At 65.3% G+C, this 113486-nt stretch carries 110 protein-coding genes, 1 tRNA gene and 1 pseudogene (2 of these 112 only partly in view); 47 read left to right on the forward strand and 65 right to left on the reverse strand.

The window, feature by feature from the left end:
• Positions 1-1212, forward strand: the 3' portion of a protein-coding gene (kefC, locus tag N4G42_RS19350; RefSeq protein WP_260668336.1) for a glutathione-regulated potassium-efflux system protein KefC. The gene continues 699 nt to the left of window position 1, outside the view; 1212 of the gene's 1911 nt are visible here — the last part of the coding sequence; its start codon lies off the left edge, out of view; the stop codon is at positions 1210-1212.
• Positions 1213-1341: 129 nt separating this feature from the next.
• Here the strand turns inward: kefC and N4G42_RS19355 are convergent, their stop codons facing one another.
• On the reverse strand, positions 1342-1647 hold the full coding sequence (locus N4G42_RS19355) for a hypothetical protein (protein WP_260668337.1): 306 nt from the start codon (positions 1645-1647) through the stop codon (positions 1342-1344).
• Positions 1648-1997: 350 nt separating this feature from the next.
• On the opposite strand from N4G42_RS19355, the gene N4G42_RS19360 reads away from it, so the two are divergent.
• The 7 genes from N4G42_RS19360 to N4G42_RS19390 all read left to right on the forward strand — a co-directional run bounded on the left by N4G42_RS19360 (position 1998) and on the right by N4G42_RS19390 (position 8696).
• Entirely contained in the window at positions 1998-4196 is a 2199-nt protein-coding gene (locus N4G42_RS19360) for a TonB-dependent siderophore receptor (protein ID WP_260668338.1), read from the forward strand.
• A 31-nt stretch (positions 4197-4227) separates the two neighbouring features.
• Positions 4228-5373, forward strand: coding sequence for a PepSY-associated TM helix domain-containing protein (locus N4G42_RS19365; RefSeq protein ID WP_260668339.1), 1146 nt, complete (start codon positions 4228-4230; stop codon positions 5371-5373).
• Positions 5374-5412: 39 nt separating this feature from the next.
• A complete protein-coding gene (locus N4G42_RS19370; protein ID WP_260668340.1) occupies positions 5413-6249 on the forward strand; it encodes a hypothetical protein in 837 nt (278 codons plus the stop codon).
• The gene (locus N4G42_RS19375) at positions 6246-6614 is read left to right on the forward strand and encodes a hypothetical protein (RefSeq protein WP_260668341.1); all 369 of its coding nucleotides are present in this window, start codon (positions 6246-6248) and stop codon (positions 6612-6614) included. Before N4G42_RS19370 ends, N4G42_RS19375 begins: the two co-directional genes overlap by 4 nt.
• 181 nt (positions 6615-6795) lie before the next feature.
• Positions 6796-7443 carry a trimeric intracellular cation channel family protein gene (locus N4G42_RS19380; RefSeq protein ID WP_056746822.1) on the forward strand — a complete coding sequence of 216 codons (648 nt, stop codon included), beginning with the start codon at positions 6796-6798 and terminating at the stop codon, positions 7441-7443.
• Positions 7444-7548: 105 nt separating this feature from the next.
• Positions 7549-8235 carry a transglutaminase-like domain-containing protein gene (locus tag N4G42_RS19385; RefSeq protein WP_260668342.1) on the forward strand — a complete coding sequence of 229 codons (687 nt, stop codon included), beginning with the start codon at positions 7549-7551 and terminating at the stop codon, positions 8233-8235.
• Positions 8235-8696, forward strand: coding sequence for a PaaI family thioesterase (locus N4G42_RS19390; RefSeq protein WP_060987556.1), 462 nt, complete (start codon positions 8235-8237; stop codon positions 8694-8696). The genes N4G42_RS19385 and N4G42_RS19390 overlap by 1 nt, the downstream gene beginning before the upstream one ends.
• 48 nt (positions 8697-8744) lie before the next feature.
• Here N4G42_RS19390 and N4G42_RS19395 read toward each other — a convergent pair whose 3' ends face one another.
• Positions 8745-9632: a LysR family transcriptional regulator gene (locus N4G42_RS19395; RefSeq protein WP_260668343.1), complete on the reverse strand. Its 888-nt coding sequence runs from the start codon at positions 9630-9632 to the stop codon at positions 8745-8747.
• A gap of 132 nt (positions 9633-9764) precedes the next feature.
• Here N4G42_RS19395 and N4G42_RS19400 point away from each other — a divergent pair, with 132 nt between their 5' ends.
• Positions 9765-10367, forward strand: a complete 603-nt coding sequence (locus tag N4G42_RS19400; RefSeq protein WP_260668344.1) for a short chain dehydrogenase — start codon at positions 9765-9767, stop codon at positions 10365-10367.
• A gap of 99 nt (positions 10368-10466) precedes the next feature.
• Here N4G42_RS19400 and N4G42_RS19405 read toward each other — a convergent pair whose 3' ends face one another.
• The 5 genes from N4G42_RS19405 to N4G42_RS19425 form a co-directional block, all read right to left on the reverse strand.
• Positions 10467-11471, reverse strand: coding sequence for a tripartite tricarboxylate transporter substrate binding protein (locus N4G42_RS19405; protein ID WP_260668345.1), 1005 nt, complete (start codon positions 11469-11471; stop codon positions 10467-10469).
• A 162-nt stretch (positions 11472-11633) separates the two neighbouring features.
• Positions 11634-12377, reverse strand: coding sequence for an SDR family NAD(P)-dependent oxidoreductase (locus tag N4G42_RS19410; RefSeq protein ID WP_260668346.1), 744 nt, complete (start codon positions 12375-12377; stop codon positions 11634-11636).
• Positions 12374-13585 (reverse strand): 3-oxoadipyl-CoA thiolase, encoded by a 1212-nt coding sequence (gene pcaF / locus N4G42_RS19415; protein ID WP_260668347.1) that lies wholly within the window; start codon positions 13583-13585, stop codon positions 12374-12376. Before pcaF ends, N4G42_RS19410 begins: the two co-directional genes overlap by 4 nt.
• 35 nt (positions 13586-13620) lie before the next feature.
• Entirely contained in the window at positions 13621-14271 is a 651-nt protein-coding gene (locus tag N4G42_RS19420; protein ID WP_056066067.1) for a 3-oxoacid CoA-transferase subunit B, read from the reverse strand.
• A gap of 29 nt (positions 14272-14300) precedes the next feature.
• A complete protein-coding gene (locus N4G42_RS19425; RefSeq protein ID WP_260668348.1) occupies positions 14301-15002 on the reverse strand; it encodes a 3-oxoacid CoA-transferase subunit A in 702 nt (233 codons plus the stop codon).
• A gap of 91 nt (positions 15003-15093) precedes the next feature.
• Here N4G42_RS19425 and N4G42_RS19430 point away from each other — a divergent pair, with 91 nt between their 5' ends.
• Complete coding sequence (locus N4G42_RS19430) at positions 15094-15894, forward strand: IclR family transcriptional regulator C-terminal domain-containing protein (protein WP_260668349.1); 801 nt, start codon at positions 15094-15096, stop codon at positions 15892-15894.
• Between the two features lie 139 nt (positions 15895-16033).
• Here N4G42_RS19430 and N4G42_RS19435 read toward each other — a convergent pair whose 3' ends face one another.
• On the reverse strand, positions 16034-16255 hold the full coding sequence (locus tag N4G42_RS19435) for a hypothetical protein (protein WP_260668350.1): 222 nt from the start codon (positions 16253-16255) through the stop codon (positions 16034-16036).
• A gap of 207 nt (positions 16256-16462) precedes the next feature.
• Here N4G42_RS19435 and N4G42_RS19440 point away from each other — a divergent pair, with 207 nt between their 5' ends.
• The gene (locus N4G42_RS19440; RefSeq protein ID WP_056066079.1) at positions 16463-16897 is read left to right on the forward strand and encodes a DUF1841 family protein; all 435 of its coding nucleotides are present in this window, start codon (positions 16463-16465) and stop codon (positions 16895-16897) included.
• 86 nt (positions 16898-16983) lie between these two features.
• On the opposite strand, the gene N4G42_RS19445 is transcribed toward N4G42_RS19440, so the two are convergent.
• The 8 genes from N4G42_RS19445 to N4G42_RS19480 form a co-directional block, all read right to left on the reverse strand.
• A complete protein-coding gene (locus N4G42_RS19445; protein ID WP_056066082.1) occupies positions 16984-17859 on the reverse strand; it encodes an oxaloacetate decarboxylase in 876 nt (291 codons plus the stop codon).
• 11 nt (positions 17860-17870) lie between these two features.
• Complete coding sequence (locus tag N4G42_RS19450) at positions 17871-19079, reverse strand: ABC transporter substrate-binding protein (RefSeq protein ID WP_110960160.1); 1209 nt, start codon at positions 19077-19079, stop codon at positions 17871-17873.
• A gap of 69 nt (positions 19080-19148) precedes the next feature.
• The gene (locus tag N4G42_RS19455; RefSeq protein ID WP_260668352.1) at positions 19149-19889 is read right to left on the reverse strand and encodes an ABC transporter ATP-binding protein; all 741 of its coding nucleotides are present in this window, start codon (positions 19887-19889) and stop codon (positions 19149-19151) included.
• Positions 19873-20658: an ABC transporter ATP-binding protein gene (locus tag N4G42_RS19460; RefSeq protein WP_260668353.1), complete on the reverse strand. Its 786-nt coding sequence runs from the start codon at positions 20656-20658 to the stop codon at positions 19873-19875. Before N4G42_RS19460 ends, N4G42_RS19455 begins: the two co-directional genes overlap by 17 nt.
• Before the next feature lie 68 nt (positions 20659-20726).
• Positions 20727-21698 (reverse strand): branched-chain amino acid ABC transporter permease, encoded by a 972-nt coding sequence (locus N4G42_RS19465; protein ID WP_056066094.1) that lies wholly within the window; start codon positions 21696-21698, stop codon positions 20727-20729.
• Positions 21699-21707: 9 nt separating this feature from the next.
• The gene (locus N4G42_RS19470; RefSeq protein WP_056066095.1) at positions 21708-22571 is read right to left on the reverse strand and encodes a branched-chain amino acid ABC transporter permease; all 864 of its coding nucleotides are present in this window, start codon (positions 22569-22571) and stop codon (positions 21708-21710) included.
• Between the two features lie 16 nt (positions 22572-22587).
• Positions 22588-23121 (reverse strand): 3-isopropylmalate dehydratase, encoded by a 534-nt coding sequence (locus N4G42_RS19475; protein ID WP_056066097.1) that lies wholly within the window; start codon positions 23119-23121, stop codon positions 22588-22590.
• Positions 23118-24386 (reverse strand): 3-isopropylmalate dehydratase large subunit, encoded by a 1269-nt coding sequence (locus tag N4G42_RS19480; RefSeq protein ID WP_260668354.1) that lies wholly within the window; start codon positions 24384-24386, stop codon positions 23118-23120. Before N4G42_RS19480 ends, N4G42_RS19475 begins: the two co-directional genes overlap by 4 nt.
• A gap of 146 nt (positions 24387-24532) precedes the next feature.
• Between N4G42_RS19480 and N4G42_RS19485 the strand changes: the two genes are divergently transcribed.
• A complete protein-coding gene (locus N4G42_RS19485) occupies positions 24533-25366 on the forward strand; it encodes an IclR family transcriptional regulator (protein WP_260668355.1) in 834 nt (277 codons plus the stop codon).
• An 11-nt stretch (positions 25367-25377) separates the two neighbouring features.
• Here the strand turns inward: N4G42_RS19485 and N4G42_RS19490 are convergent, their stop codons facing one another.
• A complete protein-coding gene (locus N4G42_RS19490; RefSeq protein WP_260668356.1) occupies positions 25378-26640 on the reverse strand; it encodes a putative Na+/H+ antiporter in 1263 nt (420 codons plus the stop codon).
• A 221-nt stretch (positions 26641-26861) separates the two neighbouring features.
• On the opposite strand from N4G42_RS19490, the gene N4G42_RS19495 reads away from it, so the two are divergent.
• Positions 26862-27350 carry a DUF3429 domain-containing protein gene (locus N4G42_RS19495; protein ID WP_260668357.1) on the forward strand — a complete coding sequence of 163 codons (489 nt, stop codon included), beginning with the start codon at positions 26862-26864 and terminating at the stop codon, positions 27348-27350.
• A 66-nt stretch (positions 27351-27416) separates the two neighbouring features.
• On the opposite strand, the gene N4G42_RS19500 is transcribed toward N4G42_RS19495, so the two are convergent.
• The gene (locus N4G42_RS19500) at positions 27417-28079 is read right to left on the reverse strand and encodes a c-type cytochrome (protein ID WP_056746840.1); all 663 of its coding nucleotides are present in this window, start codon (positions 28077-28079) and stop codon (positions 27417-27419) included.
• A 106-nt stretch (positions 28080-28185) separates the two neighbouring features.
• Here N4G42_RS19500 and N4G42_RS19505 point away from each other — a divergent pair, with 106 nt between their 5' ends.
• From N4G42_RS19505 to N4G42_RS19545, 9 genes are all read left to right on the forward strand, one after another.
• Positions 28186-29040, forward strand: a complete 855-nt coding sequence (locus tag N4G42_RS19505; protein WP_055401588.1) for an AAA family ATPase — start codon at positions 28186-28188, stop codon at positions 29038-29040.
• The gene (locus N4G42_RS19510; protein ID WP_260668358.1) at positions 29041-29292 is read left to right on the forward strand and encodes a hypothetical protein; all 252 of its coding nucleotides are present in this window, start codon (positions 29041-29043) and stop codon (positions 29290-29292) included.
• Positions 29293-29312: 20 nt separating this feature from the next.
• A complete protein-coding gene (locus N4G42_RS19515) occupies positions 29313-29909 on the forward strand; it encodes a GNAT family N-acetyltransferase (protein WP_056066118.1) in 597 nt (198 codons plus the stop codon).
• A gap of 24 nt (positions 29910-29933) precedes the next feature.
• Positions 29934-31121, forward strand: coding sequence for a vWA domain-containing protein (locus tag N4G42_RS19520; protein WP_108499868.1), 1188 nt, complete (start codon positions 29934-29936; stop codon positions 31119-31121).
• Positions 31122-31264: 143 nt separating this feature from the next.
• Entirely contained in the window at positions 31265-33202 is a 1938-nt protein-coding gene (locus N4G42_RS19525; protein WP_260668359.1) for an autotransporter assembly complex protein TamA, read from the forward strand.
• Entirely contained in the window at positions 33202-37596 is a 4395-nt protein-coding gene (locus N4G42_RS19530) for a translocation/assembly module TamB domain-containing protein (protein WP_260668360.1), read from the forward strand. The genes N4G42_RS19525 and N4G42_RS19530 overlap by 1 nt, the downstream gene beginning before the upstream one ends.
• Positions 37597-37651: 55 nt before the next feature.
• Positions 37652-37726 (forward strand) — tRNA-Arg (locus N4G42_RS19535).
• 81 nt (positions 37727-37807) lie between these two features.
• Positions 37808-38077, forward strand: coding sequence for a hypothetical protein (locus N4G42_RS19540; protein WP_260668361.1), 270 nt, complete (start codon positions 37808-37810; stop codon positions 38075-38077).
• Positions 38078-38158: 81 nt separating this feature from the next.
• Complete coding sequence (locus tag N4G42_RS19545; RefSeq protein ID WP_260668362.1) at positions 38159-38371, forward strand: hypothetical protein; 213 nt, start codon at positions 38159-38161, stop codon at positions 38369-38371.
• A gap of 58 nt (positions 38372-38429) precedes the next feature.
• On the opposite strand, the gene N4G42_RS19550 is transcribed toward N4G42_RS19545, so the two are convergent.
• From N4G42_RS19550 to N4G42_RS19560, 3 genes are read right to left on the reverse strand one after another with little or no spacing between them, the layout of a single operon-like run.
• The gene (locus N4G42_RS19550) at positions 38430-38699 is read right to left on the reverse strand and encodes a hypothetical protein (protein ID WP_260668363.1); all 270 of its coding nucleotides are present in this window, start codon (positions 38697-38699) and stop codon (positions 38430-38432) included.
• A complete protein-coding gene (locus tag N4G42_RS19555; protein ID WP_260668364.1) occupies positions 38668-38952 on the reverse strand; it encodes a hypothetical protein in 285 nt (94 codons plus the stop codon). The genes N4G42_RS19550 and N4G42_RS19555 overlap by 32 nt, the downstream gene beginning before the upstream one ends.
• Positions 38949-39239, reverse strand: coding sequence for a hypothetical protein (locus tag N4G42_RS19560; RefSeq protein ID WP_260668365.1), 291 nt, complete (start codon positions 39237-39239; stop codon positions 38949-38951). The genes N4G42_RS19555 and N4G42_RS19560 overlap by 4 nt, the downstream gene beginning before the upstream one ends.
• A 124-nt stretch (positions 39240-39363) precedes the next feature.
• Between N4G42_RS19560 and N4G42_RS19565 the strand changes: the two genes are divergently transcribed.
• Positions 39364-39618: a hypothetical protein gene (locus N4G42_RS19565; protein WP_260668366.1), complete on the forward strand. Its 255-nt coding sequence runs from the start codon at positions 39364-39366 to the stop codon at positions 39616-39618.
• Between the two features lie 69 nt (positions 39619-39687).
• On the opposite strand, the gene N4G42_RS19570 is transcribed toward N4G42_RS19565, so the two are convergent.
• Complete coding sequence (locus N4G42_RS19570; RefSeq protein ID WP_260668367.1) at positions 39688-48732, reverse strand: PLxRFG domain-containing protein; 9045 nt, start codon at positions 48730-48732, stop codon at positions 39688-39690.
• 128 nt (positions 48733-48860) lie between these two features.
• Between N4G42_RS19570 and N4G42_RS19575 the strand changes: the two genes are divergently transcribed.
• Positions 48861-49259, forward strand: a complete 399-nt coding sequence (locus tag N4G42_RS19575; protein ID WP_260668368.1) for a hypothetical protein — start codon at positions 48861-48863, stop codon at positions 49257-49259.
• A 1-nt stretch (position 49260) separates the two neighbouring features.
• Here the strand turns inward: N4G42_RS19575 and N4G42_RS19580 are convergent, their stop codons facing one another.
• The 18 genes and pseudogenes from N4G42_RS19580 to N4G42_RS19660 all read right to left on the reverse strand — a co-directional run bounded on the left by N4G42_RS19580 (position 49261) and on the right by N4G42_RS19660 (position 66144).
• A complete protein-coding gene (locus tag N4G42_RS19580) occupies positions 49261-51240 on the reverse strand; it encodes a hypothetical protein (protein ID WP_260668369.1) in 1980 nt (659 codons plus the stop codon).
• Between the two features lie 74 nt (positions 51241-51314).
• Entirely contained in the window at positions 51315-51989 is a 675-nt protein-coding gene (locus tag N4G42_RS19585) for a DUF6682 family protein (protein WP_260668370.1), read from the reverse strand.
• Between the two features lie 3 nt (positions 51990-51992).
• Positions 51993-52346: a hypothetical protein gene (locus tag N4G42_RS19590; RefSeq protein WP_260668371.1), complete on the reverse strand. Its 354-nt coding sequence runs from the start codon at positions 52344-52346 to the stop codon at positions 51993-51995.
• An 82-nt stretch (positions 52347-52428) separates the two neighbouring features.
• Positions 52429-52830: a hypothetical protein gene (locus N4G42_RS19595; RefSeq protein WP_260668372.1), complete on the reverse strand. Its 402-nt coding sequence runs from the start codon at positions 52828-52830 to the stop codon at positions 52429-52431.
• Between the two features lie 72 nt (positions 52831-52902).
• A complete protein-coding gene (locus tag N4G42_RS19600) occupies positions 52903-54006 on the reverse strand; it encodes a N4-gp56 family major capsid protein (RefSeq protein ID WP_260668373.1) in 1104 nt (367 codons plus the stop codon).
• 165 nt (positions 54007-54171) lie between these two features.
• Positions 54172-55119, reverse strand: coding sequence for a hypothetical protein (locus tag N4G42_RS19605; RefSeq protein WP_260668375.1), 948 nt, complete (start codon positions 55117-55119; stop codon positions 54172-54174).
• A 14-nt stretch (positions 55120-55133) separates the two neighbouring features.
• A complete protein-coding gene (locus N4G42_RS19610) occupies positions 55134-57227 on the reverse strand; it encodes a genomic island protein (RefSeq protein WP_260668377.1) in 2094 nt (697 codons plus the stop codon).
• A 2-nt stretch (positions 57228-57229) separates the two neighbouring features.
• Positions 57230-58801, reverse strand: a complete 1572-nt coding sequence (locus N4G42_RS19615) for a terminase (protein ID WP_260668378.1) — start codon at positions 58799-58801, stop codon at positions 57230-57232.
• The gene (locus N4G42_RS19620; RefSeq protein WP_260668379.1) at positions 58798-59847 is read right to left on the reverse strand and encodes a terminase small subunit; all 1050 of its coding nucleotides are present in this window, start codon (positions 59845-59847) and stop codon (positions 58798-58800) included. Before N4G42_RS19620 ends, N4G42_RS19615 begins: the two co-directional genes overlap by 4 nt.
• Positions 59848-59888: 41 nt before the next feature.
• Positions 59889-60917, reverse strand: coding sequence for a hypothetical protein (locus tag N4G42_RS19625; protein ID WP_260668380.1), 1029 nt, complete (start codon positions 60915-60917; stop codon positions 59889-59891).
• A gap of 1 nt (position 60918) precedes the next feature.
• Complete coding sequence (locus N4G42_RS19630; protein WP_260668381.1) at positions 60919-61383, reverse strand: hypothetical protein; 465 nt, start codon at positions 61381-61383, stop codon at positions 60919-60921.
• Between the two features lie 162 nt (positions 61384-61545).
• Complete coding sequence (locus tag N4G42_RS19635) at positions 61546-63360, reverse strand: bifunctional DNA primase/helicase (RefSeq protein ID WP_260668382.1); 1815 nt, start codon at positions 63358-63360, stop codon at positions 61546-61548.
• Positions 63357-63683, reverse strand: coding sequence for a hypothetical protein (locus N4G42_RS19640; RefSeq protein ID WP_260668383.1), 327 nt, complete (start codon positions 63681-63683; stop codon positions 63357-63359). Before N4G42_RS19640 ends, N4G42_RS19635 begins: the two co-directional genes overlap by 4 nt.
• A gap of 411 nt (positions 63684-64094) precedes the next feature.
• Positions 64095-64268, reverse strand: a pseudogene (locus N4G42_RS25690) (helix-turn-helix domain-containing protein); the annotation flags it as partial.
• On the reverse strand, positions 64265-64930 hold the full coding sequence (locus N4G42_RS19645) for a hypothetical protein (protein ID WP_260668384.1): 666 nt from the start codon (positions 64928-64930) through the stop codon (positions 64265-64267). The gene N4G42_RS19645 and the pseudogene N4G42_RS25690, both read right to left, overlap by 4 nt.
• Positions 64927-65217: a hypothetical protein gene (locus tag N4G42_RS19650; protein ID WP_260668385.1), complete on the reverse strand. Its 291-nt coding sequence runs from the start codon at positions 65215-65217 to the stop codon at positions 64927-64929. The genes N4G42_RS19645 and N4G42_RS19650 overlap by 4 nt, the downstream gene beginning before the upstream one ends.
• A gap of 121 nt (positions 65218-65338) precedes the next feature.
• Positions 65339-65746, reverse strand: a complete 408-nt coding sequence (locus N4G42_RS19655; protein WP_260668386.1) for a hypothetical protein — start codon at positions 65744-65746, stop codon at positions 65339-65341.
• Positions 65743-66144 (reverse strand): hypothetical protein, encoded by a 402-nt coding sequence (locus N4G42_RS19660; protein WP_260668387.1) that lies wholly within the window; start codon positions 66142-66144, stop codon positions 65743-65745. Before N4G42_RS19660 ends, N4G42_RS19655 begins: the two co-directional genes overlap by 4 nt.
• 150 nt (positions 66145-66294) lie before the next feature.
• Here N4G42_RS19660 and N4G42_RS19665 point away from each other — a divergent pair, with 150 nt between their 5' ends.
• A complete protein-coding gene (locus tag N4G42_RS19665) occupies positions 66295-66513 on the forward strand; it encodes a hypothetical protein (protein ID WP_260668388.1) in 219 nt (72 codons plus the stop codon).
• Between the two features lie 7 nt (positions 66514-66520).
• On the opposite strand, the gene N4G42_RS19670 is transcribed toward N4G42_RS19665, so the two are convergent.
• The gene (locus N4G42_RS19670) at positions 66521-66766 is read right to left on the reverse strand and encodes a helix-turn-helix domain-containing protein (RefSeq protein WP_260668389.1); all 246 of its coding nucleotides are present in this window, start codon (positions 66764-66766) and stop codon (positions 66521-66523) included.
• Between the two features lie 82 nt (positions 66767-66848).
• Here N4G42_RS19670 and N4G42_RS19675 point away from each other — a divergent pair, with 82 nt between their 5' ends.
• From N4G42_RS19675 to N4G42_RS19700, 6 genes are all read left to right on the forward strand, one after another.
• On the forward strand, positions 66849-67607 hold the full coding sequence (locus N4G42_RS19675; RefSeq protein WP_260668390.1) for a helix-turn-helix transcriptional regulator: 759 nt from the start codon (positions 66849-66851) through the stop codon (positions 67605-67607).
• Between the two features lie 105 nt (positions 67608-67712).
• Positions 67713-68207 carry a hypothetical protein gene (locus tag N4G42_RS19680; protein ID WP_260668391.1) on the forward strand — a complete coding sequence of 165 codons (495 nt, stop codon included), beginning with the start codon at positions 67713-67715 and terminating at the stop codon, positions 68205-68207.
• Positions 68208-68209: 2 nt separating this feature from the next.
• Positions 68210-68377: a hypothetical protein gene (locus N4G42_RS19685; protein ID WP_260668392.1), complete on the forward strand. Its 168-nt coding sequence runs from the start codon at positions 68210-68212 to the stop codon at positions 68375-68377.
• 22 nt (positions 68378-68399) lie between these two features.
• Positions 68400-69158, forward strand: coding sequence for a hypothetical protein (locus N4G42_RS19690; RefSeq protein ID WP_260668393.1), 759 nt, complete (start codon positions 68400-68402; stop codon positions 69156-69158).
• Between the two features lie 7 nt (positions 69159-69165).
• Entirely contained in the window at positions 69166-69963 is a 798-nt protein-coding gene (locus N4G42_RS19695; protein WP_260668394.1) for a hypothetical protein, read from the forward strand.
• Entirely contained in the window at positions 69960-70184 is a 225-nt protein-coding gene (locus N4G42_RS19700; RefSeq protein WP_260668395.1) for a hypothetical protein, read from the forward strand. Before N4G42_RS19695 ends, N4G42_RS19700 begins: the two co-directional genes overlap by 4 nt.
• Positions 70185-70237: 53 nt before the next feature.
• Here the strand turns inward: N4G42_RS19700 and N4G42_RS19705 are convergent, their stop codons facing one another.
• Positions 70238-70744 carry an Arc family DNA-binding protein gene (locus tag N4G42_RS19705; RefSeq protein WP_260668396.1) on the reverse strand — a complete coding sequence of 169 codons (507 nt, stop codon included), beginning with the start codon at positions 70742-70744 and terminating at the stop codon, positions 70238-70240.
• A gap of 381 nt (positions 70745-71125) precedes the next feature.
• Between N4G42_RS19705 and N4G42_RS19710 the strand changes: the two genes are divergently transcribed.
• From N4G42_RS19710 to N4G42_RS19735, 6 genes are read left to right on the forward strand one after another with little or no spacing between them, the layout of a single operon-like run.
• Positions 71126-71908, forward strand: a complete 783-nt coding sequence (locus tag N4G42_RS19710) for a hypothetical protein (protein ID WP_260668397.1) — start codon at positions 71126-71128, stop codon at positions 71906-71908.
• Complete coding sequence (locus tag N4G42_RS19715; RefSeq protein ID WP_260668398.1) at positions 71905-72663, forward strand: hypothetical protein; 759 nt, start codon at positions 71905-71907, stop codon at positions 72661-72663. Before N4G42_RS19710 ends, N4G42_RS19715 begins: the two co-directional genes overlap by 4 nt.
• Positions 72660-73106, forward strand: coding sequence for a hypothetical protein (locus tag N4G42_RS19720; RefSeq protein ID WP_260668399.1), 447 nt, complete (start codon positions 72660-72662; stop codon positions 73104-73106). Before N4G42_RS19715 ends, N4G42_RS19720 begins: the two co-directional genes overlap by 4 nt.
• Positions 73103-73513: a hypothetical protein gene (locus tag N4G42_RS19725; RefSeq protein ID WP_260668400.1), complete on the forward strand. Its 411-nt coding sequence runs from the start codon at positions 73103-73105 to the stop codon at positions 73511-73513. The genes N4G42_RS19720 and N4G42_RS19725 overlap by 4 nt, the downstream gene beginning before the upstream one ends.
• Entirely contained in the window at positions 73510-73740 is a 231-nt protein-coding gene (locus N4G42_RS19730) for a hypothetical protein (protein WP_260668401.1), read from the forward strand. The genes N4G42_RS19725 and N4G42_RS19730 overlap by 4 nt, the downstream gene beginning before the upstream one ends.
• Positions 73728-74870 (forward strand): site-specific integrase, encoded by a 1143-nt coding sequence (locus N4G42_RS19735; RefSeq protein ID WP_260668402.1) that lies wholly within the window; start codon positions 73728-73730, stop codon positions 74868-74870. The genes N4G42_RS19730 and N4G42_RS19735 overlap by 13 nt, the downstream gene beginning before the upstream one ends.
• A gap of 216 nt (positions 74871-75086) precedes the next feature.
• Here N4G42_RS19735 and N4G42_RS19740 read toward each other — a convergent pair whose 3' ends face one another.
• Both N4G42_RS19740 and N4G42_RS19745 read right to left on the reverse strand, forming a co-directional pair.
• Complete coding sequence (locus N4G42_RS19740) at positions 75087-75488, reverse strand: hypothetical protein (protein WP_260668403.1); 402 nt, start codon at positions 75486-75488, stop codon at positions 75087-75089.
• Between the two features lie 137 nt (positions 75489-75625).
• A complete protein-coding gene (locus N4G42_RS19745; RefSeq protein ID WP_260668404.1) occupies positions 75626-76528 on the reverse strand; it encodes an EamA family transporter in 903 nt (300 codons plus the stop codon).
• A gap of 100 nt (positions 76529-76628) precedes the next feature.
• On the opposite strand from N4G42_RS19745, the gene N4G42_RS19750 reads away from it, so the two are divergent.
• The gene (locus N4G42_RS19750; RefSeq protein WP_056066136.1) at positions 76629-77120 is read left to right on the forward strand and encodes an Lrp/AsnC family transcriptional regulator; all 492 of its coding nucleotides are present in this window, start codon (positions 76629-76631) and stop codon (positions 77118-77120) included.
• A 33-nt stretch (positions 77121-77153) separates the two neighbouring features.
• Here N4G42_RS19750 and N4G42_RS19755 read toward each other — a convergent pair whose 3' ends face one another.
• The 3 genes from N4G42_RS19755 to N4G42_RS19765 form a co-directional block, all read right to left on the reverse strand.
• Entirely contained in the window at positions 77154-78146 is a 993-nt protein-coding gene (locus tag N4G42_RS19755) for a 2-dehydropantoate 2-reductase (protein ID WP_260668405.1), read from the reverse strand.
• A gap of 219 nt (positions 78147-78365) precedes the next feature.
• Positions 78366-79739: an ATP-binding protein gene (locus N4G42_RS19760; protein ID WP_260668406.1), complete on the reverse strand. Its 1374-nt coding sequence runs from the start codon at positions 79737-79739 to the stop codon at positions 78366-78368.
• 124 nt (positions 79740-79863) lie between these two features.
• A complete protein-coding gene (locus N4G42_RS19765) occupies positions 79864-80523 on the reverse strand; it encodes a response regulator transcription factor (RefSeq protein ID WP_056066148.1) in 660 nt (219 codons plus the stop codon).
• 215 nt (positions 80524-80738) lie between these two features.
• Between N4G42_RS19765 and N4G42_RS19770 the strand changes: the two genes are divergently transcribed.
• Positions 80739-81770 carry an ABC transporter substrate-binding protein gene (locus tag N4G42_RS19770; protein WP_260668407.1) on the forward strand — a complete coding sequence of 344 codons (1032 nt, stop codon included), beginning with the start codon at positions 80739-80741 and terminating at the stop codon, positions 81768-81770.
• A gap of 51 nt (positions 81771-81821) precedes the next feature.
• Here N4G42_RS19770 and N4G42_RS19775 read toward each other — a convergent pair whose 3' ends face one another.
• The 10 genes from N4G42_RS19775 to N4G42_RS19820 form a co-directional block, all read right to left on the reverse strand.
• The gene (locus N4G42_RS19775) at positions 81822-83345 is read right to left on the reverse strand and encodes a DegQ family serine endoprotease (protein WP_060986929.1); all 1524 of its coding nucleotides are present in this window, start codon (positions 83343-83345) and stop codon (positions 81822-81824) included.
• 266 nt (positions 83346-83611) lie between these two features.
• The gene (locus N4G42_RS19780; RefSeq protein WP_260668408.1) at positions 83612-84601 is read right to left on the reverse strand and encodes a catalase; all 990 of its coding nucleotides are present in this window, start codon (positions 84599-84601) and stop codon (positions 83612-83614) included.
• 70 nt (positions 84602-84671) lie between these two features.
• Positions 84672-85784 carry an aldose epimerase family protein gene (locus tag N4G42_RS19785; protein ID WP_099729351.1) on the reverse strand — a complete coding sequence of 371 codons (1113 nt, stop codon included), beginning with the start codon at positions 85782-85784 and terminating at the stop codon, positions 84672-84674.
• Positions 85785-85793: 9 nt separating this feature from the next.
• Complete coding sequence (locus tag N4G42_RS19790) at positions 85794-86723, reverse strand: DMT family transporter (RefSeq protein ID WP_260668409.1); 930 nt, start codon at positions 86721-86723, stop codon at positions 85794-85796.
• A gap of 83 nt (positions 86724-86806) precedes the next feature.
• Positions 86807-88381, reverse strand: a complete 1575-nt coding sequence (gene garD, locus N4G42_RS19795) for a galactarate dehydratase (protein ID WP_260668410.1) — start codon at positions 88379-88381, stop codon at positions 86807-86809.
• A gap of 69 nt (positions 88382-88450) precedes the next feature.
• A complete protein-coding gene (locus tag N4G42_RS19800) occupies positions 88451-89743 on the reverse strand; it encodes a TRAP transporter large permease (protein ID WP_056066169.1) in 1293 nt (430 codons plus the stop codon).
• A gap of 204 nt (positions 89744-89947) precedes the next feature.
• Positions 89948-90436: a TRAP transporter small permease gene (locus N4G42_RS19805; protein ID WP_108497275.1), complete on the reverse strand. Its 489-nt coding sequence runs from the start codon at positions 90434-90436 to the stop codon at positions 89948-89950.
• A gap of 86 nt (positions 90437-90522) precedes the next feature.
• Entirely contained in the window at positions 90523-91500 is a 978-nt protein-coding gene (locus tag N4G42_RS19810; RefSeq protein ID WP_260668411.1) for a TRAP transporter substrate-binding protein, read from the reverse strand.
• A gap of 41 nt (positions 91501-91541) precedes the next feature.
• Positions 91542-92423 (reverse strand): SMP-30/gluconolactonase/LRE family protein, encoded by an 882-nt coding sequence (locus N4G42_RS19815; RefSeq protein WP_260668412.1) that lies wholly within the window; start codon positions 92421-92423, stop codon positions 91542-91544.
• A gap of 8 nt (positions 92424-92431) precedes the next feature.
• Positions 92432-93250 carry an NAD-dependent epimerase/dehydratase family protein gene (locus N4G42_RS19820; RefSeq protein WP_260668413.1) on the reverse strand — a complete coding sequence of 273 codons (819 nt, stop codon included), beginning with the start codon at positions 93248-93250 and terminating at the stop codon, positions 92432-92434.
• Positions 93251-93372: 122 nt separating this feature from the next.
• Between N4G42_RS19820 and N4G42_RS19825 the strand changes: the two genes are divergently transcribed.
• The 7 genes from N4G42_RS19825 to N4G42_RS19855 all read left to right on the forward strand — a co-directional run bounded on the left by N4G42_RS19825 (position 93373) and on the right by N4G42_RS19855 (position 103096).
• A complete protein-coding gene (locus N4G42_RS19825) occupies positions 93373-94101 on the forward strand; it encodes a FadR/GntR family transcriptional regulator (RefSeq protein WP_056746871.1) in 729 nt (242 codons plus the stop codon).
• Between the two features lie 300 nt (positions 94102-94401).
• A complete protein-coding gene (locus N4G42_RS19830) occupies positions 94402-95841 on the forward strand; it encodes an aldehyde dehydrogenase family protein (RefSeq protein WP_260668414.1) in 1440 nt (479 codons plus the stop codon).
• A gap of 233 nt (positions 95842-96074) precedes the next feature.
• On the forward strand, positions 96075-96431 hold the full coding sequence (locus N4G42_RS19835) for a DUF2946 family protein (protein ID WP_260668415.1): 357 nt from the start codon (positions 96075-96077) through the stop codon (positions 96429-96431).
• Between the two features lie 135 nt (positions 96432-96566).
• Complete coding sequence (locus tag N4G42_RS19840; protein ID WP_409557849.1) at positions 96567-98780, forward strand: TonB-dependent receptor; 2214 nt, start codon at positions 96567-96569, stop codon at positions 98778-98780.
• Between the two features lie 19 nt (positions 98781-98799).
• Positions 98800-100356 (forward strand): PepSY-associated TM helix domain-containing protein, encoded by a 1557-nt coding sequence (locus tag N4G42_RS19845; protein ID WP_108499634.1) that lies wholly within the window; start codon positions 98800-98802, stop codon positions 100354-100356.
• Between the two features lie 59 nt (positions 100357-100415).
• Positions 100416-102206 (forward strand): ATP-binding protein, encoded by a 1791-nt coding sequence (locus N4G42_RS19850; RefSeq protein WP_260668416.1) that lies wholly within the window; start codon positions 100416-100418, stop codon positions 102204-102206.
• Between the two features lie 125 nt (positions 102207-102331).
• On the forward strand, positions 102332-103096 hold the full coding sequence (locus N4G42_RS19855; RefSeq protein WP_260668417.1) for a hypothetical protein: 765 nt from the start codon (positions 102332-102334) through the stop codon (positions 103094-103096).
• 116 nt (positions 103097-103212) lie between these two features.
• On the opposite strand, the gene N4G42_RS19860 is transcribed toward N4G42_RS19855, so the two are convergent.
• Entirely contained in the window at positions 103213-104850 is a 1638-nt protein-coding gene (locus N4G42_RS19860) for an iron ABC transporter permease (protein ID WP_260668515.1), read from the reverse strand.
• A gap of 121 nt (positions 104851-104971) precedes the next feature.
• On the opposite strand from N4G42_RS19860, the gene N4G42_RS19865 reads away from it, so the two are divergent.
• Positions 104972-106054, forward strand: coding sequence for an ABC transporter ATP-binding protein (locus N4G42_RS19865; protein WP_260668418.1), 1083 nt, complete (start codon positions 104972-104974; stop codon positions 106052-106054).
• Between the two features lie 55 nt (positions 106055-106109).
• On the opposite strand, the gene N4G42_RS19870 is transcribed toward N4G42_RS19865, so the two are convergent.
• The 7 genes from N4G42_RS19870 to N4G42_RS19900 form a co-directional block, all read right to left on the reverse strand.
• Positions 106110-106514: a thiol-disulfide oxidoreductase DCC family protein gene (locus tag N4G42_RS19870; RefSeq protein ID WP_260668419.1), complete on the reverse strand. Its 405-nt coding sequence runs from the start codon at positions 106512-106514 to the stop codon at positions 106110-106112.
• Positions 106511-107077: a DUF4166 domain-containing protein gene (locus N4G42_RS19875; protein WP_260668420.1), complete on the reverse strand. Its 567-nt coding sequence runs from the start codon at positions 107075-107077 to the stop codon at positions 106511-106513. The genes N4G42_RS19870 and N4G42_RS19875 overlap by 4 nt, the downstream gene beginning before the upstream one ends.
• A gap of 291 nt (positions 107078-107368) precedes the next feature.
• Positions 107369-108601, reverse strand: coding sequence for a Yip1 family protein (locus N4G42_RS19880; protein WP_260668421.1), 1233 nt, complete (start codon positions 108599-108601; stop codon positions 107369-107371).
• 277 nt (positions 108602-108878) lie between these two features.
• The gene (locus N4G42_RS19885) at positions 108879-110570 is read right to left on the reverse strand and encodes an OmpA family protein (RefSeq protein WP_260668422.1); all 1692 of its coding nucleotides are present in this window, start codon (positions 110568-110570) and stop codon (positions 108879-108881) included.
• 157 nt (positions 110571-110727) lie between these two features.
• Positions 110728-111465, reverse strand: a complete 738-nt coding sequence (locus N4G42_RS19890) for a 1-acyl-sn-glycerol-3-phosphate acyltransferase (protein ID WP_260668423.1) — start codon at positions 111463-111465, stop codon at positions 110728-110730.
• Between the two features lie 33 nt (positions 111466-111498).
• Positions 111499-112794: a dihydroorotase gene (locus N4G42_RS19895; RefSeq protein ID WP_260668424.1), complete on the reverse strand. Its 1296-nt coding sequence runs from the start codon at positions 112792-112794 to the stop codon at positions 111499-111501.
• A gap of 79 nt (positions 112795-112873) precedes the next feature.
• Positions 112874-113486, reverse strand: the 3' portion of a protein-coding gene (locus N4G42_RS19900) for an aspartate carbamoyltransferase catalytic subunit (RefSeq protein WP_056066217.1). The gene runs 350 nt beyond the window's last position; only the last 613 of its 963 coding nucleotides appear in the window; its start codon lies off the right edge, out of view — the gene reads right to left on this strand; the stop codon is at positions 112874-112876.

Consider the following 113486-nt stretch of genomic DNA (forward strand, 5'->3'; position numbering starts at 1 on the left):
GGCATTGCCTACCTGATGGTGCTGGTGGGCCTGTCGATGGCGCTGGGCGCCTTCCTCGCCGGCGTGCTGCTGGCCGACAGCGAATACCGCCGCGAGCTGGAGGCCGACATCGAGCCCTTCAAGGGCCTGCTGCTCGGGCTGTTCTTCATCGCCGTGGGCATGAGCATCGACTTCGGCGTGATCCTGCGCTCGCCCGGGCTCATGGCCGCCATCCTGGTCGGCTTTCTGGCGGCCAAGGCCGTGGTCATCTATGCCCTGGCCAAGGTGGTCGAGATTCCCTACCAGGAGCGCCCTGTCTTCACCCTGCTGCTGGCCCAGGGCGGCGAGTTTGCGTTTGTGGTGTTCCAGGCCGCCGCCGGCGCCAACGTGTTCCCGGCCGAGACTGCTTCGCTGCTGATAGGCGCCGTGGCGCTGTCGATGCTGATCAGCCCGCTGTTGCTGGTGCTGCTGGACCGGGTGCTGCTGCGCCGCTATGCCCAGCTCAAGACCGCCACGCCCCAGGCCGAGGAAATCTCCGAGCCCCAAGAGGCGCCCATCATCATCGCGGGCTTCGGCCGCTACGGGCAGATCGTCTCGCGCGTGCTGCTGGCCCAGGGCATCCCCACCACCGTGCTGGACCACAGCGTGGACATGCTGGAGGTGGCGCGCACCTTCGGCTACCGCGTGTTCTATGGCGACGCCACGCGGCTCGACCTGCTGCGCATCGCCGGAGCCGAACACGCGCGCATCCTGGTGGTGGCCGTGGACGATGCCGAGCAGTCCCTGCAGATCGCCAAGCTGGCGCGCGAACACTTCCCGCACCTGCAGGTCGTGGCCCGCGCGCGCGATGTGACGCATTGGAACAAGCTGCGCGACCTGGGCGTGACCCTGGTGCAGCGCGAGCTGTTCGAGTCCAGCCTGCAAAGCGCCCACACCGTGCTGGAGCTGATGGGCCTGCCACCCGCGCAAGCCACCGCCATCACCCAGCGTTTTCGCACCCACAACATCGCCCTGGCCGACCGCATGTACCCGCACCACAAGGACCGCGCCAAGTTCATCGCCGTGGCGCGAGAAGGCCGCAACCAGTTTGCGGAGCAGATGGCGCGGGAGCGTCAGGAGAGTGCGGCGCTGGGTGCGGCCGCTGGTGCATACCCGGGCTACGGCGCAACGGAGGGTGGCCCTGGCGGGGACGCCCCCTTGAACACCAGTACCTCCGACAAAAACAAACCTTAGCGCTTATCTTTATTGCCCACATTGCTATTCATTCAATAGCATCCAACAGCACCCCAGGAAAGCAGCCAACGCTATCGACGCATGGCTGCAGCCCCTTGTGGCCTCAGTGCTTGCCCTCAACGCAGCCCGCTACCGCCGGCACAGGGGGGCGGCCTCATGGACCCGGCTGTATCCGAACACAGGGCTCAATGAAATACAGCCCGCCCCGGCATCACCGCTCGGCACCCAGGCAACGATGTCGGAGCTGCCCGGCGCTTGCTTCACAAACTCGCGCATGCGGCCATGCTCGTAGGACGCGTTGGCAGGCGATTCACAAAAGAGCTTCGTGCTCGTGTACCGCCGTCCTTCCAAGACATAAGAAAACTGCACGTCTGGTACGCCCACCCGGTTGCCTCCTCGGGGGTGCCGCCGGGGCACCACGGAGGTGAAGGTCACGGGAACGGTGTAGAAGTTGCACGCAGGTGGAGGGCCGTCGTGGAACAGCATCATGGCCGTGACCCACAGCAAGGGGCCCAGGATAAGGGTCAGTCCCAGGACTGCAGCAAAGCGTCTCACCAGACGTCCTCTCAAGGATCAGCAGCCCGGGAGTTTGCCCCAATTCGCCATCCCCAAGAAAAGCTGGCGGCCGGTCGCACGCGACCAAAGCCGGAGCAAAGGAATGCAGCGCCATCGCCGCAAAAGATAATCATTCGCATTACAATCCATCACCTTCAGCCAGCCAGCGTCCCGGGACATCACGCGAGCCAGTGCACTCCGCGTTTTGCCCACTCTCCAACGGGACACCCATGCCTTTCCAGCCCTCTCGCGCAGCCCTGGCGTCCAGCGCTGCCCGCACTTTGGCGCATGCCATTCCTTCGGTCTGCCAAGCCCGTCTGTTCGCCCTGACACCCCTTGCCCTCTGCCTGGCCCAGGCCGCAATGGCCCAGCAGGCTGACGCACCGGCAGCAGAGGCCGCGGCCTCTGCCCACAGCGCCACCGCCCCCCAGCTCCAAGAAGTCCGCATCAACGCCAGCACCGAAAAAGACATGGGCTTTGCACCCGTGGAGGCCCAAACCGCCAGCAAGGCGCCCATGCGGCGGCTGGAGACGCCGCAGTCCGTCAGCGTGGTCACGCGCGAGCAGATGGAGTCGCGGCAGATCACCAACGTGCAGCAAGCGCTGCAGACGGTGGCGGGGGTCAGCCCGGTCAACTTTGGGCGCCGGGGGTTTGACGATCTGAATATCCGGGGCTTTCGCTCCACCGAGTCCATCCTGGTCGATGGCCTGGTGCAAAGCCCGGGCATGTGGGCCAAGCTGCAGCCTTATGGCTACGAGCGCTTCGAGGTGCTCAAGGGCTCGGCCTCGGTGCTCTACGGGCAGGTGCAGCCGGGCGGCATCGTCAATGCGGTGAGCAAGCGGCCCAAGAAGGAGGCGATCAACGAGGTGGGTGTGGAAGTAGGTAGCTTTGGTCAGCGCACGCTGCAGGCCGACATCAACCGGCCGCTGTCCGAATCCGGCAAGACGGCGCTGCGCATCAATGCGCAGGTGTCCGACGCCGACGACCCCACGCAGTTCGTCTACCGCAAGGACCGGTGGTTTGCGCCCTCCCTGTCCATCGACCTGGGTGCGCAGACCGACCTGGTGCTGTTTGCCACCTACAGCCAGAGCGAGTGGATGCGCCAGCAGGGCATCACGCCGTACGGCACGGTGCTGCCCAACCGCAATGGCACGTTGTCACGCACGATGTTCACGGGCGACCCGAGCTTCGGTGTGTATGACGTGGAAAGCACCACGGTGGGCTATGCGCTGGAGCATCGCCTGTCGGATGCCATGACCTTCCGCCAGAACGTGCGCTACGAGACCGAGAAGGGCACGGGCAACTTCGTCTCCAACCAGGCATTGCAGGCCAACCAGCGGCTGCAGAACCGCCAGGCCTCGCGCCAGTACATGGACTACGACCTGCTGGCCACCGACACCTCGCTGCTGTCACGTTTCGAGGCGCTGGGCGTAAAGCACCAGCTGGTGACGGGCCTGGATGTGCGCAGCGGCACCAGCCTGCTGGCCAGCCGCACCTGCCGCATCGGAGCGCTGGACCTGTTCGCGCCCGTCTACGGCATGCAGGCCACCTGCCCCGAGGCGCTGACCAGCGATGCGCCTTCCAAGCTCACCGTGGCAGGCCTGTACGCGCAGGACCAGATCAAGTTCGGCCAGGGCTGGACGGCCCTGGTGGGCCTGCGCCGCGACTGGTCCACCAACGACACCAACAACCGCGTGGCCAACACGCAGACGCGCCAGAAGGACAACGCCACCACGTTGTCGGCCGGCCTGGTGTACGAGTTCAAGCCGGGCTGGGCCGCGTATGGCAGCTATGGCGAGTCCTTCCTGCCCCAGTCGGGCCTGACGTTTGGCGGATCGAACTTCGTGCCCGAAACCGGCAAGCAGTGGGAGGCGGGCGTGAAGTACGAGGCCCCCGGTGGCCAGATCACCGGCGCGATCGCCGTGTTCGACCTGGTGCGCCAGAACGTGACCACCGCCGACCCGGTGAACACGGGCTTCAGCGTACAGACCGGCGAGCAGCGCGCGCGCGGGCTGGAGCTGGAGCTGGGCGCCGACCTGAAGAACGGCTGGAAGATCACCAGCGCCTACACCTACACACAAAGCAAGGTCACGCGCGATAACAACGCGGCGATTGTGGGCCTGCCGCTCAACCTCACGCCGCGCCACACGCTCACGGCCTGGGCCACCTACAAACTGCCGCAGTACCAGCGGGTGACGCTGGGCCTGGGCGGACGTTATGTGAGCGAGCAGATCGGCTCGTACCCCTTCACGCTGCCGTCGTACTTTGTGGCCGATGCGTCCGTCAGCTACATGGGCGAGAACTACCGCGTGACGGCGGGCGTGAAGAACGTGTTCAACAAGGCGTACTACGACGGCGCGATCAACGCCAACGTGGTCTCGCCTGCATTACCCCGCAGCTTCAGCCTGGGTGTGACGTACTTCTTCTGACGCAGCGCCCCCACCCTGCCGCCCACACGCCATGACCAGCCAGCGCACGCTCAACCGCCTCTTCACCCTGCATTCCTGGGCCGGCATCGTCACGGGGCTGCTGCTGTTCATCGTGTGTTTCTCGGGCTCGGTGGTGGTGTTCAAGAACGAGATCGACCTCTGGGCCAACCCTTCACTGGCCAAGCTGCCACGCTCTGAAAAACCGGCCTCGCTCGACGCGGTGCTCACGCAGCTGCAGACCCGCTACCCGGGCGCGACGGTGGAAACCATTGCGCTGCCCGATGCCGTCAACCCCAGCTACTTCGCGTTCGTGCGCGAGCGCGGCGCGCCTGCCAACATCCGCACCAAGGTGGCCTTGCGCTCCGACACCGGCACGGTGGTGGGCCCGGTGGACAGCCAGCTCGGCCAGTACCTGCGCATGCTGCATGTGTTTTTGTTCTTCGGGCCGCGCTGGATCGTGGGGTTCCTCGGCGCGGCGATGCTGGTGCTGATTGCCACCGGCATCGTCATCCACCGCAAGATCCTGGCCGAGCTGTTCACCCAGCGCTGGGGCCGCAGCTTTCGCGTGGTGATGTCGGACCTGCACAAGTCCGCAGGCATCTGGGGGCTGGGCTTTCACATCCTGATCGCCACCACCGGCGCGTGGATGGGCCTGGCGCCGCTGTTCGAGCAGGGCTACAAGTTCATCACCACCCCCGCCACGTTGACTGCCGACAAGCCCGCGCGCAAGGCCGAGGGCAGCGAGCCCGCGCACATGCAGTCGCTGGATGCGATGTATGCCACCGCACAGCAGGCCGTGCCGGGGCTGGAGGCGCGCTATGTGTCGCTGCGCCGCTGGGGCACAGGCACCGCCGAGGCGGGTTTCACCGGCAACTTGAGCGGCCACCTGGCCAGCACCGCGCGGGTGGACATCCATGCCGTCACGGGCGTTCCCAAGAAGGTGCACGACCCACGCACGGCGGGCTTCTGGTCGCTGGTCAACAGCCTGATGGAGCCGCTGCACTTTGGCGACTTTGGCGGGCTGACGCTCAAGTGGCTGTATTTTTTTCTGGGCATGACCCCGGCGTTTTTGTCGATCTCGGGCACGCTGATCTGGCTGGATGCGCGCCAGCAGCGCAGGCGCGAGGCCGACGCGGCACATCCGGCGTCCGCAGGCAACGCCATCGCGGCGGGCTGACGGGCACCAGCCCCCCCTTCCACACCACACCCACCCACCATGCAACGTTTCTTTCTGGCCCTGCATGCCACCGTGCCCGCCGCGCTCCTCGTGGCGGTGTTCGTACACCTGTGGGGACCTGCGGGCTTGGCCCCGCTGGCGCAGCGGCCCGTGTGGACGGTGTGGGTGCTCATTGCCGTGTGGCTGCTGATGTCGACCCTGGCCGCGTGGGCGCTGCGCACGCTGGCGCTGTGGCGGGTAGCGCTGGGCAGCACCGGGGCACTGTTGGCCGTGGCGGCGCTCACCGGCCTGGCACTCGGTAGCGCCCGGGCACCTGCCATGGCCCTGGGCCTTGTGGCCACGGGTCTGGTATGCGCGGGCGTGGCTGCGTTCATGGGCCCGCAGCGGGTGCAGCAGGCTCATCGGCGCCGGGGGAGTCGCCCGTCCATTGCTGTCACCCCGGCGGCACCACGGCATGTGGTGTCCCACACGGGCCGCCCCTGGCCATTGGCACAGCTGGCGCACCTGCCCTTCTGGCTTTGCGCGGCGCTGGCGGCGGAGTCATTCCGTCTGGCGCACATCGTGGCGGTTGAGCCCGCTCGATCGGCCGGCATGCTGGGCCTGCTGCTGTCCTTTTTTGTCGGGTTGCCTGCGGCCACGGTGCGCACCTGGGCGCCCCGCACCAGCGCCCTGCTGTGGCTGCTGGCAGGGCTGGCCTGTGCCGGCCTGGCAGCCAAGGCCGGGCTGCAGCAAGGCTGGGTGGCCGCCATGCTGTGCACGGCAGCAGCCTGCAGCAGCGTGCGACCGCTGCACAACCGGCTGGGGGCCCGGGGCCTGGGCCATCGCAGCCGCACCCGTCACACCCCGCGCCACCCACAGCCCTCGGAGACCGCATGAACGAACTGCTGGGCATTGCCGCCGCGTTGGCCTCGCTGGTGGCACTGGCCTGCTGGGCCCGCACAGTGCCCACCCGTGCGTGGGGCGATGACACACCCACGGGGGCGGCGCGATGGCGCGCCAAGGCGGTGGCGCTGGGCACCTTGCTGTTGCAGACCACCACCGCCAGCCTGGCTGCTGGCTGGGTCGCCGGTGTGGCCCTGGTGCTGGCCGCATGGATGGTGCTGGGCTGGTTGCTGGTGCTGGCCATGAACCTGTGGCCCCAGGCCAGCCAGCGCTGGGCACTGCGGCTGGGGGGACTGGGCCTGGGCGGATGTGTGCTGGCGCTGGTGGCCTGCGCATTGGGCGAGGGCCTGCTGCGCTGAGTGGACGCAGGCGAGTGCTGCACCGGGACCTGACGGAGCCCACCGGGCATACACAACGCCCATCTGCACATTTTTTGCTCAAAATTCGCTCAAGCGCTACTGATTCAAGCCTCAGTAGCTATCAAATATATAGCAATTACCCCCCCATGGAATCGCCAGCGGCCACGGCACAATCGTCGCCATGGATTCACTGATCATCAACGCCCCCTGGGTGCACACCCTGCGCTTTGTGCTGGAAGTGGCCGCCACCGTGGCTTTCGCACTGTCGGGCGTGATGGCCGCCGCGCGCAAGCGGCTGGATGCCGTGGGCGTGTGTGTGGTGGCCTTCGTGGCCGCGTTTGGCGGGGGCACGCTGCGCGATTTGCTGCTGGACCAGCGGCCCTTTTTCTGGATTCGCCACACCGAGTTTGTGTGGGGCATTCTGGCGCTGTGCATCGGCGCCATGCTGTTCATGCGCCAGCGGCACTTTGAGCCCACCGAGCGCGCCATGCTGCTGCCCGACGCCATCGGCCTGGGCCTGTTTGCCGCTGTGGGCGTGGACATTGCCACCGCCATTGGCATGCCGCCCATCATCAGCGTGATGATGGGCGTGACCACCGGCGTGTTTGGCGGTGTGCTGCGCGACGTGCTGTGCAACGAGGTGCCCCAGGCCTTCAGCGACCACCGGCCCTATGCGCTGTGCGCGTTTGCTGGCGGCTGGGCCGACGTGGCCCTGCGCCAGATGCAGGCTCCCGACTGGGCGCCGCTGGTGGTCTGCGTGCTGCTCACCGCCGGGCTGCGCGGGCTGGCGGTGTGGCGCAACTGGGAGCTGCCCGCATGGCGGGTGTGACCAAGGCATCCAGCCCTGGCGCAGCAAGGCTGGCGCACCTGTGACAGCATCGGGTGCCCGAGGCCCGCACACTGGCCTCCGTCCGACTGCAGGAGACACACAACAATGACCACCGCACCCACGCCCGCCCACCTGCGCGCCACGGCCCTCATCGACAGCGACGCCCCTGCTGTGACGGCCTTTGCCGCCGAACATGCGCGTGGCGCCACCGACCGCGAGCGTGCCGTGGCCCTGTACCTGGCCGTGCGCGATGGTTTCCGCTACGACCCCTACCGCATCGACCTGTCGCCCCAGGGCATGACGGCCAGCACCGTGCTGGCCAACGGCTACGGCTGGTGCGTGCCCAAGGCCGCGCTGCTCACCGCTGTGTGCCGCGCAGCGGGCATCCCCGCGCGCATGGGCTTTGCCGACGTGCGCAACCACCTCAGCACCGAGCGCATGCGCGAGACCATGAAGACCGACCTCTTCATCTGGCACGGCTACACCGACATCTGGCTCGATGGCGCCTGGCGCAAGGCCACACCGGCCTTCAACATCGAGCTGTGCGAGCGCTTTGGCCTGCTGCCGCTGGAGTTTGACGGCGAGAACGATTCCATCTACCACCCGTTCGACAAGTCGGGCGCACGCCATATGGAATACGTGCACCAGCGCGGCGCGTTTGACGACCTGCCGCTCGCACAGATCGTGGCGGACTTTCGCACGGTGTACAGCGGCTGGCTGCAGGGCGACGCCACCCGCAGCAGTCTGCAGGACGCCAGTTTTGCCAACGACATTGAAAAGGAAGCCCGCTGATGACCCACGCCCCCGAGAACGCCACCACTGCCCCCCTTCCCGAGGGCTTTGCCCCGCTGGTGGCGGGCGGCCCTTACATCCAGCACAACGGACCGCTGTATGTGCTGCACCAGGGCAAAGTGGTGAAGTTCGGCTTTCGCGTGGAGCCGCGCCACACCAACCCCATGGGCAACCTGCACGGCGGCATGATGGCCACCTTTTGCGACATGCTGGTGCCCCTGTCGGTGCACCGCAAAAGCGACCAGGTGTCAAACCGCTTCCTGCCCACCATCAGCCTGCAGATTGACTACCTGGCCCCAGCCCCGCTGGGCGCCTGGGTGGAGGGCGAGGCCGAGCCGCTGCGCATCACACGCTCGCTGGTGTTTGCGCAGGGCCTGGTCACCGCCGACGGCGTACCCTGTGCGCGGGTGAGCGGGGTGTTCAAGATCGGGCCTGAAGTGCCCAGCAACGCGGTGGAGTGAGCGGCCCTGGGCCGCAGGCCACAGTAGTCCAAACCTGAACCGCACCGCTCAGGCGGTGCCCAGCGCAGTCACCACAAACTCCACAAACCGCGCCAGCTTGGGCAGTTGCCGCCGGTCGGGCGCATAGACCAAGTACACCGGGCGCGGCACGGGCAGGCAGTGCTGCATCACCGGCACCAGCGCACCGCTGGCCAGGTCGTCGGCCAATAGCACTTCGGGCTGCATGATGAGGCCCAGGCCGCGCAGCGCAGCCTGGCGCAGGCCGTCGCCCTGGTTGCACACAAAGCGCGCGTTCTCAGGCCAGAAGAACTCCTCCTTGCCGTCGCGCAGCGTCCATTCCACCCGGCGCTGCCACACCGAGTGGCTCAGGCATTGGTGCCGCGCCAGGTCGGCCGCGCGTTCGGGCGTGCCGTGGCGCTGCAGGTACGCGGGTGCGGCAGCAATCACCATGCGGTAGGGGCGCAGCGGGCGCGCCACCAGGCCCTCGTTCACCACCTGGCCAATGCGCACGGCCACGTCAAAGCCCTCGCCTGCCAGGTCCACCACGCTGTCGGTGAGCTGCAGGTCCACACGCACCTGGTCGTGGCGCTGCAGAAAGTCGGCCACCAGCGGCGCGATCACGTGGTTGCCCAGCGTGAAGGGCGCGCTCACCCGCAGCAGACCCTGCGGCACGGCGCGGCTGCGCTCCACGGCGGACTCGGCCCAGCGCACCTGCTCCAGCACGCGTTTGCTGTCGTCGTAGAACGCGGCGCCCACCTCGGTCAGGCTGTTCTGGCGAGTGCTGCGCTGGAACAGGCGCGCGCCCAGGTGGGTCTCCAGCTGCTGGATGTGCTTGCCCACCATCACGGCGGAGATCTGCAGCTGGCGCGCGGCAGCGGCAAAGCTGCCAGCCTCCACCACGGCCACCATGACTTCCATATTGCGCAGCTTGTCCACGGCAATTCCCTCAATTCCTAATCAAAGGTTAGCACAAGCATAACTTGCAGGTACTTTATGTTCCGATTGATTAGCAAAAGAATCGGGCTGTCAGTTCCTCATCAACCCTTTTTGACACCCAAGGAAAACACCATGTCCAAGATTCTTCTCATCGGCGCCAGCGGCACCATCGGCCAGGCCGTGCTGACCAACCTGGGCGCGCGCCACGACGTGATCACCGTGGGCCGCAGCAGCGGCACGCACCGTGCTGACTTCTCGCAGCCAGGCGCGGTTGCACAACTGTTCGAGGCGGTGGGCAAAGTCGATGCCATCGTGAGCACCGCAGGCAACCTGCACTTTGGCCCGCTGGCGGAAATGACGGCCGAGCAGTTCAATCTGGGCCTGCAGGACAAATTGCTGGGCCAGGTGCAGCTGGCGCTGGTAGGCCAGAAGTATCTGAACGATGGCGGCTCCATCACGCTGACGGCGGGCATCCTGTCGATTGAGCCCATCCGCAACGGCGCCAGCGCCACGGCCGTGAACGCGGCCATCGAAGGCTTTGTGGCTGCAGCCGCCATCGAGCTGCCACGCGGCCTGCGCATCAACGCCATCAGCCCCACGGTGCTGACCGAGTCGATGGGCAGCTACGGGCCATTCTTCCCGGGGTTCGAGCCGGTGCCCGCCGCACGCGTGGCGCTGGCCTACCAGCGCAGCGTGGAAGGCGCGCAGACGGGGCGTGTGTACCGGGTGCAGTGATCCCGCCGACCCGAATGTGAAACAAAAATAGCTGCTACCGCCCGATGCATGAGCGGTAGCAGCTATCAATCTGGTAGCTACAAAAAATCTTGGTAGCGCTTAGTCCAGGCTCGCCCCAGACTCCTTCACGACCTTGCCCCACTTGACGGACTCGGCCTGGATGAAGGCAGCAAACTGCTCGGGCGTTTCGCTGTACGTCTCGGCACCCTGCTCGTTGATCTTCTTCTTCACCTCAGCCTGGTTCAGCACCTTCACCAGTGCGGTATTGAGCTTGGCCAGAACCGGCGCAGGCGTGCCGGCGGGCGCAAACATGCCAAACCACGAGGTGGCTTCATAGCCGGGCACGCCGGCTTCGGCGATGGTCGGCACATTGGGCAGCTCGGGCGACCGCTTGGCCGTGGTCACGGCAATCGGCACCAGCTTGCCACTGCGCACGTGTTGAATGGCCGAGGGCATGTTGTCGAACATGATGCCGATCTGGTTGCCCAGCAGGTCGGTCACGGCCGGTGCGCTGCCCTTGTAGGGCACGTGCACCATGTCCACCTTGGCGAGGCTCTTGAACAGCTCGCCCGACAGGTGGATGGAGCTGCCGTTGCCCGAAGAGCCGAAGTTGACCTTGCCGGGGTTGGCCTTCGCGTAGGCGATCAGCTCCTTCACCGTCTTGTAGGGCTGTGCCGGGTTGGCCACCAGCAGGTTGGGCACATTGGCCACGCGCGTGAGCGGTGCAAAGTCCTTGATGGGGTCGAACGGCATCTTCTTGTACAGGCTGGCGTTGATGGCGTGCGTGCCCACCGTGCCCATGAAGAGTGTGTAGCCATCTGCCGGGGCCTTGGCCGCCATGGCACCGCCGATGTTGCCGCCCGCGCCCGCACGGTTGTCCACGATGACGGACTGGCCGAGCTCCGTGGTCAGCGCCTGGCCGATGATGCGGGCCAGGATGTCGGTGGTGCCACCTGCTGCAAAGGGCACGACGATGGTGACGGGCTTGTTCGGATAAGCCTGGGCGAGCGCAGTACTGCTGCCCAGCAGGCCGATACCAGCGAGGGCGGTGACTGCAGCGGCCGACAGCGCGAAGCGGCGGGTGGCGTGGATGGAACGGGTCATGGTTTGTCTCCTTCAAGAAGGTGGATGAATGAATGGGTCGGTGCCACCAGCGCCGCGTGGGCCCGCGTCTGGCCGCGCCGTGGCCTCAACCGGGCGCCGAGGCCTCCGGACGAGAACGGGGGGTGCCCCTTGCGGGGCGGCAAGGAAGATCAGTTCAGGTTGCTAGACAGGCGCCACTCCCAGCGTGGTGCCTCCGCACACGTACAACACCTGCCCGGTCACGAAACCGTTGTCGGGCGAGAGGAAAAACAGCGCTGCGCGCGCCACGTCATCGGGCGTGCCCATGCGGCCCACGGCGATGCTGTTCAGGATGCGCTGCGTTTGCGGCGCACCGTCGGGGTTGCTCTGGCGGAAGAGTTCGGTGGCGATGGGCCCAGGGCCGATGGCGTTGACGGTGATGCCGTCACGCCCCAGCTCCATGGCCAGCGTGCGTGTCATGCCGATCATTCCAGCCTTGGTGGCGGAGTAGACGATGCGCTCGCCCTTGCCCAAAGCGGCGCGCGACGACATGTTGACGATGCGGCCCTGCCCGCTGCCGCGCAGCGTGGGCAAAAAGGCCTGCACCAGCAGCATGGGTGCACGCAGGTGCAGCCCTACCACGTCATCCAGTTGGGCTGTGGTCGCCGTGTCGATGGTGCCAGGGCGCGTGGCGCCCGCGTTGTTCACCAGTGCGGTGACGTTGTGCTTGGCCGCGATCTCGGCCGCGCGTTCGCGGGTCGAGGCTTCATGGGTCAGGTCGCCCTGGTACGAGGTGAGTTGCGGGTGGCTCCAGGTGGGCAGCACGTAGTCCAGGTTGACCACGGCGTGGCCCTGGGACAGAACGGCTTCGGCAATCGCGCGGCCGATGCCGTTGCTGGCACCCGTGATGACAGTGACCGGTGTCGGGTTGCGCTCAATCACGGTCACACGCGCTCCAGGATCACGGCAATGCCCTGGCCCACGCCGATGCACATGGTGCACAGCGCGTACTTCCCGGCGTGTTCGTGCAAGCGGTTGACGGCGGTGGTGACCAGGCGCGCGCCGCTGGCGCCCAGCGGGTGGCCCAGCGCGATGGCGCCGCCCCAGGCGTTCACGCGGGCATCGTCGTCCTTGAGGCCCAGCGCGCGCAGCACGGCCAGGCCTTGCGCGGCAAAGGCTTCGTTCAGTTCGATCACGTCCAGGTGGTCGATGGTCAGGCCCGTCTGCGCCAGCACCTTCAGGGTGGCAGGCGTGGGGCCAAAGCCCATGATGCGCGGCGCCACACCGGCCACGGCCATACCCACCACACGGGCACGGGGCTTGAGGCCATATTTGGCAGCGCGGGCTTCATCGGCCAGCAGCAGCGCGCAGGCGCCGTCGTTCACACCCGACGCATTGCCCGCCGTGACCGTGCCATCGGGCCGCACCACACCCTTGAGCTTGGCCAGCGCTTCGATGCTGGTCTCACGCGGGTGCTCGTCCTGGCTCACGATGATCGCATCGCCCTTCTTTTGCGGGATGTGCACCGGCACGATCTCGCGCGCCAGATGGCCGGCCTTGATGGCGGCCACGGCGTTGAGCTGGCTGCGCAGGGCCATCTGGTCCTGGGCTTCGCGCTCAATCTTGAAGTCGGTGGCCACGTTCTCTGCGGTTTCTGGCATGGAGTCCACACCGTACTTTTCCTTCATCAGCTTGTTGACAAAGCGCCAACCGATGGTGGTGTCATACACCGCGTTGTTGCGGCTGAAGGCGCTCTCGGCCTTGGGCATGACAAAGGGCGCGCGGCTCATGCTCTCCACACCGCCCGCAATCATCAGACCTGCCTCGCCCGCTTTGATGGCGCGCGCTGCGGTGCCCACGGCATCGAGCCCCGAACCGCACAGGCGGTTGATGGTGGCGCCGGCCACTTCGATGGGCAGGCCCGCCAGCAGGCTGCTCATGTGGGCCACGTTGCGGTTGTCTTCACCGGCCTGGTTGGCGCAGCCGTAAAGCACGTCGGTCACGGCCGCCCAGTCCACGCCGGGGTTGCGCTCCATCAGCGCCTTGATGGGGATGGCACCCAGGTCGTCGGTGCGCACGCTGGAGAGCGCGCCGCCGTAGCGGCCAAAGGGGGTGCGGATGGCGTCGCAGATGAAGGCTTGGCGTTGTGTGCTCATGGTTTTGTCTCCTCGTTGCTTGGGGGTGGATTCGTTCAGGCGGCAGGGCGGATGGGTAGGCCCACCAGCTGCTCCAGCTCAGCGTGCGACAGGCCAGGCACGGTGTCGATGAGCTGCAGCCCTGTGGGCGTGCAGGCCAGTGTGCACAGATCGGTGTAGATGCGCTTCACGCACGCGACACCGGTGAGCGGGTAGGTGCATTGCGTCACGATCTTGCTGGCGCCCTGCTTGGTCAGCAGGTCCATCATCACCCAGGTCTGCTTGGCACCAATGGCCAGGTCCATCGCGCCGCCCACGGCGGGGATGGCGCCGGGCTCGCCCGTGCTCCAGTTGGCAAGGTCGCCCGTGGCCGACACCTGGAACGCGCCCAACACGCAGATGTCGAGGTGGCCGCCGCGCATCATCGCGAAGCTGTCGGCGTGGTGGAAGTACGCGCCGCCGGGCAGCAGCGTGACGGGCTGCTTGCCCGCGTTGATCAGGTCGTAGTCCTCCAGCCCTGCAGCGGGCGCAGGGCCCATGCCCAGGATGCCGTTTTCGCTTTGCAGGATGACCTCGCGGCCTGCCGGGATGTGGTTGGCCACCAGGGTCGGCTGGCCGATGCCCAGGTTGACGTAGGCACCATCGTGGATGTCTTGCGCCACGCGTTTCGCCAGCTCGTCTTTACTACGCTTTTGATAGCTGCTCATGCTTGTTCTTTCTGCGCTTGGGGGCGATATCACGCGGATTTCTTGAATCCGCCCGCCTGCGTGGCCGTGCGGTCGATCTTCACCACGTGCGTCACATAGATGCCCGGGGTGACGATGGCTTCCGGGTCCAGCGCGCCCAGCTCCACCACCTCGTGCACGGTGGCAATCGTGGTCTTGGCAGCCATGGCCATCACGGGGCCAAAGTTGCGCGCCGACATGCGGTAGGTGAGGTTGCCCCAGCGGTCGCCCTTCTCGGCCTTGACCAGGGCCACATCGCCATGGATGGGGTATTCGAGCACGTAGTGTTTGCCATTGATCTCGCGCGTTTCCTTGCCCGCAGCCAGCTCGGTGCCATAGGCCGTGGGGCAGAAAAAGGCGCCGATGCCCGCGCCCGCAGCGCGCAGGCGCTCGGCCAGATTGCCCTGGGGCACCAGTTCCAGCTCCAGCTTGCCACTGCGATACAGGTCATCGAACACATAGCTGTCCACCTGGCGCGGAAAGCTGCAGATGATCTTGCGCACCTTCCCGGCCTTGAGCAGCGCGGCCAGGCCCTGGTCCGCATTGCCTGCGTTGTTGTTGACCACCGTGAGGTCACGCGCCCCCTGGGCTATGAGGCCATCGATCAGCTCGCCCGGAATGCCGGCCGTGCCGAACCCGCCTATCAACACCGTGGCACCATCCTTTACCCCCGCAAGGGCCTGGGCCACCGAGTCCGCCAGTTTGTTGATCATTGCAACGCTTTCTTGGTTTCTCTGTTGTCTCTTTGAAATTTGTTCGTATATAGAACAAATGTTCGCTTAAAGAATTATAGTTGGCATACGTATGAATTCCCAAACCCCTGAAGCCAAAGACCCCAAACCGAGCGACAGCTATGTGCAGTCGTTCGCGCGCGGGCTGGAGGTGATCCGCTCGTTCAGCGCGGCCACACCGCAGCAAACCTTGAGTGAAGTCGCCGCGCAGACGGGCCTCACGCGCGCCGGTGCGCGCCGCATCCTGCTCACGCTGCAGACGCTGGGTTATGTGGAGACGGACGGCAAGCTGTTTCGCCTGAGCCCGCGCATTCTGGATTTGGGGTTTGCGTACCTGTCCTCGCTGCCCATCTGGAACCTGGCCGAGCCGGTGATGGAAGACTTGGTGGAAGAGGTGCGCGAGTCGTCATCGGCCGCCGTGCTCGACGGCCTGGACATCGTCTATGTGCTGCGCGTACCCACCCACAAGATCATGCGCACCACGCTGGGCGTGGGCTCGCGCCTGCCCGCTTGCTGGACGTCCATGGGCCGCATGCTGCTGGCCGGGTTGCCGGACGACGAACTGCAGGCCCGGCTGCAAGGCCACCCCATGCAGCGTTTTACCGAACACACCACCACGGATGTGGATGCACTGCTGGCCCACATCCGCCAGGCGCGGCAGCAGGGCTGGTGCCTGGTGAACCAGGAACTGGAAGAGGGATTGATATCGATTGCTGCGCCGCTGACCAACCGCACGGGGCAGACGGTGGCGGCTCTCAACATCAGCGGTCAGGCCAATCGCACAAGTGCGGCGGTGATGCAGGAGACGCTGCTGCCCGCGCTGCTGAGCGCGGCCCGGACCATCTCGCGCATGATGGGAGCGCCGAGGGGGTGACAGATAACGGCTGTCGGCAACCGGCACCAGGGATCACCCACCGCAACGAGCGGCCGGTGCTAAAGCTCCGATTTCCGTCTTACGTGGATAGGGCGAGAACCGGAGCCGCAACACCCGTCACTCGCCACGGTGGATGAAATCAGTTCTTGCGAAAGCCGAGCACCAGCACCACGCCGCCGAGAACCATCGCGCCCAGGCTCAACCATTGGGGGATATTCACGGATTCCCTTTCTTTCACGGTCAACTCCAGCGGACCGATCTTGGCCTGGGTGGTGTCCTTGGTAAAGCTGAACCCCCCGGTCAGAAACCCGGCAAGGCCCACCACCAACAACAGCACACCAACGATTCGCATTGCATTCATGACACTTCTCCCGATGCCGGGTTTGGAGGACTGCAGCAAAGTGGACCCGGCTCCCGACCCTTGCGCCAGCCCAATGTAGGTGCGCCGGCGCACAGCCTGCGTAGGACGCCGCCCCGGCGCGATGTAGCGGCCGGGCGCAATCCGCATCACCTCCCCCGCCTCCCCTCTGACGCCAGGCCCTTGCCCTGCGTGCTACCCTCACGCCCCATGTTCAGCCCCTCCCAAGCCGATGTGCGCCGCTTTCTGTGTGGTGTGCACGCCAAGACCCAGAGCGGCGCCCCCATGGAAGCCATCGAGACGCTGGCCAGCCTGTGGATCGCCGAGCACCCCGAGTACCACGCCGACCTGTCCGACGCCGATGCTGCCGTGGCCCGCAACTACGACGAAACACCGGGCCAGACCAATCCGTTTCTGCACCTGTCGATGCACCTGTCGATCAGCGAGCAATGCAGCATCGACCAGCCCCGTGGCATCCGCCAGGCGGTGGAGCTGCTGACGGCGCGGCTCGACTCGCTGCACGATGCCCACCACGCCGCCATGGACTGCCTGGGCGAGATGCTGTGGGAAAGCCAGCGCTCCGGCCGACCGCCTGATGGCAACGCCTACATCGCCGCCGTACAACGCCGCGCCACGCGCGATTGATCCAGTAAGCCCCTGAAAAAGCGACAAAGGCCAGTGCCCCATGGGCACTGGCCTTTGTTTTCTGTGGTGAAAGCCTTCAGGGACGATCAAGCCGTTTCGTAGTGCGCCTGGCGCTCTTCCATCGCCTTCCAGCCGATCACTTCCTTGAAGTCGGCCATGCTGGTCTGTCCGCAGGGCAAGCCGTCCACATCGCCCGTGCGGCGGGCCGACAGCGTGGCCAGGTTCTTCTGCAAGGCGTGCACCGTGCTCATCAGCGTGACCACCGGATAAGTCGCAAAAGCCGCCACCTCTTCAATCTGCGACCGCGTCAGGCGCGACATCCACAGCCCCTGCATGAGCTGCAGCGACAGGCGGCGGCCCGAGGCATTGCGCAAGCGCACCAGGTCTTCATAGCCCTTGAAAGTGCGCGAGATAGGCTGGATCAGGTCCGCCCCCGCCTCCGCAAAGCGCACGGCGCGCTCGATGGCCTCCTCGGGGTCGGCCACATCGGTGCGTGCGACGATGAGAAAGTCCGGGTCCTGGCGGGCATCCACCGCCGCCTTGATGCGCGCCACGGCATCGGGGATGGACACCACAGGAGTTACCGCCGCCGCCGCCGGGCAGCGCTTGGGGCTGATCTGGTCTTCGATCGAGATCGCGGCCACGCCCGCCTTCTCGAACTCGCGCACGGTGCGGGCCACGTTGATGACATTGCCGTAGCCGGTGTCGGCATCGGCAAACACAGGCTTTTTCACCACGTTGACGATGTGGTGCACCACACCCACGTTTTCGCTGAGTGTGTAGACCTCCATGTCTGGCTGGCCCAGCAGCGATGCCGAGATGCCAAACCCCGTGGTGAAGATGCCGTCAAAGTCCGACTGGTCCACCAGCAGGGCCGAGAGGGCGTCCTGCGCACCGGCCATCCAGAAGGTGGGGCCCGACTGGATGCGCGCACGCAGCTGTTGTCGCAAGCTTGTTGTCATGGCGGGTGTCCTCAACGTTTCACGGGGTCGATGTAGCTGCCCATGGACACGAACTTCTGGTCCTTGAGCTCCATCAGCGCCACACCCGTCTGGCCGCGCCGCGCATAGCCACCGGCACTGACGGGCTGGAAGGTGATCTTGGGGCCGATCTTCTGGTCAAAGTCCTTCATGCCATCCAGCTCCGCCACCACCTTGGTGCGGCTCGGTTCGGCGCCAGTGCGCTTCAACGCCTCGACCGTCACAGCGGCCGACGAATAGCCCATGAGCGCCATCGAGGTGGGCGCCGACTTGGGATACAGCTTGGTGTAGCGCTGGAAGAACGACTGGATGGCTGGGTTGTTGCCGTCCACCGCGTCGTAGTACGAGGCCACATACAGCTTGGACTGCGTCTTGCCCAGCAGCTCGATGAACTTGGGGTCGTTGAGTCCACCCGCACCAAACACCGTGGGCTTCCAGCCCAGCTTTTCGGCACCGCGGAAGAACTGCACCGCCTCCTGGCCCAGCGCGTAGACGATGACCACGTCCGGCTCAGCCTGCTTGAGCTTGAAGACCTGCGAGGTCAGGTCGGTCGCGAAGCGCTCGAAGGTCTGCGCCTCCACCAGCTTCATGCCGTGCTTTTCCATGCGCTGCACCGCAATGTCGTAGGCCGGTTTGCCCCAGCCGTCGTTCTGGTAGAGCATTGCGATCTTCTTGGCCTTGAGCACCTCCACCGCATGGTCGATGTAGGCCGCCGTCTCGGTGGACTGGGGCGACGGCAGCACGTACAGCAGATCACGTGGCGGGTTGGAGGTCAGGTCGGAGATGCTCAGCGCGCCAATGGTGGGCACCTTCTTGGTGGAGCTGTATTCGTAGGCGCTGATGTTGGTGGCATGGCCGATGTTGCCCACCATGGCAAACACCTTGTCGCGCTCGACCAGGAGCTTGGCGTTGGCCACCGACTTGGCGGGCTTGAGTTCGTCGTCATAGGTGATGAGCTTGATCTTGCGGCCATTGACGCCGCCCTGTTCGTTGACCATGTCGAAGTAGGTGCGCATGCCTTCGTCCACAGCCTTGCCCATGTAGGCCAGCGTGCCGGACAACGGCTGTGATGAGCCCAGCACGATCTCCTGGGTCAGCACGCCCTCTTCCTTGTTTTCGAAGGCATGCGCGCCCAGGGTGGCGGTCATCAGACTGGCAGCTGCTGCGGCCAGCAGGGTGCGGCGGGGAGTGAGGTGGGTCATGGTTTGTCTCCTGTGTTTATCGGTGGGAAGGGAACATGGGGGAAGGAACTTGCAAAGCCGAGCCTGCGGTCAGCCGCCCAGGTAGGCACGGCGGATGTCTTCGTTGCCTGCCAGCTCGGCGGCCGGGCCTTGCATCACGACACGGCCGGTCTCGATGACATAACCTTCATCGGAGATGTCGAGCGCGATGTCTGCGTCCTGCTCCACGATCAGCAGCGTGAGGTTTTCGCGGTCGCGGATGTCGCGCAGCGTCTCGAAGATCGCGTCTTTCAGGATGGGTGCCACGCCCATGGAGGGCTCATCCAGCATCAGCAGGCGCGGCTTGGCCAGCAGGCCCCTGGCAATAGCCAGCATCTGTTGCTCGCCGCCAGACAAGGTGCCGGCACGCGATGTGATGCGCTCCTTGAGCCTGGGGAAATAGCCCAACACACGGTCAATATCGTCACGCACCTCGGCGGCAGGACACGTGTAGCCTCCCAGCACCAGGTTGTCGCGCACAGTGAGTTGCGCAAACACCATGCGGCCTTGCGGTACATGGGCAATGCCTCGCCGCACCAGCGCTTCGGCAGGCACGTTGGCGATGGACTGGCCGTCAAAAACGGCTTGCCCGTCACTCACGGGCAGCAGCCCCGAGAGTGCACGCATCAGCGTGGTCTTGCCCGCGCCGTTGGCGCCCAGCACACACACGATGCGGGCCTGCGGTACGCGCAGGCTCACCCCGTGCAGCGCGCGGATCTTGCCGTAGCCCGCGCTCAGGTTGTCCACGCTCAGCAGTGCGGGCGCACTGGATGGTTCAACGCCGTTTGCCACTCTTGCCTCCTCCGAGATACGCCTCAACCACGGCGGGATGGTTTTCGATCTCCCTGGGGGAGCCCTGCGCCAGGAAGGCACCGTTGTGCATCACGGTGATCGTGTCCGAGATGGACATCACCAACGGCATGCTGTGCTCGATGAGCAGCAGGGTCGCTTGCGTGCTGGCCTGCAGCCGCTTGAGTGTTTCGCCCAGGGCATCGATCTCACGGTTGTTCATGCCCGCTGCAGGCTCGTCCAGCAGCATCAGGCGCGGCTCCAGCGCCATGGCACGGGCCAGCTCCACCAGCTTCTGCGTGCCGTAGGGCAAGTCACGCACGACCGCATGGGCATGGGCTTGCAGGTTGAGCTTCTCCAGCACGGCCTCCACACGCTCACGTTCCTCGCGCTCCTCACGGCGCTGGCGTGGCAGGCCCAGCAGGGCTTCCGCCAGCGTGGCGCGCATGGCCATCGACCGTGCAATCAGCACGTTGTCAAACACGGTCAGTTCGGCAAACAGCTCCAGGTTCTGGAAGGTGCGGGCAATGCCCAGGCGCGCCACCTGGTGCGCCTTGCAGCCCAGCAATTCCACGTCACCTGCGGCCGTGCGATACCGCATGGAGCCTTGCTGGGGCGTGTAGAAGCGGCTGATGCAATTGAGCATCGTCGTCTTGCCAGCGCCGTTGGGCCCGATCAATGCGTGCACCGTACCGGGCATCACGTCGAAGCTCACGTCCTGCACGGCCACAATGCCGCCGAACGCCATGCGCACGCCCTGGATGCTGAGCAATGGGGTTGCCCGACCGGGTACTGCCGACACAGTTGCCTGCAACGGCAATGTCTTGTCGTCCAAAACTCTCATCGCGCCACCCCGCTTTGCGCTGCATCGGCGCCGGGCAGGCGCTTGCGCTTGAAGAGGCTGGCCAGCCCGTCGGGCAGGAACATCAGCGCCAGGATCATGGCCACGCCGTACAGCGCGCGCTGGAACTGATCAAACCCCAGGTAGGTGAGCAACTGCGGCGCACCGATGACGAACACCGCCCCCAGCACCGAGCCCAGGATGGAGCCCAGACCGCCCACGATGACCATCGAGACGAAGCTGATCGACACCATGATGCTGAACAGCGATGGGTCGATGAAGCGCACCAGCGGTGCATACAACGCACCCGACAGGCCGGTGTAGAAGGCACAGACGCCAAACGCCACCAGCTTGAGCGCCGTGGTGTTCAGGCCCAGAGCGCGAGCAGCTGTCTCGCTGCCCTTGATGGCCAGAAAGCCACGCCCAAACCGGCTGCGCGCCAGGTTGCGCGCCACCCACAGCGCACCCGCCAGCACCACGGCGGTGAACACGTGGTACGCGCGCTCGTCCAGCGCCCAGCCGAACAGCGTGGGGCCGGGCGCGCCCATGCCGTTCTCGCCGCCCGACATGTCGCCGCTGGACTTGGCGATCTCCACCGAGATCATCACGAAACCCAGCGTGGCAATCGCCAGGAACACCTCTTCCAGCCGCAGGACGGGGAGCGCCAGCAGCAAGCCCACCACGGTGGCGATGCTGGCTGCAATGAACATCGAAAGCACCAGCGGCACACCAAAGTGCGTGGTCAGGATGGCCGAGCCATAGGCACCGATGCCGAAGAACACGGCACCCGCCATGGAGATCAGGTTGGTGTAGCCCGTGAGGATGTTGGTGCCAAACGAGGCCAGCGTGTAGATGATGACAAGCGTGAAGATGTACAGCACGTAGCCACCGGGCACAAGCGGCGCCAGCACGAAGGCCAGCACGAACAGCAGCGGGCCGAGCCAGGGGTATGCGTCAAAGACTTTGGTCATGGCGGCTCCTTAGACCTTCTTGATCTGGGCACGGGCCAGCAGACCGTGGGGGCGCAGTATCAGGATGACCAGCATCACGATGAAGGGCACCGCGTCCTTCCAGGCCGAAGACACATAGGCGCCCGTGAGGTTCGACGACACGCCAATGATCACGCCGCCCAGCAGCGCGCCCGGCATGCTGCCAATGCCGCCCAATACCGCGGCGGCGAACGCGAAGTGCAGGGCGTGCTGCATCATCGAAAAGTGCACGAAAGTCAGCGGCGCAATCAGCAAGCCCGCCGTGGCGGCGATCACGTGCGACAGCGCCCAGGCCAGCGCATAGATGCGCTTGATCGGAATGCCCATGAGGCGCGCAGCCGTGGGGTTTTCCATCGTGGCCTGCATGGCGATGCCCAGCCGCGTGAAGCGAAAGAACGCAAACAGCAAACCTGCCAGCGTGGCGCATACGGCCACGATGCCCAGGTCGATGCCCGAGACGATCACACCGCCGATGTCGATGGGGGCAGCCGGGAAGATGCTGGGCAGCTCCTGCGTGTCCTTGCCCCATACCCAGATGGCCAGGTCGCCAAACACCAGGAACAGGCCCAGTGTGCAGATCGCAGACGACAGCAGTGCCTTGCCGATGAAGCGGCGGATGATGAACCGTTCGATCGCCATGCCCAGCGCCGCGCCAAAGAGCAGCGTGAGCGGCACCACCGCCCACAGCGGCAGGCCCAGCTTGAACAGTGTGTAGGCCACAAAGGCCGAGAGCATGGCCGCTTCGCCATGCGCGAAGTTGAGGATGCCCGTCGCCTTGAACACCATCACGATGCCCAGGGCGATGAGCCCGTAGATGGCGCCCAGGGCGACGCCGCTCACAATCATCTGCAACATGGTGCGCTCCTGCCCGTCATGTCGCCGCAGCGGCTGCACGCTCGCGCGCCAGCCGGGCTTTGAGATACGGCGTGAACCCGCCCGCCTCGATGGTGGCGCGCTCGGTGGACGACCAGGGCTCGAACGGCAGCGCCTGGCCCGTGCGCTCGTTGACAACCACACCACGCTCCCAGTCCACGCGCAGCGTGTCCCAGCGCTGCGTGGCGGCACGGATGCCCGGGCAGGTGATCAGCGGGAAGCCCATGCTGATCTCCCCCCGAAAGAAGCCGGGCGAGAAAGACTCGGCGATCACGCCAGCCACCCCGAGGTGGCGCATGGCGCGCATGGCCGGGTAATGCGGGTGGCCATAGCCAAAGTTCTGGCCGCCCACCAGCACATCACCTTTGGCGACGGATTGGGCAAAGCCAGGGTCGTAACTGGTCATGGTGACCGCCGCCAGTTCATTGATGTCGGTGATCTTGATGTTCTTGATGCCAACAATCAGGTCGATGTCATAGTCGTCTTCGGTGAAGACCCAGGCCGCGCGGCCATGCAAGGTGGGCAATGTCATGCTGCGCTCCCTTCGGTGTTGGCGAGATAGGGCCGGGGGTCGGTGATGCAGCCTTTCAGGGCCGATGCCGCCACCACGGCAGCGTTGCAGATGAAGATTTCGGAGTCGGCACTGCCCATGCGGCCGGGCGTGTTGAGCGTGCCGGTGGACACAGCGCGCTGGCCATCGGTCATGGTGGCAATGCGGCCGTAGCAATAGTCACAGCTCGATGAGCTGATGAACGCGCCTGCATCCACCAGGGTGGAGATCAGGCCTTCACTGGCGGCCTGCGACATGATGGCCTGGGAGGTGGGCACCACATGCAGCTGGAAGCCCGGCTTGATCTTGCGGCCCTTGAGCACCTGGGCGGCAATGCGCAAGTCCTCCAGGCGGCCGCTCGCGCAGCTGCCCAGGTAGCCCATGTGCACTTCCAGGCCTGCGTATTCGGTCAGGTCCTGGGTATTGGCGGGGCTGGGTGGCGCCACTACGATGGGCGCCAGGTCGCTCACATCCACGGTCACCACACGGTCGTAGTGCGCATCGGCATCGGGGTAGACCGGGTTCAGGGCGATCTTGGAGCGGCCCTTGGCGTGTTCCAGCGTTTTGGCATCGGGGGCAATCAGCATCGTGGTCGCGCCCAGGAACATGGCCTGGCCGCAGATCGTCTGGCGGCCCTCGATGCTCATGGCGTCAATCACAGGGCCGCACAGCTCGACCACCTTGAAGCGGCAGGAAGAAGCCCCCATCACCCGCACCAGGTGGTGGAAGATGTCACGCGCCATCACACCGGGCTGCACCGTACCGGTGACTTCGATCTTGACCGTGCCCGGCACCACAAGCGCCATGCGCTCGGAGACAAAGGTCTCCAGCACACTCTTGCGCGCTCCAATGGCCAACGTGCCGAACGCACCCAGCTGGCTCACATGCCCGTCGAAATGCACCGCAAACGCACCCGGCGTGGCGTAGCCCAGCTCGGCCGACACCTGGTGGCCAATGCCCTCGCGCTCGTGCACGGGCACGCCCTGCTCCTTGCCCCAGGCGCGGGTGACCTTGTGCAGCTCTTCCTCCTTGGGGGCGGCGGCCGGGACCATGTGGTCAATGAACAGCACAAAGCGCTCGGGGCTGGGCACCTTGTCCACACCGAACTCCTCCTTGGCCTCCTTGAAGAACACATCCGTGTAGCCCGGAAAGTCATAGGCAATCACGAAATCCGGCCTGGCCAGGATCTCGTCGCCCGCCCGGACTGCAGGCACCCCTGCAACCCGGGCGAGGATCTTTTCAGTCATCGTGTAAGACATGTGGCTTCACCCAGTTATCCACTATGTGGAAGTTGAAAAATCGTTTGATTACTTATTAAAAAATCAAACGACAGCTCAATCGCCTGGGTAAACCCTAGATTGCCCACTATGTGGATACAAACTACAAAGACAATATGAATAAAAACACCATAACAGTCCCATCAGAGACAAATAAACCGCCACATAGTGGAAACTCGAAAACAGGGACTCAAAGCATCGAACGTGTCGTGCAGATGCTCCGCATCGTGGCGTCTCGTGGCAAAGGTGGCATGCGCATCGGCGAGATCGCCGCCACCAGCGGCCTGCCGCAGTCCACTTGCTTTCGCATGCTTCACCGGCTGGAGGCCGAAGGCCTGGTGGACCGGGACGCCCACACACGCAAGTACTACCTGGGCCCGCTGCTGTACGAGCTGGGATTGCTCGCACGCCCCCGCTACCGGCTGTCGGAGCTATGCGACAGCGCGCTGCAAAAGCTGGCCGAAGTCACCCAGGACACCATCTACCTGAGCGAACGCAGCGGCCTGGAGGCCGTATGCACCCACCGCGCACTGGGCGACTACCCCATCAAATCGCTGGCGCTGGACGTGGGCATTCGCCGCCCGCTGGGCGTGGGTGCGGGCGGGCTGGCGATCCTGTGCGCACTACCCCCCGACGAGGCCGAATCCATCATCGATGCCAACGCGCCCAAGTACGAGAAGTACGGATTCGTCACAGCCCCCTACCTGCGCGAGGCGATCAAGGTGGGACGCGAGAAGGGCTATGCGTTTCTGGACAGCGTGGTCACACCAGGTACAGCAGCCATCGGTATCGCTTTTCCGCCACACAACCCGATCGCCGCCATCAGCGTGGCAGCGATCTCGGGGCGGCTGGAGTCGCACCGGCGCGACGAGGTGGCCCGGCTCATGCGCCCGCAGATCCGCGCCATCTGCGAGGCCATGACCAACCAGGCGGTGCTGGCAGATCGCTGACCGCCCATCAACTACAACACCCGAAACGCCATCACCGCCACCAGCGTGGGCGGCAAGGCCCCCAGCAGCAGGCCCAGTGGGTTGATGACACCGTCCGAGAACTTCTCCTTCAGGATGGACGCCCCGGCCGGGTTGGGCGCATTGGCAATCACCGTCAGGCCGCCCCCCGTGACGGCGCCCGCCACCAGGGCCACCTTGAACTCGTCACTCAGACCTTCGACCAGCGAGCCCAGGTATGTCAGCGCAGCGTTGTCGGTGAACGCGGTGAGCGCAGCGGCGCCAAAAAACACAGCGTTGGCATCCATCTTCATTAGCACGGGCTGCAGCCACCATTGCTGCAAGCCGCCCAGCACCACCAGCCCAGCCAGGAAGAACGCCACCAGCAGCGCCTCGCGCAGGATCAGCGGACTTTGGTAGCGCTGGTACGCCGTGGTGAACCCCATGAAGAACAGGAACAGGCCCATGAACACAGCGGGATGGTGGGCAAACACTACCACCAGCACCAGGAAGGCAAGGTGCACGCCCGTCACGGTCCACGGCATGGGGGACTCGGAGGCGGGCATCTTACGGCCCATGTGGCCCAGCTGGTTGCGGAAGATCAGCATCGCGATGGCCGCATTGACGAGCACGGCCACCGCCGCCTTCCAACCGAAGTTGGATAGCATGAACCAGATGTCCCAGTTCCACTTGGCAGCCACCATCAGCACGGGCGGCGCCGCAAAGGAAGTGAGCGTTCCACCAATCGAGATGTTCACGAACAGCACACCGATGGTCGAATACTTGAGCCGGCTGGAGATGGGATGGGAGAGCAGCGTGTCCCGCAGCATCAGCGCGGCCAGCGTCATCGCCGCAGGTTCGGTGATGAACGACCCGAGCAAAGGCACGAACGCCAGCACCACAAAGTACATGGCCATGCCGCGCTGCACCGGCAACAAGGCTGCAAGCGCCCGGACAAGAGCCCCAGACAACTCCAGGATGGGCCGAGTCGCGGCGATCACCATGATCGCGAACACGAACAGTGGCTCGGTGAAATTGCGCGAATCTAAGTAGGCGGTGGCCTCCTGCTTGCCGCTGATGGAGAACATGAACAGCATGAGCACCATCGCCCAGAAGCCGAACACGACCTCTACCTCGCCCAGCAGATGCCAGATGCCCGCGTGCCGGGGCTGCGTGTGCGCAAGGTGCTCGAAATACTTGGTGGAGAAGGTGTGAAGAATGGCCAGGCCGAACAGGACAGCACCAACCACCTGGATCAGGGTGGGGGAGGAGTTCATGGGTCGCAGAAAAGCCGCGCGGCGGCCCGACCAGCGCATGAACCTGCCGAGCCACCATGGCGCCGACACCCAAACAACATTTTAACTGGCGATACCGGAGAGCTCTGTAGGCGCAGGGCTTGAGGCACTCGCGAAAGGACGGCTGGCTGGCACACACAACCATGCATGGCACTCGGGAGTCTCACTTTCCAGACAATGCGGACACCTATCTGGAGGCTTTCATGTCGACGCACATCCATACGCCCACACAACCTTTGCCTTCGCCCTCCTCTGCCCCCATCCCGCCGGCAGTGGCCTGGCTGGGATACGGCGGCCTGCTGCCGTTCCTGGCGCTGGCAGCCGTGGGCCTGTGGGCGCCCAGTACACCGTGGTGGAGCGAGGCGCTGCTGGCCTACGGCGCAGTGATTCTGAGTTTTGTGGGTGCGCTGCACTGGGGCTTTGCCATGGCACAAAGCGGGCTGAGCGCCCCAGAGCGCACGCGCTGCTTTGTATGGAGCGTGGTGCCATCGTTGATGGCCTGGCCTGCCACGCTATTGCCTGCCGCCGCGGGGGCCGTGCTGCTGGTCGCGGGCTTTGCAGCCCACCTGGTGCAAGACCATCGGCTGGCTGCGCGCACCTTGCTTCCCACGTGGTACTTGCCGCTGCGATGGCGCCTGACGGTCACGGCTTGCATATGTCTGGCGTTGGGGGCATGGGCCGCCAGCCGTTGACGATTCAACCGGCCAGCAAAAAGCCCACCGAAGCGGGCTTTTTTTTGTAGTCAGCCAGACTGCTGATCAACGGAAGCGCGACTGGGGCACCGTGTGCAGGTCGCCGTCCAGGCCGCTCACGTAATTGGCCAAGGCCTTCAATTCAGCGTTGGTGAACTGCTTGGCCACACCGCCCATGATGGCGTTGCCACGACCCACGTTGGCATTCTTCTCAACCTTGTAGGCCTTGAGCGCCACAAACAGGTAGTCGGCATGCTGGCCGGCGATCTTGGGGTAAGAGGGGTCGATGGGCTTGGCGAAGTTGTCGCCGTGGCAGGAAACGCAAGCGCCCTTCTTCAGCAGCTCGGCCACTTGCACGCTGGGTTCACGCGAGGGCTTGGCGGGCAGTTCGGCACCGGTCTTGCCGTGTTGTTCGTAGTAGGCCGACACGTCAGCGATGTCCTTTTCGGACAACGACTCGGCGATGCCGCGCATGGTGGGGTGCTTGCGCTCGCCCTTTTGGTAGGCGACCAGCGCTGCCGCAATGTACTTGGCGCTCTGGCCCGAGATCATGGGCACCTTGTGGATCTCAGGAAAGCTGGCCTGGTAGCCAACGATGCCGTGGCAACCAATGCACATGGCAATCTTTTGCTTGCCGGCTTCCACGTCGCCCTTGGCTTCCTGGGCGTGGGACAAGGCGGTCACGGAAGCGACAGCCAGGGCAAATAGCGTGGTCAACGTTTTGTTCATTTTGCGCGCACAATCTCGTGGAAGTTCAGCTCTGGGCTCTGATCAGCCGTCGATTATAGCCAGCGCCCTGTCAAGCCCATTCATCAACGATCCGGTGTTTTCCCCCATGAAATTCCAAGGCTCCCAGAACTACGTCGCCACCCAAGACCTGATGCTCGCCGTGAATGCGGCCATCACGCTGCAACGGCCGCTGCTGATCAAGGGCGAGCCCGGCACGGGCAAGACGATGCTGGCCGAGGAAGTGGCGCAGGCGCTGGACATGCCCCTGCTGCAGTGGCACATCAAGTCCACCACCAAGGCCCAACAGGGCCTGTATGAATATGACGCGGTGAGTCGCTTACGCGACAGTCAGCTCAACGACGGCGACAGCGCCGAGCGCGTGAAGAACATCCGCAACTACATCATCCAGGGCGTGCTGTGGCAGGCCTTCACGGCCGACCGCCCCGTGGCGCTGCTGATCGACGAGATCGACAAGGCCGACATCGAATTCCCGAACGACCTGCTGCGCGAAATCGACCGCATGGAGTTCTACTGCTACGAAACGCGCGAACTCATCAAGGCCAAGCACCGCCCGCTGGTGTTCATCACGTCGAACAACGAAAAGGAGCTGCCCGATGCGTTCCTGCGCCGCTGCTTCTTCCACTTCATCAAGTTCCCCGAGGCCGACACGATGCGGCAGATCATCAACGTGCACTTCCCCACGCTCAAGAGCGAGCTGCTCAGCGTGGCGATGAAGACGTTTTATGACGTGCGCAACCTGCCGGGCCTGAAAAAGAAGCCTTCGACCAGCGAACTGATCGACTGGCTCAAGCTGCTGGTGGCCGAAGACATTCCACTCACCGCCCTGCAAAGCGCCGACAACAAGGTGGCCGTGCCCCCGTTGGTGGGGGCGCTGCTCAAGAACGAACAGGACGTGAGCCTGTTTGAAAAGCTGGTGTTCATGAACCAGAGGAACCGCTGAGTGAACAACGGCAACAGCAACGACGACACCCGCCAGCTGCTGGCCCACGGCGTCGCCGATGCCGTGGGCTTTGTGGGGGGCGCCCTGGTGGGCTTCTGGCTGGGCCAGCTGCTGGGGCTCGATATCTTCGCGCCCGGCTACGGCACCGGCAGCCTGGTGGGCATCGCCCTGGTGGGCATCGGTGGCGGCCTGGGCCTGCATGCGGCGCGGCGCTGGCAGAACAGCCGCCGCAGCCAACCGTCCAAGGACTGATGATTAAGGGGTAGAGACCCATGGCTTTTGTAGAACCTGTCACGCTGCGCGATCGCGGAGTCCGCCTGGAACCGCTGGCGCTGGCCCATGAAGAAGGCCTGCGGGCCGCAGCCGCCGATGGCGAGCTTTGGAAGCTGCGCATCACCTCGGTGCCCGAGCCGCAGGACACCCGCGCGTACATCGAAGCCGCGCTCAAGATGCGCGAGGACGGCAACCGCTTTGCCTTTGCCGTGGTGGAAGACGCCACCGGCAAAGTGCTGGGCTCCACCAGCTACCACGACATCGTGCCGGCTGTGAAACGCGTGGAAATTGGCTACACCTGGTACTGCCAAAGCGTGCAACGCACCCACGTCAACACCACCGCCAAGCTGCTGATGATGGGCCACGCCTTCGACACGCTGGGCTGCCATGTGGTGGGCTGGCGCACCGACAACTACAACTTTGCGTCACAACGCGCCATCGAGCGCCTGGGCGCCAAGAAAGACGGCGTGCTGCGCGGCCACGCGCTGCGCCGCGACGGCACCATCCGCGACACGGTGATGTACAGCATGCGTGCCGGCGAATGGCCTGAGGCCAAGGCGCAGCTGCTATATCTTTTAGAGCGTCATGCGCAATAAACACTAGCGCTAGAGGCCAAAATCATGCTCATCGACTTCTTCTACACCCTGCGCTCGGCCAAGTTGCCCGTGTCGGTCAAGGAATACCTCACCCTGCTCGAAGCGCTGCAGGCCGGTGTGGTGGGCCCCAAGTCGGATGACGCATGGAGCCTGGACGACTTCTACAACCTCTCCCGCCTCACGCTGGTCAAGGACGAGAAGCACTACGACAAGTTCGACCGGGCCTTCGGCGCCTACTTCAAGGGCGTGGAGATGGTGGCCGACTTCACCAAGCAGATCCCGGCCGACTGGCTGCGCAAGATCCTGGAGAACGAACTCACGCCCGAGCAGAAGGCCGCCATCGAGAAGATGGGCTGGGACGAGCTGATGGAGACGCTGAAGAAGCGCCTCGAAGAGCAGAAGGAACGCCACGAAGGCGGCAGCAAGTGGATCGGCACCGGCGGCACCAGCCCGTTTGGCCACGGCGGCTACAACCCGCAGGGCGTGCGCATTGGCGGCGCGGGCAAGAACAAGAGCGCGGTGAAGGTGTGGGAGCAGCGCGCCTACAAGGACTACGACGACCAGCAGGAGCTGGGCACACGCAACATCAAGGTGGCATTGCGCCGCCTGCGCAAGTTTGCGCGCGAAGGGCATGAGCTGGAGCTGGACCTGCCCGACACCATCCGCAGCACGGCGGCCAACGCGGGCTACCTGGACATCAAGATGGTGCCCGAGCGGCACAACAACGTGAAGGTGCTGCTGCTGATGGACGTGGGTGGCACGATGGACGAGCACATCCAGCGCGTGGAAGAGCTGTTCAGTGCAGTCAAAAGCGAGTTCAAGCACCTGGAGTTCTACTACTTCCACAACTGCGTGTACGACTTCATGTGGAAGAACAACCGCCGCCGCTTTGCCGAGAAGTTCCCGACCTGGGACATCATCCGCAAGTACAACAAGGACTACAAGCTGATCTTTGTGGGCGACGCGACGATGAGCCCGTACGAGATCCTGCAGCCCGGCGGCAGTGTGGAATACAACAACGAGGAGCCGGGTGCCGAGTGGATCCAGCGCCTCACCCACGCCTTCCCCAAGTTTGCATGGATCAACCCCGAGCCCCAGGGCGTGTGGCAGTACCGCCAGAGCATCAGCATCATCCAGCAGCTGGTGGGCAACCGCATGTACCCGCTGTCGCTCAAGGGGCTGGAAGAAACCATGCGGCTGCTGTCCAAATAGGCGCGGTACCGGGGTCAGATGCCTTGTTAGCATCTGTCCGACAGGGGGCGCTGCAGTTTCAGGGCATAGTCGGGGATGAATGGGACAGGCTGGCAGGCTTGTCCGCCCCCCCATACGACCTCCCTGACATATCCTTCCGCGCCGTGCCTCTCCGCGTTTTGCGCTCCGCCACCGCTACCACCCCAACGCCGGCCCTGTGGTCGGCGTTGCTGCTTTCCGGCGCACTGTGCCTGAGCGGCTGCAGCCTGCTGCCACGGGCCGACGAGCCCACGACCGGTGACTGGCGCAGCGACATGGCCAGCACCGCCGCCAGCGATGGCACGGCGTCGTTTGACGTGGTGGTGCGTGCCCCCGACGCGGTGCGCGAGACGCTGGAGCGCCACCTGGAGCTGCAGCGCTTTCGCCAGCTGCCCGACCTGCAGGCCAACGAGCTGCAGCGCCTGCTGGGCGCCACCGACGCCAATGCGCGGGAACTGCTGGGCACCCTGGGCTACTTCGCGCCCACCATCACCGTGGAGCTGACGGAGGCGCAGGAAACCGCCGGTACCCGCAAGGGCGCGCCCCGCACCGTCACCATCACCGTGGAGCCCGGCCCCCAAACCCGCATTGCCCGTGCCGACATCACTGTGGCGGGCACCGACGATGCCGACAAAGACAACCTGGCGCGGCGGCAGCAGCGCTTGCAGCGCAACTGGTCTCTCGCCCCCGGGCAGCCCTTCACCCAGTCGGCCTGGGACAACGCCAAGAGCGACGGGCTGCGCCAGCTGCAGGCCCGGCGCTACCCCACGGCACGCATCGCCAACAGCCGGGCCGAGATCGATGCCGACCGGCACGAAGCCCAGCTGGGAGTGAGCTACGACCCCGGCCCCGCCTATCGCTTCGGCCCCTTGCGCGTGCAGGGCAGCCAGCGCTACGACAGCGACGGTGCGCGGCGCCTGGCGCGCCTGCCCACCGGTGCGGTGTATGACGAAGCCGACATGCTGGACGCCCAGCTGCGCCTGGCCAGCAGCGGCTACTACGACGCCGTGTTCCTCACGCTCGATACCGAAGGCACCGACCCGCAGGCCGCCCCCGTGGTGGCCCAGGTGCGCGAGGCCCCGATGCAAAAGCTGGTGTTCGGCCCCGGCTTCTCGACCGACAGCGGCACACGCCTGTCACTGGAGCACATCCACAACCAGATGCCTGTGCTCGGCTGGCGCGCGGTGACCAAACTCGCACTCGACCGCGAAACCAAGCTCGCCAACACCGAATGGACGGACCTGCCCAACGACAACGGCTGGCGCTGGTTTGCAGGCGGCCAGGTGCTGCGCGAGGCCACGGGCGACTACGACGTCAACAGCGGCCGTCTGCGCGCAGGCCGCAGCAAGAGCACCAAATCCATCGACCGCAATTATTTTTTGCAGTACGACTACGCCAACAGCCAGGGCCTGACCGACAACGCGCGATCGCCCTCCGACACCAGCACGGCCCTGAGCATCAACTACGGGTGGACGGGCCGCTACTTCAACAGCCTCACCGCCCCCACCCGGGGCCATGGCCTGGCGGTGGAGCTGGGCCTGGGCACCACCCTGCGGCCAGAGCGCGACCCGTTTGCGCGCACCCTGGTGCGGTGGCAGTCCTTCCTCCCCGCAGGCCGCGTGCAGGACGATGCAGGCATCGGCCGCAATGCCCGCGTAGCACTGCGGGCCGAGGCAGGCGCCGTGCTGGCGCGCGAGGGGGCGCAGATCCCCGTCACGCAGCTGTTTGTGACGGGCGGCGACACCACCGTGCGCGGCTATGGCTACCGCAGCATCGGCGCGCGCACCGACAACGGGCAACTCTATGGGGGCCGCTACCTGGCCGTGGGCAGCGTGGAGTGGCAGCGCCCCATCGTCTACAAGGGTGCCATGACCGACTGGGAAAGCACGCTGTTTGTGGATGCAGGCGCCGTGGCCGACAAGGTGGGTGACCTGAGCCCGCGCGTGGGCGTGGGTGCCGGTGTGCGCTGGCGCAGCCCCGTGGGCCCGCTGCAGGCCGACCTGGCCTACGGCGTCAAGACCAAGGAAGTGCGGCTGCACTTGCGCCTGGGGTTCAGCTTCTGATGGCAATGAACGCCCCGCACCTTCCCACACCCCGCGCCCGCGCATCGGACTTCAGCGCCGGGTCCTCGTCGGCCCCACGCCCTCCTGCGCCCCGTGCGCCGCGCGTGCTGCGGACTCTGGGCTGGCTGCTGGTCGCCCTGGTGGCCCTGCTGCTGGCGGCCAGCGCGCTGCTGTGGTGGTGGGCGGGCAGCGGCACATCACTGGCCACCACGCTGGCCCGCGCGGCGCAATACCTGCCCGCCAACCAGCAACTGGAAAGCCGCGAGGTCAGTGGCTCGCTGCGCAGCGGCGGGCGCATTGGCTGGCTGCGCTGGAGCAGCCCCACCCTGGTGGTGGAAGTGACTGACATCCGCCTGGGCTGGCAGCTGGCCCCCTTGCTGCAGCGCCGCCTGGAGCTGGGCGAGGTGCATGCCGCCCGCGTATTGATCACGCCCCAGCCACGCCCCGCCGACACGCCCGAGCCACCGCCCACGCCCCTCACCGACCTGGTGCTGCCGCTGCAGCTGGGCGCGCCGTTCCGGGTAGACCAGCTGCTGTGGGCCGGCCCCCCCGCCGTGGAGGCCCAGGGCCTGGTGGGCGACTACCGGTTTGACGGCCGCCAGCACCGCCTGAACATCGGCGCGGTAGAACTGGCCCAGGGCCAGTACAGCGTACGCGCCACGCTGGACGCACAAGCCCCCATGGCGCTGGATGCCACCGTGGACGGCACCGTGCAAACCGCCGTGCCCGGGGGCGGTGCCGCGCTGCAGGTGGGCGCCCACGCCACGCTACAGGGTACGCTGGCCACCGCCGCCGCCCAGTTGCAACTGCAGGCACGCCTGAAGCCCACACCGACCAGCGAAGCCGCCACACCGCCCGTGGCCGCGCCTGCCAGCAAGCCGGGCGCATCGAAATCCCTGCCCCCACGCGCGACCCCTGCGCCTGCGGCCGACCCCATGCAGGCTGACCTGACCGCCACACTGGCACCGTGGGCACAGCAGCCCCTGCAGTCTGCCAACGCCACGCTGCGTGCCGTCAATCTGGCAGCCCTGTGGCCGCAGGCACCGGTCACGCAACTGCACGGCACGCTGCAAGCCGGGCCGACATCCGGTGGCACAGGCACGGCAGGCTGGAGTCTGCAAGCCGCGCTGCGCAACGACCTGCCCGGCCCCTGGGACACCACCCGCCTGCCACTGACCGCGCTGGACGCCAGCGCAAGCTACGACGGCACCCGCTGGACCGTGCCCAGCGCCACCCTGCAGGCGGGTGCGGGCAGCATCACCGCACAGGGCCACTACACCCCCGCCACCCATGCCCTGGAGGGCCAGGCCACCCTGCGCGCGCTGCGTCCCGACGCGCTGCACACGCTGCTGGCCGCCGCCCCGCTCTCTGGCCGCGTCACCGCACAAACCCAGGGCGACGCCGTGCGCTTCAGTGCTGACGTGCGGGCAGACACCGGCACGGCGGCGCGTGCAGCAACCGTAAAGACCCCGGGTGCAGCGGGCCCACCGCTGCGCATCAATACCTTCAGCACACAAGGCACGTGGCAGGCCGCCGACGGCGGCACGGTGCGGCTGGACCGCTTATTGCTGGACGCACTGCAGGCCCGTGTGGAAGCCACCGGGCTGCAGGTCGCACTGGGCACGCAATCTGCGCAAGGCAAGGTCACCCTGGCAGTGCCCGGCGCCACCGCACAGGCACAAGGCACACTGGCCCCGCGCAGCGGCGCTGGCGACCTGCAGCTGCAGTGGGCCGATGCAGCACTCACGCAGCGTTGGCTGGCCGGCCTGCCCGTGGTGGGCACCACCGTACAGCGCACCCTGCAAGGGGCCAGCGTCCAGGGCGCCGCACAGATCGCCGCGCGCTGGAAGGGTGGATGGCAGACGCTGACTGAGCAACTTCAGACTGCCACAGCCAACAGCGCACCCGCCCGCAACCCCGACCGCTTTGATCTGCAGGCTACGCTGAACACCCCCCAGCTGGACCTGACGCTCCCGGCCACCACCAACGCCAGCGGCGGCACATCCGCCGGGCAAGCCCTGCAACTGCGCGCCTTCAAAGCCGAACTGGGGGGCAACCTGGCGCAGGCCTCTCTGGCGTTGACCGGCGAGGTCCGCACGCCAGCGCCCCAGGCCCTGCAGACCACGGTGCAGACCCGCCTTGCCAGCACGATGGTGGGTGCCTGGCAATGGCAGTTGCAGGTCAGCGAACTGCGCCTGCAAGCCCAGGTCGCCCAGCGCCCCGGGCCGTGGACGCTGCAACTGGCTGAGCCCCTGGGCCTGACCGTGCGCACCGGCGCCCCTACACCTGGAGCCCCCAGGTCACCGGCCAGCGGGCGGGCGTCACCATCGCCCACCACCAGCTCCCTCAGCCTGCAGGCATCGGCCGGTCAGGCCCGCATCACCGGTCCCTTGCCGGGCACCGTCACCCTGCGCTGGTCGCCGGTGCAATGGTCAGCAGCGACGGCACCCGGCGCCCTCTCGCGCTTGCAGACGCAGGGCACGCTACAGGGCCTGCCCATGGCCTGGGTGGATGCGCTGGGCCTGGGCGAGACGCCCGCCGCCGCGGGCCGGCCCGCGCAGCAGTTGCTTGCGCGCATGGGGCTGGCCAGCAGCATCGTGCTCGACGGGCAATGGAGTGTGGACACCACGGGCGACGCCCTGCGCGCCAGCGCCAGCCTGCGCCGTGCCAGTGGCGACCTGCGCATCCTGGCGGGCGATGCCACGGCCGTCACAGCGGTGCAAAGCAGCGGCCAGGGCACCGGCGCCGGAGCCACCACCGTGCTGGCGACTGCGGCCACCCCGCCTGCAGGTGCATCCAGCACATCAAGCGCCCCAGGCACTCCCGCCGGCGTGCGCCAGGCAGAAATCACGGTCACCGCCGAAGGCGACACGCTACGCGCGCGCCTGCTCTGGGCCAGCGACCGCGCGGGCGAGATCGACGCCACCGCCAGCACGCGCCTCGCCGCCGCCAACGCCGATGCCCCCTTCACCTGGCCTGCCGACGCGCCACTGGTCGGCACCTTGCGCGCCCGCCTGCCCGACGTGGGCGTGTGGTCTGCGCTGGCGCCACCCGGCTGGCGTGTGCGCGGCACGCTGGACGCCAGTGCGACCTTGTCGGGCACGCGCGATGCGCCGCGCTGGGCGGGCACCCTGGGCGCCGATGACATGGCAGTGAGATCGGTGGTGGACGGCGTGGACCTGCAAGGCGGCCGACTTCGCGCCACGCTGCAGGGCAACCAGCTCAATATCACCGAGTTCCGCCTGCAAGGCGGGCGGGGCAGCAGCGCGCGCATCGCAGGCTTCAGCGGCAACCGCACAGCCGCCGCGCAAGACGGCGGCACGTTGACCGCCACCGGCCGCATGGCCTGGGGCGACAGCGCCACTGCAGGCACGGGCATGTCAGGCATCACCATGTCCCTGCAGGCCGAGGCCAAGGCCTTGCAAGTGCTGGTGCGTGCCGACCGGCAGGTCAGCGTGTCGGGTCAGTTGCAGGCCCAGTTGCAGCAGGGCCAGATCAGCCTGCGCGGCAAGCTCACCACCGACCGCGCCACCATCATCCTGCCGGACGAATCCGCACCGCGCCTGGGCTCGGACGTGGTCGTGCGCTCCGCCGCCAAGGACCGCGAAGACCAGGCCAAGGCCCAGGCCGCCGCCAAGGCCAACCAGGTGGCCGCGCAGGCAGAAACCGCCAAGCCGCCCGACATCGCCATCACCCTCAACCTGGGGCGCGACTTCGCGCTCCAGGGCCAGGGCATCACCACCCGGCTGACCGGCGAGGTGGACATCCGCAGCAGCGCCGTGCCCGGCGCCCCGCCGCGTGTGACCGGCGAGGTGCGCACCGACCAGGGCCGCTACCGCGCCTGGGGCCAGATGCTGGATGTGGAGACGGGCCTGATCCGCTTCAACGGCCCGTACAACAACCCCTCGCTCGACATCCTGGCGCTGCGCCCCAACATCAGCGTGCGCGCGGGCGTGCAGGTCACCGGCAGCGCGCAGGCGCCACGCGTCACGCTGTATTCCGACCCTGAACTGCCCGATGCCGAAAAGCTGTCGTGGGTGGTGCTGGGCCGCAATGCCTCGGCCGGAGGCGCCGAAGCGGCCGTGCTGCAACAAGCCGCTTTGGCGCTGCTGGGCCGCAACGGCGGCCAAAGCCCCACGGCCAACGCCGCCAGCCGCCTGGGCCTGGACGAAATCGGCTTTCGCGGCGCCACCACGGGCGAAGACGCCAGCGCCGCCGCCCTCACCTTCGGCAAACGCCTGTCCAAAGACCTGTACGTGACATATGAACGCAGCCTGTCGGGCACGCTGGGCACGCTGTACATCTTTTACGACCTGTCTCGCCGCCTCACCCTGCGCGGGCAAACCGGCGAGAAAAGTGCGGTGGACATCATCTACACCGTGAAGTACGACTGAGGTCCAGGCGGCCAGAGAGGCAGCCGCGCGCCACTACAATGCGCGGCTGCCTTGCCTCCTCGTAGTTCAATGGATAGAACGAGTGCCTCCTAAGCGCTAGATACAGGTTCGATTCCTGTCGAGGGGACCATTGATTCACATATAAATCAATGACTTACGCGCGACAAGCCGTTTTCGGGGACACGCCGGGGACATGGGGAGCGCGAAATGCATGCATCCCGATCTCATTACCCAACTGGTCGAAGCAATCTACTTAGAGCACCGTGGGGGTCGCTTCATGCCCGCACGCATCGAGCTGGGGCCTGATCTTTTCCCCAAGTTCCAGCGAGAACACCGCGAGGCCCTGACCGCCATGCTGCCGGAGGCAGACAACGTGTACCCCGGCTCACTGGCAGGCGTGCCAGTGGTTGAGGCGGAGACACCAGGAGCGGTGCTGGTCCGGCTGGACGGTGCCCGGGGCGCCCTGGCCCTGCCGGAATAATTTTTGGAATATTTTGCAGCCGCTTCGGTGGTCGTGACGCAAGACTCCGTTGTGCCCAATGTCGGGCTCAAGGAGATTTTGATGACGAAGAAGACGAAAGCGGAGCTGGCCCGCCACCAGCATGATGCGGTCTACACCCAGTGGATGGGCCGCCCTGCAGAGCGGCGGCGCCGTAGTGATACCGAGGACTTTGCCGATGATCTGTGGGCCCAGGGCCCCAGGATGGGCAGCAGCCAAGAGCTGCACCGGCAAAAGGTGATGGATGTCATCCGCTGCTGGGTGGTAACTGGCTAAAACCGACATAGCGTCGGTTTTGAAGTACCAACCGACCAAAAGTCAGCTGGTAACGCGACTAACCCCGCACGGCCCCATGCAGCGCCATCAGCCGCTGGGCGATGCCCTCGGGGTCGATCCGCATGTTGCTCATCGTGGTGGTGCCCACGCACACATGCTCGTACCAAATGTGGAACCCTGACAGGTCGGGCATCTCGGCCTGGCTGCACTGCCGAATCGCGGCGCCGATGTTCGGGGCGCCCCACTGGTCCAGTTCTTCCCGCCCGTCGAGGACGACTACGCGATAGTTTCCGGGTTCAATCTTGCTGATGTGCAGGGTCAGGAGCATCTGAAGGCTGGTCTTCTTGGAGTGGTTCGGCCACCGCGTGGAAAGCGGTCCAGAACCAGAGATTAACCTTCCTCCGGGGGCTTCTGTTCAGCCGGTAGGTGATGCGCACCCGCCCGTGGTGGGCAACCTCGATCACTGCTTGCATCTGCGCGGGCTGATCCGGCCCTGCCTGCGGTAGCTGGCCCATGCCTCGGCTGATGTCTTGGCCCAGGATCTTGACCAGGATCCCCTTGTCAACGCCGATCTCGATCATTTCAGCCTGCTCTCGGGCGGCAGCGTCAGCATGGCGAGCCCGGCCGGTGGCCGAGGTGCCAGCCAGTGGACCCACAGCCCCTTGAGCCATGCCAGCGCGCAAACCACGGCCACCACTCCAACGCCCCACTGGCCGCTGCTCCACACGGACCAGAACCAGAACGGCTGGCTGATCAAACCGACGATGCAGGCCAACCGCTGGAACTGCAAGGTGCGGCTTTGCGACAGCCAGATGGCAGCGGGGCCAAGGATGGCGAGGGCGGTTTGGACGATCTGATCGGACGGCATCCCAGGATTGTGCACCACTGTATGTAATTACATATAACTCAACTCTCGACCAATCCCAGCTCCGTCGGAATTTGCCGGAACAGCGCGCAGCCCGGGCAGAATGCAAGAATCAGGAGGGAACCTCATGCGCTGGATTGCAGCCACTACCGCGCTCATGCCACTTTCTGCGATGGCCTGTCTCGACCACCCGCAGTCAAAGTGCGGCATCGGCTGGACTAATGTGATCGGCGTTTTAGTGACGAGCTGCATCGTCGGCTGGGTCACTCACCAGATTCTTGACGCGTCGGGCAAGCACACGCCCGAGGGCGTGGCCATGCTCACTGCTGCTATCGGCCTGGTTGGTGGTCCCTTGATCTGGTTCATCCTCATGCAGTTTTGAGCAAGTCCACCAGAAAGAGGAAACCGGTAGATCGGCATGTCTCGGCGAAGTGGGGAACTCCCACTTCGCTCAATCCGGCACAGCGAACCTCCCCGCCTCCATAGCGTCCCGCCGCTTGCTCGGCAGGTACACGCCCTCTTTCGCCTCTCGGATTCGCTTCTCGCGCTGGTGCACGCTCTGCGCCAGCTGCATCGCCTGAATCCTGCGGTTCGGGTTCTTCTCGTTGAACTTGGCGATGTCCTCGCGGGCAGCCGCCTTGCCCTCCTCGTCCCCGGCCATGGCCGCCATGGCGAACTGCTCCACCAGGGCGCTGCGCCGCGCCTGCAGCGCGCGATCGTGCTGGACGATGGCGCCCTTCCCCTCGAAGGAATTGCGAACGCTCGATGGCGAGAACCCGGCCGCCTGGCCCAGCAGCTCGGCAGCGCCCACCTCGTCTTGCACGACGATGCCCGTCTTGTCGCGCACGCCCTCCTCGCCGTAGCGCAGGGCCTTGAGCGGTCCGCGCGCCACGCTGGGCGCCATGGTCTCCAGGCCGCGCAGGTAACGGCCCTCGCCCATCTCCTGCATGCCCTTCAGCACGTTGATGCCGATGCCAGCCACCGGGCCCAGCGCTGCGGTCATGGCAGATTCGGCCAGGCGCTGCCCTTCCAGCCCTTCCTGCACGTCCGGGAAGATCAACTTGTCCAGACCCACCCGCCCCGAAATATCCCAGGGGGTGAGCCGCGACAGGCCATGGGCCAGCACCTCGGCCGGCTTCTGCCCGAAGGTGTCGGCCAGCATGTTCTGCAGCGCCACCTGGGCGTCCCAAGGTTCGTCGGCATCGCCCCCCAGCATTGAGGCGGCAGCCAGCAGCGTTGTGACCATGGGCAGACCCAGGGCCCCGGCCGCCAGGCCGTGCATCACCAGCAGGCCGCTCAGCGCCTTGCGGGCCTGTGCACGCTCCTCGGGCGAAGCACCCTTGAGTGACTGCTGGGCGTTGCGCACCAGGGTGTAGACCATGTTCTGGCCGTACTGCTTGAACAGCAGCACCACGCGCGCCACGTTGCCCTGCATCACGCGGGGGCGGTTGTTGGCGCTGTAGTCGAAGTGGCCGTCGTAGGTCGCCTGCACCGCCTGCTCGTAGGCGGCCTTGTCCCCAGCACCAGCCTCGCGCGCCAGCCGGTAGGCGGCTACGAAGGTGATCTGGCGATTGAACTTCTCGGCATGGTGGAACAGCCAGCTCGCCGCGCGCATGGCGGGCCGCAGCTTCCACGACACGTTCTGGTCCTCGCCCTGAGCGATGCCAGCCAAGTCGTGGGCCATGGTCACATCGATCACGCCGGAGCGCACAGCCTCATCGAAGGCGGCCTTTTCCTCGGGACTCAGGCTACCGGTGATGTCGTTCTTGCCCCGGGCGGCCTCGCCCGATGCCTTGAGCAGCGCTGAGCTGGCCTTGCCGAAACCCCATTTAGCCGCCATGACCGGGTAGGCCACCAGTGCGGTCTGGGTCAGGTTGACCATCGCGGAGGCGGGAGACAGCCCCAGGTGGAACATGAAGCCCAGGCTGGTGAGCGCGGTGGACACCGCATTCGTCTTGGGGTTCATCGCGGCGTCGTGGCGCTTGACCATCTCGTCCACCACCTGCTGCGCCTTCACGGAATCGAAGCCGCTGTCGGTTGCTCCGGCGTCCACGCGGCGCTGCATCTCGCCTAGCTCGTCCTGGAGACGGTCACCGTAGCGCAGCTTGGCCAGGTAGCTGGCGCCATGGAAAACGTTCTGCGCGAACGCCCGGCGCGCGTCCTGGCTGAAACCGGCCGTGCCCTTGCGGTGGATGCCGTGCTTGGCCCAGGACAGGTCAGGCAGAGAGGAAAGGTACAGCTGGCCCAGGGCGTCTTCCAGCTCGGCGCGCTGCTTGGTGTCCATGCCCTGCTTGTCCAGCACCCCGTACAGCTGCTCCATGAAGCCCCGGCCCACACTGTCGCGCTCGGCCACAAAGTCCTTGGCTTTCAATACCTTGCCCACGGTGAAGCCCTTCCCAGCAGGGAACGCTGTCACCAGCTGGCGCCGGGTGGCATCAGCCTCGGCCATGGTCTCGGCCCGGCTCACGTTGGCCACCTTGCCCTCGGCGTCCTTAACCACCACCAGGTACTGGCCGAAGCGGGCCAGCGGGAAATACACGCCCTTGATGTGGCCGAAGAACTCGTCGTCCATCCGTTTGAGCATGGAAGCCTTACGCTCGGAGCTGATCTCAGTGCGCTCGATGCGCTCCTTGATGGCGCTGCGCACGTCGCGCATGTGCTGGCGGTAGGTGTCCCGGGCTCGGGCGAACACGTCTTTGGCGCCGGGCGTCAGGGCGTTGTACCGCGCCTGCAGCCGGGTCCAGTCGGTCTTGTTGTCACCCTCCACGAAGTCCTTGGACGGGTCGATCTGGGCCAGGGTGGAGTCGTGCATCAGCTCGGCCAGCGCGCGCTCGTCGGGCAGCTTGGCCCAGTCCTGCGCCAGTTGATCAGCACCGGAGCCAGCTTCGTTCTTGTCGGCGTCCATGCGCGCCATCAGGTCACTGTAGCGGCGCATCTCGGGCAGCATGCCCCCGTACACGTCCACCAGCTGGCGGCGGCCCAGGAACTGCAGGCCGATGCCCCGATAGTCGGCGGCCTTGAAGCCCGCTTGCTCCTTGAGGTTGGTGATGGTGGCGCCCTGGATAGCGGCGCCGATGCGCTGCGCCACGGGGTTCTCGTCCTTGGTGCGATACCGGATATCCGCGTTGTTCGGGTCGAATGTGCCCCGGTTGCCGGTGGCGGACTTGATCTGACCGGGCTCGCGGACCATGTAGACCGTCTGGGTGCTCCCGTCCCGCATCGCCACTCGGATGATCGCGCCGTCGTTCTCCGCCTTCAGCCCGGACAGCAGCAGCCTGTCGGCCTCCATCATGTTCTTGGCTTCCAGCCGCAGGGGGTTCTGCAACGACAGGTAGGTGGGCATGATGGCCTGTGCGTCCCGCGCCATGCGAGCGTAGTTCCCCGCCACCTCTGCGTTGTCGGTGAAGAAGAAACCCATGCCGGTGTTGGCGGCGCCCGTGGTCGCTCCTGCCCGCGCACGGCTGAACACGCTGAAGTCGCCGCCAGTCCCATGGAACACGCGCAGCGGCTTGCCAGCGGCGTCCACCGCCTGGCTCTCGCCGAACCAGTTCTGGAAGGCGGGTGTGCTCGTCTGGTCGGCGGAGCGATACCGCGTTGATGCCGTGTCGTCCTGGCTGATTGGCCCAAGGCCAGCATGCTCAATGGCCTTGAGCACGAAGCGCTCGGCCTCGTTGTAGGTCATCTTGCGGATGCGCTCGGCCAGGCCGCCCATGCCCATGCGGTCAGCCACGCTGGCCAACCAGTTGGCCAAGGTGCGAACGCGCAGGCCCAGGCGAGTGCCGGCCTGCTTCTGGGCGCGCAGCTCTTCAGCCACCACGGCCAGACCTTCTTCGATGGCCAGCGCCTCATACCGGGCGGTCAGCTCACTACCAGTGTGGCCCAGGTCGCGCAGCGCCTGCAGTTGCTGGGGCGCGTCCGAGGCCTCTTTCTTCCAGCGGTTCGCGTACTCCTGCACTCGGCCGTCACGCTTTGCCAAGTCGAGCATGGTCTGCACATAATCGGCAGCAGGCAACACATTCCGAAGCCCCAGGTGGAACGACTCATGGAAAACCGTCTCGATGACAGCGTCAGCACTCCCGTGAGCGGAGGCCACAAGGACGATGCGGCCCTCGCCTGGTATCGCCGCCCCCATTACGCCATCCGGCGTACCGACCCCAAGCTCCTCGCTCCGGCTCACGACGTTGACTGGTGGCGGGTTGGTCATCCCCGCAAGGGCCTGCTGCACCGCCTGCTGGGCCTGTTCAAGCGATAGGCCGCGCCCGAGCGGCGCGCTGTCGCTGGTGTTGTAGAGGACGACTGCGCCCCCATCCCTCTGTCGCGTCGCCACCGTCTGGAAGAACGCATCGAACGCCCCCCGAATGACGGGCAGCTCGCCCGCTGTCGGGTATGGGTAGCCGCCCTCCAGTGCGAAGGCGCTGGCCGGCAGCACGTTGGCCAAGTAGTCATTCCCTGCGTTCTGGTCCTGCAGCTTAGCAATGACGTAGCTCTCAAACGCCCGGGCCGACATCTCGGGCTTGGTGGTCCAGTAGTCCTTGGTCTTGCGGTCGTCCAGCTTGCGGCTGCGTTCATGCATACCGGTCATGTTGATGGCTGCATTCACTGCTCGGAAGGCGGCCCGCATCTCCTCGCGCACGCCACTGCCGCTCTGCGAGTCCAAGGTCATGTAGGTGTCGCCTGCCCCGCGCTCACGCGAGAAGTAGTTGTCCAGGCTGTGCCACCACTCGTGGGCCAGACTGCCTGCGCCTTCACGCTTTGTGAGATTGATCACCACGTTGCCGCGCTCATAGTGCGCCGCCGCTGCATCGGTGCCACCAGACCCGCGCGCGCCGAAGGCCAAGCCCAGGCGCCCACCCAGTGACAGCGCCTTGGGTGGCAAGTTCAGCACACCTGCCAGGTCCATCATCGCGTCATAGGCGCGGTTCAGATCCTGCTGGCGACGCCCGCCTTCCACGTAGTTGCCGAACTGCACGCCACGGAAACCGAAAGTCTCCTGGAACTGCGCAGGCGTCACGTCGGCGCCATCGCGGTAATCCTCGCCGATGCGCGGCGCGTTCTGGTCGTTGCGCACCGGGGGCACGGCCTTGTACTTTTCCAGCAGGCCTTCTAGCTCGGTTTGATTGTCGGCCAGGTACTGGCGCGCAGCCTTGATGTCGGCAAAGCCGGTCTTCAGCTCTGCCACGTTGCGGCCGATCTTCTTGCCAATGAAGAACTCCCGGGCGCCGCCCGCGCGCTTGCCGTAGATCTCGAAGGTCGCGCCCTTGGTCGGCGCACGCTCTTCGGCAAGCAGCTCCGCAGCCCGCTTCTTGAAAGCTGCAATGGCCTCCTCGCGGGTGTCACCCTTGGCCAGCTCGCGCGGCCAGTTGCCGAATGCCCCCTTGGCTTCACGCGACACACTCCATATGGTGCGCGGCGGGTTGTACTCCACGCGGTCGTACATGGAGTAGCGGCCCACCGACACGTCGATGCCTTTCAGGGACCGTTCATGGCCCATGGCCTCGTAGAGCGCAACCTTGTCAGCGACGCCACGGGGCATGCCATCGCGGTTCAGCTTGATGCGCACAGCCGAAGGCTCCTGCTGGCCTGACAGCACGTCCTCAGAGAATCCGCGCAGCGTCTCCACCTGAGCAGCCCAGCCCTTGAGCTTCCAGGAAGACTGCGGCTTGGTGGGCACAGCCTCGCGCAGCGCGCGCACAAGGGAAACAGCCTCCAGCGGCGCACCGCCCTCCAGCAGCTTCTGGTAATCGGGCTCGGGCCAGGTCTTGGAAAGCGGGTGCGCCTTGGTGTCCAGCTCCTTGGCCTTCGCCATGCCGTCGGCGTAGGCCTCGGCGTAGAGCATCTTGCGGGCGCCGTGCAGCGTCTCGCCGAAGTCCTCGATCCTGGTGGTGGACCGTGGTGCTGCTGCGCGCGCTGGGCGTGGGCCAGAAGACGGCGAATCTGCTGCAGAATTGATAGCTTCTGGCGCAGTATCCACAGCCTCTGCGGCTTGATTTGAATTGCTTTCTTGGCGTGGGCCTGGCCGTGGGGGGGAAACCTGCTGCAGGCCACCCCCTTGTGCGGTGCCTGATGTACTGCTAGCGCTTGATTCATCAGCGCTGGAAGCTACCAATTTAGGAGCGTTTTTCGTGGTGCTGGGCGTGGTGGCGGCCACCTGCTGCTGCGCGCCGAAAATGCTGCCCTGGCCAGGCGCCACCTCCCGGCCAGTGTTCGCGTCCATCATGCTCAGCGCAAACTCTTCAGGTGCAGGGGCACCATTGCGCTGTGCGGTTTCCTGCTGCTGGCGCCGAGCACGCGCATCGGCTGCGGCCTGCTGGCTTTGGTTGGGCGAATCGCCCAACAGATCCCCGGTGGTTACGCGCCCAGGCTGCGCTTCTTGAGTTCCTTGGCCAGCACGGCTTTGCGCTGCTCCGGAGTCAGTTTCTTGAGGGCGAGAGCGGCCTTGATCGCCTGCTGACGCTCCTGCTTGTTCGTTGGCAATGGCATCTTGAATTTCCTCGTCGGTGGCGCCCAGGGCGCGCAAAAAGTCTTCTGTGCTGGTGTTGCTGTCGGCGGTTAGAACAATGTCGTCATCGTTCAGGTCGAACAGCGCAGGATCGGACAGATCCGCCACGGCAGAGGCAGCATCTTCTTCCATCTCGCGCTGGCGCGCAATGCGGCTCTGCATTTCTGTTTCGGCTGCGTCGGCCGTGTACTGAGCCACGATGCGCTCGCCACGTAGCGCCCGGCCCACCAGGTCGTACAGCGCCGCCTCATCAGGGCTGGTCAGAAAGCCCTCATCCACGGCAGCTTGCGCGAGCTTGTCCAAGGGCTTGCCGGTCTTTCGGAAGATCGGCCCATAGCCGGGCACCATGGCCTGCCGCTGCTCGGTCGTGCCGGGCGCAAATTCCCTGCGCTGATCCAGCGCGATACCGTGCTTGGCGATGAAGGCCTTGAAGGGATTGGCATCTCCAGCTGCAGCGCGCGCTCGGTTGCCCGGTGCAGTGCGCTTCGCCTCGGCCGCCCGGAAGTCTTCGCGTTGCTGCTGGGCGGTGGCCACTTGCTGCGCATCTTGCGCGTCGATCTCCGCCACCACCTGCGCCAGGCGCTTGCCCTTGGTCTCAATGCCCAGGCCGCGCGCTACTTGGTTGGCCTGCATGGCGTTGGTGCGCCAGTTGGGCGCGCGGACAGCTACTGAATTCATAGCATCCTGCGCTTGTTGGGTAGTCGCCGCGACCTGATTCAATCCTTTTTCTTGCAGCACAAAGCCCAGCGATTCGTCGCCGCCGGCCGGGGCCACTTCGTGGGTGCTGGCCAACTGCTGGCGCTGCAGCTCCTGCTGCGCGGCCTGACGCGATTCAAAGGGCGCACCGTTGGCACTGGCCACGGTCTGGGGTGCTGGCGCTGGCTGGTTGGAACGGTTCGCCATCTCGGCGCGGACTTCCTGTCGCACCCCATCGGCGCCCGCCACCATGCGGCCGGTGGGCGCGTTGTCGAAGGTCACGCGGGGCGATGCCGGATTTCCGGCTTCGGTGAGCGGCACCACGGGCGTGATGTTGCTCATGCCCAGCCCGGTGCGTCGCTGTCGCTCAGCCTCCACCTGCTGGCGCTGGGCCGTGGCTGCGTTGCCGCGAGCAACTGCCTCGGGTCGGGTCTCCGCGCGCACTTCGCCGTCCTGGCCGGCCAGCATGCGCCCGGATGGGCTCTGGTCGAACGGCAGCAGGGCAGCGGCTTCCTGTTGGGGCGTTGCGTTCTGGGCGGCAGGGTCCAGACGCGCCGTGGGCGCCACGTCGTAGCCACGGCCGCTGGGATGCGGAACGACCGAAACGGGGATTCCCGCTTCGGCGGCGGCACGGCGCAGCGCGTGGGCGCGGTTCAGAGCCATGGGTTCGCCTGGCTGGAGGTCCGCTGCAAGAGCCAACTCTGCGATGCGGGCCTGATCGGGATTGACCGTGGCGGCAGGCGCGGCAGGGGCCGTGAAGTCGATGGCGTTGTCATAGCGCGCAGGGTTCGTGTCCTGCAGCTCCAGCCTGGTGTCGGGCGTAGGCCGAGCTGTGCGCGCGCGCTGCAGCTGGTCGGGCGAGAACGTCGCGTGCAGCACCTCGGCCGCCGCATCGCGCTCCGCAGGCGACCGGGTCTGGTCCCCGGCGGTATCGAGGAGGCGCTGATACTCGGCACGGTACTCCGGCGCAATGGCCGTCTCAATCATCGGCGCATAGTTTGAGAGGGGCGGCAGATCAGGTGCACGGGCGTCGAAGTTCTGCACCACCCGCCCGCGCTCCATGTCCTGGGGCGTCAGCTCCACCGGTGCGGCGGGGGCGCCGCTGACCAGCTCTTGCAGACGAGCGTCACGCATGGCGCGCACACCGGCGGGCAACGACTGGTTGTCCAGGTCCGCAAGGTTCATGCGGGCTTCGCGCTGCTGCGCATCCGGCAGCCGGGAGATTGCAGCCTCCAACTTGGCGCGCTGCTCTTGCGCCGTGGGTGCTGCTGGCTGTGGCGCCAGGCCCAGGTCTCCGGCCAGCGATGCCGCTTTGGACAGCGGGCCTGCGTTGGGGTCGATGGCAGGCGCTGCAGGCTGTGCAGGTGCTGCAGGCGCACCAACAGATGGATCATCCGCATTCACGGGCGCAGGTGCTGGAGCCTGCTGCTGGTGGCCACCCGTGAGCAGCGACACGCCACCACCGGTTGCCGCACCCAGGGCCGCGCCCATGCCGGCCGCAGCCGCAACGCCCTTCATCGGGTCGATGGTCTTGTCGTAGGGCATCGCAGCGCGCTGGCCCTCGTACTGGGTCACGCCCTCCTCGATGCCTTCCTGTGCACCCTCCACGGCAGCGGTTTTCACCGCACGGCTCACGGCATTCCCGGCGAAGCCCTTGGCACCGGCCACCAGGCGCTCAGCGCCCACCACACCGCCGACACCACCGATGACGGCAGGGATCACGCTGGCCTGGCGCCCTGCGGCCACCGCCTGCTCGTCTGTGGCGCCGCCCTTGGTGGACAGCTCGTAGGCCGTGCCTGCAGCATCACCACCGGCCATGGCAGCACCGGCAGCAGCACCACCAGCCAGGCCACCGCGTGCAGCGTTCAGGCCCGCGATGGATGCCAGCGTACGCCCGCCCTTGACTACGACGCTCGGGCCAACAAAAGAGCCCACCGCCTGGGCAGCTGCCAAGCCGGGGTTGTGCACCACGTATCGGCCCACAGCGCCCAGCTCGCCCATCACGCCATCGGCGTTGGCCACATCCTGCTGGAAGCGCTGCTTCTCCGCCTTGACCGCATCGCTCTGGCTGGCCTCGCCCGCCTGGACGATGTTCTTGTCGATCCAGCCCGAGACGGAATTGCCCGGCCGGATGAAGTTGGCCGCAGAGGACACGCCGCCAGCAGCAGCGTTGGCCACCTCAATCACCGTGTCGTTGGCGATGGCGGCGAGAGTGCGTCGCTTTGGGGGCGGGTTGTCAGCAAGCTGGCCGCCGAAGCTGTCGGTGGTGACGGCGACTCCACCAAATTGATCATTGCTCATCCGCCCATGGTTCCGGGGCGCTGGCCTGGGCGCAAACCCCAGTGGGGTGGGACTAGACTAGCGTCGAAACGGTCAGGAGCTCCCCAGCCCTTTGCCGCCTGCTACATTGCCCCTTAAGGAGGTCCGCCATGGGAACATTCAGCCCAAACCACTGGTTTATCGTCTTGGTGATGATCACGCCCTTGATGGCGCTCCTGGTGGTGCCCACCTGGCGCATCCTGCAGCGCGCGGGCTTCAATGGCGCCTGGGCCTTGCTGATGTTGGTGCCCGTGGTTGGCCTGCTGGTTCCCTGGGTGGTGTCGTTTCTCAAGTGGCCCAGCGACCGCGAGGCGCGGACCAGCACATCCAAAGGCGGTGTGATTGCCGGGCTGGTGCTCCTGCCCGTAGCGGTGGGTGTGCTGGCGCTGATGGCCAGCGCTGCCACTGGCTCGGCTCCAAACTGGGAAAGGGGGCAACTGTCGTCGCCTGCACAAGGCCCCGCCCACAAGGATCAATTTGGTGGCGAACTGGTATCGCCGGCCAAATAACTCACACGGGCTTGCGATAGGTGCGGCCGTCGGCCCCCAGATAGGTAGCGCCCTTCGGCAAGGCGTCGAACTGCGCCTGTGTGCTTACCCGAGGGGCCTGTGTGCCCTGTCCCTCATCCACCCGTCTTGCCTCGCCCGTGGTCTTGTTGAACCCCCAGACGCTACCTTGGGTGGTGCTGCCGTCGAGGTTCTTGGTGGTGGGCGTGACCTGCAGGCCCCACTCGTTCTGCGGCGCTTTCCCGGCCAGGGCCAGCAGGCGTTCTCGCGCTGAGCGCTGCGCCTCCGGTGTCTTGGCCGCCTCCAGCTCGGCCTGCGCACGGTCCATTCGGTCACTGGCGCGGTTCTGGTAGCCCGCCGCGATCTGCTCCAACGTGAGGCGCCCACGGGCGATCTGGTTGGTGGCATCGTCACGCTGGGCCCGGATGTTCGTGCGCTGGGTTTCACCAGATTGCTGCAGGCCTTCGCGCTGCAGGGAGCCTGTCTGGCGCTGGGCTTCGAGATCAGCCCCCGCCTGGTTCTGGCGGATATTGCTGTCCTGCTGAAGTGCAGCACGGTACTCCAGCATTGCCGGATTGTTCTGTGCACCACGGCCGCCCCACTCCGGCTTGTTGGTAATGCTGCTCGCGGACACCTCGGCGTCGCGAAGGCGCTGCTCAGGTGAGCGGCCACGCATGTTCCCGTAGGTGCTGGTGGAGCCGACGGTTCCCGAATACCCACCAGTGAAACTGCCCGGCATGACTGGGCCATTGTCCTGGACACCGCCTGCGGCCAGAAGGCGCGAGCGCGCATCCGGGGCCGATGTGCTGGGCACGCTGGTGCCCTGCGATCCTGCCAGATTGTCGGTGGCAGTCATGTTCTGCGAACTGACCTGCCCACCGGCGCGCGGTGCTTGGCCATTGATAGTGATGTCGCCCGCCACGTTGGAGCCAGAGTAGCTGTTGCCTACCCTGGTCACGTCGCTGGTGGTGGCCGGTGCTGTGCTGCTGGGGCCACTGAGCGCCGGTGCGGCGGAAGGCGATGCAGGGAATGGAGCCGAAGGATTCACGGCAGGCGGGTTCACGATACCCCGTCCCGCGCCCGCCGTGGAGGTGCTCGTGGTCTGCGCACCGGCTGAGCCAGGTAGGGCACTGATCGCCGCAGCGCCAGCCCCGGCACTCAGGAGTCGGGTCGCAGCATCAATGCCACCGCTGATGGCGCCGCCAGTCTTCATTACCGCCGGAACACCAGCACCCAGCGAGCCAGGAAGCGCGGCGGCCATGTTCGATATATTGCGCCCGGTCTCTGTGTTGGACCAGCGATTCTGGGAGCCATCGGCGGGGGGCGCGGTGAGTCCACCAGTCGGGATCTGTGAAACCCCGCCAGTCACAGGCGGATTGACAGGTGCCGTGCTGGGACTCGGAGCCGAAGGCATGCCGGCCGCAGCAGAGGCGGCTGCCTTCGCCTCTTCATCCATGGCCTGGAAGGAAGCCTGGGCGCGTTGTTTGCTTGCCGCGCGCTGTGCAGCCATCTGCTGCTCGAAATCGTCGTAGGACGCAGGGCCACCGTCTGCGAAGTGGGTGGCCTGGCTGTTCTTGCCAGTGGGAGCATGGGTCATGTCCACCAGGTCTTGCAGGCGCCGGACGCCTACCTTGCGCACGGTATCAGCAGGCATGACGAACTCGCCATCGGACAACATCGCGGGGATTGAATCGCTGGTGCCAGTGCCTGGGCCGCGCACATGGCCGCCCCGGGCAAGATGCTGCGGCTCTTGCTTGTAGCCCATGGCTTCCATCTGCGGGATCATGGCCCGAAGGCGGGCAGCGCCCGAGGCCTCGGCTGGCGCAGGAGCCGGAGCTGCCTGCGGGTATCCCATCGCCTGCATCTTGGGGATCAGGTCACGCAGGCCTGCAACGCCGCGAGAGCCAAACTGGACCACGCCTCCGTCGGCATAACGCTGGCGGGGCATGGGCAGGGCTGCGATTGATTGAAGAGTTCTGCGCATGGCGGCCTTCTATGTGTTCGGGGTGATTCTTCTGGCCGAGGTGAGAGCGGGCAAACCCCGGAAGGGTGAATCGCTCACCAGTTGATCTGGACCACAGGAGGTCTGCGGTCGCGGTGCTTGCGCTGCACGTTGGCATCCGGGCGCTCCCCGAAGGCCTGCACAAAAAGGGCGAGAGACTGAGCCGCCTTGTTGGGATCGAAGGCGTCTGCGTCTTGCTTGAGGTACGCGCGATGGAACACCCAGTCCAACAAGCGCCGGTGGTAGCGCTCATGGATCTCAGGCTTGCCGGATGGGATATCCGCGCTCAACGGCCTGAGAGCGCCACGGAGTACCGTCAACGCAATAGTGCCCGTGACGGTCGGGGTGGGCACCAATCGCACCTGGGCGGGGCGAATGCCGCTGGCCTGCTCAAAAATGAATGCGCGCGGCGGGCCGCTGCGGCTTTCCCATCCTGGGCAATCCTGGTCCAGCTCTTCCACGCTGGTTTCATCCAGCGGACGACCTCGGAAGGTCAGCCGTTTGATCTCAAACACGCTGGGGTGTAGTGGGTAGGTGGACTCACCGACCTGCAAAGTGAGGCTGCACACAGCGGGCGTGCTGCGATCCTCGATCAGATTTGCGCGCTCGCATGCTTCCTGAACCGCTTCGTTGAGGTAGCTGACGATGTTCTCCGAAGTCCAGAACGGCGCATTGAGCACTTTGTCGGACGCCTCTTCCCGGAACTCGGTGATGAAGTCCTCTACCCTCATGGCTTACACCTTGGCAGTCAGCTCGGTGAAGATGGCATCCGCTTCATCGCGGGTGACACTGAAGCCCACAGCCGCTTTCAGGCGCACCAAGTTGGGCTTGCCATCGGCCGTGAAGTCGCCTTCATTGGCGCCGTCCAGCATGCCCTTCATAGCAGCGGAGATGGCGGCCTTGCGCACCTCAGGTGTCATGGTCAGCGCGACTGCGGGGGCGTTCTCATCGAAGCACACGGCGCCGCGAGCGCTGGCTTCCTTGTGGAACATGGGGTCCAGCTCCACGCCATCGGGCGTGACCACGGCCGTGTGGCCAGTGGTCAGCGCGATGTGGATGGGCTGGTCAGATGGGGAGCGGAATTTCATGATGATTTCCTTGAAAAGAGCCCGGCAGCTGTGAGGCCGCCGGGCGAAGGGTCAATGACCCGACCACAGAACAAAAGATCAATCAGCCCTGGCTGAAGGCGGCGCGGCCTTCAACGTAGTAGCTGATGGTGATTCGAGCTGCGCCGGCCGTGGCAGCCGCCCCGGTCTGGGCGATCAGCGCCTTCAGAGCTTGGGCGGTCGTGTGCTTGTAGCCCGTGAGGGTCAGCGCAGTGCGGCCGGCAGTCTTGAGGTCGATAGCCGAAGCGGTGTAGCGGTCGTCGTCGGCCGCGTCGCCCAGCTTCAGAGTCGCCGTGGTGGCGCTGTTCCAAGGCGTTTTCACCACCACGTCGCCACCCAGCAGGATGGCATTGCCTGGCAGGTCGAACGCTTCCTCAGCAGTGCCGTAGGTTGTGGGATCGGCAAAGCCGATATCGAGATGCGCCACGATGAGTTCCTGGCGCGCTGCGTTTTTCTTGATTGCCACGATGGGCTCCTTTCAACATCAAGGGGAGAGCGAAAGGACGGAACCCGCAGGCCCCGTCCTTTGGGGCCCGCATTACTGCAGGAAGTGGTCGATGGTCAGCAGGCCGAAGTCTTCGTCGGTGCCGTCGTAGATCGAGGGGAAGACAGGCTTCAGGAAGCCGATCATCCGGTCGATGTTCAGGCCGACTTGGCTGTCGTACTGGAACAGCTTCTCGACCCAGTTGCCGTCGCCGATGTCTGCGAAGCCCAGGGACTGGGCGCCGCAAAGCAGCGTGCGCGTGCCGTTGACCGTGCCACCAGAACCCCACTTCGAGCCCGAAGCGGCACCCTTGGTGTTGTAGACAAGCGTGTGCTCATGGATCACGGCGCCGTCCACGGTCACGGTCGCGCCTGTGAACCAGGGCGAATCAGTACCGCTCTTGGTAGCCACGGCCACCACGGCGCGCTGATAAGCCTCGTCCTTCTTGAGAGCGGCCAGCGTGCCGGGCGCCACGAACATCACGTAGTAAGGCTTGCCACCCGCCATCAGCGGCTTGATGCGGCGCTCCTTCGCGTAGGCGATGGCATCCACGATCATGTTGTACTTCGGCACAAATGCGCTCGTGATGCTGCCGGTGTTGGACACCGCCAGGCTGGTGCCGTCCCACATCAGCGAGCGCTTGGCAGAAGGCGCCGTCACGTCAGCAGCAAACGTCAGCCCAGGGAACACTGAACCAACACGCGGTGCGCCGTTGTTCTCAAAGGCGTAGCTGATGCCCGACATGGTCAGGAACGCCAGCTGGTCAGTACGGTTGGCCAGCCAGAAGGAGAGCTTGTCCTTACCTTGGTAGCGGAAGTTGATGACGTTCTTCTGGTCATCCATCCGGCCCTTGTTCTTCACGCCATGGCTGATCTGGTCGATCTGGATGATCTGGCTGTGGGATGCCATCGCCTCTTCCATGCCTTCGCGCTCGTCGTCTCCGCGAACACCGTCACCGACCAGGTCGGCCACCAGCTGGAACAGGCACTGGGTGCCCTTCTCGGTCGCAGTGAGTTCAGTGATGCGGTGCACGACGCTGTTGCCCGTGTCGCTCATGAAGTTCTTGAGGAACATCTGGTCGCGTGCGGCCTTCCAGACGACGCGGGACCAATTGACTTTCTGAATCGGCGTCAATTCGCCGAACGCAGTGAATGACATGTCTATCTCCAATAAGTAGGGTTACTTCTCGGGACATGACGCCGCCCATCTGCGGAAAACATGACTGTTGTGGCGGCCAAGGCGCCAGACCTTTTAACGCCGGTCCACGGCTGCACCCTGGGTGACGCTGGCAAGGTGGGTGAGTCCTTGCCAGCCTTCAAGCAGTTATCCGATGCCCAGTACTTTGGCCATCTCGTCCTTCGACAAGTTGGTGATCTGGTCGTCGGTCAGCTTCGTGGAGTCGTCGATCTTGGGTGCCGTGGCACGGTTGCCCATGCCAGCCTGCACCGCAGCGGGTTGCAACAGGGAATCTGCTGCACCGCGCTTGTCCGCGCGCTCCAGGCGAGTGTCAACCGGCGCGTTTCGGTTGCCTAACCCTACTGGGGGGGAATCAGGGGCGAAGCGCGGCGCGACGATGGCGATGGCGTTCTCCAAGGCGAGATGGCGGGGAACGCCGGCAGTCGTCTTGGCCAGCACCATTGCCTCGATCATCTCCAGAGCAGCGGCGCCCTCTTCCTGGTCCAGCCATGGGTGTTCCTGCAGGGCGCGGGCCACCACATCCTGGGCCTTGGTCGCGGACTCCTGCTGGCGAGAGGTTTGCTCGAACCGCTGCAGCGCGGAGTCGGAAATGTGCTGATTGATCTCACGCCGAATCGAGGTGGCGGCCTTGGTGTCACCATCCAGCAGGGCCTGGGCGTACTGCTCCTCGGCGGCATCCACATCGAAGGCACCCGGGGCGGGAGCAGTGACCGGTGCGGCATCAGGTTGCCGACCAGCCTTCAGCGCCTGGACTTCCTGCTGCATGGCAGCCAGCTGCTCTTCGAGCTGCCGCTTGCTTTCGTTCACTTCGCGGAAGCGTGCATAGGGAACGTTCTGGGTGGCACCGGGGCCCTCGCCCGAACCGGCATCGAATGCAGGCGCTGGGGCTGGCGTGGCGGTTGCGGGAGCGCCATTGCCGGGAGTTCCGGTTTCAGGCTGGTCATCGTTGCCCAGGTCCAGCTCCTCTTCTGTGGTGGCGCCGGCAGCACCGCCGCTATCTCCGCCGCCCTCTTCGGTGGGCTTCATGAAGCCGCTGTAAGGCTGCAGGCGGCGCTTGAGTTCTCGGATGTTCATGGTCTTGATCTCCTTCAGGGTTGCAGGCCATCTGCGGCCAGGGTTTCAATGCCTTCGCTCGCGCCCACAGCTGGGCTGGCGGGGTTCATGGGGTCGGTGTTGTGTGGCATGTCCACGGTGGGTAGCCCGCCAGGCGCCGAGGGAACGATGGGTGCCGCGTCCTGGTCCACATACCCGGCCGACTTGAGCAAGCCATCTGCAAGCGCCGCAGTGGCGGGAATCTGGGCCACCACCTGCGCCGTTTGCACGCCGCTGTACTGGGTCTTGACCTTCACATCCGTGGCCTGGGCGTCTGTCTTGCGGGTCTGGGCATCCAGCAGCCGCACGCGTGCTTCCACTGCGGGGTCTGCTGGCGGCTGGTCGCCAGGCAAGGATTCCAGAATCTCCTGCTTGTCCGACAGGTTGGAGTACCGCACCATGGTCGCGTCATTGATCCGCACGCCAGCCTTGCGCATCTCCAGCGCCTGCTGGAACTGCGAGTTCTGGAAGGTGACCTGCATCGGCTGCTCGGTGATCACCACGTCATAGGTGCCGATGGTCACGTCGTTGATGTAGCCACCTGTGGCCGGGTCGAACTTGTTGATCTCCAGCAGCTCCTCCTTGGGCTTGCCGGTCATGGGGTCCGTCTCAGTGATGCGGAAGATGCGGTGCGTGTCGTAGTAGCGCTGGATGAGCTTCAGGATGCGCTTGGCCAGCAGCTGGCGCGTGTATGTCAGGTGATCCAAGGGCACGGAGAGCTGCTGCTGGCTGGCGAACTGTTTGGCCTGAATGGCAATGCCAGAGGTCTCCGGGCCCTGAACGCCGCGCATGGCCTCGGGCACCGTCACATCCTTGAGGGCCTTGTCCGCGCGGTCGATGAGGTGCGTTACCCCGGTGGGCACCTGGTTAGGCTCGATCTTCCTGGGAGGAGTGGTGCCCTTCTTGAATTCAATCACCAGGCCGTTCTGCGCCCCTCGGACCTCCAGCTCCTTCATCGTCATGTTGCTGATGGAGTTCTCTTCGACCACCCAGCCGCTGTTCGCGCTCGAATTGACGATGTGCACCACCTGGGACACCGCCTTGTTCAGCACCTCCTGCGGCCCAATGGCGTTGTCCACCATCCCCGCCGTCTTGCCGCGCCGGAAATAGGCGAAGTACGGCACCACGGTGAAACTCTCGTAGGGGCTGTATTGGTCGTGAAGCGTGGCGGTGAACGTGGTCACAACCCACTTCACACGACGGCGCATGCGTTTGGTCCGCACAGCTCCGTTAGACAGCGCGTCGGCCACGGAGTCGGCAGCCATGTTGGCTTCCACCTGCACATCGCCCGTACCGGGCCACACTAGGCACGGCGTCAGCTCGTAGACGAACCGCTGGCGGTCGATGATGCGATAGCGCTCAAGGCCATCTTCCTTGTTGACGCACGCATCGGTGTAGCCCCAGTCCTTTCGAGTGGCGAACTTGTTGCGCTCCACCCCATCTTCGAGGTCGCCGAAGTCGTGCCCAGCGTCATTGCTCAGTTCCGCGCGCTTCCTGGCCTCCTTCCCGTATACCTGCTCGATCTCGTCCAGGGTAAGCCAACGGGTGATGATCACGTCACCCCACTTGTCGGGGTCGTAGCTTTTGGCGTCCGGGTCCGGGATCACATCCAGCGGGTCCAGGGTGCTCAACACAATCTCTCCCTTGATGTTCTCATCGAAGGACATGCGTACGTCGTAGTAGCCGCGCTGCTGGATCAGCCCGTCGCTGAACATCTGGGTTTCTTGCCAATGCAGCGCGCACTGATCTGCCACCTGCATGACTACCTTGGACAAGATCGTGGCCTTGAAGAGGTCTGAGTCCCCGCCGCGAGGCTTGAACGCAATGTCCATGCGGTTGTGAAGCTGGTAACCGATGGCGCTGTTCACGCTGGGCATGATCTGGTTGAACTCATAGCCCGGTCTGCGGGCCATGATCAACGCAGCGCGCTGCTCTGGCGTGAGCTGGCGTCCACCACCGAGGTACATGTCCTCGCATCGGGCGGCGTGGATCAGGTAGTCAGTGTGGCCACGATCCTTGCCGTAGAGGTAGCGAGCCCAGTTCTCGCTGGCGGCGTTGTCTGCAATGCTGGTGGGGTAAGTGCTGATCATGGTCATGCAGTCGCTTGGTCCCAGTGGTCGGAGCCAGAAGCGGCGAGACGGTCGCGCCAGCTCTTGGCCCGGGGCTTGGGCTCGGGTTTGGGAATGTCGGCCGCGAAGGTCATGGCCACGGAGTCGCCCTTGTCAGGGCTGCGGCCCAGCATCCGGCGGATGTCGTCCTTGTCGTTGATCTGGATGGCGGCACCCTTGCCCATGGTCACGACCTTGTAGCGGGGCGCGGTGAGGTCGCCCAGCAGCTCCTGGTCAGGCGGGAGGGCGATGGGATCAGGGTTGGTGGGGTCCAGCGCCTCGCGCAGCAGCCAGTACATCTCAGCCCGCTTGTTGCGGAATTTCATCTGGCCGGACTTGTCCATCAGGGCGCTGCCCTCGGAGCCCACCACCGGGTGGACATGCAGGCCCAGGCCCCTGATGAAGTCCAAGGCGCTGGAGCCGATCCCGATGCTGTCGATGCACACCACCGCGCCGTCGCGGATCAATGGGGCGATGAAGCCTGCTGCTGATGGGCCGTCCTTGGTCACCACGCCAGGTGCGGTCACGATCTTGTCGAACCACTGCCCATGCCGACGAGCGGCCGATGACTTGTCCAGGCCACCACGCGAAGGGTCGAAGCCGATGGAGGTCATGAGGCCCTTGGCGTCGCGGTCCTTCCAGCGAGCCTGAGCGGCCTTCACCCAGTCTGTGGGGATAAGCTGCCACACCGGGTCAGTCACCCCAGCATTGAAGTCCCCCCGCAGCATCTGGCTGCGCAGCGGCTCAGGCAATGACTGCAGCGTGGCCTTGTACCCCGTGGCCATCAGGAACAGGTTGTCGTCCACCCGGGATGGAATGAACGTGCGACTCTTGGGCGTCATCAGCTCGCCGCCAACCATGACCGGCGTGCTGTCGGGCACTTCCTGGTCTTCACCCTTCTCGTTCGTGACGTACCAGCGCAGTTCGCCCGGCTTGGCCGGATTCGGGTGGTTCGGGTCCAGCCATGCGGCCCAAAAACGCTTCACCCACTCGCCTTCGGGCTCGGTCGGCGGGTTACCTGCGGCCACCACGCGCTGCCGCACTTTCGGGTTGTCCGTCCGCATCCAGCCGATGAGTGTGCGGAACTGCAGCTCCGTAAAGTGGGTGATCTCGTCGAAGCCCTTGAAGTCGTGCGGGCGGCCTTGGTACTTGATCCAGTCGCCAGGCTCCTTCACCGAGCCAAGTTCCAGCACCTTGTCGCCTGGCAGGCGCCACAGATGATCCGTGCCGTTGTACCCATTGCGCGAGCCGAGGATGGAGGTCATCCGCTCTTCCAGACCGATCAACTGCACGGCCTCGCGCCGGAAGATGATGCTCCGCTCCTGCTCGGTCATGCTCAGGCCCAGCAGCAGGTCGGTCTTTCCGCCACCAGCGCTGCCGCCGTAAAACAAGATGTCGGCCTCCGAGTGGAACGCGGCCGACTGAGGTCCGTCCTGCGGCACCCAGATTGCGGGATCCATCAGCATGAGGAAGGAGTCCACCGCCGCGCGCATCTCTGGCGGCAGGCCTTTGAAGGTCGCCAGAATCTGCTCGGTGGTGGGCAGGGGCAGCTTCATTGCTGGCCACCTCCTGCAACCATCTGGCCGAAGAGCGCAGCCAGCCCGGGATTCGCCTGCAGGACTGCCGACATGCGCACCGCCCGCTCCGCATCAGTCAGGTTGCGCAGCGCCAGGGGATCGTTCTTCTGGCCGTTGTCCTTCTCGTACAGGCCAAGGTGCTTGAACAGCTTCTCGGCGAAGATGGCCTTGTCGTGCATCAGCACCTGCATGCCGTCCTTGGTCCGCTTCACCCCCGCATACAGCTGGGCGGCGGCCGGGCTCAGGTAGCGCGTGTCCTTGACCACGTCACGCGACACACCGTCGCCACAGCACTCGGTGCAGTCCGGGTGGGGTGGTCGGTGCGGGTTGAAGCCGATACCGCCCTCTTCGTCGAACTCATCGGCGGGCTTGCCATCCTTGCGCCACTTCTCGAAGTCGGCATTGCGCTGGCCCACCGTGCGCTGGCGCTTGAAGTTCTCGCCCCAGCAGTGACGACAGCAGCCCACGCGGGTTTCGACCAGTTCCCGTGGGTCTGCAAAGGCGATCTGCCAGGCCTGCATCAGCAGTGCATCAGCGTTGATCCCGGTGCGTTCCTGCTGTGCCGCACGCGCCTCGGCGATGGCAGCGGCAATGTGAGGTCTTCTGAGGAGGTCGTAGGACTGCTCGGCCGCCGTCTTGGCGCTGTATCCGGCGCGAATGGCCGCCTGGGTTCCGTTCAGGTCAATCAGGTACTCATCGACGAAGCGCTGCTGGCGAGGCTCAAGTCCGGGCGAGACGACGGGTGCAGCTGGGGCTGGCTCTGGGGCAACCTTCCGGGCTCTCGGCTTCGGGATGGCCTGGGGCTTTTCTTCCTTGGGTGGTCTCTCCAAGCCTTTGCCGCCGCAGTGCTTGACCACCATGGTGTGCGAGATACCGAAGGCCTTGCCAATCTCCCGCGTGGACTGGCGAGTGCTGCAATATGCCTGCTCCACCCCGGCCCAGTCGACAACCTTCGCGGGCGCGGCTGCGCCGCCCTTCTTGGCGCCAGGTGCTGACTTCGAGTTCTTGGGGTTGCCGGTTTCCATTTACACGGAATGATTCCGTGCGTGCGTGGAAAGCGCTAACCCTACTGGGGTGAAAGCTTGGCAACACCCCTTTGCAATGCAATTGCCTTCGCCCAGGCGATTGGGTCAACCCCTGGAATGCCTCTATCCCTACGCTCGCGGGTCACGGCCGCTACGCTCATGCCAATTTTTCGGGCCACCTGAGCATCCGACACTTTCCCAAGCATCTCCACCTCTTCGGGTGTCCAGATGTGGCCCTTCTTGCCAGGCGCCAACCCGAGGCGCTTCCGCAGATTTACCACCACGCCCCGCGCTACATTCAGCCGCCGGGCCACCTCAGCATCTGGCAGTGCCCCGATCAACTCCATCTCGGTCTGCGCCAGGACAACGCCCGAGCGGCGTTCGGTTTTGATCCCCATACGGTAGCGTGTCTGCCGCACCGTCCTGACTGCAACCCCGGCTTGGGCGGCAATATCAGCGTCTGGTAGTGCCCCTAACAGATGGAGCCAGTCTGCCAGCTTCGGCTGTCGAACCTCCCTTGTCGCGGGGATGCCAAGGGACCACCGCTTTGCTTGAACGGCCCACCGCGTTCGGCCAGTTGCCTGTGCTAAAGCGCTGTCCGTTTCGTGACCAAGCCGCGAAAGGTCATCCTTCGTCCACGTTAACGGTTGCCGCGAGGCAGGGATGCCCATAGAGCGGCGGATGGCGCCCGCACGCCATTGAGTCAATCCAAACCGCCTGCCGAATGCGGCATCAGAAATGCACCCCAGCAGCGAGACAGCCTCTGCCGTCAGTTCAGGCAACGGCACCACGCGGCTGAAGGCAGGAATCCCAAGGCGGACTCGCCATTTCGCCACCCTGTTTGCACTCAAGCCCAGCCGCTTGGCAATCACGGTGTCAGGCTGAGTGCCAAGTTCGCTCCGGATATCCTCTGGTATCCAAATGACCGAGGAGTGGGCGGGTATGCCCAGCTTCTTGCGTGTACGGCGGACGTGCCACCCCGAAACCCCCATCTGGTCCGCGACCTGACGGTCGGGGATTCTTCCAAGCAAGCTGATCTTCTCGGGCGTCCAGTGAACAAGCTTGGGCACTTCAGACTCCGATGTCTTTTCTCAGGGCCTTCAATTCCCTGCGGATGTCGACGATCTGTTCCGTCAGCTCACCAGAGCGGATCAGCGCTCGGTTGCTTTCTTCGATGTCCTCGAACTGCCGTGCAAAGCCCATGGCCATCATCGCGTGGCGACGCATCTCCGGCGGAGTGAGCTCCACGCAAATGTCGCCAATTTCCCACTTCACGATGCCGCTGGGCATGGCAGTAAAACTCTGTGGCCGCTCAGGGGGATAGATTGGCACAACCTCGATCAACCCCTTCCCGGCCTTGATCACCTTGCCGGCTGTTTCCAGCCGCTTGATGTGGTCATCGATGAGTTCGTAGGAAAGCCCGGTCACATCGCGGAGAACACGTCTCGAAATGGACCGTTCGTCGTTCGCAAGTCCGACAACAGTCTCCCAGATGATCTCGCCCACCGGGCGCTTCAGTTCTGTTGCAGTGCTCATGGGTAGTTCTCCTCAAAATGCTGAATCAGTTCGGCGCGCTGGTGGGGCGGCACCTCGCGGCATTGGCGGGCCATCTCTTCCCTGGCCTCCGGTGTGTCGTTCCAGTGGGCGCATGCACGCTTGGCCGCATCGAAAAGATCACGAAGCGACGCACACTGGGGTTCAGTAGCCAGAGCTGCCATATGGACCGCCCTCCTGGGTGAACTTAAAAAAGGACAGCGGGTACTTGCGCGGCTGAGTGCGGTACTGCATCGTGGTCTTGTCGAACCACAGCCACTGCGTCATGTGCTGGGTCTCCCCGTTGCGCTGCTTCTGCAGCTCCAGCTTTCCATCCGGCTCGGTATCGCCTGCCACCGCTTTGGCTTCGTCCTTCTGAGCGGACCACACTGAAAAGACGTTATCTGCGCCGTCGGTGATCTTCCCGGAACCCGCCACATCCATCTTGTTCGGGGCGGCGCTCTCGTCGCGCTGCTTGCGTGGATGGGCCACCAGATGCAAGTGCACATTCAGCCGACGCGCGAAGGAAGTCATCTTGCGCATGGCGTCCTTCTGCGCGGTCATGGCACCAGGTCCGTCTTCCGGCACGTCGATCATCATCAGACTGTCGATGACGAACTGCGTGCACCCGTATCGGCGGTGGGCGTAGGTGAACACTTCCAGCAAGCGGTCAAGCTTCGCGGTGCCCTGCAGATCGAACAGCCAGAAGCGATCACGCATCCACTCGCCAGCTGCGGTGATCAGGGCACGGGTTGGCCGGTCCACGCCCGTGGATTGCTTGACCGCGCGCTTCAGCAAACGGGCCGGTTTCATCTCGCCAGAAAAGACGGTGAAGTGCTCATCCTGCGCCATGAGTCCCAGCTGTACCTGGCCCAGCAACAGGCTCTTGCCATGCCCATTGATGCCGGTCCACACCGAGACCTCCCCTCCTCGGAACTCGAACCACTCAAGGTCCTTGTCGATCCGCAGGCAGGGATCTCTTGGTGCACCTGCATCGGGATAGAACAGCGATACCACCTGTGGGATGTAGTGGGCAGCCGTTCGCAACTCCTCAGGGTCCAGCGGCTGAGCGGCCTGGATCAGGCGGTCGAAGTCGGCGAACTCTGCCCCCTGCTGCAGGTACTCGTTCGCGTCCTTGGCGCCGTTCTCCATGCGCACGCGCTTGCAGCGCTCTGGGCCCAGGCGCTGGATGATCTCGCGCGCGCCCTTCTCTCCGGCCTCGTCGCAATCGAAGAACACCAGGATCTCGCTGAACCGCTCCAGCCGCTCCCAGTCGTTCTCGATCCACTGGTGGTTTCCAGCGCCCGCGTTCACCGACAGCGCCGGGATGCCCACCTGGTGCAAGGACATTGCGTCCAGCTCGCCCTCGGCAATGGCTACTGTCCGCAGCTTCGGGTCTATCAGGTGCCAGCCGAACAGGCATGGCATTGCTCCAGTCTCCTGGCGCATGTCCTTCTTGTTGTCGATGTTGCGGGCCTTGCCGTTCAGATACTCGCCCGACTCACTGAAATACGGGAAAAGGACATAGGTCGCATCGCCGCGAACCTGCTCCACGACCTTGAATGCATCGATGGTTTGTGGTGCGAGGCCTCGCCCCTGCAGCCATTCAAGCGCATGGCCACCGCTGGCTGTGGCCAACTTCCCCCGAGGCTTTTCAGGCACGGTGTAGCTTTTCTGTGGGCGCTCGGGCATGGTGTCGCGCACGCCAAGTCGCTGCTTCGCCTCGTCCATCGCCTCGACCAGGGTGCACCCGCGGCGCGCCATCCACAGGTCCAGCAAATCGCCTGCCGCGCCTGTCGCAAAGTCGCTCCAGATCCCCGCCTTGGCACCTGCCGTGCAGATGGACAGGCTGTCACCGGGCTCGCCATTGACGCTGCCGACCTTCCACTCGCGCCCGGCACGCTTGCCGTCGGGGAACAGGTAGGCAGCAATGTCGGCCGCGTTTTTGGCCAACAGGTCCTTGAGTTCGGCTGCGTTCAAACGGACACCTCCGCCTGCGTAGGCAGCTTCTTGCCATCACGGAAGGTGTGGGCGTTGTGGGCCCAGCAGCGCTCGTTCTCAGCTTCCCAGCGGTTGGTAAAGCCCGCGGCAGTCCAGTAGTCGTCTGCCGCAGCATGCGGCCCCTGGCAGGCCTGTGCACCAGGCCGCACGTCGTCCAGGTAGCGCTCCTGGTTCAGCCAGGTCGAAGCGTGGGGAATGAATTGGCCGTTGTCTTTCGTCCACTGAGGTGAGATGCGGTGCTTCGCCAGAACGTCCATCACGCGCTCACGCATGGCCGAGTCTGAGGCGAGACCACGCTTCACCCAGGACTCCGCAGCCTTGGTCCGCCCCTCCCTCCTCGGGTACTCCGCCCAAAACTCAGCGAAACCATCAGGCGAATCTGACGCAGGCCGCTTCGTGCGCGGTTTGGGGGTTATTGATGGTTCTATTGGGGGTTCTTGAGGGTTAGTGTGCGGCACCTGCACCGGTTGGTGCGGCACCTGCACCGGTACTGGTGCGGCATCTGCACCGGTTGGTGTGGCATCTGCACTGGTGCGCGTGGTGCACTGGTGCGGCATCTGCACCGGTACTGGTGCGGCATCTGCACCGGTTGTTCGAGCTTCTGAACGAACGGAACGCGTTGGGCAAGCGGTGAAGGCTGCAGGCGTGAGCTGGTACTTGGTATGGCGCCCGTTGGTCCTGTCGGCGAGCAACGCTGCGCTGCGCTCCAACCACTTGATGGCATCAATGACTGCGCGCTTGGAAATGCAAGTTCGGTCACTGAGGGTCTGGATGGATGGCCAGCAATAACCGGCGTCATCTGCTTGGTCCGCCATGGAGATGAGCACCGCCTTCGCAGTTGGTGGCATCTTCAAAGGCCAGCATTGATTGAGAACTGGATTGCTCATGCTTCGGTCATGCTCTCGATACGGCCCAGCGCTGCTGCCTGGGCCCACTGTTGCAACTTTTCAAACTCACCTGGGAAGATCTCCTCGGGGTAGTCGTCTTCAAGCTCTACCACCGGGTAAAGCACCGTGTCCCAGCTACCCTCCTGCTGCCAGCGCCAGCGCCACGGGCGCAGAACGTGGGCCAGCGCTACCCGGCCGTAATCCCGAAGGCCGTCTGGCGCATCGCGGTAAAACTGCACGAAGCGCTGACCAGGCTGTCCGACCAGCTGCGCAACCATCGGCGCGCCACCCTCCGACACGAACCGGTGGCCGACCACGATGGTCTCGCCGTGGTCGAACAGGTCAGCCGAATGCCCCGCGTGCGTGGCCATTGCCTGCAAGCGAGTCAGGTTGAACCGGTAGTGGGGAACCGCCCCCGGTGCGCCCCCGTGGGCGTTGGCTATCACCTCGATCACGCCTATCGCGACCAGCGCGTGGACGTGATGCCGCACCTGCGTCGTCGAAAGGCCCACCAATCGCGCCAAGGTGGCCATCGAGGCCGCCAGGGTTCCACCAGCACTGTCCGCAGCTGCAGCCATGGCGAGTGCAGTGCGTCGGCACGCCGCAGGCTCGATAGCGACCGAGCGCAGCAGCGGAAGGATGGGCTGATGGGTCAAGTTCATGCTGCGCCTTTCAGTCGGTCGATGACGTCCTGCGCGGTGGCTTGGGCGGCCCGAATACCGCGTTCAGCAACGATGGGGCCCGCGATTTCGCAAGCGCGCTTCACCGCCAGGCCGAGCGGGGCCACGTCGTGGAGCGTCAGAGCTACGCGGTGCGCTTGGCCGTCAACCTCGTGCAGAGCGACCACAACCTGTCCGAATTCGTCCGGGTAGATGGCCAGTCGTCGGCCTTGGTCGTTGGTAACGGCCCAGCCCGCATCAAGCAGCTCTTGCCAAGTAGGTGCAGCCATGCTCATCGCCCTCCAGCGTCGTAGTCCCGCAGCCACTCAGCGCGTTGCAGGGCCTCAGTGAGACGCGCCACCTCGGCTTGAGCTGCGGCAAGTTGCCGGCGGAGTTCTTCGATGGATGTCATCAGAATGGCACCTCGTGGTCATCTGGAACCCAACCCAGCGTGAATTCACCAGCCGTAATAGGTATGCCCGCTATCGCTGCCCGAAGCAGGCTGACAGCATCATCTGGAGAACAGTTGCGCGTGAGGCGTCCCGAAAAGGGGCCGAAGAACGGAAAACCGCGCCCTTCCAATACGGACTGAAGGATGTAGGGGATGTCAATTCGCACGCCATCCGATATGCCGTGGCAAGCGAGACTCACCGAGGGTTTGGCTGTACCGCACAAACAAAGGAACGCCTGCCAGCACTCATCAAGGCCAGGGGGACGGATTTCCACTGGCAAATGAATGATCTGCACTGCGCTCTGGCAAACAGGCTGGCTCAGTTCACGCAGGGGACTATCCAGCGAGAGTTGATTTCCAGTGCTCATGCCACGGCCCTCAGGTTCCCATCGCCTTTGCCCTGGGTCTGCTGCAGGTGCGCCAGGGCCTTCAATGCAGTGTTCAAAGTGGCGGTGGCGCCGTCGATCACATCCGCAATGCGAGCAGCCTGGTCTTCGGCCGACTTGCGGTCTGGGCGTGCATGCAGGGTTTCATCGCAGGCGTACATCAGGGGATCAAAGGTCCCGCAGAAGCGCATGGCCGCGATGATCTGGCCGAACGTGAGGCGCTCGTCCTTTTCGGGATTCAAGCAGGCCCGCAGACGGGAATGCGCAGATTCGAGCTTCATGTGCGGGAACAGATACACGGCCAGTTCCTTCGCCGTCTTGTCGCTGTTCGCGATCATTTGGGCCAATGCCTCGTATTCGTCGTCGTAGATTGTTTTCATGGTCGGTTTGGTTTAAGTTATTGATTTCAAAAAGGTTTTTCAGTCATCCCCTCAGCCCCCCTCAAAGTGAGGGGACCTGAGGGGTGCTTTTTTGGGGCAAAAAAAGGACAGTCCATCCATCGCTGAATCGCAACGAAAAGGACCGCCGACATGAACACCACCACCGCCTTTCACAGCAGCACCCGCACGGCGATGTCCGTGAACACCGATCCGGTCACCGGCCAGCGGGTGCAGACCATGACCACATCGCAGCTGCAGCTGGCCTGGGTGGCTGGGGAATTGCGCATCGCCTGCAAGGCGAGCCGGGTACAGATGGACGCAGCGCGCGACACGGCACGGCCGGGCGCACGCGGAATGAGAGGGATGTGAATTGAGCTCACGCATGAGCGACCTCGGGCTCTGCGCTGGGCAGAGGAACGTCGCCATAGACGTGATCGAATGTGATGTGCAGCCCCCGCTCTTTCGCGGATGCGATAAGCATCGCGGCGCGGCGTTGCGGGATAGGCCTGGGATTCACCTCGCGCTCGTAGGCTGTGATGTTTCCCTGGACACAGCCCATGATGTCGCCGAGCTCGGATTGCGACAGGCCGAGACGGGCACGGATGGATTTCAGGTTTGCCATCCCCCGGTTTTATCACCGCCGGTGCTTAATTGCAACATCGGCGGTGTTTTGATGCGCAATTACCTTCGCTGATGATCTCGCTATGCCAACAAGCAGCTCCCGCACCTCCAAAATCACCTCCGAGCATCTCGAAGAATCTGCCAAGCTTCGAGCCATCTGGGAGTCCACTCCAGGTAAGCCGCCTCAGGCTGTCTTCGGTGAGCTGTATGGCATAGGTGGGCAAAGCGCGGTGGGAAACTTCCTGGGTGGACGCTCACCTCTCTCACTGAAGGCGGCTCGCGGATTCGCCCGCGGTTTGAATGTTGCGCTCGAAGATTTCAGTCCGAGGCTTGCCGCAGAGGCGCGCGAGATCGCGGCCGCTGTGGCGCCGGGCGAGCGCCTACCGCCGCCCATCGCCCCGGTCGATATGGACCAGCATGGCGACCTTGCCCCAGTGCGTGTGGTGCGCCTCACGCTGAAGGCCGGCATGAGCGGTTTTGCCGTGGATGTGGACGAGAGCGAAGCTGCCCCGATCTTCTTTCGCACCGACTGGCTCCGCCGCAGAGGATTCAAACCCTACAAGCTGATCGCCATCAAGATTCATGGGCACAGCATGGAGCCCACCCTGTTTCATGACGACGTGGTGGTGATCAACACGGAAGACATCGAGCCCAAAGACGGCGAGGTTTTCGCCTTCAACTTCGAGGGCGAGCCCGTCGTCAAGCGCCTGCAGCGCGACTCCGCTACCTGGTGGATGGCATCGGACAACCCGGACCAGCGGCGCTATCCACGCAAGGAGTGCTCCGACGCCCACTGCATCATCCTTGGTCGAGTTGTTCACCGCCAGAGCGAGCGAATTTGAACACCGCAGAAAATATTTTGGCCAAGAATCACCGGAAGTGTTGACTTGATTTAACACCGCGACTAATAATTCACTCCGACGCCCATCCCGGGTGCTGGAGTGACGATGCAAACCACTGACACCGCCGCCTTGCTGCAAGCGGCCCCCGAAGAACATAGCCGCCGCTGCGCTCTCGCCAAGAGCGCGCTAGATTCCAAACGCTGGCCCGCCGCTGCTTGCGGCCTGCGACATGCAGCGGCTTTGGCCCAGGACTGGGCCACCCATGCCCGCGCCATGGCCGATTGGTGCGATACCCAGGCCGAGCCCGGCCGCGCCCACTCGGTGGTGGGCGCCACCCTCACCGATCCGTCACGCGATCCCGTGCTGCTGGCTCCCGATGGCCCCATCACCCTCGAAGCACTCGAAGCCGGATTGATGGCGCTGGCGCACCACTTGGGCCGCGACCATGCCGTCCACGTCCGCCGCGCAATCAACGGAGTCGTGCTGGCCGCACTGAGCGAGCCAGTCGGCCTGCCTGTTCCCCCTGCCCTGCGCGCCCAGGTCCAGCAGGTGGGCGAGTTGCACGACAGCGCCTCCCTCGAACCCGCCGACGCGGCCTGACCATGTCCTGGCTCCGCCTCTTCGGCCTGTACCGCCGCGCTGGCAACGGGCCCGCCGCAGCGCTGCGCCTGACGGTCAGCCTGCTGTGGCGTAACCACAAGACAGCCAGCCGCCGTCATCACCTTGACCGCCGAGCCGAAGTTGAGCGCGCGGCGCGCGAGCGGCTGTAACCCAAACAGATTTGAAACCCAAATGGCAAAAAATCCACTGTTTATGCCGAACCCCGACGGCAGCGACTCATACCTCGTGAATCTCGCTGGAGCGGTTCTGCTGACCGCCGACGTGATCTTCGGTGACCCCAGTCAGACAACTCCGCAAGGGCGCACCAACGCAATGCGCTTGGTGGAACGCACACTTCATGAAGCGGAAAAGAATGGCTTCCTGCAGTCGAGCACTGTGTGGGCCCTGATGCGTCGCAACGACTTCAACCCTCGGCTCAAGAACCTGGTCCGAGAGGCCGTGAGCATGATTCCGAACGATGTGCAGGGTCAGATCATTGAGGACCTCCTGAACACGTCCCGCACCTCCCGTCCTGACACGCCTCTCGTCACAGCCACGAAACACCCAGGCCAGCATGAGCCTGAGACCAACCCCCGCTTTACGCGCCCCGGGCCAGACGGTATCGACCCGCGCTTCTGGGAGGCAGGCCGGGCGCTGCGTGCCGTCATGGAGAAAGAGGGCAAGGCTGCCATCCACAAGCCGGAGCACGCGCATTTGTTTGCGCAGATGCACATGTTCGCGCCTGAGGCGTTCAAGCAGGAGATGGCGGCCAAGGCCAAGGAAATGGATCTCTTGCCCAAAGCCACCCATGTGGGAGAGGACGGCCAAGTTGTTTTCACGTCGCAGCAAATCGCAGACAAGCATGGCATCAGCGTAGAGGAGGTGGAACGCCTGATTGATCAAGCTGGTCTTGATGACTTGTACCGCGGTCCGATATTTCCGATCCAGTGAGGTGTCCATGCAAGACAACCACGCGCTGCGCGCTCTCTTCTCTCTGCCACCGATCCAGGCCAGCTCCAGCACTGCATTGACTGCCCCAGAAACGCCAGCGCCAAAGACCGTCACTGGAGACCGTGAACTTGATGCTGTGCTCTGGCTGCGCGACTGCATCAAGACTGGCCATGCCGCCTTGATTGCCCAGGCCCTAGAAGCCTTCAAGAAGATCAAGACGCCGGCGGCCGAGCTGGAGAAGCGCTACACCGCCCACGTTGCGCGCGAGTCGAATGGACACTTCGGCGCCGTGCTCATGACTTTCGGCTTTGCTGACCTGGAGAACTTGGCAAAGCGCTCTGCAGAAGAGTTTGCACTGCGGCACGAAGCTGTGGCCCGCTTCGGAAGCATCGACAACCTGTTCAAGGATATTCCGGCCGAATCGCGATGCAAGACAGCGCTACGAGGCCTGAAGCGCATCAAGCGGGCTGACTGGGCATTCCCGGAGTACGACGCTGAACAGGCCGACGCCAGGTTCGGGCAGAGACTTGAACTCGCGGTGCACACGCTCGCCGACTGCATATTCGTGATGAACTTCGGCAACACCCTGTATTGGATGCGCCACGCTTGCGCGGACAACGCCGGGGATCACTGGCACCAGTTTCAGGAACACCGGGACTACTGCTTCCGTTCGATGGCACGCATCCCGCCACAGTCGAAGGAAGAGGCAATCGCGGCGCTGGAGTACCTTGATTCGGATGAGGCGCACGACCGCGAGGAGACGCCCGCGATCTTGCGCAATTTAGTGACTGGAGGATGGGCATGAACGCCGATATGGACTACCTCACCCAGCGAGCTATCAAGCTCCATACCGGCCGTGTGCCTGGTGCCCAGCAGCCCGCAGCCAACCTCAGTGGCCCGGCTACTGCCGGTGGCCTGGACTACATCGTGCTGCGCAACTTCGGCGGCGTCCTGGCCGTCTACCGCGTGCTGCCCATCAGCAAGACGCTGAAGCGGCTCAAGCGCTGGCCGAAGGAGGTGGAGTGATGCGCTCGCTGGCAGGTGCGCGCACTACGCACTACAAAAGTTTTGTAGTGGGTTCAGGGCTTGGGCCTCTGGGCCAATGCCGTCTCCAATTTTTCACGGTACGCCTTCAGCACGTCCTGGAGCGAGTTCATGCGCTGCAGCTCAGCATCTCGCTCAACGATCAGCTGTTTGGCCTGCTCCCCGAGTGCATTGGCTTCGAGCTGAATCTTGTTGTACTCCGCGATCATGGCTTCGGCCTTGGCAAAGTCCTCGTCAGTTTGTGCAGCCTTCGCCATCCGCTCGGTTTCGGACGAAATCAAGTGCGCACGGGTGAAAAGGTTATCCATGCGGCTCTTGATCAGATCGACGCGCAGGGACAGGGTGTCGGCGCGCGTGAGGATCACTGCGACCTGTGCTTCCAACTCCCGTTTGAAGCTGTCGTTGTCCGTTCGGTAACTGCCTTCAAGCCTCGCAACAATCTCGGCGTTCAAGCTGCGCCCAGCTTGCGTGGCCGATGCGTCTATTCGCGCCTTCAACTCTTCAGGAAGGCGGATTTTCATCTGGGGGTCTTCGCGGCTCATGGAGTGAATGATAGACCACGGTGGTGCAAAAACCCCACAGACAGATCAACCCCTTGCAAAGTGGACCACGGTGGTTTACATTGCAACCAATGGACCACGGTGGTTCAAAGAGGTGCCAAGTGAGCGAATCGAAAACTGAAGCTTGCCAATTCAAAGTGCGACTTCAGCAGCCACTTAAGAACTGGCTGCAACAGCAGGCCAGCGCAGCGAAGAGAAGCCTCACAGCGGAAATTGAGTTGCGGCTGGAGGAAAGCCGCAAGAGGCAGGAAACAACCCAGGGCACTGCTGCCAAACAGTCATAGCCCACAAAAGGCGAAGCCCCGATGCAGGTGAGAGCGCATCAGGGCTTCTTGATCCAGAACCATTCCCAGGAACCAGAACATGTCGAATGCTACAGCAGTCGCGCCTGAGCGCGCAACCAAGGCCTCAGCTCGTGCCAAAGCGGCGCCCTCCACTACTCCCGTAGAAACCCAGGCTGCCACCGCACCTGACACCAGTTCCTGCACAGAGGATGAGCGGCTTGTAATCAATACGCTGCGCGAGCAACTGCAACAAATCTACGACTTGCACTGGGGTCAGATTTATCTCTACAGCAACGAACTCCTTCAGGCTGGAGTCGAAGCGCTGGAGAACGTGGACGACAGCTCCGCAGCACTTCACCGGGCGGCCGCGCTCACGTACGGCGCACTCACCATGCAAAAGGTAGAGCGGCCTGACTCCGCCGAGATCGCTGTCATCGAAGCAGTGTTCACATCCTTGAACTCCGCTGCCATCAGCTACGGCTTTTCAGAAGAAGGATGTGTTGCACTGGCCAACGGCATTCGTGCAGGCCAGCGCCAGTTCCGCGACCGCCCTTCCCCACCCATCCGCCGGGTGGAGGGCGATTCTGAAGACATGGGCCGGAGCGCGCTCACGCGAAAGCAGTTGCTGTGCGTGCTGGAAGTGGCTGCGAACAATCTTTCCACCATTAACAACATCCTGATGCTGGCGCAGGAAGAATCCGAGGCCTTTGCAGTCACTGGACTCATTGACGCAGCACAGGCGCTCACCCGTCATTGCGGCGGCATGGTGGACACGGCCGCAGGTGAAGCCATTCTGGGCGGGCATGACCGCTGGAACTTCGGTCCCAATTTCGCGGATCTCGGAAAGGCTGGTGCAGCATGAACGCCGTCACGACCCAGGCCGCCGCGCGTCCAACGAAGCGCCTGCCGAACCGTCGCCCGAACCCGCCCATGCGGAGAGTTGAACCAGCCGTTCCGGAGCCTCTGAGCGCCATGGATTTCGCGCAGCGGATGCAAGACATCGGCCTGCACTGGTGGGCGTTGATCGACGGGCTTTTTGAGCAATTGCACACCGACAAAGCGAAAGCTGCACCAGTTCCTGAATGGGCCCTGGACTGGCTGAAAGACCAAGGTCGGCACGACCTAACTCACGAGGAAATGCGCAGCCAGGGTGAAGCGTTGCGTGATCTGCTGCGCTTGCAGGAAGGTCGGCCCACAAGAACCGTTTTCGAAGTGTGGGGCGACCACGCCACGCGCTTGTCAATCGGGCATGAGTGCGTCGCGGACGCAATACCAACACTGGATAGCTTCAAAGCCTCTGGCAAGTACCCGCAGGCAGCAATCGTTCGCGTGTCACGCTTGGGCGGCGCTTGGTCCTCAGATCCTGCCTTGTTGGACACGCTGGTGGGCACTGTGCGTTTGGCGGGTAGCTCTGTCGGCCTGCCCAACGACGACGACGGGTTTTTCAGCATTCAGGACGAAACCGGGCGCCAGCTGCTGCTGACACCTGACCAAGTCGCCGGGCATCCGGCACTTGATCGCATGTCCGCTGAGGACCGCGCGTCCATGGATGCATGGAGCGCTCACCTCGCGGAGCGCAAGGCTCTGCGCGCCGCCGCAAAGGATGGCCAGCCATGAGCACCGTCGTTCTTGAACGCCGTACACGGCCACGCCCCGCGCCGCCTGCTGCCCGTGGCATTCCTGCTCACGCCGTTGAGCGGGTCACCGCACCGGCCGACCTGGACCACTTCTTCGGCCTGCAGATGATCCAGACGCATGTAGCGCTATGCCACCCTGAGATCGAGGCGGGCGACTGTATCGAGGTCGATTTTGACCGCCGCGAGATTCGCCATGACGGCCTTTACATGATCACCATCCGCCATGACGACGGTGCGGAGTGGCACGGCGCCCGGCGCTTTCAATTCCGCCCTGCAGCCGCTGGTTGGGAGCTGTGGGGATTCGACATCGGCGCAGAGAACTGGGCACCAATGACCCCGGGCATGCAATCGCGCCTCACCGTGCACGGGGAGGTCCGCGAGGTCTACAAACCAGCGAGCAAGCTGCGGAGGGCTGCAGCATGACCTCTCCATTTAAGAACTTCATCGGTGTAGTGCTTGGGACCAAGCCTGCCCCCACGCTGCGGGAAGCACCAGGACCAGCAGAGGTCAGGCTGGGGAAAATCCCCGATGTGGTGGACACCGCCGCCTGGTACGAAGAACACGCCCAGCTCTGCTACGACCTGCAGGTGGCGGCGGTGCGGGCGGTGCGGGCGGCCAGCGACCAGGATGCAGAGGCCGAGGTGGCGAAAGCACATGCGGCCCTGCTTGCTCACGCTGCCATCATCAACGGTGGCTCCGGGCCCGTGCTGCTCGCGAAGGACGGCGTGCACCCTATTCCCTTCGAGCGCTTGGCCGCCGCCCGCGCAAAGATCAAAGTGCTGGAAGCTGAAAACGCGCGGCTTCGCGCAGCAGGAGGAGCAGGATCATGACCAGATGGGTGACGATCCAGAAGGCGGCGGACCTGACCGGTCTCCCAGTAACATTTTTTGACGAACGGACTGGGCGCTCTGGCCGCTGGCCAGAGGGGCGCGTGTGGAAGTGGTTCGAGAACCGCAAGATGATCGACAGCCATGCGCTGGACGAATTCATCGACACCAACAGCAGCCCGCCCAGCACGCGCGGGAGAAAGAAGGCGGTGGCCACATGCCCGGCGTGATCATCCGCAAGAACGCATTGCAAATCGATCTCCGGGCCCAAGGCTACGGCAAGGAGCCTTTGCCGCTCTCCCCAACGCCCGCCAATGTCCGCTACGCGGAGAGGCTGCGGCTGGAGATCCTCGGCAAGATCGAGAGGGGCACCTTTGTGTTGGCCGACTATTTCCCCGACAGCCCGCGTGTCCCCAAGGTTGAGGCGCCGCCCAATTCGCGCGCCACTACCACCCTGGGCGACGTTTTCACGGAGTGGCTGAAAATCAAACGCCCCGAGATCCAGCACAGCACTGCGGACCAGTACCAGCAAACGCTGGACAGCTACCACTTCGACACGGTGCGCTCCACACCAACAAGCCAGTTCACGTTTCGTGATCTCAAGCTGCTGCTGGCAGGCCTGCCGGAGAACCCGAAGACGTTCAACAACATTGCCAGCGTCTTCAGCATGGCACTGGAGTATGGCCACCTGGCGCAGATGGTCCCCGAGCCACTGCATCCGCACATCGCCATGCGCAGGCATCAGAAACCCCAGCCCGATCCCTTCACGCTGGAGCAGGTCGAGGTACTGCTCAAGAGCTTTGCCTCCGCCCGTGCTCGCGATTACTACGAGTTCGCGATCTTCAGCGGGATGCGGCCATCTGAACAGATCGCGCTGTGCTGGTCCAAGGTGGACCTTCACGGCGGCACAGTGGTGGTGGACGAAGCGCTTACCAGAGGCAAGGTGAAAGGGACCAAGACGGCCGATATTCGAGAGATCGAATTGACCGCACGGGCGAGGCAGGTGCTTGAACGCCAGCGCGCCGTGACGCAACTCGCAGGCACCCGGGTGTTTGTAGGAGACGATGGCAACGCATTCGAGTCCACTGATGAGCCTCTGCGCCGCTGGTGGAAGCCCGCCATGAAGTTGTCGGGCCTGCGCCAGCGCGACGCACGTCAAACGCGACATACCTTTGCGACTGTCTGCCTGATGGCAGGCATCACGCCGGCCTGGGCAGCGCGCCAACTGGGCCACTCAGTGGAGATGTTTTACCGGGTCTACAGCCGATGGATCGACAGGGCCGATAAGGGCGCTGAACGCCGCAAACTGGACGGTTACATTTCAGCGAAACCCGGGGACATGGACAGCAAAATAGGCTGAATTTGACGGGGTTCTAGTGCCGAAAACTGTACGGGCAATCAGTGGAATTTGGCCCATTTGGGCACGTACCCGGTTCGATTCCTGTCGAGGGGACCAAATTCACGACCCAAATGGCGGCAAGCGCTAGTGCAATATGTGCTGATAGCTACCAAATTTGAAGCAGACTCACACACTACGTACGCTGCACCAGCCAGCCTGTAGTGAGCCCCACACACCCTACTTCGGGTCTGTCTTGCCTTCCGGCCCTCGCAGGGGTGGCGCAAGGTGTTCTGCGGCCACAGCATCGGCCGAAAGATCATCCGGGCTGACCAGGGTGCCCGCTGCGGCACCACCCAGCGCACCGGCGATGCCGCCCAAAGTGCCCCCAACCACCACCCCCACCGGGCCCGCGACGGCCACGCCCACGGCGGCGCCGGCTGCTGCGCCAGCCATCATGCCGCCGCCCATCAAGGCGGAGTGGGCTTCGCGCTCTGCGTCTTCAGGCTCCAGCGCGGTCTGTGCGCCGGTCCGGGGATCTTGCGACGGGATTCCGTAGCCGGGGCGCGCTTGCTCGGCCAGGTCTTTGTCCACCGGTGTGGCGGTCGCAGCGGAAGGGAGGGGGGTAGTGGCTGGAATCATGATCGGCTCCTTGGACATGGGGCGACGGCGCCAACGGGGTGCCATCACTGTCCTTTTTTAGCCCTGCAGCTAGGCCGCCCTTGCCAGCCTGCAGACCACACCACTGTCAGGCAATGCGCCGTGCCATGGCACCGCCCTCAGGCCGCCTGCGGTGCCGCGCGGTCTGCCGCAGCGGGCCGCGCGGCGGTCATTGCACTGCCCATCGACGCAGCCATGATGCAGCCAATGGCCAGCCACTGCGCCACGCTCAGGTGCTCGCCCAGCAGCGCCATGGCCACCAGTGCAGCCACCGCAGGCTCCATGCTGATCATGATGCCGAAGGCCTCCTTGGGCAGGCGCTTCAGGGCCATCATCTCCAGCGAGATCGGGATGGCGCTGGACACCGCAGCCACCGCCACGCCGATGAGCAGCACCGTGGACGACAGCAGCGCAGCACCCGCATGCACCACGCCCACCGGCACCACCACCAGCGCGGCCACCAGCAGGCCCAGCGATACCGAATGCCCCGCGTGCAGGTGCCCGGCGCGCTTGCCGAACACGATGTACAGCCCCCAGAACACGGCCGCGCCCAGGGCGTAGAAGACGCCCACCGGGTCCAGCGTGCTGCCGTTGAGCCCCAGCGGCAGCAGCATGCCCAGGCCCGCGATGGCCAGCGCCACCCACACAAAATCCACCGCGCGGCGCGATGACCAGATCGCCACGGCCAGCGGCCCGGCGAACTCGATGGCCACCGCCAGGCCAAACGGCAGGGTGCGCAGCGACATGTAGAACATGAGGTTCATGCCGCCCAGCGCCGCGCCGTACAGCATGACGGCCCGCGCGTCGGCGCGCGACAGGTGCCAGCGCCAGGGCCGCCACAGCAGCAGCACCAGCAGCGCCGAAAAACCCACACGCACGGCGGTGGTGCCCTGTGCCCCGACCACCGGAAACAGCCAGTGTTTGGCCCACGAAGTGCCAATGCCCAATGCGGTGACGGAACCCAGCACGGCCAGGAAGGGGAAGAACCGGTGCAGAAGAGAACGGAGGGGGGAAGCGCTCATGGGCTGAAAATATAGTGCGACCCCAGCGTGCTTTTGGCTCGAATTTCGGGGCCTGCACGCAACTTTCGCTCACCCTGAGACCCCGTTCCAAGGAACCCCCATGTCCACCCCGGCAGCACTTGACCGCTTCGACCTCGCGATCCTCGACATCCTGCAGGCCGACAACACCACGCCCCAGCGCGCGATTGCGCAGGCGGTGAACCTGTCGGCGCCTGCGGTACAGCGGCGCATTCAGCGGCTCAAGGACAGCGGCGTGATCCGCGCCAACGTGGCCGTGCTGGACCCGGTGAAGGTGGGCAAGCCGCTGACCATCGTGCTGGAGGTGCACCTGGACAACGAGCGCCCCGACCGCACCGCCCCGCTGCGCGCGCGCATTGCGGCGGAAGACGCGGTGCAGCAGTGCTACAGCGTGACGGGCGAGGCAGACTACCTGCTGGTGGTGAACGTGGCGTCGATGGCAGACTACGAGGCGCTGACGCGGCGGCTGTTTGAGGGGGACGACAACATCAAGCGCTTTCGGACCTCGGTGGCGCTGGCCAGCCTCAAGACCGGGCTGCGCGTGCCGCTGGACAGCGCAGCACCCGCTGCCTGATCACCGGTCACAACCCCAATCCCGAATCCCAACTCACAGACCCAGCATCTGGCGCATCTGCCTGCCCGTGAGGCGCTGGCGCGGGCCACCCAGCAGCTCGCACATGCGCGCATTGAGCGGTGCCGCCATGCCCTGTTGCGCCGCCAGCCGCACCACGGCGCCGCACAGCGCGTCGATCTCCGTCACGCGCCCGGCCTCCAGGTCGTCCCACATCGACGAGTGCGCCGTGGCGTCGATCTGCAGCATGCGCTTTGCCAGTCGTGTGAACAGCCAGTTGGGCAGGCGCAGCACATGGGGCAGCAGCGTGGGCGACACGGCGGTGACCTGGGCGGGGGTGATGCCCGCGCGCGCCATCACGCGCAGCGCCTCGGTCTGCAGCGCAGCAAAAACACGGCGGCAATCGCGGTCCAGCAGCTCTTGCCGCAGGGGCAGGTTGGACAGCGCATTGACCGGGTTGTTGAGGTTGAGCAGCAGCTTGCCCCACTGCACGGCACGGATGTCTGGCGGCAGCGTGGTGGCCAGGCCGGCGGCGTTGAACAGGGGCGCGATGCGCTCGGTGACCGCGTCGCGCTGCAGCTGCAGGTGGCCTGCGGTGGCGCGGTGCACCTGCGCGCCACGCAGCACCACGTTGTACGGCACCATGCCCGCCAGCACGTTCAGGCCGGGCGCTAATGCGGCGATGCGGGCCACGTTGTCCACGCCGTTTTGCAGCGAGATCACCGGTGTGCCGGGCGCACAGGCCGCCGCCAGCTCGCGAGCGGCAGACTCGGTGGCGCCGCTTTTGACGCACAGCAGGATGATGCTGTCGACCCCGGGCGCGGCGTCGGCCAGCGTGGCAGCCAGTTGCAGTGTGGACGTGGGCACGGTGCGGTCAAAGCCGTCCAGGTCAGTGACCTGAAGACCGCGGAGCGCGATGGGCTCCAGCGCATGCGGCCGCCCCACCAGGCACACCGGCTCGCCATGTGCGGCCAGGCGCCCACCCACATAACAACCAATGGCGCCTGCGCCGAAAACGATGAAGTTCATGCCGATGCGTGTGTACGGTGGTGGAAGTGGACGCAGGCGGACCAGGAACCGGCACCGCCTGCGCGCTACCCCCGCATTGTGCGGGGCAGGCCCCTGGCGGCGTGGCGCGCACGTGACGAGGCGCTTTGAAGCACTTCGCGGGTGCTTTTGAAGGCTTTTTGGCTGGTAGCGCCAGTGCTATATGCCTTGACAGCTATGCAATTAATAGCAAACAGGGCATCACACAGCGCTGGGCTTGGCAGCCGCAAACCGCACGGTCACCCGCAGGCCGCCCAGGCGCGCCGAGCTGTCCAGCGCCACGGTGGCGCCATGGCCCTGTGCAATGGCCTGCACGATGGCCAGACCCAGACCGCTGCCGGGAGCACCGTCGGCAGTGACGCGCACAAACCGCTGCATGGCCCGCTCGCGGTGCTCGGGGGCGATGCCGGGGCCGCTGTCTTCCACGGTGAGCACGGCGTGGTCGCCCTCGCGGCGCACCTGCAGGTCCACCTGGCCGCCAGGCGGGCTGTATTTGATGGCGTTGTCCAGCAGGTTGCGGGCCAGCATGCGCAGGGCCTCGGCATTGCCTGTGACGGTGGCGGCGTCCGATTCAAGCAGGCCCACATCCATGCTGCGCGCCTGGGCTGCGGGGGCCACGTCGGCCAGCGCCAGTTGCGCCGTGACGCGCAGGTCCACCGGATCGTTGACGGCCGTGCTGGCCTCCTGCCGGGCCAGGGTCAGCAGCTGCTCGACCAGCCGCGTGGCGCGCTCGATACCGGCCGACAGGCGTTCGATGGCGGCCGCCCGCGCGGCGTCGTCGCCCGCCCGTTGCAGGCCCTGCAGTTGCAGGCGCAGTGCGGCCAGGGGGGAGCGCAGCTCGTGCGCGGCGTCGGCCACAAAGTGCTGCTGCGCCTCGAACGCGTGCTGCACGCGCTCAAACAACAGGTTGAGTTCGCTCACCAGCGGCTGCACCTCATCGGGCAGTTGTGCATCGCTCACGGGCGAAAGGTCGTCGGCCTGGCGCTTTGCCAGCTGGCGGCGCACGCGTTCCACCGGGGCCAGCGACCGGCTCACGCCCCACCACACGGCCAGCACCAAGAGCGGCGCCATGATGGCCAGCGGCGCCAGCGTGCGCAACGCCAGGCTGCGGGCCATGTCGCGCCGCGCAGCCATGTTCTGCGCCACCTGGATGACTTGCGAGCGCGTCTGCATCGAGAACACCCGGTAGGTGCCGCCGCGCGCCTGCACGTTGGTGAAGCCCAGCACGGCAATCTGCGGCAAGGCGGCGCCCACGGCCGATTCAAAAATGCGCAGGCCCTCGTTGGTCCACACCTGCACGATGAACTCGTGGTTCTCGTCCTCGGGGTCCAGGCCCGGGCCCAGGCCTTGGGCATCCACCGGCAGACCCGAGCGCAAAGCCAGCGCCGTCTGCTGCATGTGATAGTCGAACAGCGCATCGGCCTCGTCCAGCGCGCCCCGGTAGGCCAGTGCGCCCTGCACTGCGCCTGCCAGCACGATGGCAGCCAGCAAAAACATCAGCAGACGCATGCGCAGCGAGCGCGGGAGCATGGACTGCAGCGCGCTGCGCCAGGAGGTGGTTGGCACGTTCTTCATCTCTATCCATCCATCCCCGCCGCATGCTCAGGGCGGGAGATTGCGCGGGGGCAGCCAGCAAGGGCCGCCCCGCAGCAAAGGCTGTCGTCCCCTTGGGGGGAAGCGGCGAAGCCGCTCAGGGGGGTCATGCCTTCGGCACGAGGTAGCCCACCCCGCGCACGTTCAGCACCAGCTCGGGCCCCAGCTTCTTGCGCAGGCCGTGGATGTAGACCTCCACCGCGTTGCTGCTCACCTCGTCGCCCCAGCCGTAGAGTTTGTCCTCCAGCTGCTGGCGCGACAGCACCATGCCGGGGCGGGCAATGAGCGGCTCCAGCACCGCCCATTCGCGCCCCGACAGCACCACGGGCGTGCCGCGCACGGTGACCTCGCGCGTGGCGGGGTTGATGCTGACGCCCTGGTGTTCATACACCGGCTCGGCACGGCCCGCTGCGCGGCGCAGCAGGGCACGGATGCGGGCCAGCAGCTCGTCCAGGTCATAGGGCTTGAGCACGTAGTCGTCGGCCCCGGCATCCAGCCCCTCGATGCGCTGCGCCACGGCATCGCGCGCGGTGGCCACCAGCACGGGGGTGCGGTTCTTGCGGGCGCGCAGGTCGCGCAGCACGGTCAGACCATCGCGTTGGGGCAGGCCCAGGTCCAGCAGCACCAGGTCATACGCCTGGGTGCGCAGGGCCGTGTCGGCCGCGTCGCCATCGCGCGCCCAGTCCACCGCGTACTGCTCGGCGCGCAGCAGGTCCAGCACGGCTTCACCGATCATGGAATCGTCTTCAACAAGCAGCAGGCGCATGGCAAGGGGGCAGAAAGGTCGGTCGGTCAGAAGTGCAGGAAATGGGCTGGCTGCCAAGGATAGCGGCGGCATGGGCGCTGGCGCAGCACCGGGCTGCCAGAACGACTTGAATTTGACACATCACTGTCACAATGAAAGCGCCACGCGCACACCGTCCGCCCCAGGGGCCGGGCCACCACCACAAAACACAAGGAGCAAGACCGATGGCAATTCCGATGGCATTCCCCCCTCTCCACCACGTTGCTGCAGCCATTGCGCTGGCCGCGCTGTCTGCCACAGGCGCCCAGGCACAGGGCGTGGTCAACGCGCTGTGCAGCACCGACGCACCCTGGTGCGAAGCAGCCGCCAAGGAGTTCACCCGCAAGACCGGCATCAAGGTGAACCAGGCCCACAAGGGCACGGGCGAGATCGCCGCGCAACTGCGCGCCGAGGCCAACAACCCCAAGACCGACATCTGGTGGGGCGGCACGGGTGACCCCTTCTTGCAGGCCGCCGAGCAAGGCCTGCTGGCCGAATACCGCCCCGCGTATCTGCACGACCTGCACAGCTGGAGCGTGCGCCAGTACGCCATGTCGGGCCACCAGGTGGGGGGCTTTTACAGCTCGGCCATCGGCTTTGGCTACAACACCGAAACGCTCAAGAAGAAAAAGCTGCCGGAGCCGCAGTGCTGGTCCGACGTGATCAAGCCTGCGTACAAGGGCGAGGTGGAAATCTCGCACCCCGCCTCCAGCGGCACGGCCTACACCGTGATCGCGGGGCTGGTGCAGCTGATGGGCGAAGACAAGGCGTTCGACTACCTCAAGGCCTTGCACAAGAACACCACCACCTACACCCGCAGCGGCCAGGCGCAGGCGCCCAACGTGGCCAAGGGCGAGGTGGGTGTGGGCATCACCTTCATGTTCAACTTCGAGAAGTGGAAGGCCGACAAGTACCCGGTGAAAACCCAGGCGCCTTGTGAAGGCACCAGCTACGAGGTGGGCGGCATTGCGCTGGTCAAGGGCGCGCGCAACATGGAGAACGCCAAAAAGTACTACGACTGGCTGATGAGCCCCGAAGGCCAGGCCGTGGGCGCCCAGGTGGGCAGCTACCAGGTGCCCGCCAACAAGACCTTCAAGATGGACCCGCGCATCCCGACGCTGGACAACGTGAAGCTCATCAAATACGACTTCGAGAAATACGGCAAGGCCGCAGAGCGCAGGCGCCTGATCGACCGCTGGACCAAGGAAGTGGAGGCGCTGCCGCGCTGATGTGCAGCGCCTGCCGCAGGGCCAGAGCCGACGGCAGGCGCAGGCCATGGATCAGCCCAGGCGCACGGGCACAAAGATCTTGTCGCCGTCGCGCTCAATCAGCAGCGCCACCGACTTGCCCGCCTTGGCCATGGCGGCTCGCACCTGCGTGATGTCCTTGATGGGCGCGCCGTTGATGGCCAGCAGCACGTCGCCCGGCTGCACACCGGCCGCAGCGGCGGGGCCGCGCGCCTGCTCGATGACCAGGCCTTCATTGAGGCCCGCGGCGCGCCGCTCCTGCGGGTCCAGCGGGCGCAATGACAGGCCCAGTTGGCCCTTGCCCACGGCGTCATCGTTGCGCGCCTGCTTGATTGCCTTGTCGCTGGCGTCGCCCAGGGTGGCCGTCAGCTCCAGCGGCTTGCCCTGGCGCCACACCGACAGCTTGGCCTGCTGGCCCGGCTGCGCCTGGCCCACCCAGGCGGGCAGGTCGCCCGAGGCGACGATGGGCTGGCCGTCCACCTGGCGGATCACGTCGCCGGCCTGCAGGCCGGCCTTCTCTGCGGGGCTGCCCTTGCTGACGCTGGCCACCAGCGCGCCTTCGGGCTTGTCGAGGTTGAACGACTCGGCAAACGCCTGGTTCACCTCTTGCACGGCCACGCCCAGCTGTGCGTGGCGCACCTTGCCGGTGGCAACAATCTGGTCTTTGATCTTGGCCGCCAGCTCGATCGGGATGGAGAACGACACCCCTTGGTAGCCACCCGAGCGGCTGTAGATCTGCGAGTTGATACCGACCACTTCACCGCGTGCATTGAACAAAGGCCCGCCCGAATTGCCAGGGTTCACCGCCACGTCGGTCTGGATGAAGGGCACCAGGCTGTCGTCGGGCAGCGAGCGGCCCTTGGCGCTGACCACACCCGCCGTCACGCTGTTTTCAAAGCCAAAGGGCGAGCCGATGGCCAGCACCCATTCGCCCACCTGCAGATCGCGAGTACTGCCCAGGCGCACCGTGGGCAGGTTTTTGGCGTCGATCTTGAGCACGGCCACGTCGGTCTTGGGGTCAGAGCCCAACACCTTGGCGCGGAACTCGCGCCGGTCGGTGAGCTTGACGATGACTTCGCTGGCACCCTTGACCACATGGGCGTTGGTCAGCACCAGGCCATCGGGGCTGACGATGAAGCCGGAGCCCTGGCCGTGCGTGGGTACGTTGGGCTGGGCCTGTGGCCCCATGCCGCCCGGAAAACCGAACTGGCGGAAGAACTGGTAGAACGGATCGTTCGGGTCCATCTGCGGCGCCCGGCCCTGGCGCGCGGCGGGCTGGCCGTCGTCTTCGCCGTCGTCATCGGCCATCGCGGCCTTGGTGCTGCCCGTCACGCTGATGTTGACTACTGCCGGGCCGTTTTGCGCGGTGATCTGCGCGAAGCTGGGCAAGGCCCCGCCAGGGGCAGCGGGCGTCTGGGCCACGATAGCAGGGGGCGGGGTCAGGGCGCGGGCCTGGTGCCCGGTGATGAGGCCTGCGCCCGTGGCACCCACCGCACCAGCGGCCACCAGGGCCAGGATGAGGCGGCGGGGGGTGGAGGTCAGCGTTGTCGTGTTCATGGTGTGGTGCCTTTCCAATCCGAGTTGCGATGGAGGGCAGTGTGGGCACCAACACTTAGACGAAACTTAGAGCGGCTAACAAAACTCCCCTGGCGTCGTTGTCTCGCCTTGTCGTACTGCTTGTACTGCCTGCGGCGAAACGCCTAGCCAGGGCCGCTTCGCTGAGTTTTGTGAGCCGCTCTCAGACCGGGATTCAACACCCTCACTGTTTTTCTGAGTACCGTGGGGGCTTCCTCACGAAGCGCCCGGTCGCCGCACCCCGCAGGTCACGCAGCGCCACGGCCTTTCTGGCTTTCGAAATACACCACCTTGCGGGCCCGCATCACGTCGCCCAGGGGCCGGTGCGCAGCCAGCGCCTGCCAGGGGTCGAACACGGCGGCCTCCACCTCGGCGGCCAGGGCTGCGTCGGCAGCCGGGTCCTGCCGTGGCAGGGTGAGCCTAGCCACGGTGGTGTAGGGCGTGGGCCAGTCCACGCTGGCGTCTTCAATGGGGGTGGTGGCCTCGTCCACAAAAGGCTGCAGCTGCAGGTCCCACTGCAGGTCTTGTTGGCGCAGGCGGCCGGAGAATTCAGCATCCCAGGCGTGCTGCACCTGCCTGACGGGCGCCCCGTTGGACGCATGGGGCACGAGGCGCACGCGCACGGCATAGGGCCCGCAGGCAATGGGCGCAGCGCTGAACATGGCATGCGATGCAAAGCCGCCAAAGGGCCGCCCAAAGGTCTTGACCGTCTTGGCGATCTGCCGGGCCGCACCCAGCAAGCCATGGCGCTGCACCAGGAACTTGATCAGCGCGCCGCCGCCGTGCGACGCAGCGACCACAAAATCCACAAACTCTGCGCTCTGGGGGAAGGCGAACTTTTCCTGGTTGATGAGCAGGAAGTCCTGGCTTTTTGCGCGCCCGTTGCCCAAGGCAGAGTCGCCCTGCACGCCCCGCACGCTGATCGCAAAGCCCCGGATGTCGGGCTTGTGGTCCGCCGCCTTGTCCATGCCGCCGTTGCTCAGCCGCACCCGCACGTCGTACTGCGCCGGCTGCGCGAACAAGCCCTGGGCCGCAAACGCGGGCAGATCGCCCAGCACCTCCAGACGGCCATACGCGGCGGTCAGCTGCTTGCGGTGCAACCCCCGCCCGGCGCCATATTTTTGCGACTTGCGCGCCTGCAGCTCGGCAAACTGGCGCGCATAGCCCGCAAAGCGCTGCGCTTCATCGGGTGCCACCACTTCTTTCCAGTCGGTGCTGGGGGCGTTGGACATGTGCATGAGCCACCTCGGTTAAAAGCCAGGCGGCATGGTAGCGCGGCACGGGCGTGCCAGGCCAGCCCACCGGCCATCAGCCCCCGATGAAGCGGTACACGATCGCGCCCCGCACCACTTCGCCCGGCTGCCACCAGCGTACCGGAAAGCCCGCGTGGTTGGGCGCATCCGGGTACTCCATGGGCTCCAGGCAGATACCGTCGCCCGGCTGCCACAGCCAGCCGCCCTGCCCCGCACCACGCCCCAAGTCCCGCGCGGGATCGGCCTTGAGGCCGTGGCCTGCATACACCTGCACACCCGGAGCGGTGCTCCACACCTCCATCGCACGGCCGCTCACGGGTTCGCCCAGCAGCGCGGCCAGGCGCAGGCCCGGTGGCGTGATGGATGACGACGGAGGGGCAAGGGGGGCCGCCTGTTCGTCCAGCACCAGGTAGTGGTCCAGCCCGCCCGCCACGGCCAGCTGCTCATGGGGTGTTGCGATGGCGTCCGCCACAGCGCGGGCTTGGCGGAAGTCGAACGGCGTGCCCTGCACCGCAGCCAGCGCGCCCGTGGGGCACACATCGGCCGCCAGGGGCACATAGCGGCTGGCGGGCACCTGCAGGGTGTGGCCGTGGGTGCTGCCCTGGCCTGCCAGGTTGAAGAACGCATGCCCGGTGAGGTTGAGCACCGTGGGGGCATGGAGCACCTCGGCCGTCCAGGCCATGTGCAGCGCGTTGTCGGCTGTGACCTGCAGGTGGAGCTGCAGGCGCACCGTGCCGGGCACCCCGTCGTCCTCGGTGCGGAAGGTGTGGCTGAGGGAGAGGGCATCGGCCTGCACATGTTCCACCGCAAACACCTGGAAGCGGCTGCCGCGCGGGCCGCCGTGGTGATGGTGTGGCCCGCTGTTGGTGGGCAGTTGCCGGCGCGATCCATCCGGCAGGGTCAGCGTGCCCGCACGCAGACGCCCCGCCCAGCGGCCGATGAGCGCACCCATGGAGAGCTGCCCGTCCAGGTAGCCCTGCAGGCTGTCGTAGCCCAGCGCCACATCGGCCAGACCGCCCTGACCGTCGGGCACCGCCACCTGCACCAGGCGGGCGCCGTAGTTGCTCACCGCCACCTGCAGGCCGCCGGGGCTGCGCAGGGTGAACAGGTCGGTGCGCAGGCCGTGCAGGTCGCGCTGGAATGCGTCTCGGGAGAGTGTGTAAGCCATGGGCCGAGTCTATTTGGTGGCGCTGGCCGTATCGCGCGTGACCAGCCAGATGCCCACACACACCAGCACCAGGGCCAGCAGGTTTTTCCACTCCCACAGCGCCTCGCCCAAAAACAGTGCCGACAGCGCCGCGCCAAAGATCGGCACGGTGAAGTTGAACACCGTGATCTGGCTCACCCGGTTGTGCTTGAGCAGGATGCTCCACAGCGAAAACGCGGCCGACGACAGCAGCGCCAGGTACACCAGCAGCACCGTAGAGCCCCAGGTGAAGCCCGTGAGCGAACCACCCAGCGACCAGCCAATGACCAACAACGCCACGCCGCCCAGGCCCAGCTGCCAGCCCGTCATCACGACCGAGTCCATGCGCTGCGACACCTGCTTGCCGTAAATGCTGGCCGCGGCCAGCACCAGGGCGGCGATCACCACAAAGCCTTCGCCCAGCAGCGTGAAGTCCAGGTCCAGCGTGCCACGCCCTAGGTTCACCACCATCACGCCCGCAAAACCCACCAGGCAGCCCCAGAGCTTGGCATGGCTCAGGCGGTCGTTGTGATAGACCCAGTGCGCCAGCAGCACGCTGAAAAACGTGCCCGTAGCATTCATGATGGAGCCCTTGACGCCCGTGGTATGCGCCAGGCCCACGTAGAAGAACACGTACTGCAGCGTGGTCTGTGCCAGGCCCAGCGCTATCAGCTGCCGCCCTGCTGTGAAGCCCAAGCCCCAGATGGCCTTGCGCATGACCACGGCCCAGGCCAGCAAGATCAGCCCGGCGCCCAGAAACCGCCAGCCCGCGAATACGAGCTGCGTAGGGATGTCATTGCGTGAGATGCCGAACCAGGCGTACCCGGTCTTGATGGCGGGGTACGAGCTGCCCCAGAGCAGGCAACACAGCAGCGCCAGCGCCACCACGACCTTGCGGTCAGAAAATCGGGAATGCCCCATGAGATGCGGTCTTTCAAGGACAACAGCCCTTGCAGGCAAGGGCTGTTGAAGAGGGAACACAAAGGGCCTGGGCCCGGCAGGGTTTAGGTGACGGGCGCCGGGTTGAACAGCACCAGCGCGTTGTGCAGTTGCCACTGCTCGGCCCAGGTCTTCTTGCGACCGCTGGCCACGTCGAGCAGCAGGTGAAACATCTCCCAGCCCAGCTGTTCGATGGTGGCTTCGCCATCCGCGATCTTGCCGGCGTTGATGTCCATCAGATCGTGCCAGCGGCGGGCCAGATCAGTGCGCGTCGCGACCTTGACCACAGGGCACTCGGCCAGACCGTAGGGTGTGCCCCGGCCGGTGGTGAACACGTGCAGGTTCATGCCGGCAGCCAGTTGCAGCGTGCCGCAGATGAAGTCGCTGGCGGGCGTGGCGGCATACACTAGGCCGCGCTGGTCGCGGCGCAGCTTCTCGCCCGGGGCCAGCACATGCGCAATGGGCGCGGTGCCGCTCTTGATGATGGAGCCCATGGCCTTCTCGGCGATGTTGGACAAGCCACCCGCCTTATTGCCCGGCGTGGTGTTGGCCGCGCGGTCCACACGGCCCCGGTCCAGATAGCGGTCGTACCAGCCCAGCTCCCGCACGATAGCGTCAGCCACTTCGGGCGTGGCGGCGCGGCTGGTGAGCTGCTCCACCGCGTCGCGCACCTCGGTGTTCTCGCTGAACATCACGGTGGCGCCAGCGCGCACCAGCAGGTCGGCACAAAAACCCACGGCCGGGTTGGCGGTGACGCCCGAGAACGCGTCGCTGCCACCGCACTGCACGCCGAGCACCAGCTCGCTGGCGGGTATGGTCTCGCGGCGGCGCGCATTCAGGCGCTCCAGGTGGGGCCGCGCGCTATGCACGATGTGGTCGAGCATGGACATGAAGCCCACATGCTCGTCGGCCTGCAGGCACACCGTCTCGGGGCCCAGCGCCGCATCGCGCTCGTCGGTGATGGGGAAGCTGCCCGGGGGCAGCAGGCGGTCGGGCTGCAGCTTTTCGCAGCCCAGGCTGACCACCATGACCTCGCCCCCAAAGTTGGGGTTGAGGCTGATGTTGCGCAGCGTGCGGATGGGGATGATGGCGTCGGGCGCGTCAATCGCCACGCCGCAGCCGTAGGTGTGCTCCAGGCCGATCACATCGTCCACATGGGGAAACAAAGGCAGCAGCTCGGCCTTGATGCGGCGCACGGCCTGCGCCACCACACCGGCCACACACTGCACGGTGGTGGTGATGGCCAGGATGTTGCGCGTGCCCACCGAGCCGCCGGCATTGCGGTAGCCCTCAAAGGTGTAGCCCGTGAGAGGTTCGAGCACCGGGGGCTTCACGGTGGCCATGGGCAAGCCCTCCAACGCACGAGCCGAGGGCATCTGCAGCAGGCGCTCATGCACCCAGCTGCCTGCGGGGATGTCTTTCAGCGCATAGCCGATGGGCACGTTGTAGCGGCGCACCACGCCGCCTTCAGGGATGTCCGCCAGCGCGACCTTGTGGCCCTGCGGCACTTTGTCGCGCAGCGTGATGCCCGCGCCCGGCACACCGTCTGGCAACAGGGTGCCCGCAGGCAGGCCACCGTCGTTGGCGACGATGGCGACGTTGTCCTGGGCATGCATGCGGATGGTGAGAGCTTGTCGCATAGGTCCGTTCAATTCACAAGGTACGCGGGTTTCAATCCGCCCGGTGGCCGAGCCATCACTCCTGCCAGGTCAGCCGCCGCCCTTGAGCACCAGGTCTGGCAGCCACATCGAGAACTGGGGCACATAGGTCACCAGCATCAGCGCCACGATGAGCGCACTGTAGAACGGCCAGATGGTCTTCATCACCTCGCCCACCGACACGCCCCCGATGGTGCAGCCGATGAACTGCGTGGTGCCCACGGGAGGGGTGTTCAGGCCCAGCGCGCAGTTGATCAGCATGACGATGCCGAACTGCTCCGTGCTCATGCCGAACTGCTGGCAGATCGGCAAAAAAATGGGCGTGCAGATAAGGATGGTGGCCGCCATGTCGAGAAAGGTGCCCAGCACGAACAGGATGATGTTCACCGACAGGAAGATCACCCAGGGCGAGGTGCTCATGGACTTGAGCGCATCACCCGTGAGCTCTGCCACACCGTAGAGCCCGATGAGGTAGCCGAACATGGACGAGATGCCGATGAGCAGCAGCACTGTGCCCGTGGTCTTGACGGCCTTGGACGCGGCCTTGAGGAACTGCTCACGCGTGAGCTTCTTGTAGACGAAGACCGACAGAATCAGCGCCCACAGCACTGCGACCGACGCCGACTCCGTCGCCGTAAACGCCCCCGACAAAATGCCTGCAATGATGATGACCACCACGGCCAGGCCCGGGACCGAGGCGCGGAACGAGATCCACACAATCTCCCAGCCCGGGAAGGTGCCTGCGGGGTAGCCGCGCTTCACAGCCACGAAGTAGGCGGCAGCCAGGTTGCAGATGGTCAGCAACAGGGCCGGCACGATGCCTGCAAGGATCAGCGCCGCAATGCTTACCTTGCCCCCAGCCGCCAGCGTGAAGATGATGAGGTTGTGAGAAGTGGGCATGAGCGCGCCCACCAGCGAGGCGTGGGTGGTCACGTTCACCGCGTAGTCGGCGTGGTAGCCCTCCTTCTTCATCTGCGGGATGAGCACGGCGCCCATGGCCGACACGTCGGCCACCGGCGAACCCGAGACACCGCCAAACAGCGTGCAGGCCAGCACATTGCTCATGCCCAGGCCGCCACGCACATGGCCCGCCACGCTCTTGGCGAAGTTGACGATGCGGTCGGCGATGCCGCCGTACATCATGATCTCGCCAGCAAAGATGAAGAACGGGATGGCCAGGAACGAGAACGGGTTCATGCCCGAAATCATTTGCTGGAAACCCACGGCCAGGGGCAGGCCTTCGTACAGGATGGTGGCCAGCGAGGACAGGCCGATCGAGAAGGCCACGGGCACGCCCAGCAGCAGCAATAGCGTGAAGCTCACGCACAGGATGGTCAACGCCATGATGGTGATGGAATTTTTATGAAGACGTTTTAGGGGCGGGCTTAGAGGCTGGGAATTCTTTGGCCGTGCCCGAAAGGCGCGCCAAAACGTCCCGGATCTAGGCGCAAAGCGCAGCCATAGCCAGTGCTATGGCGAGCATTTGCAACGACGAGCCGGGGTGTTTTGGCGTGCAAGGCGGGCATGGACAAGGGATTCCCAGTCTCTTTAGTGCCAGGCGGGCTCTACTTCCGTGCCACGCAAGATGGCGATGATGTGTTCCAGCGAGAACATGGCCACCAGCACGCCAGCCATGGCAGGCGGCACGTACTTGAAGGCTTCGGAGATGCCCAGCGTGGGGATCTTGTACGGTGCCACCGATTCGGCCAGCACGCCGCAGTTCCAGGCCATGACGATGCCGAACAGCAGCACCAGCGCGTGGATCAGCAGCTCGAGCTTGGTGCGCAGCCAATCGGGCGCCAGCACCAGGAACGATTCCAGACCGATGTGGCCCGCATCACGCACGCCCACAGCCATGCCCAGCATGGTCACGTAAAGCACCAGCAGCACGGCGCCGCTCTCGGCCCAGGTGGGGGTGTCATTGAAGACATAGCGGCCGATGACCTGGTAGAGCACGGCGCAAACCAGCAGGACGAGCCCTCCTACCCCGAGCTTCAGGCAGGCGCGCGCAATGAAAGCGCAGAGTCGCGTGTACATAGTGGACATTCAAAAACAACAACTGGAAACGGGCAGGCGGCGGGCTGTTCCCGGTCACGCCTGCCCTGGAGACTCTGGCTTCTGGCTTATTGCACCGCGTCGATGCGCTTGACCATGTCCTGCAGCTTGGGGTCCTTGAGGAACTTGTCGTACACCGGCTTCATGGCAGCCTTGAAGGCCACCTTGTCGATATCCACCACCTGCGCGCCGCCAGCCTTCACCGTGGCCAGGGATTTCTCTTCGCGCTCGTCCCAGATCTTGCGCATGAAGCCCACCGACTCCTTGGCGGCGGCGCGGATGGCCTTCTGGTCGTCAGCGCTCAAGGTGTCCCACACCCGCTTGCTGAACAAGAGGATCTCAGGCGCCATGGAATGCTCGGTCTTGTTGAAGTATTTGGCGACTTCGAAGTGGCGCGAGCTTTCGTAGCTGGGGTAGTTGTTTTCTGCGGCGTCCACCAGGCCGGTCTTGAGCGCGGTGTAGACCTCGCCGAACGGCATGGGGGTGGCGTTGGCGCCCATGGCTTCGAGCAGGGACACCCACAGGTCGCTCTGCTGCACGCGCACCTTCAGGCCCTTGACGTCGGCCAGGGTCTTGATGGGCTTCTTGACGGTGTAGATCGAGCGTGCGCCGCTGTCATAGAACGCCAGGCCCACGAAGCCCTGCGATTCGCAGTCCTTCAGGATCTCGTCGCCAATGGCGCCATCCAGCACCTTGCGCATGTGCTCCTTGTCGCGGAACAGGAAGGGCATGGTGGGCACCATGGTGGCGGGGCAGATGTTGTTCATGGGCGCGACGTTCACGCGCGTCATGGCAATCGCCCCCAGCTTGGTCTGCTCAATGGTGTCCTTCTCGATGCCGAGCGACCCCTTGGCATAGACCTTGATGCTGTGCTTGCCACCGGTGGCCTTGGACAGCGTCTCGCCCATGTGGCGCACGGCCAGCACGGTGGGATAGTCCTCGGGGTGGATGTCCGACGAGCGGAACTCGGTGGCCTGCGCGGCCAGGCTGCCGAGCAAGATGCCAGCGGCAATGGCCACGCGGCCAAAGAGGTGTGGAACGTTCATGGTGCTTTGTCTCCGGGGTTGAATCGGTTGGGGTGCCGCGCTCAGGCGGTCGGGTACTGGGCCTCTGCGAGCCCTTGGGCGCCCGGGCGGGTCACGAAGACCGCGCCGCCGTGGGCCACATCGTTGCCCTGCGGCTGGCCGGGGCGGATGGAGGTGATGAAAAGCAGGTCCATGTCGGGCCCGCCAAAACTGCACATCGAGGGCTTGCTGACCGGCACGGCCAGCGAGCGGTCCAGCACGCCCGATGGGGTGAAGCGATGCACCATGCCAGCATCGTTGGCGCAGATCCAGTAGCAGCCATCGGTGTCGATGGCCGCACCGTCCGGCCGGCCGGGCAGTTCGCGCATATCCACCAACAGGCGGCGCGGCCCCAGGCTGCCGTCTTCGTGCAGGTCCAGCGACCAGATCTTTTGCACGCTGGGGTGGCTGTCGCTAAGGTACATGGTGGCGCCATCGGGGCTGAACGCCAAGCCGTTCTGGGTGACCAGGCCTTCGATCAGCGGCGCCGAGAGGCCGCGCGCGTCCTGCCGGTACAGGCCGCCAGCGGGTTGCGCCAGCGACATGTCGCGCACCATGGTGCCGGCCCAGAAGCGCCCCTGGCGGTCACAGCGCCCGTCGTTGAAGCGCATGCCAGCTTGCGGGTGCTGCACGGCAGAGATGAGGGTGCAGGCCAGGGTGCCGTCATCGGCAGGCTGCAGGTGAAAGATGCCCGTGTCCATGCCAGCGATGAGCCCGCCGCTGGCATGCAGCGCAATGCAGGCCAGCCGCTCCGGCGTCGTCCAGCTCATCAGTTGCCGGTCGGCCCAGCGCAGGCGGCGCAGTGCGTGGCCTTCGATGTCCACCCAGTACAGCGCCTGCTCGGCAGTGCTCCACAGCGGGCTTTCGCCCACCTGGTCCTGGTGGTGAGGCAACAGGAGTTCCATGGCCCCACTCACTCGAACGGACCGGTGCGCACAAACGGCCCGCCCTGGTAGATCACGGCCGGGTCCGTCAGGTCGGGCTGCGGGTCAGCTGCCTCCACCTTGGCGCGGAAGGGCTCGGAGCTGTCCTGCGGGCGGTAGCCGATGTGGCGGGCGAGTGTATTGTCCCACCAAGTGGTGGTGTTGTCGCCCATGCCATAGATGATGCTGTGGCCCACCACCGGCGCTGTGAGGCTGGCCACGACCAGGCGCTCCAGGTCGTCGTAGCTCATCCACGTGGCCAGCATGCGGCGGTTGCGCGGCTCGGGGAAGGAGGAGCCGATGCGCAGGCACACGGTCTCGATGCCGTAGCGGTCAAAGTAGAAGCGCGAAAGGTCCTCGCCAAACGCCTTGGACAGGCCATACAGGCCATCGGGCCGCGCTGGGTCGCGCAGCCCCACCACTTCGTCCTGGCGGTAAAAGCCGGTCACGTGGTTGGAGCTGGCAAACACCACGCGCTTGACACCTTGCTTGCGAACGGCCTCATAGAGGTTGTAGGCGCCAATGATGTTGGCCTGCAGGATGGGGTCCCAGGGCTGCTCGGTGGACACGCCGCCCAGGTGCACCACAGCGTCCACCCCATCCAGCAGCGGCAGCATGGCGCTGGCGTCTTCCAAGCGCGCAGGGCGCAGCTCTTCGCCGGGCGACTCGCTGCCCAGGTCGGCCACATCCGACAGGCGCAAGGTGGTGCAATACGCCTTCAGGCGCGTGCGCAATTCACGCCCCAGTCCGCCAGCGGCCCCAGTCAGTAACAAGCGTTGAAAACGGATCGATGTCGGGTGACAGGGCATGGCTTTTGCGGAGGTTCTTGGTACAGTGGCGTTACAAGTGGTTGAACGTCATCAGTTGTCATACAACAAGGAGGCAATGTACTCCTTTCAACCCGTCCAACACATAGGGATAACACCGAGACATGAGCACCGACATTGCCCCACGCCGCAAGCCCCGCACCCTGGCCCTGGAGCTGGTGGACTCCCTGGGTGACCGCATCCGCGACGGGCGCCTGGCACTGGGCGACAAGCTGCCCACCGAGGCCGCGATCATGGCCGAGTTCAACGTCAGCCGCACGGTGGTGCGCGAGGCCATTTCCAAGCTGCAGGCGTCGGGCCTGGTGGAGACACGGCATGGCATCGGCACGTTTGTGCTGGGCCTCGGGCAGGCCCCGGGCTTCAAGATCACGCCCGACCAGTTCAGCACCCTGCGTGACGTGATTGCGGTGCTGGAACTGCGCATCGGGGTAGAAACCGAGGCCGCCGCGCTGGCCGCGCAGCGCCGCACGCCCGCCAACCTCAAGACCATGCGCGAGGCGCTGGACACCGTGGCGGCGGCCGTGGACGCCGGGCGCGACGCGGTGGCGGCGGACTTCCAGTTCCATCTGGAGATCGCCCGCGCCACGCAGAACAGCCACTTCGCCGAGCTGATGGGCACACTGGGCAGCATGATCATTCCGCGCGCGCGGCTGGATTCGGTCGAAGCCCCCAATGACGAACGCAGACAGTACCTGCGCCGGGTCAATGGCGAGCACGAGAGCATCTACGACGCCATCGTGGGCCAGGACCCCGACGCCGCCAGGGCAGCCATGCGCACCCACCTGGCCAACAGCCGTGAACGCCGCCGGCGTGCACAGGCCGAGGCTGGCTGAAGGCTAGGGGTCGTGTCGATGCGCCCCACCCCATGCGCCGACCTGTCGCCCTGCGGGTCCGAGGCACCCGGCGGGCCCAGGCGGCAGGAAGTGATCCCATGAGTAGTTACCCGGGGTGCCCAAAAATGCACTTATGTTGTACGATGACATACAACAAATCCGCAGCGGCCATGCCATGGCGTACGGCCTTGCCTGAATGGGCAGCCCCTGTGGTGGCCAGCGCTCCTGGCCACGCCATCCCGGCACCGAGGCTGTGATTCGAATTTCTTCAACCACCCACCCTTTCACACCACCACCGCCATGCACGCAAACCTGATCGCCGGCAACTGGACCGAAGGCGTCCGCACGTACCAGAACACCAACCCCTCCGACACGCGTGACGTGATCGGCGACTATGCCGTGGCCAGCCGCGAGCAGGCGCTGGAGGCTGTGGCCGCAGCGCACGCGGCCTTTCCGGCATGGAGCCTGTCCACGCCCCAGCAGCGCTTTGACATCCTGGACGCGGTGGGCAACGAGATCATCGCCCGCAAGGCCGAGCTGGGCGACCTGCTGGCCCGCGAAGAAGGCAAGACCCTGCCCGAAGCGATTGGCGAAGTGGGCCGCGCCGCCGCCATCTTCAAGTTCTTTGCCGGCGAGGCGCTGCGTCCCGGTGGCGAGATGATCCCGTCCGTGCGCCCTGGCGTGGGCATTGAGATCACACGCGAGCCGCTGGGCACCATCGGCATCATCACGCCGTGGAACTTCCCCATCGCCATCCCGGCCTGGAAGATCGCACCCGCATTGGCCTACGGCAACACGGTGGTGTTCAAGCCCGCCGAGGTAGTGCCCGGCTCTGCCTGGGCGCTGGCTGACATCCTGCACCGTGCGGGCCTGCCCGCTGGTGTGTTCAACCTGGTGATGGGCCGGGGTTCGGACGTGGGCGCCGTGCTGCTCGAAGACGAGCGCATTGCGGGCGTGAGCTTTACCGGCTCGGTCGGCACCGGTCAGCGCGTGGCAGCGGCCTGCGTGCCACGTGGCGCCAAGGTGCAGCTGGAGATGGGCGGCAAGAACCCGTTTGTGGTGCTGGACGACGCGGACCTGAACGTGGCCGTGGGCGCCGCCATCAACAGCGGGTTCTTCTCCACCGGCCAGCGCTGCACCGCCAGCAGTCGCTTGATCGTGACCGAAGGCATCCACGACCGCTTCGTGGCCGCCATGGTCGAGAAAATGAAGACCCTGAAGGTGGATGACGCGCGCAAGGCCGGCACCGACATCGGCCCCGTGGTGGACGACCGCCAACTCGCACAAGACCTGGAATACATCGGCATCGGCCAGCAGGAAGGCGCCAAGCTGGCCTTTGGCGGCGAAGCCCTGGAGAAGAACGCCGACGGCGCGCCCGGCTACTACCTGCGCCCCGCTCTGTTCACCGAGACCACGCCCGGCATGCGCATCAACCGCGAAGAAATCTTCGGCCCCGTGGTGAGCGTGTTGCGCGCCAAGAACTACGAAGAGGCGCTGACCCTGGCCAACGACACGCCGTTTGGCCTGGCCAGCGGCATCGCCACCACCAGCCTGAAGCACGCCACGCACTTCAAGCGCCACGCCCAGGCCGGCATGGTGATGGTGAACCTGCCCACAGCGGGCGTGGACTACCACGTGCCGTTCGGCGGCCGCAAGAGCAGCAGCTACGGCCCGCGTGAGCAAGGGCGTTACGCAGCAGAGTTCTACACCACGGTGAAGACCGCGTACACGCAGGCCTGAGGCGGACGCGACACAAGCCTGCGCCCGCTACGCCACTCCAGCCCCGGAGTGGCGGGGCCAGGCGCCTGCACCGCGCCGGCTCGCACAGGTCATTCACCAACGGTTTTTCAGCCACAGCGGCCGCAAGCGCTAGTGAATCATGCGCCAATAGCTATTATTTGTATAGCAAAACAATCTATCGGCTCTGCGCCGCTTGATTCCGGCCACGATGGCAGCCGCTATCATCGCGCCCCATGACCGCCCTCCGAACCTTCTCTGCGCTGCGCCTGTGGGTGCTCGCATGGTTCGTGGCGTCGATGGGGGTGGCCATTGCATCGCCACTGGTGCACCCCCAGGCCTTTGAGGTGATCTGCTCGGGCACCGGCGCCATCAAGCTGCTGGTGCAGACCGACGACGGCACCGTCGAAATGGGCGCGATGGGCATGGACTGCCCCTTGTGCGCCACTCCCAGCGCGCCGCCCCCCACCCCGGTCGCCGCCGTGCTGCCACCCCATCCCTTGGCCCATGCGCTGCAGCCCGTCGAGGCCGCCCGCATTGCGGCCGCCACTGCAGCCCCCCTGCCCGCACGCGGGCCCCCGTCGCGCTCTTGATCTGAAGCTTGTTGGCAGTGCCCGGTACCTGGTGGTCGGATGCTGCCTTGTTCCCGCTGGTTTCCAGATGGCGCAGCCTTGCGTGCACCCCACGCGGGCCCGGTTGCGCTGTCGCCTCAAGACAAGAGCGTTTTCATGTCCCGTATTTCCTTTGCTTCGCGCAGCGCTGCAGCCTTGCCGCGCCTGCCCCTTTCCCCTTTGTGCCTGGGCGTGCTCGCCACCTGCGCGCTGGCCTCGGTCGCCACCCATGCACAGCAGCCCACTACACCCACAATGCAGGCCGTGGATGTGGTCGATGCCGCCGCATCTCCCAACGGCAAGCTCAACCTGGACACGCCCGTGGACACCGGCAGCCGCCTGGGCCTGACAGCGCGCGAGAACCCCGCCGCCGTCACCGTGGTGGACCGCGCCACCATCGACGCACGCGGCGCGCAGGACACGCAGGAAATCCTGCGCGCCGTGCCGGGCGTGGTGGCACACAACGCACCTGGTTCGATGTCTGCGCACTACCGGGGCTTCACCAGCAACTCCGTGGCACAGCTCTACAACGGCATCAATCCGCAATATGGCAGCGCCACGCGCGCGGTCGATAGCTGGATCTACGACCGCGTCGAGGCCATCGGCGGCGCGTCGAGTTTTCTGTACGGCTCGGGCGGCGTGGGTGGCTCCATCAACTACATCACCAAGACGGCCGAGCGCAGCGACTTTGCCGAAGGCCAACTGCGCCTGGGCTCCTACGACCTGAAGGAAGTGTCCGTGGGCCTGAACCGCCGCATCGCAGGCGGCGACGGCACTGCAGGCCCCGTGCACTACGCGCGCATCGACCTCAATCACCGCGACGCGGGCAGCTGGACCGAGGGCACCAAAACCCAGTCCACCCAGCTCGCGACCTCGCTGCTGTCGGACCTGGGCGGCGGCTTCAGCCACACGCTGGCCTACGAGTACCAGAAGGACCATGTGGACCGCCCCTACTGGGGCACCCCCGTTTTGAACCCTGCCGTGGGCGCGCTGACCATCGACCCCGCCACGCGCTTCAAGAACTACAACAGCGCCGACGGCATGTACGAACACCGCGTGCAGTGGCTGCGCTCGGTGGCGCAGTGGCGCGCGTCGGATGCATTGCAGCTCAAGAATACGTTCTATGTTTACGACGCCCTGCGCGACTACCGCAACGTGGAGATCTACACCTTCAACGCTGCCAACACGACGGTCACGCGCACATCCCCGCTGTTGCAACGCCACGATCAACAGCTGGTGGGCGACCGGCTGGAGGGCACCTACCAGGGCCAGCTCGCAGGCCAAAAGAGCGACTGGGCCTTTGGCCTCGATGTCAGCGTGAACAAGCAGACGCGCTTCCCCTTCGGCCCCTCGGTCACGGTGAGCACGGTCAACCCCTACCACTTTTCCACCGAAAACTTCTTCGACATTCCCGGCATGTCACCCGTCCTGAACCCGGACAAGGACAACAAAATCACCAACACCGCGCTGTACCTGGAAAACCGCACCCTGGTGGCCTCCGGCGTAAACCTCATCACCGCACTGCGGCACGAGCGCATCGAGCTGGACCTGGTGAACCGCCGCGCCGTCACAGCCACCGCGCCCGCCACCTTCAGCCGCAGCTACAGCCCCACCACGGGCCGCCTGGGCGTGGTGTGGGAGATTGCGCCCAGCGCCAACCTGTATGCGCAGGCCTCCAACGCGGCCGACCCGCCATCGGGCTCGCTGGCCTCGGCCTCGTTTGCCGATGTGCGCAACAACAGCGAACTGACCACGGGCCGCCAGGTCGAGGTGGGCAGCAAGTTCGACTTCTGGGACGGCAAGGGCAGCGCCACGGTGGCGGCCTTTGAAATCCGCCGCAAGAACATCGCTTCGCAAGACCCCTCCAACCCCAACCTCACGGTGCTGGTGGGCGAGCAGTCGTCTAAGGGCATTGAGCTGTCGGCAGGCATCAGCCCCACGCCGCAGTGGCAGTTGCAGGGCAACCTGGCGCTGACCCGCGCGCGGTACGAGAACTTTGTGCAGGGCGGCGTCTCGCGCGCGGGCAATGTGCCGCAACTGGTGCCGCAGCAGGTGGCCAACCTGTGGGCCTCGTACGCGATCACGCCCACCGTCACGGCCAGCGCGGGTGTGCGCCATGTGGGCAAGGTGTATGGCAATGCGGCCAACACCAAGTTCTGGCCGTCATACACGCTTCTCGACCTGGGCCTGGCCTGGAAGGTCAACAAGACCACCACGCTCACCACCCGCGTGCGCAACGCCACCGACCGCATCTACGCGGCCGAGACGCGCGACCAGGTCTACCTGGGCGCACCGCGCACGCTGGACGTGACGCTGCACACCGCGTTCTGACGCAGGCGGAGCACCGGACATGCCACACGCCAAACGCTGGCTGTACCTCGTCCACCGCTGGCTGGGCGTGTTGCTATGCGCCTTCTTCGCCATGTGGTTCGTCTCGGGCGTGGTGATGATGTACGTGGGCTACCCCAAGCTCACGCAGGCCGAGCGCCTTGCCCATCTGCCGCCCCTGCGCAGCACCATGCTGGGCCCCGAGCGCCTGCTGGAACCCGCCGATGCCCTGCAGCGCGCGGGCCTGGTAGGCCCGCTGCAGGACCTGCGGCTGGCGGTGGCCACCGGCGGGCGTGCCGTGTACCTGGTGGTGCCCGCAGCACCCACCGGCGACACCGCACCACGCCCGCGCAGGGCACCGGCGCCTGCGGTCATCGACGCCATCACCGGCGAGCGATTGCAGCGTGTGGACGCCACGCACGCCATCGCCTCGGCCCGCGCCTTTGCGCTGCAAGCCAACCGGTCCATCGACTACCAGGGCATGATCGACGAGGACGCCTTCACCCACTCGCGCGCACTCGATGTGCACCGCCCCCTGCACCGCCTGCACCTGGGCGACAGCGCGGGCACCGTGGTCTATGTGTCGGGCACCACCGGCGAGGTGGTGCGCGATGCACCGCTGCAGGAACGCGCCTGGAACTACGCAGGCGCCTGGATCCACTGGCTCTACCCCTTCCGGGGCAATGTCTTCAATGACTACTGGACGGACATCTTGAACTGGCTGTCCATCGCAGGCATCGTGCTCGCGGTGACGGGCACGGTGGTGGGCGTGCTGCGCTGGCGCTTCCGGGGCCGATACAAGACGGGCGCGCACACGCCGTACAGGGGTTACATGATGCGCTGGCACCATGTGTTTGGGCTGGTATTTGCGGTCATCACGTTCACCTGGATCTTCAGCGGCCTCATGTCCATGAACCCGTGGAAGATTTTCGACAGCGGCGCAATGCCACTGCGCCAGCAGGCCATGAATGGCGGGCCCCTGCAAGTGCCCGCGCAGGCAGCAGCGGTGCAAGCCTTGCTCTCTGCGGCGTCGCCCAACACCCGTGAACTGCGGTGGGTGCGCCATGCCGACCACACGCTGGTGCTGGCCCACAGCCCCACTGGCGCCCCGACGGTGCTGGACGCCATCACCGCCGCCGCGCACGTGTGGGCCCCGGGTGCTGTGGCCGAAGCCGCCGCGCGCCTGTTACCCCACGCGGTGGTGCGCACCGACACCCTGACCGCCTACGATCTGCACTACTACGACCGCGCTGCCCACACCATGACTGGCGGCGCCGAGAAGCCTCTGCCCGCGCTTCGCGTGGTGTTCGACGACCCGCACGCCACCTGGGTGCACATCGACCCGCACACAGGGGCCGTACTGGGCCGCACCGACAGCCACCGCCGCACGAGCCGCTGGCTGTTTGCCATGCTGCACAGCTGGGACTGGCTGCCGCTGCTGGAGCGCAGACCGCTCTGGGATGTGATGCTCATCGCGCTGAGCCTGGGTGGGGCGGTGATGAGCGTGACAGGCGTCATACTGGGGTGGCGCAGGCTGGGTACGAAACTGCAAGGACCGCAGTGGCGCAGCAGCCGCTAGTGAACAGGGCGCAGTGCGCGCCTATGATGGCTATCGTTGCGTTTGGAAACATTTTGCCCATGACGGCCCCTAAACCGCTCTCCGCCACCGCCCCCGAGCGTTCTGCCACCAGCAGTGCGGCACCGCACCTCAAGCGGCCATCCAGCCTGCCTTTGCGTGCCATGGTGACATGGGGTACGGCCTTGGTCTTAATCATGGCCTGGGGTACGGTGGCTCTGCTTATGGATGTGTCACGGCGCGATGCCATGAACGCGCAGGTTCGCCAGAACAGCAATCTCGCGCTGAGCCTGGGCGAACAGACCGTACGGGTGATGGCGGCCGTAGACCAGGCGACCCTTCGCATGCGTGACACTGTGCTGGCCAACGACTTTGAAAAGGCAGACTTCACGCGGTTCGCCAACGAGACCGGGCTTGCCCCCTTGATCCTGACTCAGCTCTCACTGGTCGGCTCCGACGGCCGGTTCGTTGGAAGCAACATCGACCCCACCGGCGAGAAAACGGGTCACGTTGACCTGTCCGAGCGTGAGCATGTGCAAGTGCACCTCCATCCCTCCGCGTCGGAGGCGGTCCGTCTGCAGCAGACGCCTAGCGGACTGTTTGTGGGCAAGCCCGTGATTGGGAAGGTGTCCGGCAAGGCCACCATCCAGTTGTCGCGCAAGATTCAGGACGCTGGCGGTGGCGTAGCCAGCGTGATTGTTGCCTCCGTGAACCCCGGTTACTTTGAGGACGTCTATCGCGGAGTTCAATTGGGGCGAACTGGTGTCGTGACACTTATCGGAAACGACCGCACCATTCGAGCAAGAGTGATGGGAGGACAGAGCGTCGGAATGGGAAGCGTAGTGCCGCGCAGTCCGGACAACAATGCAGAAGAACGCGGCCCCAGCGGCCACTACGTGCGCTCCAGCGGCATCGACGGTATCGAACGCATTTATGCCTACAGCCGTGTTGGCACCTACCCTCTGATGGTGGTGGTGGCCACCAGCACCGACGAGGCCTTGCAGGAATGGCGCGCTAGCCGCAATGTGGCCCTGTTCACCATGGCGCTGTTCAGTGTGGCGCTGGTGGGTGCAGCGCTGATCTTTGTGCGCAGCGTGCGCCAGTTGGAGAGCACCAACGCCGCACTGCGCATCAGCGAGGCCGAGGCCCGCTCGGCCAGCCAGGCCAAGAGCGAGTTCCTGGCCGCCGTCTCGCACGAGTTGCGCACGCCCCTCACCAGCATCCGCGGCTTCGCAGAACTGATGGAGCTACGGCTGGAGCAGCCCCGCTTCAAGGAACAGGCCAGCCTGATCCGCAAGGCGGCAGACCACTTGAACGCCCTGCTCACCGAGATCCTGGACCTGGCCAAGGTGGAAGCAGGTGCCATGCCCCACATGCCCACCGAACAGAACGTGACCGAGATTGTTCAGTCCACCGCCGACTTCTTTGCCGTCACGGCCGCCAACAAGAACCTGGCGCTCCATGTGCGCATTGCCCCTGACGCCCCCCACACTTTGATGTGCGACGGACTGCGGCTTAAACAGGTGCTCAACAACCTGCTGTCCAACGCCATGAAGTTCACCGACACGGGCTCGGTCGCCATTGAGGTGGACGCCAGCCAAGACGCCGTGCGCTTCCACGTGGTGGACACCGGCCCGGGCATCCCGGCGCACCTGCACGAAACGATCTTTGAGAAATTTCGCCAAGGCAACGACCAGGTGAGCTACCAGCACGGCGGCACGGGCCTCGGGCTGGCGTTGTCGCGGGCGTTGGCGGTGCTGATGGGGGGCACGCTCACGCTGTCATCCGCAGAAGGCCAAGGCGCGCGCTTTACGCTGACCCTGCCGCGCAACCAGGGCACTGAGCTTCAGTAAGCAGTTTATTGCTAGTAGGGACTGGTAGGGTCCTAAAGTGTTGTGGCGTCAGTATCGGGTGCGCAACGTACGGCTGAGCAAAATCACAGGCACCAGCGCCGACGGCGACAATCCGCCTCGCCAGCGTGATGATGGTATTTCGGCAGGCAGGGGACGCCACACGCTATTGGGAACATCAAGTGAAGAAATTTTGGCTCACTGCGACAATAACTCTCTATTTCTCATTGGCCGCATCGCATGCGGTGAGCAATTCCGCTCACCACGCCATCACCCAGGTAAGCACACAAAACCCTGCTTTGACTGCCGCATTGACGGATCTGAAGATGGCGCTTTTTGCCCCGAGGACCGCTTTGCTGTTTGACAACAAAGGCGTGGCAAATAACTGCGCGCAGTACTCCAACCTTTTGTCTTCCAGTGCGCCGGACGAATCCACACGCAGTGCTGAGATTCGCAGTGAATACTTGGTGTGCGACGCAGTTCAGATGCTCGGCCTCCAGCCGTTCATCGTGACCCAAGCATCCTTGCCTGCCAACGCGGCCAGAACGCTTTTCGAGCGATTGGACATGCGCACCTTCCCGTCATCGCTGCGCAACCGTGCCGACGGTCAAACACACACGCTCAACACTCTTTTGGCCTCGGGCAAAGTGACAATGACCAGAGACACGGTGGAGGTCGAAACGAGCACACAATTCTTCAGCCTGAAGATCGTCGGTGTGGTGAAGCGCCCGGCCAACGAATTTGGTGGTAGCCGCTTGCAGAAAGAATGGATTGTCTGGGTTGGAGATGAGCTGAAAGACGGCAACTACAAGTCTTACCGTACGTTGATAGTGCGCCTGCCCAGTGACTCGCGCGGCGGTCAGTACACGGGATCCATCCACCCGATGCAGTGACGCCAGGGCGAGGACAGCGGTACGATAGATTGGAGCGATCTGTCAGGGGAATTGGGAAGGCTATGCATCAGCAACGCCCCCTCCCCCCTCTGCCTCGGCTGCTTTGTGGCCTCGGTCTACGCCCGACTGCGCAACGTACGGCTGAGCAAAATCACAGGCACCAGCCCCACCGCCACCAGCGCCAGCGACGGCAATGCCGCCTCGCCCAGGCGCTCGTCGCGTGCCAGCTGGTAGGCCACCACGGCCAGGGTGTCGCTGTTGAAGGGGCGCAGCACCATGGTGGCGGGCAGCTCCTTCATCACGTCCACAAACACCAGCAGCGCTGCGGCGGCGGTAGAGCGCTTGAGCAGCGGCCAGTGCACGCGCGCCAGCAGGCCTGCGCTGCCCATGCCCAGCATGCGGGCAGAGTCGTCCAGGCTGGGCGGAATCCGCGCGTAGCCGCTCTGCATGGATTGCAGGGCGACTGCACAAAACCGCACCAAGTAGGCCCACACAATGCCAAAGGCCGTGGCCGTGACCAACGCGCCCACACCCCACTGCGGCATGGCCGCCTGCAGCCAGCCTACGGGCAACAACAGCCCCACCACGATGACGGCGCCCGGCACGGCATAACCCACGCTGGCCAGCTGCACCACGCCACGCGTGATGGCGTCGGGCTGGCGGCGCACCGCAAAAGCCAGAGCGAGCGCGATGGCGACGGCCAGCGCCGCAGTGATGCATCCTAAGCGCACGCTGTGCCAGGCCCATTCCATGAATCGCTCCCACGGCAGCACCGACCAGTCGGCCGCCAGCGGCCGCAGCATGAAGACCACCGGGGCGACAAAACCCATGACCACTGGCACCGTACAGACCGCCCAGGCGGCCCACCGGCGCGCACCATGGAGCCGCAGCGGCTGCGCCTCGGCCGAGCCAGCGCGCCCGCCGCCGGTGGCAAAACGCATGCGCTTTTGCGCGCGGTGCTCCAGGTGCAGCAGCGCCATCACCACCACCAGCAGCATGGTGGCCAGCTGCGCGGCGGCCAGGCGGTTGTCCATGGACAGCCAGGCCTTGTAGATACCCGTGGTGAAGGTCTGGATGCCGAAGTAGCTGGCCACGCCAAAGTCGGCCAGGGTTTCCATCAGCACCAGCGCCACGCCAGCCGCCACGGCCGGGCGTGCCAGCGGCAAGGCCACGGCGCGGATGCGGCGCGGCAGCGGTGCGCCCAGCAGGCGTGCGGCCTCCATGAGGTGGGCAGCACGCTCACCCAGCGCCGTACGCGCCAGCAGGTACACGTAGGGGTAGAGCGAGAAGATGAACACCCAGACCGCGCCGCCCAGGCTGCGCACCTCGGGCAGCAGGCGGCCTTCCAGGCCGAAGGTGTTGCGCAGGCCCACCTGCAGCGGGCCGCTGAACTGCAGAAAGTCGGTGTAGGCGTAGGCCGTCACGTAGGCGGGCATCGCCAGCGGCAACAGCAGCAGCCATTCGAAGGTGCGGCGGCCCGGAAAGTCGAACAGCGTCACGGCCGCAGCCGCCAGCGTGCCAACCACGGCCGCTCCCAGCGCAACCAGCACGCTGAGCCACAGCGTGGTCCACACATAGCCGGGCAGCACCGTGGCCGCCATTTCGCGCAGGATGGCGCCCGTCTGCGCATCGCCCTGCCCGGTGGGCGAGAACGGCAGCCACGACGCCAGCACTGCCAGCACCGGCAAGGCCAGAAAGCCTGCAAACAGGATCAGCGGGATGCTGCGAAAGACAGAGGACGGCGTGCGGCGCAAGGCGATGGGCTCGGCAGAGGAAAGAAAGCGCACACCTGCCGAAAGGCATGGGCACCGCAGCACCCAGGAATGCAAATGCGAATTTTAAGCATTCACTCCACCCCGCCTAAAATGCACAGATATGTTTCTTGAGGTCTCCCAACTCGAAGTGCACTACGCAGGCCGCGCACAGGCCGCCGTGCAAGGCGTCACGCTCAGCCTGAAAGCGGGTGACATCGGCGTGCTGATCGGCCCCTCCGGCTGCGGCAAGACCACCCTGCTGCGCGCCGTGGCCGGGCTGGAGCCCGTGACGGGGGGCGAGATCCGCCTCACCAAAAGTGTGGTCAGCAGCGCCCGCCTGAGCGTGCCACCCGAGCTGCGCCGTATCGGCATGGTGTTCCAGGACTATGCGCTGTTCCCGCACCTGTCGGTGGGCCGCAATGTGGCGTTTGGCATCCACCAGTTGCCCAAGGCCGAGCAGGCCGCGCGGGTGGCCGAGGTGCTGCATCTGGTGGGCCTGACGGGCAGCGAGCACCGCTACCCGCACGAACTCTCTGGCGGCCAGCAGCAGCGTGTGGCGCTGGCCCGCGCGCTGGCGCCGCGCCCACAGCTCATGCTGCTGGACGAGCCGTTTTCCAACCTCGACGTGGACCTGCGCGAGCGCCTGGCACACGAGGTGCGCGGCATTCTCAAGGCCGCAGGCGCCACGGCGCTGTTTGTGACGCACGACCAGTTTGAGGCGTTTGCCATCGGCGACGTGATCGGTGTGATGAACGAAGGCCACCTGCACCAGTGGGACGATGCCTACACCCTGTACCACCGCCCCGCCACGCGGTTTGTGGCCGACTTCATCGGCCACGGCGTGTTTGCACCCGCCACGCTGGTGCAGCGCGGCAACAACGTGGTGGCGCAAACACCTTTGGGCGACCTGACCGACCTGGACGAGTGCCCCCTGCCCAGCAGCTACCCCGCTGGGGAATGTGATGTGCTGCTGCGCGCCGACGACATCGTGCACGACGACCATGCGCCCGTGCAGGCGCAGATCGTGCGCAAGTCGTTCCGGGGCTCGGAGTTTCTGTACACCCTGCGCCTGGCCAGCGGCCACACGGTGCTGGCCCATGTGCCCAGCCACCACGACCACGCGCTGGGCGAGTGGATCGGCATCCGCGCCCAGGTGGACCATGTGGTCACCTTTCCCCGCGAATCCGCACCAAGATTTGAATAAAAACAGGGCTTACCTCTCGTCCATTAAGCGCTGATAGCTATTATTTATATAGCAATCAAAGGTTTGTATCCTGCTCCAGAAACCGCGCCTGGTGCTCGGGCGCTGGCAGCATGCAGGTGGCAGAACGGCCCCAGAAGCGGTAGCGGTTGCGCGCCACCCAGCGGTACAGCGCGTCGCGCAGCGGGGCGGGCACCAGCCAGCCCACCCAGGCCAGTCGCCACGGCCAGCCCAGGGCATGCAGCACGCGCAGGATGGCGGCCGTGTGTTGCCAGCTGCGCTCGCCGTCGATGACTAGCAGGGTCTGCAGGCCTTCGAACTGGAGCCCCGCCCGCTCCAGCAACTGCCGACCAACGGCACTCTGGATGGAGGCAAACCGGATGCGCTGAGACCGGTCATGCCGCAGCAGAAACTGCACCCAGCCATTGCAGAGCAGGCACTGCCCGTCAAACACCACGATCATGCGGGCGCCCCTAGCTCTACCCCGGCCGCGCCCGGCGGCACGAGCAAGTGCCCCTGGTAGCTGACCACGCGCCCCACGCCGGGCACGGTGGCCGACACGCGAAAGTGCAACGCGTCACCCACCCCGGATTCTTCGGCCACCACCTCTGGGCACAACCATGCGGGGCACGGGATGCCGCAGAAATGCAGCTGCTGCAACTGCATCACCAGCCGCCCATCGGCCTCGTGCAACACAAAGGTCAGCCGCGCGGCCCCCAGGTGTTCCACCACCCGGCCTGCGGACTCGCGCAAGGTGGACTGCATGGTCTGGGCAGGAAAGCGGCGGGTCCACACCTCGGCATCGGGGCGCGCCTGCAGTTCAAAGGTGATCGCCCCCTGCACCGCGCGCTGGGGCGCGCCCAGGGCCCAGGCCAGCACACGGCCCGGCCAGGTGGCGGGCGCCTCGACCTGTACCTGGCCCACCAACCGGTGCGGGCCCGAAAGGCCATGGAACCGCGCGAGTGCGGGTGCTAGCCGCTGGTAGGCGGGGCCCAGGACTCGTTGGTACAAAGACAGGGGGAGCATGGAGCGAAGCGGGAGAAATGGATGACCCAGGCCAGTCTATCGCCAGCCACCCAGCCAACGTCCGCAGGCAGCAAAGAAAAAGGCCGACAGCCGTCGGCCCTCGTGCACGAATACGCGAGCCGTGCGAATTTAGAAGGTGTGAATGAATCCGGCGGGCCCGAGCAGGCCGCCAAAACGCGCTCGATCTAGGCGCAAAGCGCAGCCATAGCTCGGGCTATGGCGAGCATTTGCAACGACGAGCGGGTGTGTTTTGGCGGGATGAGCGGGCATGGCGGGTTCGTTCGCACCTTCTCAGGACTTGCCCTTGCGCTGCAGGCCCTCCAGGCCGTTCAGGTCCACCTGCGACATCAGGCCCCGCAGCTCTTTCACGCCGATCTTGTCGCCCTCGATGCTGACCACAAGGCCGTTCTTCAGGATGGTCTTGAACTCTGCGTGGCTGCCATCCTTGTCGTAGCGCTGGTGCAAGGTGCGGCCACCCTCTTGCCAGGTCTTTTCGGCGCTGGTCTGGTCTTCCTTCTCGCCCTGCGCCATGCCCATGGCCATCACCGCCATCTGCCCCAGGCCGCCCACGTCCACGATCTCCAGGCGCAGCTGCTTCTCGTCGTTGCCGTATTGCGCGCTGGCCTGGCTGGTGGGCAAGCCCAGGGCGGCACCGTCCTGCACATCAAAACCCGTGCGGGGCAAGCCCGCCAGCTTCTCGGGCAGGGCCGCCTTGAGCGACTGGGCCGCAATGGCCTGCCACCCACCCAGCACACCGGCCGCAGCCTTGGCGGCATCGCCCGTGGCGGCGGCGATGGCGGCCGGGTCCTGGCTCTTCTGGGCCTCTTCCATCTTGCGGGCAGCTTCTTCCATCTTCTTGCCTGCGGCTTCGAGACCTGCGGTGTCGATGGAGACCTTGCCGCCGGGCGTGTTCATGGTGATGGCAGGGGCGTCGGCGCCGCCAAACAGTGCACCGCTGCGCGGCATGAACAGCGCGCTGACGGCACCGATGACCACACCCATCACGATGGCCGCAATGATGACCACCACCGTGTAGCCCACCGACTTTTCAGGCGCACTGCGCATGAGCACCGGCAGGCCGGTATAGAGCAGGTAGATGGAGTACAGCGCCGCCAGCAGGCCCAGCATGGCCAGCGAGGGCAGCAGGCTGAAGATGCCGCCCAGCAGGGCAGCCGTGCTGGCATACACCGCCACCTTCAGCGCCTGGATCTGGTTCTTCTGGCCGCCAAAGGTGGGCGCCAGCGCATCGATGATCAAACCCAGCACGAAGATGCCGACCAGGCTGAGCCCGTACGACACCACCATGTTCACCAGGCCCGAGACAAAGGGCACACGGATGGTGACGCCAAAGCCCCCAAAGCCAATCAGCGACATGCCGATGAAACCGCACACAGCAGGAATGGCCGCGAGGACCATCGCATAGCGCGTGAACAGCGTGGCCACATCGGTGCTCTCGCCATCGATGGTGGCCCAGGTGTCCTTGGGTTGCAGAAGAATGCTCTTGGCGCGTTCGATCAGGTTCATGGTGTCCTCCCGGCAATGTGGATGGGCCTGCCGATGCGTTTGCATGCGCTGGCAGGCCGAAAGTCGCGGACGATACGGGACGAAACGCCGCTTTGGCTAGCACCGGCAAATCATGCGCCACCCAAAACGTGGAATATGCACGGTTTCCGACCGGTGGATTGCCACAATGATCTGCAGCGGCGGGCCCAGCAATTTAGCGGCGTCTTCCCACCGGGGATAGGTCCGGCGCCAGAACGATGGAGGCCCAACAAGATGGAAGGCCGCCGTTTGCGCCATGTCAGGGACGCTCAGTCCTCAGGATCTGCAAAATTTCATTTTTCTTGCGCTGGCGCTTCAGGTCCACAATAGGCGGGTACGGCAAAGCAGTGAAACATACACCATTGGACGTACAAGGGGGTGGAGGAACCAGTTCCGACAGGCTTTCTGCGGCCTCAAGGGCTGACTGGACCGGAGCCTCGCGATTCATGTGATTCATGCGAACCTGCAAGGGCACACCCCGCTCCACCAAGAACCGCACCACGGCTGGCTCATACATGGAGATTGCAATGCCCAATGCACTTTCTCCCCAAGGCGTGGTCCCACCAAGGTCCAGTCCGCGTTCGTGCATAGCCTCCAGCACAGGCAGCGCCACCTCTCCCTGGCGGGCCACATGCACCACGGCCTCGGCTACTTTCGGGATCGGCACCCCGTTGCGCACCATCCAGATCTGGTTGGCGGCGATTCGGGTCTCCTGCAAATTTGCTGGGCCCAGGCTATTGATGTCGGCCCCTGCCTGCTTCATGAAATCAAGGACTTCCACGCTGGCGTAGCTCACAGCCTCCTTCAGGGGGGTCGTTTCCTGGTTAGATCGATAGGTGCGCCCCTTGGCATTGATATCCAGGCCCCCATCGAGCAGGCGCTGCACATCCGCCACGGTCTGCAGCCGAGTCGTGTGGAACAGCGTGGCGCCATGCACAGTCCGGCTCGCCAGATTGCCACCCCAGGCCAGCAGGCGGTCCAGGACCTCTGGGCTACCACCCGCTTCGACGACCAGGTCTGCATCGATGAATCGCTGCGCGCCACCGGCAAGATAGGCCTCGACCACTGGGGCGCTACGGTACATCACCGCGCATTGCAAGCCCTCCCGCGTGCGGGATACCGCACCCGCTGCATGCAGCATACGGATGACAGCGGCGCGCTCAAGCACACTGCCCTCTCCCGTGCAGGCTCCTTTCAACAGCGCGTCTCGTTGAGCGCCCTCCAGGGAACGCCCCTCGCTGCGTAGCCAGTTCTTGAAGTAGTCAAACTTTCCGAAAGCCAAGGCCATTTGGGCAATTTCGATCCGCTGCAAGCGGGTGGTTGCTATGCCCGCGTGCGGCAAGCGCGTAAACAAATCATCCCGCCGCCTTTGCAATGCGATGCGGTACAGGCTGGGCACGCGCACCCATCCCGTGCGTGCGAGAGATCGGGCCACCACCATGGCAGAGTCGCCTTCCAGCGCAAGAAAAGACTGCACCCACCGCAAGTCATTACAGTGACTGGAATGAGACCGGACAGAGTGATCACGCGTCGCCGGAAAAACCACTTCCATCTCGGCCCTGCGATTCTTTGCGCTGCCCTCGTCTGTGTTGTTATCCGCAATAGGCTGGCGTGCGCCTTTGGCCTCGGCGTATACCCTGGTGGCACCCCACTCTGTGTTGTCCGCAAACCATTGCTTCACAGCGAGCGCCCTTGCCATCGACAAGGCCTGTGCATTGCGTTCACGCGACGAGGCGTGCCCAACGACAATCAACACATCTATCGGCGTCGTTCCCACACGGCACTTCAGCCTGTCGAGCTGGTCTATTTGCTCGCCCTGGAGGACTGACGAGCCTGGTTCAAAAAAAACATCGGCAGCTATCTGGAGGGGACTAGAAGCCCAAGAGAGAGACGGCACCAGCGCGATCGCCAGCAACATTGACTGTGTGAAGGTGCGCAGTATGAACAGCATGGCCACACTCTAATGCAGCGTGGCGGCCACCAAAATTTGACCCAGTTAGAACCATGGGTCGGTGCAAGTGGCGGCGTGTTGAAGCCCGGGAGTACGGTAGCCCTAGCGCTGATGAAGGCCAGGACCGCCTCACAGTGACGACGGGGGCTTTCCGCCCTCAGCTGCGACGCAACCGGTCTACCGCCTGCTGGAGATCCTGTGTAAACACACGCCGATCACGGACACCGGGCAGCTCGGGCGGGCCGTAGTGCACCACGGCCTCGATGGGCGGGGCGCTGAGCGTGCGCCAGATCGAGCCCACCAGGGTTTCGTCGCCGATGTAGCTGGGAGCAAAACTGGTAGCGCCCGTGGCCTTGTCGGCAAAGCGCAGGCCTACGGGCTGCACGGGCGCCTTTGCAGCCACGGCGGCCTGCAGCAGGTTGGCGTGGAAGGGCAGCATCTCGCGCCCGTCGCCCGTGGTGCCTTCGGGGAACACGGCCAGCACCTCGCCGCGCTCCAGCGCTTCCTGCATCGAGCGCACCATGCGCAGCGCATCGCGGCGTGAGCTGCGTTCGATGTAGAGCGTGCCCGCCGCCGTGGCCAGGGTGCCGATCAGCGGCCAGGCCTGCACGTCGGACTTGGAGACAAAGCGGCAGTGCCGCGCCGCATGCATCACCGGAATATCGAGCCACGAGATGTGGTTGGCCACCAGCATCACCGGACCAGTCACCGGGGGCTGCCCCAGGATGCGCAGGCTGATGCCCGCATGGGCCAGCAGCTCCAGCGACCACACCTGCACGCGGGCGTGTTGCTGGTCCGGCGACAGCGACGGAAACCGCAGCGCCACAATCCACAGGCCCTTGGCGATGTGACCCAGCAGCCGCAAGAGGCGCCAGCTGGCGCGCAGGAACTTCACGGCCGGGCCTTGCTATCGCAGCGTCGCGCCGTCTCAGCTGCGGTCAAAAGCGACCTGTCCGCCGACCAGGGTCATGCGCACGCGGCCGGGCAGTTCGTAGCCCGAGAACGGCGTGTGTTTGCCCTGGCTGGCGAGCGCGTCGTCCTGCACCGTCCACGCTGCCTGCGGGTCGAAGATGCAGAGGTCGCCCACGCCGCCTTCCACGATCTGGCCGACGCTGGCCTGCAAGGTGCCCAGCGCGTTGCCCAGCACGCGTGCGGGCTCTGCCGTGACCACTGCCAGCGCGCGCCGCAAAGGCACACCACTGTCTTGCGACCATTTAAGCGCCAGCGACAGCAGCAGCTCCAGCCCCGTGGCGCCGGGCTCGGCTTCGGCAAACGGCAGGGTCTTGGCGTCTTCATCCACCGGGGTGTGGTCGGACACCAGCGCATCGATGGTGCCATCGAGCAGCGCCGCGCTGAGGGCGTCGCGGTCGCGCTGCTGGCGCAGCGGCGGCGTCAGGCGCGCGCGGCTGTCGAAGAAGCCGATGTCGTTTTCGGTGAGGTGCAGCGAGTTGATGCTGACATCGGCCGTGACCTTCAGGCCATCGGCCTTGGCGCGGCGTACCAGCTCCACGCCCGCAGCGCTGCTCAGGCGGCACAGGTGCACGCGCGCGCCGGTGGTCTTGAGCAGTTCAAAAATGGTGTGCAGCGCAATGGTCTCGGCCGCCACGGGCACGCCCGACAGGCCCAGTCGCGTGGCCAGCGCACCGCTGGCGGCAACGCCCTTGCCCAGGTGCATCTCTTGCGGGCGCAACCACACGGTGTAGCCAAAGGTGGCTGCGTACTGCAGCGCGCGCTGCAGCACCTGGGTGCTGGCCAGCGGCACCTCGGCCTGGCCAAAGCCCACGCAGCCGGACTCGGTCAGCTCGGCCATCTCGGTCAGCACCTCGCCAGCGAGGTTGCGCGTGAGCGCGCCCAGCGGGAACAGGCGCGACTGGTGCAGCTTCTCGGCGCGGAACTTGAGCATCTCCACCAAGCCGGGCTCGTCGAGCACGGGGTCGGTGTCGGGTGGGCACACCAGGCTGGTCACGCCACCGGCCACAGCGGCGGCCATTTCGGATTCGAGCATGCCCTCGTGCTCGTGGCCGGGCTCGCGCAGGCGCGCGGCCAGGTCCACCAGGCCGGGCAACACGATGCAGCCGGCAGCGTTGATGGTGCGGTTGGGCGCAAAGTCGGGCGGCACGCGGTTGACCCCCACGATGCGGCCCGCCGCCAGCGCGATGTCGCAGGTCTGGTCAAGGCCCGAAGCGGGGTCGATCACACGGCCGTTCTGAATCAGTATCTTCATGATTTCAAGCCAAATTGGCTGCTAGCGCTAGATGAATAAGCACGAGCAGCTATGAAAACAGGAGTATTCATCCTCAAGGTCACGCCTCGTTCCCTGCGACGATGGACATGACAGCCATGCGTACCGCGATGCCGAAGGTCACCTGCGGCAGGATCACGCTCTGCTTGCCATCGACCACGGCAGAGTCGATCTCCACGCCACGGTTGATGGGGCCGGGGTGCATGACGATGGCGTCGGGCTTGGCCAGTTGCAGCTTTTCCTGCGTGAGGCCGAAGCTCTTGAAATACTCCTGGCTGGAAGGCAGCAGCGCACCGCTCATGCGCTCGTTCTGCAGGCGCAGCATGATGACCACGTCGGCGTCCTTGATGCCCTCTTCAAGCGTGTGGCACACCCGCACGCCCATCTGCGCCATATCCGACGGCACCAGGGTGCGCGGACCCACCACACGCACTTCGGCGCAGCCCAAGGTGGTCAGGCCGTGGATGTCCGAGCGCGCCACGCGCGAGTGCAGCACGTCGCCCACGATGGCCACGGTGAGGTTGCTGAAGTCCTTTTTGTAGTGACGGATGGTGTACATGTCCAGCAGCCCCTGCGTGGGGTGGGCATGCCGTCCGTCGCCGGCGTTGATCACGTGCACATGCGGCGCCACGTGCTGCGCGATGAGGTAAGGCGCGCCGGACTCGCTGTGCCGC

The sequence above is a fragment of the Acidovorax sp. K2F genome, from assembly GCF_025246485.1.
Lineage (GTDB): Bacteria > Pseudomonadota > Gammaproteobacteria > Burkholderiales > Burkholderiaceae_C > Acidovorax > Acidovorax delafieldii.

Bases quoted from the DNA above. Each gene is read 5' to 3' on its own strand.
- N4G42_RS19805 (WP_108497275.1), bottom strand. From the start codon at position 90,436: ATGTACACGCGACTCTGCGCTTTCATTGCGCGCGCCTGCCTGAAGCTC.
- N4G42_RS19715 (WP_260668398.1), top strand. From the start codon at position 71,905: ATGAACGCCGTCACGACCCAGGCCGCCGCGCGTCCAACGAAGCGCCTG.
- N4G42_RS19720 (WP_260668399.1), top strand. From the start codon at position 72,660: ATGAGCACCGTCGTTCTTGAACGCCGTACACGGCCACGCCCCGCGCCG.
- N4G42_RS19435 (WP_260668350.1), bottom strand. From the start codon at position 16,255: ATGAATGCAATGCGAATCGTTGGTGTGCTGTTGTTGGTGGTGGGCCTT.
- N4G42_RS19885 (WP_260668422.1), bottom strand. From the start codon at position 110,570: ATGCTGTTCATACTGCGCACCTTCACACAGTCAATGTTGCTGGCGATC.
- N4G42_RS19590 (WP_260668371.1), bottom strand. From the start codon at position 52,346: ATGAAATTCCGCTCCCCATCTGACCAGCCCATCCACATCGCGCTGACC.
- N4G42_RS19685 (WP_260668392.1), top strand. From the start codon at position 68,210: ATGTCCTGGCTCCGCCTCTTCGGCCTGTACCGCCGCGCTGGCAACGGG.
- N4G42_RS19610 (WP_260668377.1), bottom strand. From the start codon at position 57,227: ATGATCAGCACTTACCCCACCAGCATTGCAGACAACGCCGCCAGCGAG.
- N4G42_RS19710 (WP_260668397.1), top strand. From the start codon at position 71,126: ATGTCGAATGCTACAGCAGTCGCGCCTGAGCGCGCAACCAAGGCCTCA.
- N4G42_RS19800 (WP_056066169.1), bottom strand. From the start codon at position 89,743: ATGGCGTTGACCATCCTGTGCGTGAGCTTCACGCTATTGCTGCTGCTG.
- N4G42_RS19775 (WP_060986929.1), bottom strand. From the start codon at position 83,345: ATGAACACGACAACGCTGACCTCCACCCCCCGCCGCCTCATCCTGGCC.
- N4G42_RS19780 (WP_260668408.1), bottom strand. From the start codon at position 84,601: ATGCACATGTCCAACGCCCCCAGCACCGACTGGAAAGAAGTGGTGGCA.
- N4G42_RS19450 (WP_110960160.1), bottom strand. From the start codon at position 19,079: ATGACCCACCTCACTCCCCGCCGCACCCTGCTGGCCGCAGCAGCTGCC.
- N4G42_RS19680 (WP_260668391.1), top strand. From the start codon at position 67,713: ATGCAAACCACTGACACCGCCGCCTTGCTGCAAGCGGCCCCCGAAGAA.
- N4G42_RS19555 (WP_260668364.1), bottom strand. From the start codon at position 38,952: ATGATCGAGATCGGCGTTGACAAGGGGATCCTGGTCAAGATCCTGGGC.
- N4G42_RS19390 (WP_060987556.1), top strand. From the start codon at position 8,235: ATGACCCACGCCCCCGAGAACGCCACCACTGCCCCCCTTCCCGAGGGC.
- N4G42_RS19650 (WP_260668385.1), bottom strand. From the start codon at position 65,217: ATGGCTGCACCTACTTGGCAAGAGCTGCTTGATGCGGGCTGGGCCGTT.
- N4G42_RS19470 (WP_056066095.1), bottom strand. From the start codon at position 22,571: ATGTTGCAGATGATTGTGAGCGGCGTCGCCCTGGGCGCCATCTACGGG.
- N4G42_RS19485 (WP_260668355.1), top strand. From the start codon at position 24,533: ATGAATAAAAACACCATAACAGTCCCATCAGAGACAAATAAACCGCCA.
- N4G42_RS19505 (WP_055401588.1), top strand. From the start codon at position 28,186: ATGAAATTCCAAGGCTCCCAGAACTACGTCGCCACCCAAGACCTGATG.
- N4G42_RS19875 (WP_260668420.1), bottom strand. From the start codon at position 107,077: ATGCTCCCCCTGTCTTTGTACCAACGAGTCCTGGGCCCCGCCTACCAG.
- N4G42_RS19865 (WP_260668418.1), top strand. From the start codon at position 104,972: ATGTTTCTTGAGGTCTCCCAACTCGAAGTGCACTACGCAGGCCGCGCA.
- N4G42_RS19550 (WP_260668363.1), bottom strand. From the start codon at position 38,699: ATGCTCCTGACCCTGCACATCAGCAAGATTGAACCCGGAAACTATCGC.
- garD (WP_260668410.1), bottom strand. From the start codon at position 88,381: ATGCGACAAGCTCTCACCATCCGCATGCATGCCCAGGACAACGTCGCC.
- N4G42_RS19370 (WP_260668340.1), top strand. From the start codon at position 5,413: ATGCAACGTTTCTTTCTGGCCCTGCATGCCACCGTGCCCGCCGCGCTC.
- N4G42_RS19375 (WP_260668341.1), top strand. From the start codon at position 6,246: ATGAACGAACTGCTGGGCATTGCCGCCGCGTTGGCCTCGCTGGTGGCA.
- N4G42_RS19570 (WP_260668367.1), bottom strand. From the start codon at position 48,732: ATGAGCAATGATCAATTTGGTGGAGTCGCCGTCACCACCGACAGCTTC.
- N4G42_RS19520 (WP_108499868.1), top strand. From the start codon at position 29,934: ATGCTCATCGACTTCTTCTACACCCTGCGCTCGGCCAAGTTGCCCGTG.
- N4G42_RS19660 (WP_260668387.1), bottom strand. From the start codon at position 66,144: ATGAAAACAATCTACGACGACGAATACGAGGCATTGGCCCAAATGATC.
- N4G42_RS19465 (WP_056066094.1), bottom strand. From the start codon at position 21,698: ATGACCAAAGTCTTTGACGCATACCCCTGGCTCGGCCCGCTGCTGTTC.
- N4G42_RS19820 (WP_260668413.1), bottom strand. From the start codon at position 93,250: ATGCCCTGTCACCCGACATCGATCCGTTTTCAACGCTTGTTACTGACT.
- N4G42_RS19365 (WP_260668339.1), top strand. From the start codon at position 4,228: ATGACCAGCCAGCGCACGCTCAACCGCCTCTTCACCCTGCATTCCTGG.
- N4G42_RS19675 (WP_260668390.1), top strand. From the start codon at position 66,849: ATGCCAACAAGCAGCTCCCGCACCTCCAAAATCACCTCCGAGCATCTC.
- N4G42_RS19385 (WP_260668342.1), top strand. From the start codon at position 7,549: ATGACCACCGCACCCACGCCCGCCCACCTGCGCGCCACGGCCCTCATC.
- N4G42_RS19700 (WP_260668395.1), top strand. From the start codon at position 69,960: ATGAACGCCGATATGGACTACCTCACCCAGCGAGCTATCAAGCTCCAT.
- N4G42_RS19835 (WP_260668415.1), top strand. From the start codon at position 96,075: ATGACCGCCCTCCGAACCTTCTCTGCGCTGCGCCTGTGGGTGCTCGCA.
- N4G42_RS19620 (WP_260668379.1), bottom strand. From the start codon at position 59,847: ATGGAAACCGGCAACCCCAAGAACTCGAAGTCAGCACCTGGCGCCAAG.
- N4G42_RS19515 (WP_056066118.1), top strand. From the start codon at position 29,313: ATGGCTTTTGTAGAACCTGTCACGCTGCGCGATCGCGGAGTCCGCCTG.
- N4G42_RS19750 (WP_056066136.1), top strand. From the start codon at position 76,629: ATGTCCACCCCGGCAGCACTTGACCGCTTCGACCTCGCGATCCTCGAC.
- pcaF (WP_260668347.1), bottom strand. From the start codon at position 13,585: ATGAGCACACAACGCCAAGCCTTCATCTGCGACGCCATCCGCACCCCC.
- N4G42_RS19585 (WP_260668370.1), bottom strand. From the start codon at position 51,989: ATGAGGGTAGAGGACTTCATCACCGAGTTCCGGGAAGAGGCGTCCGAC.
- N4G42_RS19530 (WP_260668360.1), top strand. From the start codon at position 33,202: ATGGCAATGAACGCCCCGCACCTTCCCACACCCCGCGCCCGCGCATCG.
- N4G42_RS19545 (WP_260668362.1), top strand. From the start codon at position 38,159: ATGACGAAGAAGACGAAAGCGGAGCTGGCCCGCCACCAGCATGATGCG.
- N4G42_RS19690 (WP_260668393.1), top strand. From the start codon at position 68,400: ATGGCAAAAAATCCACTGTTTATGCCGAACCCCGACGGCAGCGACTCA.
- N4G42_RS19670 (WP_260668389.1), bottom strand. From the start codon at position 66,766: ATGGCAAACCTGAAATCCATCCGTGCCCGTCTCGGCCTGTCGCAATCC.
- N4G42_RS19440 (WP_056066079.1), top strand. From the start codon at position 16,463: ATGTTCAGCCCCTCCCAAGCCGATGTGCGCCGCTTTCTGTGTGGTGTG.
- N4G42_RS19745 (WP_260668404.1), bottom strand. From the start codon at position 76,528: ATGAGCGCTTCCCCCCTCCGTTCTCTTCTGCACCGGTTCTTCCCCTTC.
- N4G42_RS19770 (WP_260668407.1), top strand. From the start codon at position 80,739: ATGGCATTCCCCCCTCTCCACCACGTTGCTGCAGCCATTGCGCTGGCC.
- N4G42_RS19880 (WP_260668421.1), bottom strand. From the start codon at position 108,601: ATGAACCTGATCGAACGCGCCAAGAGCATTCTTCTGCAACCCAAGGAC.
- N4G42_RS19730 (WP_260668401.1), top strand. From the start codon at position 73,510: ATGACCAGATGGGTGACGATCCAGAAGGCGGCGGACCTGACCGGTCTC.
- N4G42_RS19815 (WP_260668412.1), bottom strand. From the start codon at position 92,423: ATGGAACTCCTGTTGCCTCACCACCAGGACCAGGTGGGCGAAAGCCCG.
- N4G42_RS19755 (WP_260668405.1), bottom strand. From the start codon at position 78,146: ATGAACTTCATCGTTTTCGGCGCAGGCGCCATTGGTTGTTATGTGGGT.
- N4G42_RS19380 (WP_056746822.1), top strand. From the start codon at position 6,796: ATGGATTCACTGATCATCAACGCCCCCTGGGTGCACACCCTGCGCTTT.
- N4G42_RS19480 (WP_260668354.1), bottom strand. From the start codon at position 24,386: ATGACTGAAAAGATCCTCGCCCGGGTTGCAGGGGTGCCTGCAGTCCGG.
- N4G42_RS19810 (WP_260668411.1), bottom strand. From the start codon at position 91,500: ATGAACGTTCCACACCTCTTTGGCCGCGTGGCCATTGCCGCTGGCATC.
- N4G42_RS19425 (WP_260668348.1), bottom strand. From the start codon at position 15,002: ATGATCAACAAACTGGCGGACTCGGTGGCCCAGGCCCTTGCGGGGGTA.
- N4G42_RS19825 (WP_056746871.1), top strand. From the start codon at position 93,373: ATGAGCACCGACATTGCCCCACGCCGCAAGCCCCGCACCCTGGCCCTG.
- N4G42_RS19725 (WP_260668400.1), top strand. From the start codon at position 73,103: ATGACCTCTCCATTTAAGAACTTCATCGGTGTAGTGCTTGGGACCAAG.
- N4G42_RS19605 (WP_260668375.1), bottom strand. From the start codon at position 55,119: ATGAACATCCGAGAACTCAAGCGCCGCCTGCAGCCTTACAGCGGCTTC.
- N4G42_RS19490 (WP_260668356.1), bottom strand. From the start codon at position 26,640: ATGAACTCCTCCCCCACCCTGATCCAGGTGGTTGGTGCTGTCCTGTTC.
- N4G42_RS19705 (WP_260668396.1), bottom strand. From the start codon at position 70,744: ATGAGCCGCGAAGACCCCCAGATGAAAATCCGCCTTCCTGAAGAGTTG.
- N4G42_RS19760 (WP_260668406.1), bottom strand. From the start codon at position 79,739: ATGAAGAACGTGCCAACCACCTCCTGGCGCAGCGCGCTGCAGTCCATG.
- N4G42_RS19895 (WP_260668424.1), bottom strand. From the start codon at position 112,794: ATGAAGATACTGATTCAGAACGGCCGTGTGATCGACCCCGCTTCGGGC.
- N4G42_RS19445 (WP_056066082.1), bottom strand. From the start codon at position 17,859: ATGACAACAAGCTTGCGACAACAGCTGCGTGCGCGCATCCAGTCGGGC.
- N4G42_RS19765 (WP_056066148.1), bottom strand. From the start codon at position 80,523: ATGCGCCTGCTGCTTGTTGAAGACGATTCCATGATCGGTGAAGCCGTG.
- N4G42_RS19565 (WP_260668366.1), top strand. From the start codon at position 39,364: ATGCGCTGGATTGCAGCCACTACCGCGCTCATGCCACTTTCTGCGATG.
- N4G42_RS19560 (WP_260668365.1), bottom strand. From the start codon at position 39,239: ATGCCGTCCGATCAGATCGTCCAAACCGCCCTCGCCATCCTTGGCCCC.
- N4G42_RS19430 (WP_260668349.1), top strand. From the start codon at position 15,094: ATGAATTCCCAAACCCCTGAAGCCAAAGACCCCAAACCGAGCGACAGC.
- N4G42_RS19475 (WP_056066097.1), bottom strand. From the start codon at position 23,121: ATGACATTGCCCACCTTGCATGGCCGCGCGGCCTGGGTCTTCACCGAA.
- N4G42_RS19645 (WP_260668384.1), bottom strand. From the start codon at position 64,930: ATGAACTTGACCCATCAGCCCATCCTTCCGCTGCTGCGCTCGGTCGCT.
- N4G42_RS19420 (WP_056066067.1), bottom strand. From the start codon at position 14,271: ATGAGCAGCTATCAAAAGCGTAGTAAAGACGAGCTGGCGAAACGCGTG.
- N4G42_RS19790 (WP_260668409.1), bottom strand. From the start codon at position 86,723: ATGGGGCATTCCCGATTTTCTGACCGCAAGGTCGTGGTGGCGCTGGCG.
- N4G42_RS19540 (WP_260668361.1), top strand. From the start codon at position 37,808: ATGCATCCCGATCTCATTACCCAACTGGTCGAAGCAATCTACTTAGAG.
- N4G42_RS19405 (WP_260668345.1), bottom strand. From the start codon at position 11,471: ATGACCCGTTCCATCCACGCCACCCGCCGCTTCGCGCTGTCGGCCGCT.
- N4G42_RS19575 (WP_260668368.1), top strand. From the start codon at position 48,861: ATGGGAACATTCAGCCCAAACCACTGGTTTATCGTCTTGGTGATGATC.
- N4G42_RS19785 (WP_099729351.1), bottom strand. From the start codon at position 85,784: ATGGCTTACACACTCTCCCGAGACGCATTCCAGCGCGACCTGCACGGC.
- N4G42_RS19845 (WP_108499634.1), top strand. From the start codon at position 98,800: ATGCCACACGCCAAACGCTGGCTGTACCTCGTCCACCGCTGGCTGGGC.
- N4G42_RS19580 (WP_260668369.1), bottom strand. From the start codon at position 51,240: ATGCGCAGAACTCTTCAATCAATCGCAGCCCTGCCCATGCCCCGCCAG.
- N4G42_RS19665 (WP_260668388.1), top strand. From the start codon at position 66,295: ATGAACACCACCACCGCCTTTCACAGCAGCACCCGCACGGCGATGTCC.
- N4G42_RS19495 (WP_260668357.1), top strand. From the start codon at position 26,862: ATGTCGACGCACATCCATACGCCCACACAACCTTTGCCTTCGCCCTCC.
- N4G42_RS19400 (WP_260668344.1), top strand. From the start codon at position 9,765: ATGTCCAAGATTCTTCTCATCGGCGCCAGCGGCACCATCGGCCAGGCC.
- N4G42_RS19500 (WP_056746840.1), bottom strand. From the start codon at position 28,079: ATGAACAAAACGTTGACCACGCTATTTGCCCTGGCTGTCGCTTCCGTG.
- N4G42_RS19615 (WP_260668378.1), bottom strand. From the start codon at position 58,801: ATGAAGCTGCCCCTGCCCACCACCGAGCAGATTCTGGCGACCTTCAAA.
- N4G42_RS19740 (WP_260668403.1), bottom strand. From the start codon at position 75,488: ATGATTCCAGCCACTACCCCCCTCCCTTCCGCTGCGACCGCCACACCG.
- N4G42_RS19840 (WP_409557849.1), top strand. From the start codon at position 96,567: ATGTCCCGTATTTCCTTTGCTTCGCGCAGCGCTGCAGCCTTGCCGCGC.
- N4G42_RS19360 (WP_260668338.1), top strand. From the start codon at position 1,998: ATGCCTTTCCAGCCCTCTCGCGCAGCCCTGGCGTCCAGCGCTGCCCGC.
- N4G42_RS19655 (WP_260668386.1), bottom strand. From the start codon at position 65,746: ATGAGCACTGGAAATCAACTCTCGCTGGATAGTCCCCTGCGTGAACTG.
- N4G42_RS19850 (WP_260668416.1), top strand. From the start codon at position 100,416: ATGACGGCCCCTAAACCGCTCTCCGCCACCGCCCCCGAGCGTTCTGCC.
- N4G42_RS19735 (WP_260668402.1), top strand. From the start codon at position 73,728: ATGCCCGGCGTGATCATCCGCAAGAACGCATTGCAAATCGATCTCCGG.
- N4G42_RS19830 (WP_260668414.1), top strand. From the start codon at position 94,402: ATGCACGCAAACCTGATCGCCGGCAACTGGACCGAAGGCGTCCGCACG.
- N4G42_RS19870 (WP_260668419.1), bottom strand. From the start codon at position 106,514: ATGATCGTGGTGTTTGACGGGCAGTGCCTGCTCTGCAATGGCTGGGTG.
- N4G42_RS19695 (WP_260668394.1), top strand. From the start codon at position 69,166: ATGCAAGACAACCACGCGCTGCGCGCTCTCTTCTCTCTGCCACCGATC.
- N4G42_RS19600 (WP_260668373.1), bottom strand. From the start codon at position 54,006: ATGTCATTCACTGCGTTCGGCGAATTGACGCCGATTCAGAAAGTCAAT.
- N4G42_RS19630 (WP_260668381.1), bottom strand. From the start codon at position 61,383: ATGAGCACTGCAACAGAACTGAAGCGCCCGGTGGGCGAGATCATCTGG.